The organism is Geodermatophilaceae bacterium NBWT11, assembly GCA_014218215.1.
Taxonomy (GTDB): Bacteria; Actinomycetota; Actinomycetes; order Mycobacteriales; family Geodermatophilaceae; genus Klenkia.
In genome coordinates, this window is the sequence record CP043652.1 from 4,300,232 (window position 1) to 4,414,492 (window position 114,261).

At 74.0% G+C, this 114,261-nt stretch carries 110 protein-coding genes, 1 tRNA gene and 6 pseudogenes (2 of these 117 only partly in view); 48 read left to right on the top strand and 69 right to left on the bottom strand.

Annotated elements, in window-relative coordinates:
• From F1C76_20840 to gcvP, 7 genes are all read left to right on the top strand, one after another.
• Positions 1–30, top strand: the end of a protein-coding gene (locus F1C76_20840; protein QNG38662.1) for a DUF881 domain-containing protein. It extends 756 nt beyond the left edge of the window; 30 of the gene's 786 nt are visible here — the last part of the coding sequence; its start codon lies beyond the left edge, outside the window; it ends in the stop codon at positions 28–30.
• A gap of 72 nt (positions 31–102) precedes the next feature.
• Positions 103–507 (top strand): glycine cleavage system protein GcvH, encoded by a 405-nt coding sequence (gene gcvH, locus F1C76_20845; GenBank protein QNG38663.1) that lies wholly within the window; start codon positions 103–105, stop codon positions 505–507.
• 164 nt (positions 508–671) lie between these two features.
• Positions 672–1,190, top strand: coding sequence for an FHA domain-containing protein (locus tag F1C76_20850; protein ID QNG38664.1), 519 nt, complete (start codon positions 672–674; stop codon positions 1,188–1,190).
• Positions 1,191–1,249: 59 nt separating this feature from the next.
• On the top strand, positions 1,250–1,981 hold the full coding sequence (locus tag F1C76_20855; GenBank protein QNG39441.1) for a MerR family transcriptional regulator: 732 nt from the start codon (positions 1,250–1,252) through the stop codon (positions 1,979–1,981).
• Positions 1,982–2,056: 75 nt separating this feature from the next.
• Positions 2,057–2,545: a bifunctional nuclease family protein gene (locus F1C76_20860; protein QNG38665.1), complete on the top strand. Its 489-nt coding sequence runs from the start codon at positions 2,057–2,059 to the stop codon at positions 2,543–2,545.
• 216 nt (positions 2,546–2,761) lie between these two features.
• The gene (locus tag F1C76_20865; GenBank protein ID QNG38666.1) at positions 2,762–3,331 is read left to right on the top strand and encodes a MerR family transcriptional regulator; all 570 of its coding nucleotides are present in this window, start codon (positions 2,762–2,764) and stop codon (positions 3,329–3,331) included.
• A gap of 56 nt (positions 3,332–3,387) precedes the next feature.
• Complete coding sequence (gcvP, locus tag F1C76_20870; protein ID QNG39442.1) at positions 3,388–6,363, top strand: aminomethyl-transferring glycine dehydrogenase; 2,976 nt, start codon at positions 3,388–3,390, stop codon at positions 6,361–6,363.
• Between the two features lie 58 nt (positions 6,364–6,421).
• Here the strand turns inward: gcvP and F1C76_20875 are convergent, their stop codons facing one another.
• The 3 genes and pseudogenes from F1C76_20875 to F1C76_20885 form a co-directional block, all read right to left on the bottom strand.
• Positions 6,422–7,864 (bottom strand): M24 family metallopeptidase, encoded by a 1,443-nt coding sequence (locus tag F1C76_20875; GenBank protein QNG38667.1) that lies wholly within the window; start codon positions 7,862–7,864, stop codon positions 6,422–6,424.
• Between the two features lie 16 nt (positions 7,865–7,880).
• Positions 7,881–8,306 (bottom strand): VOC family protein, encoded by a 426-nt coding sequence (locus F1C76_20880; GenBank protein QNG39443.1) that lies wholly within the window; start codon positions 8,304–8,306, stop codon positions 7,881–7,883.
• Positions 8,307–8,312: 6 nt separating this feature from the next.
• Positions 8,313–8,807: pseudogene (locus F1C76_20885) on the bottom strand (tetratricopeptide repeat protein).
• A gap of 80 nt (positions 8,808–8,887) precedes the next feature.
• On the opposite strand from F1C76_20885, the gene F1C76_20890 reads away from it, so the two are divergent.
• Positions 8,888–9,313: a VOC family protein gene (locus F1C76_20890; GenBank protein ID QNG38668.1), complete on the top strand. Its 426-nt coding sequence runs from the start codon at positions 8,888–8,890 to the stop codon at positions 9,311–9,313.
• A gap of 9 nt (positions 9,314–9,322) precedes the next feature.
• On the opposite strand, the gene F1C76_20895 is transcribed toward F1C76_20890, so the two are convergent.
• Complete coding sequence (locus F1C76_20895; protein ID QNG38669.1) at positions 9,323–10,285, bottom strand: type I pantothenate kinase; 963 nt, start codon at positions 10,283–10,285, stop codon at positions 9,323–9,325.
• Positions 10,286–10,376: 91 nt separating this feature from the next.
• Here F1C76_20895 and F1C76_20900 point away from each other — a divergent pair, with 91 nt between their 5' ends.
• Positions 10,377–11,204 carry a GNAT family N-acetyltransferase gene (locus F1C76_20900; protein QNG38670.1) on the top strand — a complete coding sequence of 276 codons (828 nt, stop codon included), beginning with the start codon at positions 10,377–10,379 and terminating at the stop codon, positions 11,202–11,204.
• Between the two features lies 1 nt (position 11,205).
• Here the strand turns inward: F1C76_20900 and F1C76_20905 are convergent, their stop codons facing one another.
• Together F1C76_20905 and F1C76_20910 are read right to left on the bottom strand one after the other, a co-directional pair.
• The gene (locus tag F1C76_20905; GenBank protein ID QNG38671.1) at positions 11,206–12,021 is read right to left on the bottom strand and encodes a serine hydrolase; all 816 of its coding nucleotides are present in this window, start codon (positions 12,019–12,021) and stop codon (positions 11,206–11,208) included.
• Between the two features lie 134 nt (positions 12,022–12,155).
• Positions 12,156–12,689, bottom strand: coding sequence for a YbhB/YbcL family Raf kinase inhibitor-like protein (locus F1C76_20910; GenBank protein ID QNG38672.1), 534 nt, complete (start codon positions 12,687–12,689; stop codon positions 12,156–12,158).
• A gap of 139 nt (positions 12,690–12,828) precedes the next feature.
• On the opposite strand from F1C76_20910, the gene F1C76_20915 reads away from it, so the two are divergent.
• Both F1C76_20915 and F1C76_20920 read left to right on the top strand, forming a co-directional pair.
• The gene (locus F1C76_20915) at positions 12,829–13,560 is read left to right on the top strand and encodes a beta-phosphoglucomutase family hydrolase (GenBank protein QNG38673.1); all 732 of its coding nucleotides are present in this window, start codon (positions 12,829–12,831) and stop codon (positions 13,558–13,560) included.
• The gene (locus F1C76_20920; protein QNG38674.1) at positions 13,557–15,926 is read left to right on the top strand and encodes a glycoside hydrolase family 65 protein; all 2,370 of its coding nucleotides are present in this window, start codon (positions 13,557–13,559) and stop codon (positions 15,924–15,926) included. Before F1C76_20915 ends, F1C76_20920 begins: the two co-directional genes overlap by 4 nt.
• Here F1C76_20920 and F1C76_20925 read toward each other — a convergent pair.
• Positions 15,919–16,614, bottom strand: coding sequence for a M50 family metallopeptidase (locus tag F1C76_20925; protein QNG38675.1), 696 nt, complete (start codon positions 16,612–16,614; stop codon positions 15,919–15,921). The genes F1C76_20920 and F1C76_20925 overlap by 8 nt on opposite strands.
• Before the next feature lie 77 nt (positions 16,615–16,691).
• Here F1C76_20925 and F1C76_20930 point away from each other — a divergent pair, with 77 nt between their 5' ends.
• Genes F1C76_20930 through F1C76_20945 form a run of 4 tightly spaced genes read left to right on the top strand, consistent with a single transcriptional unit; the run spans position 16,692 to position 19,142 of the window.
• Positions 16,692–17,294 carry an antibiotic biosynthesis monooxygenase gene (locus F1C76_20930; GenBank protein ID QNG38676.1) on the top strand — a complete coding sequence of 201 codons (603 nt, stop codon included), beginning with the start codon at positions 16,692–16,694 and terminating at the stop codon, positions 17,292–17,294.
• A 29-nt stretch (positions 17,295–17,323) separates the two neighbouring features.
• Entirely contained in the window at positions 17,324–17,689 is a 366-nt protein-coding gene (locus F1C76_20935) for a Rieske (2Fe-2S) protein (protein ID QNG38677.1), read from the top strand.
• A 32-nt stretch (positions 17,690–17,721) separates the two neighbouring features.
• Positions 17,722–18,462 carry a hemolysin III gene (locus F1C76_20940; GenBank protein ID QNG38678.1) on the top strand — a complete coding sequence of 247 codons (741 nt, stop codon included), beginning with the start codon at positions 17,722–17,724 and terminating at the stop codon, positions 18,460–18,462.
• Positions 18,459–19,142 (top strand): 1-acyl-sn-glycerol-3-phosphate acyltransferase, encoded by a 684-nt coding sequence (locus tag F1C76_20945; GenBank protein QNG38679.1) that lies wholly within the window; start codon positions 18,459–18,461, stop codon positions 19,140–19,142. The genes F1C76_20940 and F1C76_20945 overlap by 4 nt, the downstream gene beginning before the upstream one ends.
• A 6-nt stretch (positions 19,143–19,148) precedes the next feature.
• On the opposite strand, the gene F1C76_20950 is transcribed toward F1C76_20945, so the two are convergent.
• Entirely contained in the window at positions 19,149–19,490 is a 342-nt protein-coding gene (locus F1C76_20950) for a hypothetical protein (GenBank protein QNG38680.1), read from the bottom strand.
• A gap of 120 nt (positions 19,491–19,610) precedes the next feature.
• Between F1C76_20950 and F1C76_20955 the strand changes: the two genes are divergently transcribed.
• From F1C76_20955 to F1C76_20975, 5 genes are all read left to right on the top strand, one after another.
• A complete protein-coding gene (locus F1C76_20955) occupies positions 19,611–20,159 on the top strand; it encodes an isochorismatase family protein (protein ID QNG38681.1) in 549 nt (182 codons plus the stop codon).
• Positions 19,955–20,680 carry a GNAT family N-acetyltransferase gene (locus F1C76_20960; protein QNG38682.1) on the top strand — a complete coding sequence of 242 codons (726 nt, stop codon included), beginning with the start codon at positions 19,955–19,957 and terminating at the stop codon, positions 20,678–20,680. The genes F1C76_20955 and F1C76_20960 overlap by 205 nt, the downstream gene beginning before the upstream one ends.
• Positions 20,681–20,684: 4 nt before the next feature.
• Positions 20,685–21,146, top strand: a complete 462-nt coding sequence (locus tag F1C76_20965; protein ID QNG38683.1) for a tRNA (cytidine(34)-2'-O)-methyltransferase — start codon at positions 20,685–20,687, stop codon at positions 21,144–21,146.
• Between the two features lie 43 nt (positions 21,147–21,189).
• Entirely contained in the window at positions 21,190–22,158 is a 969-nt protein-coding gene (gene dapA, locus F1C76_20970; GenBank protein ID QNG38684.1) for a 4-hydroxy-tetrahydrodipicolinate synthase, read from the top strand.
• Positions 22,159–22,575: 417 nt separating this feature from the next.
• The gene (locus F1C76_20975; protein ID QNG38685.1) at positions 22,576–22,818 is read left to right on the top strand and encodes a hypothetical protein; all 243 of its coding nucleotides are present in this window, start codon (positions 22,576–22,578) and stop codon (positions 22,816–22,818) included.
• Positions 22,819–22,894: 76 nt separating this feature from the next.
• Here F1C76_20975 and F1C76_20980 read toward each other — a convergent pair whose 3' ends face one another.
• Positions 22,895–23,203, bottom strand: a complete 309-nt coding sequence (locus F1C76_20980) for a hypothetical protein (GenBank protein QNG39444.1) — start codon at positions 23,201–23,203, stop codon at positions 22,895–22,897.
• 237 nt (positions 23,204–23,440) lie between these two features.
• Between F1C76_20980 and F1C76_20985 the strand changes: the two genes are divergently transcribed.
• The 5 genes from F1C76_20985 (at position 23,441) to F1C76_21005 (ending at position 27,761) form a co-directional block, all read left to right on the top strand.
• Positions 23,441–24,217, top strand: a complete 777-nt coding sequence (locus tag F1C76_20985) for a glycerophosphodiester phosphodiesterase (GenBank protein QNG38686.1) — start codon at positions 23,441–23,443, stop codon at positions 24,215–24,217.
• On the top strand, positions 24,214–25,173 hold the full coding sequence (locus F1C76_20990) for a 1-acyl-sn-glycerol-3-phosphate acyltransferase (GenBank protein ID QNG38687.1): 960 nt from the start codon (positions 24,214–24,216) through the stop codon (positions 25,171–25,173). The genes F1C76_20985 and F1C76_20990 overlap by 4 nt, the downstream gene beginning before the upstream one ends.
• Positions 25,170–26,516, top strand: coding sequence for an MFS transporter (locus tag F1C76_20995; GenBank protein ID QNG38688.1), 1,347 nt, complete (start codon positions 25,170–25,172; stop codon positions 26,514–26,516). Before F1C76_20990 ends, F1C76_20995 begins: the two co-directional genes overlap by 4 nt.
• The gene (locus tag F1C76_21000) at positions 26,513–27,259 is read left to right on the top strand and encodes a thymidine kinase (GenBank protein ID QNG38689.1); all 747 of its coding nucleotides are present in this window, start codon (positions 26,513–26,515) and stop codon (positions 27,257–27,259) included. The genes F1C76_20995 and F1C76_21000 overlap by 4 nt, the downstream gene beginning before the upstream one ends.
• 157 nt (positions 27,260–27,416) lie before the next feature.
• Complete coding sequence (locus tag F1C76_21005; protein ID QNG38690.1) at positions 27,417–27,761, top strand: RNA polymerase-binding protein RbpA; 345 nt, start codon at positions 27,417–27,419, stop codon at positions 27,759–27,761.
• A gap of 56 nt (positions 27,762–27,817) precedes the next feature.
• On the opposite strand, the gene F1C76_21010 is transcribed toward F1C76_21005, so the two are convergent.
• The 8 genes from F1C76_21010 to F1C76_21045 all read right to left on the bottom strand — a co-directional run bounded on the left by F1C76_21010 (position 27,818) and on the right by F1C76_21045 (position 36,291).
• Positions 27,818–28,306: an FxsA family protein gene (locus F1C76_21010; protein QNG38691.1), complete on the bottom strand. Its 489-nt coding sequence runs from the start codon at positions 28,304–28,306 to the stop codon at positions 27,818–27,820.
• Positions 28,307–28,335: 29 nt separating this feature from the next.
• Positions 28,336–29,121: a polyprenol monophosphomannose synthase gene (locus F1C76_21015; GenBank protein QNG38692.1), complete on the bottom strand. Its 786-nt coding sequence runs from the start codon at positions 29,119–29,121 to the stop codon at positions 28,336–28,338.
• The gene (lnt, locus tag F1C76_21020; protein ID QNG38693.1) at positions 29,118–30,836 is read right to left on the bottom strand and encodes an apolipoprotein N-acyltransferase; all 1,719 of its coding nucleotides are present in this window, start codon (positions 30,834–30,836) and stop codon (positions 29,118–29,120) included. Before lnt ends, F1C76_21015 begins: the two co-directional genes overlap by 4 nt.
• A gap of 251 nt (positions 30,837–31,087) precedes the next feature.
• Entirely contained in the window at positions 31,088–31,480 is a 393-nt protein-coding gene (locus F1C76_21025) for an acyl-CoA hydrolase (GenBank protein QNG38694.1), read from the bottom strand.
• A complete protein-coding gene (locus tag F1C76_21030) occupies positions 31,477–32,172 on the bottom strand; it encodes a lysine 2,3-aminomutase (GenBank protein ID QNG39445.1) in 696 nt (231 codons plus the stop codon). Before F1C76_21030 ends, F1C76_21025 begins: the two co-directional genes overlap by 4 nt.
• Positions 32,173–32,213: 41 nt before the next feature.
• A complete protein-coding gene (locus F1C76_21035) occupies positions 32,214–33,785 on the bottom strand; it encodes a lysine 2,3-aminomutase (protein ID QNG38695.1) in 1,572 nt (523 codons plus the stop codon).
• Complete coding sequence (locus tag F1C76_21040; protein ID QNG38696.1) at positions 33,782–35,296, bottom strand: amidohydrolase family protein; 1,515 nt, start codon at positions 35,294–35,296, stop codon at positions 33,782–33,784. The genes F1C76_21035 and F1C76_21040 overlap by 4 nt, the downstream gene beginning before the upstream one ends.
• A complete protein-coding gene (locus F1C76_21045) occupies positions 35,296–36,291 on the bottom strand; it encodes an L-erythro-3,5-diaminohexanoate dehydrogenase (GenBank protein ID QNG39446.1) in 996 nt (331 codons plus the stop codon). The genes F1C76_21040 and F1C76_21045 overlap by 1 nt, the downstream gene beginning before the upstream one ends.
• A gap of 154 nt (positions 36,292–36,445) precedes the next feature.
• Between F1C76_21045 and F1C76_21050 the strand changes: the two genes are divergently transcribed.
• Positions 36,446–37,852 carry a lysine 2,3-aminomutase gene (locus F1C76_21050; protein ID QNG38697.1) on the top strand — a complete coding sequence of 469 codons (1,407 nt, stop codon included), beginning with the start codon at positions 36,446–36,448 and terminating at the stop codon, positions 37,850–37,852.
• 120 nt (positions 37,853–37,972) lie between these two features.
• On the top strand, positions 37,973–38,485 hold the full coding sequence (locus tag F1C76_21055; GenBank protein QNG38698.1) for a GNAT family N-acetyltransferase: 513 nt from the start codon (positions 37,973–37,975) through the stop codon (positions 38,483–38,485).
• On the opposite strand, the gene F1C76_21060 is transcribed toward F1C76_21055, so the two are convergent.
• The 4 genes from F1C76_21060 to F1C76_21075 all read right to left on the bottom strand — a co-directional run bounded on the left by F1C76_21060 (position 38,472) and on the right by F1C76_21075 (position 42,369).
• Positions 38,472–39,320 carry a 1-acyl-sn-glycerol-3-phosphate acyltransferase gene (locus F1C76_21060; GenBank protein ID QNG38699.1) on the bottom strand — a complete coding sequence of 283 codons (849 nt, stop codon included), beginning with the start codon at positions 39,318–39,320 and terminating at the stop codon, positions 38,472–38,474. The two genes, F1C76_21055 and F1C76_21060, sit on opposite strands and share 14 nt — an antisense overlap.
• A 62-nt stretch (positions 39,321–39,382) precedes the next feature.
• The gene (locus F1C76_21065) at positions 39,383–41,500 is read right to left on the bottom strand and encodes a radical SAM protein (GenBank protein QNG38700.1); all 2,118 of its coding nucleotides are present in this window, start codon (positions 41,498–41,500) and stop codon (positions 39,383–39,385) included.
• Positions 41,501–41,563: 63 nt separating this feature from the next.
• The gene (locus F1C76_21070) at positions 41,564–41,860 is read right to left on the bottom strand and encodes a hypothetical protein (protein QNG38701.1); all 297 of its coding nucleotides are present in this window, start codon (positions 41,858–41,860) and stop codon (positions 41,564–41,566) included.
• A gap of 44 nt (positions 41,861–41,904) precedes the next feature.
• Entirely contained in the window at positions 41,905–42,369 is a 465-nt protein-coding gene (locus F1C76_21075; GenBank protein QNG38702.1) for an Lrp/AsnC family transcriptional regulator, read from the bottom strand.
• 75 nt (positions 42,370–42,444) lie between these two features.
• On the opposite strand from F1C76_21075, the gene F1C76_21080 reads away from it, so the two are divergent.
• On the top strand, positions 42,445–43,362 hold the full coding sequence (locus F1C76_21080; protein QNG39447.1) for a flap endonuclease: 918 nt from the start codon (positions 42,445–42,447) through the stop codon (positions 43,360–43,362).
• A 33-nt stretch (positions 43,363–43,395) separates the two neighbouring features.
• Here the strand turns inward: F1C76_21080 and F1C76_21085 are convergent, their stop codons facing one another.
• The 8 genes from F1C76_21085 to F1C76_21120 all read right to left on the bottom strand — a co-directional run bounded on the left by F1C76_21085 (position 43,396) and on the right by F1C76_21120 (position 52,104).
• On the bottom strand, positions 43,396–44,622 hold the full coding sequence (locus F1C76_21085) for a DUF4333 domain-containing protein (GenBank protein QNG38703.1): 1,227 nt from the start codon (positions 44,620–44,622) through the stop codon (positions 43,396–43,398).
• Between the two features lie 130 nt (positions 44,623–44,752).
• Entirely contained in the window at positions 44,753–47,596 is a 2,844-nt protein-coding gene (locus F1C76_21090; GenBank protein ID QNG38704.1) for a DEAD/DEAH box helicase, read from the bottom strand.
• Between the two features lie 40 nt (positions 47,597–47,636).
• Positions 47,637–48,548 (bottom strand): sphingosine kinase, encoded by a 912-nt coding sequence (locus F1C76_21095; GenBank protein ID QNG38705.1) that lies wholly within the window; start codon positions 48,546–48,548, stop codon positions 47,637–47,639.
• 10 nt (positions 48,549–48,558) lie between these two features.
• Positions 48,559–49,395 carry a twin-arginine translocase subunit TatC gene (gene tatC / locus F1C76_21100; GenBank protein QNG39448.1) on the bottom strand — a complete coding sequence of 279 codons (837 nt, stop codon included), beginning with the start codon at positions 49,393–49,395 and terminating at the stop codon, positions 48,559–48,561.
• A gap of 91 nt (positions 49,396–49,486) precedes the next feature.
• On the bottom strand, positions 49,487–49,816 hold the full coding sequence (gene tatA, locus F1C76_21105) for a Sec-independent protein translocase subunit TatA (GenBank protein ID QNG38706.1): 330 nt from the start codon (positions 49,814–49,816) through the stop codon (positions 49,487–49,489).
• A 102-nt stretch (positions 49,817–49,918) separates the two neighbouring features.
• On the bottom strand, positions 49,919–50,143 hold the full coding sequence (locus F1C76_21110; protein QNG39449.1) for a hypothetical protein: 225 nt from the start codon (positions 50,141–50,143) through the stop codon (positions 49,919–49,921).
• 12 nt (positions 50,144–50,155) lie between these two features.
• The gene (locus F1C76_21115; protein ID QNG39450.1) at positions 50,156–51,106 is read right to left on the bottom strand and encodes a WYL domain-containing protein; all 951 of its coding nucleotides are present in this window, start codon (positions 51,104–51,106) and stop codon (positions 50,156–50,158) included.
• 20 nt (positions 51,107–51,126) lie between these two features.
• Positions 51,127–52,104 carry a WYL domain-containing protein gene (locus tag F1C76_21120; protein ID QNG38707.1) on the bottom strand — a complete coding sequence of 326 codons (978 nt, stop codon included), beginning with the start codon at positions 52,102–52,104 and terminating at the stop codon, positions 51,127–51,129.
• A 66-nt stretch (positions 52,105–52,170) separates the two neighbouring features.
• On the opposite strand from F1C76_21120, the gene F1C76_21125 reads away from it, so the two are divergent.
• The gene (locus F1C76_21125; GenBank protein QNG39451.1) at positions 52,171–53,241 is read left to right on the top strand and encodes a DUF3866 family protein; all 1,071 of its coding nucleotides are present in this window, start codon (positions 52,171–52,173) and stop codon (positions 53,239–53,241) included.
• A complete protein-coding gene (locus F1C76_21130) occupies positions 53,241–54,119 on the top strand; it encodes an aminoglycoside phosphotransferase family protein (protein QNG38708.1) in 879 nt (292 codons plus the stop codon). The genes F1C76_21125 and F1C76_21130 overlap by 1 nt, the downstream gene beginning before the upstream one ends.
• Before the next feature lie 9 nt (positions 54,120–54,128).
• On the opposite strand, the gene pafA is transcribed toward F1C76_21130, so the two are convergent.
• The 9 genes and pseudogenes from pafA to F1C76_21175 form a co-directional block, all read right to left on the bottom strand.
• Positions 54,129–55,487 carry a Pup--protein ligase gene (gene pafA, locus F1C76_21135; GenBank protein ID QNG38709.1) on the bottom strand — a complete coding sequence of 453 codons (1,359 nt, stop codon included), beginning with the start codon at positions 55,485–55,487 and terminating at the stop codon, positions 54,129–54,131.
• A gap of 50 nt (positions 55,488–55,537) precedes the next feature.
• Entirely contained in the window at positions 55,538–56,410 is an 873-nt protein-coding gene (gene prcA / locus F1C76_21140; GenBank protein QNG38710.1) for a proteasome subunit alpha, read from the bottom strand.
• A gap of 3 nt (positions 56,411–56,413) precedes the next feature.
• Positions 56,414–57,262, bottom strand: coding sequence for a proteasome subunit beta (gene prcB / locus F1C76_21145; protein ID QNG38711.1), 849 nt, complete (start codon positions 57,260–57,262; stop codon positions 56,414–56,416).
• Positions 57,259–57,639, bottom strand: coding sequence for a hypothetical protein (locus tag F1C76_21150; protein ID QNG39452.1), 381 nt, complete (start codon positions 57,637–57,639; stop codon positions 57,259–57,261). Before F1C76_21150 ends, prcB begins: the two co-directional genes overlap by 4 nt.
• Positions 57,640–57,995: 356 nt before the next feature.
• Complete coding sequence (locus F1C76_21155) at positions 57,996–58,205, bottom strand: ubiquitin-like protein Pup (GenBank protein QNG38712.1); 210 nt, start codon at positions 58,203–58,205, stop codon at positions 57,996–57,998.
• Between the two features lie 97 nt (positions 58,206–58,302).
• Positions 58,303–59,808, bottom strand: a complete 1,506-nt coding sequence (locus tag F1C76_21160; protein ID QNG38713.1) for a proteasome accessory factor PafA2 — start codon at positions 59,806–59,808, stop codon at positions 58,303–58,305.
• A gap of 44 nt (positions 59,809–59,852) precedes the next feature.
• On the bottom strand, positions 59,853–60,719 hold the full coding sequence (locus F1C76_21165; GenBank protein QNG38714.1) for a hypothetical protein: 867 nt from the start codon (positions 60,717–60,719) through the stop codon (positions 59,853–59,855).
• A gap of 55 nt (positions 60,720–60,774) precedes the next feature.
• Positions 60,775–62,557: pseudogene (arc, locus tag F1C76_21170) on the bottom strand (proteasome ATPase).
• A gap of 144 nt (positions 62,558–62,701) precedes the next feature.
• Positions 62,702–63,589, bottom strand: a complete 888-nt coding sequence (locus F1C76_21175; protein QNG39453.1) for a tRNA (adenine-N1)-methyltransferase — start codon at positions 63,587–63,589, stop codon at positions 62,702–62,704.
• 177 nt (positions 63,590–63,766) lie between these two features.
• Between F1C76_21175 and F1C76_21180 the strand changes: the two genes are divergently transcribed.
• Complete coding sequence (locus F1C76_21180; protein ID QNG38715.1) at positions 63,767–64,657, top strand: RecB family exonuclease; 891 nt, start codon at positions 63,767–63,769, stop codon at positions 64,655–64,657.
• Between the two features lie 6 nt (positions 64,658–64,663).
• Here F1C76_21180 and F1C76_21185 read toward each other — a convergent pair whose 3' ends face one another.
• Entirely contained in the window at positions 64,664–65,326 is a 663-nt protein-coding gene (locus F1C76_21185) for an HAD family phosphatase (GenBank protein QNG39454.1), read from the bottom strand.
• Positions 65,327–65,352: 26 nt separating this feature from the next.
• Positions 65,353–69,162 (bottom strand): methionine synthase, encoded by a 3,810-nt coding sequence (gene metH / locus F1C76_21190; protein QNG38716.1) that lies wholly within the window; start codon positions 69,160–69,162, stop codon positions 65,353–65,355.
• Positions 69,163–69,357: 195 nt separating this feature from the next.
• On the opposite strand from metH, the pseudogene F1C76_21195 reads away from it, so the two are divergent.
• Positions 69,358–70,225, top strand: a pseudogene (locus tag F1C76_21195) (PAC2 family protein).
• 6 nt (positions 70,226–70,231) lie between these two features.
• On the opposite strand, the gene F1C76_21200 reads toward F1C76_21195, so the two are convergent.
• From F1C76_21200 to F1C76_21225, 6 genes and pseudogenes are all read right to left on the bottom strand, one after another.
• Positions 70,232–71,257 carry an HD domain-containing protein gene (locus F1C76_21200; protein QNG38717.1) on the bottom strand — a complete coding sequence of 342 codons (1,026 nt, stop codon included), beginning with the start codon at positions 71,255–71,257 and terminating at the stop codon, positions 70,232–70,234.
• 7 nt (positions 71,258–71,264) lie between these two features.
• A pseudogene (locus F1C76_21205) lies at positions 71,265–72,513 on the bottom strand (cysteine--1-D-myo-inosityl 2-amino-2-deoxy-alpha-D-glucopyranoside ligase).
• Positions 72,514–72,557: 44 nt separating this feature from the next.
• Positions 72,558–73,409, bottom strand: coding sequence for an SCO1664 family protein (locus tag F1C76_21210; GenBank protein ID QNG39455.1), 852 nt, complete (start codon positions 73,407–73,409; stop codon positions 72,558–72,560).
• A gap of 38 nt (positions 73,410–73,447) precedes the next feature.
• Positions 73,448–74,000, bottom strand: a pseudogene (locus tag F1C76_21215) (DUF3090 family protein).
• Between the two features lie 24 nt (positions 74,001–74,024).
• Positions 74,025–74,726 carry an MSMEG_4193 family putative phosphomutase gene (locus F1C76_21220; GenBank protein ID QNG38718.1) on the bottom strand — a complete coding sequence of 234 codons (702 nt, stop codon included), beginning with the start codon at positions 74,724–74,726 and terminating at the stop codon, positions 74,025–74,027.
• A 19-nt stretch (positions 74,727–74,745) separates the two neighbouring features.
• Positions 74,746–75,561: an undecaprenyl-diphosphate phosphatase gene (locus F1C76_21225; protein ID QNG38719.1), complete on the bottom strand. Its 816-nt coding sequence runs from the start codon at positions 75,559–75,561 to the stop codon at positions 74,746–74,748.
• 161 nt (positions 75,562–75,722) lie between these two features.
• On the opposite strand from F1C76_21225, the gene F1C76_21230 reads away from it, so the two are divergent.
• The 3 genes from F1C76_21230 to F1C76_21240 are packed head-to-tail and all read left to right on the top strand — an operon-like array spanning position 75,723 to position 80,261.
• Positions 75,723–76,700: an aldo/keto reductase gene (locus F1C76_21230; GenBank protein ID QNG38720.1), complete on the top strand. Its 978-nt coding sequence runs from the start codon at positions 75,723–75,725 to the stop codon at positions 76,698–76,700.
• Complete coding sequence (locus tag F1C76_21235; protein QNG38721.1) at positions 76,697–78,652, top strand: AAA family ATPase; 1,956 nt, start codon at positions 76,697–76,699, stop codon at positions 78,650–78,652. The genes F1C76_21230 and F1C76_21235 overlap by 4 nt, the downstream gene beginning before the upstream one ends.
• Positions 78,653–78,683: 31 nt before the next feature.
• Positions 78,684–80,261 carry an ABC-F family ATP-binding cassette domain-containing protein gene (locus F1C76_21240; GenBank protein QNG38722.1) on the top strand — a complete coding sequence of 526 codons (1,578 nt, stop codon included), beginning with the start codon at positions 78,684–78,686 and terminating at the stop codon, positions 80,259–80,261.
• Here F1C76_21240 and F1C76_21245 read toward each other — a convergent pair.
• On the bottom strand, positions 80,251–81,024 hold the full coding sequence (locus tag F1C76_21245; GenBank protein QNG38723.1) for a DUF2470 domain-containing protein: 774 nt from the start codon (positions 81,022–81,024) through the stop codon (positions 80,251–80,253). The two genes, F1C76_21240 and F1C76_21245, sit on opposite strands and share 11 nt — an antisense overlap.
• 53 nt (positions 81,025–81,077) lie before the next feature.
• Here F1C76_21245 and rpsD point away from each other — a divergent pair, with 53 nt between their 5' ends.
• From rpsD to F1C76_21265, 4 genes are all read left to right on the top strand, one after another.
• Positions 81,078–81,692: a 30S ribosomal protein S4 gene (gene rpsD, locus F1C76_21250; GenBank protein ID QNG38724.1), complete on the top strand. Its 615-nt coding sequence runs from the start codon at positions 81,078–81,080 to the stop codon at positions 81,690–81,692.
• A 115-nt stretch (positions 81,693–81,807) separates the two neighbouring features.
• Positions 81,808–82,923, top strand: coding sequence for a glycosyltransferase family 1 protein (locus tag F1C76_21255; protein ID QNG38725.1), 1,116 nt, complete (start codon positions 81,808–81,810; stop codon positions 82,921–82,923).
• Positions 82,924–82,960: 37 nt separating this feature from the next.
• A complete protein-coding gene (locus F1C76_21260; GenBank protein ID QNG38726.1) occupies positions 82,961–83,953 on the top strand; it encodes a YncE family protein in 993 nt (330 codons plus the stop codon).
• A gap of 49 nt (positions 83,954–84,002) precedes the next feature.
• Positions 84,003–84,206, top strand: a complete 204-nt coding sequence (locus F1C76_21265) for a hypothetical protein (GenBank protein ID QNG38727.1) — start codon at positions 84,003–84,005, stop codon at positions 84,204–84,206.
• A gap of 58 nt (positions 84,207–84,264) precedes the next feature.
• Here the strand turns inward: F1C76_21265 and F1C76_21270 are convergent, their stop codons facing one another.
• Together F1C76_21270 and F1C76_21275 are read right to left on the bottom strand one after the other, a co-directional pair.
• Entirely contained in the window at positions 84,265–85,218 is a 954-nt protein-coding gene (locus F1C76_21270; GenBank protein QNG38728.1) for an NADPH:quinone oxidoreductase family protein, read from the bottom strand.
• 46 nt (positions 85,219–85,264) lie between these two features.
• The gene (locus F1C76_21275; protein QNG38729.1) at positions 85,265–86,074 is read right to left on the bottom strand and encodes an SDR family oxidoreductase; all 810 of its coding nucleotides are present in this window, start codon (positions 86,072–86,074) and stop codon (positions 85,265–85,267) included.
• Between the two features lie 137 nt (positions 86,075–86,211).
• Here F1C76_21275 and F1C76_21280 point away from each other — a divergent pair, with 137 nt between their 5' ends.
• A complete protein-coding gene (locus F1C76_21280; protein ID QNG38730.1) occupies positions 86,212–88,134 on the top strand; it encodes a diguanylate cyclase in 1,923 nt (640 codons plus the stop codon).
• Here the strand turns inward: F1C76_21280 and F1C76_21285 are convergent.
• Positions 88,110–88,484 carry a hypothetical protein gene (locus F1C76_21285; protein QNG38731.1) on the bottom strand — a complete coding sequence of 125 codons (375 nt, stop codon included), beginning with the start codon at positions 88,482–88,484 and terminating at the stop codon, positions 88,110–88,112. The genes F1C76_21280 and F1C76_21285 overlap by 25 nt on opposite strands.
• A gap of 1 nt (position 88,485) precedes the next feature.
• A complete protein-coding gene (locus F1C76_21290) occupies positions 88,486–89,814 on the bottom strand; it encodes a M20/M25/M40 family metallo-hydrolase (protein QNG38732.1) in 1,329 nt (442 codons plus the stop codon).
• A gap of 243 nt (positions 89,815–90,057) precedes the next feature.
• Here F1C76_21290 and F1C76_21295 point away from each other — a divergent pair.
• Positions 90,058–90,145: transfer RNA gene (locus F1C76_21295), tRNA-Leu, on the top strand.
• Positions 90,146–90,237: 92 nt separating this feature from the next.
• On the opposite strand, the gene F1C76_21300 is transcribed toward F1C76_21295, so the two are convergent.
• A complete protein-coding gene (locus F1C76_21300; GenBank protein ID QNG38733.1) occupies positions 90,238–91,503 on the bottom strand; it encodes a site-specific integrase in 1,266 nt (421 codons plus the stop codon).
• A gap of 261 nt (positions 91,504–91,764) precedes the next feature.
• Here F1C76_21300 and F1C76_21305 point away from each other — a divergent pair, with 261 nt between their 5' ends.
• Together F1C76_21305 and F1C76_21310 are read left to right on the top strand one after the other, a co-directional pair.
• Complete coding sequence (locus F1C76_21305; GenBank protein ID QNG38734.1) at positions 91,765–91,992, top strand: helix-turn-helix domain-containing protein; 228 nt, start codon at positions 91,765–91,767, stop codon at positions 91,990–91,992.
• A 140-nt stretch (positions 91,993–92,132) separates the two neighbouring features.
• Positions 92,133–92,276: pseudogene (locus F1C76_21310) on the top strand (response regulator transcription factor).
• Positions 92,277–92,557: 281 nt separating this feature from the next.
• On the opposite strand, the gene F1C76_21315 reads toward F1C76_21310, so the two are convergent.
• Positions 92,558–92,980 (bottom strand): 3-aminobutyryl-CoA ammonia lyase, encoded by a 423-nt coding sequence (locus F1C76_21315; GenBank protein QNG38735.1) that lies wholly within the window; start codon positions 92,978–92,980, stop codon positions 92,558–92,560.
• Entirely contained in the window at positions 92,977–95,103 is a 2,127-nt protein-coding gene (locus tag F1C76_21320; GenBank protein ID QNG38736.1) for an acetate--CoA ligase family protein, read from the bottom strand. Before F1C76_21320 ends, F1C76_21315 begins: the two co-directional genes overlap by 4 nt.
• Positions 95,104–95,146: 43 nt before the next feature.
• Between F1C76_21320 and F1C76_21325 the strand changes: the two genes are divergently transcribed.
• Both F1C76_21325 and F1C76_21330 read left to right on the top strand, forming a co-directional pair.
• On the top strand, positions 95,147–96,136 hold the full coding sequence (locus F1C76_21325; GenBank protein QNG38737.1) for an acryloyl-CoA reductase: 990 nt from the start codon (positions 95,147–95,149) through the stop codon (positions 96,134–96,136).
• The gene (locus F1C76_21330) at positions 96,133–96,495 is read left to right on the top strand and encodes a cupin domain-containing protein (GenBank protein QNG38738.1); all 363 of its coding nucleotides are present in this window, start codon (positions 96,133–96,135) and stop codon (positions 96,493–96,495) included. Before F1C76_21325 ends, F1C76_21330 begins: the two co-directional genes overlap by 4 nt.
• 10 nt (positions 96,496–96,505) lie before the next feature.
• Here F1C76_21330 and F1C76_21335 read toward each other — a convergent pair whose 3' ends face one another.
• Complete coding sequence (locus tag F1C76_21335) at positions 96,506–97,141, bottom strand: helix-turn-helix transcriptional regulator (GenBank protein QNG39456.1); 636 nt, start codon at positions 97,139–97,141, stop codon at positions 96,506–96,508.
• A gap of 248 nt (positions 97,142–97,389) precedes the next feature.
• Here F1C76_21335 and F1C76_21340 point away from each other — a divergent pair, with 248 nt between their 5' ends.
• A complete protein-coding gene (locus tag F1C76_21340) occupies positions 97,390–99,027 on the top strand; it encodes a PucR family transcriptional regulator (protein ID QNG39457.1) in 1,638 nt (545 codons plus the stop codon).
• Here the strand turns inward: F1C76_21340 and F1C76_21345 are convergent.
• Genes F1C76_21345 through F1C76_21380 form a run of 8 tightly spaced genes read right to left on the bottom strand, consistent with a single transcriptional unit; the run spans position 98,940 to position 107,788 of the window.
• On the bottom strand, positions 98,940–99,404 hold the full coding sequence (locus F1C76_21345) for a DUF3237 family protein (GenBank protein ID QNG38739.1): 465 nt from the start codon (positions 99,402–99,404) through the stop codon (positions 98,940–98,942). The two genes, F1C76_21340 and F1C76_21345, sit on opposite strands and share 88 nt — an antisense overlap.
• 23 nt (positions 99,405–99,427) lie before the next feature.
• A complete protein-coding gene (locus tag F1C76_21350; protein QNG38740.1) occupies positions 99,428–101,035 on the bottom strand; it encodes a CocE/NonD family hydrolase in 1,608 nt (535 codons plus the stop codon).
• 20 nt (positions 101,036–101,055) lie between these two features.
• Positions 101,056–102,405 (bottom strand): FAD-dependent oxidoreductase, encoded by a 1,350-nt coding sequence (locus tag F1C76_21355; GenBank protein ID QNG39458.1) that lies wholly within the window; start codon positions 102,403–102,405, stop codon positions 101,056–101,058.
• A gap of 19 nt (positions 102,406–102,424) precedes the next feature.
• On the bottom strand, positions 102,425–103,249 hold the full coding sequence (locus tag F1C76_21360) for an ABC transporter ATP-binding protein (protein ID QNG38741.1): 825 nt from the start codon (positions 103,247–103,249) through the stop codon (positions 102,425–102,427).
• Entirely contained in the window at positions 103,249–104,232 is a 984-nt protein-coding gene (locus F1C76_21365; GenBank protein ID QNG38742.1) for an ABC transporter ATP-binding protein, read from the bottom strand. The genes F1C76_21360 and F1C76_21365 overlap by 1 nt, the downstream gene beginning before the upstream one ends.
• Positions 104,229–105,098, bottom strand: coding sequence for an ABC transporter permease (locus tag F1C76_21370; protein QNG38743.1), 870 nt, complete (start codon positions 105,096–105,098; stop codon positions 104,229–104,231). Before F1C76_21370 ends, F1C76_21365 begins: the two co-directional genes overlap by 4 nt.
• Entirely contained in the window at positions 105,095–106,051 is a 957-nt protein-coding gene (locus F1C76_21375; protein QNG38744.1) for an ABC transporter permease, read from the bottom strand. Before F1C76_21375 ends, F1C76_21370 begins: the two co-directional genes overlap by 4 nt.
• A gap of 33 nt (positions 106,052–106,084) precedes the next feature.
• On the bottom strand, positions 106,085–107,788 hold the full coding sequence (locus F1C76_21380; GenBank protein ID QNG38745.1) for an ABC transporter substrate-binding protein: 1,704 nt from the start codon (positions 107,786–107,788) through the stop codon (positions 106,085–106,087).
• A 143-nt stretch (positions 107,789–107,931) separates the two neighbouring features.
• Between F1C76_21380 and F1C76_21385 the strand changes: the two genes are divergently transcribed.
• Both F1C76_21385 and F1C76_21390 read left to right on the top strand, forming a co-directional pair.
• Positions 107,932–109,371: an amidase gene (locus F1C76_21385; GenBank protein QNG38746.1), complete on the top strand. Its 1,440-nt coding sequence runs from the start codon at positions 107,932–107,934 to the stop codon at positions 109,369–109,371.
• A 229-nt stretch (positions 109,372–109,600) separates the two neighbouring features.
• A complete protein-coding gene (locus F1C76_21390) occupies positions 109,601–109,846 on the top strand; it encodes a hypothetical protein (protein ID QNG38747.1) in 246 nt (81 codons plus the stop codon).
• On the opposite strand, the gene F1C76_21395 is transcribed toward F1C76_21390, so the two are convergent.
• From F1C76_21395 to F1C76_21420, 6 genes are all read right to left on the bottom strand, one after another.
• Positions 109,837–110,301, bottom strand: coding sequence for a VanZ family protein (locus F1C76_21395; GenBank protein ID QNG38748.1), 465 nt, complete (start codon positions 110,299–110,301; stop codon positions 109,837–109,839). The genes F1C76_21390 and F1C76_21395 overlap by 10 nt on opposite strands.
• A 187-nt stretch (positions 110,302–110,488) precedes the next feature.
• Positions 110,489–111,220, bottom strand: a complete 732-nt coding sequence (locus F1C76_21400; protein QNG39459.1) for an FAD:protein FMN transferase — start codon at positions 111,218–111,220, stop codon at positions 110,489–110,491.
• A gap of 44 nt (positions 111,221–111,264) precedes the next feature.
• The gene (locus F1C76_21405; protein ID QNG38749.1) at positions 111,265–111,783 is read right to left on the bottom strand and encodes an FMN-binding protein; all 519 of its coding nucleotides are present in this window, start codon (positions 111,781–111,783) and stop codon (positions 111,265–111,267) included.
• 4 nt (positions 111,784–111,787) lie between these two features.
• The gene (locus F1C76_21410) at positions 111,788–113,380 is read right to left on the bottom strand and encodes an oxidoreductase (protein ID QNG38750.1); all 1,593 of its coding nucleotides are present in this window, start codon (positions 113,378–113,380) and stop codon (positions 111,788–111,790) included.
• Positions 113,280–113,771 (bottom strand): hypothetical protein, encoded by a 492-nt coding sequence (locus F1C76_21415; protein ID QNG38751.1) that lies wholly within the window; start codon positions 113,769–113,771, stop codon positions 113,280–113,282. The genes F1C76_21410 and F1C76_21415 overlap by 101 nt, the downstream gene beginning before the upstream one ends.
• A 183-nt stretch (positions 113,772–113,954) precedes the next feature.
• Positions 113,955–114,261: the end of a response regulator transcription factor gene (locus F1C76_21420; GenBank protein QNG38752.1), read on the bottom strand. Its footprint extends 383 nt past the window's final position; only the last 307 of its 690 coding nucleotides appear in the window; its start codon lies beyond the right edge, outside the window; it ends in the stop codon at positions 113,955–113,957.

Sequence of the window (114,261 nt, forward strand, 5' to 3'; positions counted from 1 at the left end):
CAGTACGCCGAGCCCGACGACGGCGGCTGACCGCAGGACCCCAGCAGGACCAGCACCACCCCCGTGCCCGCCGCGAGACCCCGAGATGATGGAGTTGCCGCCATGGCCACGCCCGACGACCGCCGATACACCGACCAGCACGAGTGGGCCCAGGTCCAGGGCACGGCCGGCGCCGCCACCGTCGTCCGCATCGGCATCACCGACCACGCCCAGGACGCCCTCGGGGACATCGTCTTCGTGCAGCTGCCCGACGTGGGGGAGGCCGTGACCGTCGGCAACCCCATCGGCGAGGTCGAGTCCACCAAGAGCGTCTCCGACGTCTACGCGCCGCTGGCAGGCACCGTGAGCGCCCGCAACGACGCGCTGGCCGACACCCCCGAGACGGTCAACTCCGACCCGTACGGCGAGGGCTGGCTGATCGAGATCGAGGTCACCGGCGACGACGGCGACCCCACTGAGGCGCTGCTGGACGCCGTCGCTTACCAGGCACTCGTCGAACAGGGTTGACGGCCCCGTCGCAGCACCTGCGGGAGCTGCGATCACTATGCTCGCCACGCCGGACCCGGACCCCCGGGCGAGGCCCGCGACGGGCCACCCGGCCCGTCGTCCGTCGGCCGGTCGCGGACTGCAACGTCCGCGGCGGTGCCGCCTGCTCACCGGAGGAGACACCCGTGCACTGCACTCGCTGTGGACACCAGAACCCCGAGGGCAGTCGCTTCTGTGCGCAGTGCGGCTCCGCCCTCTCCCCGGAGCGCGTCGGCGAGTCGACCAGCGTGATCCCCAAGATCGGCAGCGAGGACTCCGGCGAGGTGCCCGAGGTCGTCGAGTCCCCGGCCGACGCCCACGCCGGCGCGGTGGAGTCCCTCCCCGCGGGCTCCGCGCTCCTGGTCGTCAAGCGCGGCCCGAACGCCGGCAGCCGGTTCCTCCTCGACCAGGAGGTCACCACCGCCGGTCGGCACCCCGACAGCGACATCTTCCTCGACGACGTGACGGTGAGCCGTCGGCACGTGGAGTTCCACCGCGAGGGCGGCGGCTTCACGGTGCACGACGTCGGCAGCCTGAACGGCACCTACGTCAACCGCGAGCCGGTCGACGTCGCCTCCCTGGCCGGCGGCGACGAGGTGCAGATCGGCAAGTTCCGACTGGTCTACCTGACCGGGCCGCGCACCGGCGAGCCCGCCTCGTCGTGACCGCGGCGCCCCGGCCCGACCAGGGGGCGCCCGGGTCCGGTGCCGACACCCAGCCGCGGCTGACCATCGGCGAGGTCCTGGCGACCCTGCGTGGGGAGTTCCCCGACGTGACGATCTCCAAGATCCGCTACCTCGAGGCCGAGGACCTGGTCCACCCGCAGCGCACGCCGTCCGGCTATCGGAAGTTCTCCTCCGCCGACGTCGCCCGGTTGCGCTACGTGCTGGCCTCCCAGCGGGACCACTACCTCCCGCTGCGGGTCATCAAGGACCAGCTCGACGCCCTCGACCGCGGCGAGCCCCCGGTCGACGGCACCACCCGGGTCACCGGCCGGCCACCGGTGCCCGAGGCCGGACCCGGGCCGACCGAGGTCGACGAGCCCGAGCCGGCCGTGGACGACGTGGTCGGCAGCGAGCCGCTGGAGGCCGAGGCCTTCGGTGCCGCCGCCGGCCTCACGCCCGACCAGCTGGCCGACTGCGTGCAGTACGGCCTGCTGACCCCCGGGGCCGACGGCCGGCACCCGGTCGCCGACCTGCCGGTCGCCCGGGCCGCCGGTGGGCTGGCCCGGCACGGCATCGAGGCCCGGCACCTGCGGGTGTACCGGTCCGCCGCCGAGCGCGAGGCCGTGCTGCTGGAGCAGGTCGTGGCACCGGTGCTGCGCGGACGCACCGGCGAGGCGCGCACCGCCGCCGCCGACACCCTGCGCGAGCTGGCCGCCCTGTCGGCCCAGCTGCACACGGCGCTGCTGGACACCCGGCTGCGCGAGGTGCTCGGGCCCGACCTCGGCGACTGAGCCCGGGCGTACCGTCAGCAGCCGAGCCCGACGGATCTCCGACCGGGAGCCGACCACCACCGCGGAGGGAACACCGTGCAGGAACTGCGAGTCGTCGGCGTCCGGGTCGAACTGCCCGGCAACCAGCCCATCCTCCTGCTGAAGGAGACCCAGGGGGAGCGGTACCTCCCCATCTGGATCGGTGCGGTCGAGGCCGCGGCCATCGCCTTCGAGCAGCAGGGCGTCCGGCCGGCCCGGCCGATGACCCACGACCTGCTCCGCGAGGTGGTCACCGCCCTGGGCGCCAGCCTGGAGGCCGTGCACATCACCGAGATGCGGGACGGGATCTACATCGCCGAGCTGGTGTTCGGGGACGAGCGCACCGTGAGCGCCCGCCCGTCGGACGCCGTCGCCCTCGCGGTCCGCACCGGTGCCCCGATCTACGGCGCCGAGCAGCTGCTCGACGAGGTGGGCATCGAGATCCCGGACGAGCAGGAGGACGAGGTCGAGAAGTTCCGCGAGTTCCTCGACCAGATCAGCCCCGAGGACTTCGAGGCCGGCTCGGGATCGGGCCCCACGTCCTGACTGCGGGTGGTCGGACGACCACCCGGTGCCGCCTCAGGTCACGGTCAGGTCACCCTCTCGGGTGAGCTGGTCGACACGCCGTCGCCCTCGGTTGACCGCCCCCCGGGGCGGGCCTAGGTTCAGCGAACGACCCCGGTGTGACTCACACGGATGTGACTCACGGGCAGCACGGCGACCGACCCGCCTCCGGGTCGGCGCGACGAGGAGGACGCTGACGTGAGCGATCAGAGCAGCGGCGCACAGGGCCAGCTGTTCACCGACGCAGCAGTCGGCGCCCCCTCCTACGACGAGGCCGACAGCGAAGCCTTCGGGTACCGCGGTCCCACGGCGTGTGCCGCCGCTGGGATCACCTATCGGCAGTTGGACTACTGGGCGAGAACAGGTCTGCTGGCTCCGTCGGTGCGCACCGCCACCGGGTCGGGCACCCAGCGCCTCTACAGCTTCCGCGACATCCTCGTGCTCAAGGTCGTCAAGCGTCTGCTGGACACCGGGGTCTCGCTGCAGAACATCCGCAAGGCCGTCGACCACCTGCGCACCCGCGGGGTCAAGGACCTGGCCAACATCACGCTGCTCTCCGATGGTGCGACCGTCTACGAGTGCACCTCCGCCGAGGAGGTCGTGGACCTGCTCGCCGGTGGCCAGGGCGTCTTCGGGATCGCCGTCTCCGGCGCGCTGCGGGAGCTCTCCGGTGAGCTCGCCGAGCTGCCCGCCGAGCGCCTGGACGGCGGGATCACCGACGCCGACGACGAGCTCTCCGCCCGTCGCCGACGCCGCGCGACAGCCTGAGCTGAACCGCGCGCGCTGGTAGCGTGCGAGCAGTGGCTGACCGTGCACAGAACGCCCTGGTTCCCCTGACCGGCTCGCTCCCCACGCTGGCCGACCTGCAGCCGCGGGGGGCGTTCGCCGCCCGGCACATCGGTCCCCGCCCGGCCGACACGCAGGCCATGCTGGCCGCCGTCGGACACGACTCGCTGGCCGCCCTCGTCGACGCCTGCGTGCCCGAGGTCGTCCGCGACCGGGCCGCGCTGGACCTGCCGGAGGCCCTCGGTGAGGCCGAGGTGCTGGCTGCGCTGCGCGAGCGGGCCGCCGAGAACGAGGTCTTCACCTCGATGATCGGCCTGGGCTACTCCGGCACGTCCACCCCGTCGGTCATCCAGCGCACCATCCTGGAGAACCCGGCCTGGTACACCGCGTACACGCCCTACCAGCCCGAGATCAGCCAGGGCCGGCTCGAGGCGCTGATCAACTTCCAGACGACGGTGGCCGACCTGACGGGGTTGCCCGTCGCCGGGGCCTCGATGCTCGATGAGGCCACCGCCGCCGCCGAGGCGATGACCCTGGTCCGCCGGGCCGGCCGCGCCAAGCCCGACGCCGTCTTCGTCGTCGACGCCGACACGCTGCCGCAGACCCTCGCGGTGCTGCAGACCCGGGCCGAGCCGCTGGGCATCGCACTGCACGTCGCCGACCTGACCGAGGGCTGGCCGACCGACCTGCCCGAGGCCGGCGCGTTCGGCGTGCTGATTGCCTACCCGGGCGCCTCCGGCGCGCTGCGCGACCACCGGGCCCTGGCCACCGCCGCGCACGAGGCGGGGGCGGCCGTCGTCGTCGCAGCCGACCTGCTGGCCCTCACCCTGGTCGAGGCACCGGGGGAGTGGGGCGCCGACGTCGCCTGCGGCACCACCCAGCGCTTCGGCGTCCCGATGGCCTACGGCGGCCCGCACGCTGGCTACCTCTCGGTCCGCGAGGGCCTGGCCCGTCAGCTGCCCGGCCGTCTGGTCGGGGTGTCGGTCGACGCCGACGGCGACGTCGCCTACCGGCTGGCCCTGCAGACCCGCGAGCAGCACATCCGCCGGGAGAAGGCCACCAGCAACATCTGCACCGCCCAGGTCCTGCTCGCCGTCATCGCCGGGGCGTACGCGGTCTACCACGGTCCCGACGGGCTGGCCGCGATCGCGGCGCGCACGCACCGGTCGGCGACCACGCTGGCCGGCTGGCTGCGCACCGGCGGGGTCGACGTCGTCCACGAGCACTTCTTCGACACCGTGCTGGCCTCGGTGCCCGGCCGGGCGTCCGACGTCGTGGCCGCGGCCGCCCAGCGTCGGGTCAACCTGCGCCGGGTGGACGCCGACACCGTGGCCGTGGCCTGCGACGAGACCACCTCGGTGGACACCCTGCGCCTGGTCGCCGAGGCCTTCGGCGTCGAGGCCGGGTCGTTGGACGACGCCACCGACGCGCTGCCGGGGACCATCCGGCGGGAGAGCGCCTACCTCACCCACCCGGTGTTCCACACCCACCGCAGCGAGACCGCGATGCTGCGCTACCTGCGCTCGCTCAGCGACAAGGACCTCGCGCTGGACCGCACGATGATCCCGTTGGGCTCCTGCACGATGAAGCTCAACGCCGCCACCGAGATGGCCGCGATCACCTGGCCCGAGTTCGCCGGGCTGCACCCGTTCGCGCCGGTCGAGCAGGCCCGTGGGTACGCCCGGATGATCGAGGAGCTGTGCACCGGGCTGGCCGAGATCACCGGCTACGCCGCGGTGAGCGTGCAGCCCAACGCCGGCTCGCAGGGCGAGTTCGCCGGTCTGCTGGCCATCCGCGGCTACCACCAGTCCCGGGGGGACGACCAGCGCGACGTCTGCCTGATCCCGTCGTCCGCACACGGCACGAACGCGGCGTCGGCGGTCATGGCCGGCATGCGCGTCGTCGTGGTGGCCTGCGACGACCAGGGCAACGTCGACGTCGAGGACCTGCGCGCCAAGGTCGAGCAGCACGCCGACCGGCTGGCTGCGCTGATGATCACCTACCCGTCCACGCACGGGGTGTTCGAGACCGCGGTCGGCGACATCTGCGCCGCCGTGCACGACGCCGGTGGTCAGGTCTACGTCGACGGCGCGAACCTCAACGCGCTGGTCGGGCTGGCCCGCCCGGGCCGGTTCGGTGCCGACGTGAGCCACCTCAACCTGCACAAGACGTTCTGCATCCCGCACGGCGGCGGTGGCCCCGGCGTGGGCCCGATCGGCGTCGGTGCGCACCTGGTGCCGTTCCTGCCCGGCCACCCGCTGGTCGAGACCGGCGGCACCGGGCCGGCGGTCTCCGGGGCGCCCTTCGGGTCGGCCGGCATCCTGCCGATCTCCTGGGCCTACCTGCGGCTGATGGGTCCCGACGGGCTCACCCGGGCCACCGAGCACGCGATCCTCGCCGCCAACTACGTGGCCGCCCGACTGCGCGAGCACTTCCCGGTGCTCTACACCGGCGCCGACGGCCTGGTCGCCCACGAGTGCATCCTCGACATCCGGCCGATCACCAGGGCCACCGGCGTCACCAACGACGACATCGCCAAGCGGCTCGTCGACTACGGGTTCCACGCCCCGACCATGAGCTTCCCGGTCAACGGCACGCTGATGGTCGAGCCGACCGAGAGCGAGGACAAGGGCGAGCTGGACCGCTTCGTCGACGCCATGGTCGCCATCCGGGGCGAGATCGCGAAGGTGGAGTCCGGTGAGTTCGACGCCACCGACAACCCGCTGCGCAACGCCCCGCACACCCTGGCGATGCTGGCTCGCGACTGGGACAAGCCCTACTCGCGGGAGACCGCGGTCTACCCGGTGCCCGGTCTCGTCGGCCGGTCCTACCTGTCTCCCGTGCGCCGGATCGACGGTGCCTACGGCGACCGCAACCTGGTCTGCTCCTGCCCGTCCCCGGAGGCCTTCGAGGACGTCGAGCCCCGTGCCGTGCCGCAGGCCGACGCCGACCCCGAGGGCGTCGGCGAGACCGAGACCTCCGGGGTCGACCGGCCGGTGGCAGCGCAGGCCTGAGCCGCCGTCCGGTGGGGTGAGCCGCGGTCCACCGCGGCTCACCCCACCGCAGCGCGGCTCAACCCTGGGCGGAGGCCATCCACGCGACCAGGTCGTCGCCGTCGGTGGGCAGCGCGTCGGACAGCACCCGGGCGGCGCCGTCGGTGACCACGACGTCATCCTCGATGCGGACGGCGAGCCCGCGCAGCTCGGCGGGCACGGTGCGGTCGTTGACCTGGAAGTACAGCCCCGGCTCGACGGTGAGGGCGTGCCCGGGCTGCAGCGTGGTGGCCAGGTACTCCGCCCCCTCGATCGCGGCGCAGTCGTGCACGTCGAGCCCGAGCAGGTGGCTGGTCGAGTGCAGGGTGTACCGCCGGTGGGCGCCGGCGCCGGGGCGGGTGAGGTCCTCGTGCAGGGCGTCGTCGGCCGACCAGTCGATCAGCCCCCAGCGGTGCAGGTGGTCGGCCAGCACCCACTGCGCGGCGCGGTGGGCGGCGAGGAAGGCGTTCCCGGCCCGCACCTCGCCGATCCCGGCCAGGTGCGCCTCCCGGACGGCGTCGTAGACCCGACGCTGCACGGGGGTCCAGGTGCCCGACACCGGCATGGTGCGGGTGACGTCGGCGGTGTACATCGACGTCGTCTCCACGCCCATGTCGGCCAGCAGCAGCTGTCCCGGGCGGATGTCGCCGTCGACCGGCGCCCAGTGCAGCGAGGTCCCGTTGGCCCCGGCCGCGACGATCGAGGAGTACCCGACGTCGTTGCCCTCCAGCCGGGCCCGGCGCCAGAAGGTGCCCTCGAGCCAGCGTTCGCCCCGGCGGCCGTCCCCGGCCAGCAGCGCGGGCAGCTCGGCGACGACGTCGGCGAACCCGCGGGCGGTGGCCGCGCAGGCCTCGGCGAGCCGGTCGACCTCCCAGTCGTCCTTGACCGCACGCAGCCGGTCCAGCGCCCGGACCAGCTCGGTGGACGCGGCCCCGGGGCGCAGCGCGTCGACGTCGGCGTCCACGCCGGCCAGCAGGTGCACGTCGCCGGCGGCAGCCAGCGCCGAGGCCAGCTCGGTGCGCGGCCGCACGGCCACCTCCAGGCGCTGTGCGGTCGCCCCGGCCGACGCGATGCCCCCCACCCAGACAGCACCCTCACGGCGGTCGGTGAAGTAGGTCAGCGTGCCCGGGCCGGCCGAGGGCAGCAGGAAGACGGTGGCCTCGCCGGCGGGGGAGAGCACCAGCACCGCGCCCTCGGCCTGGTCGCCGGTCAGCCAGGTGTAGGCGCTGGCGGCCCGGAACGGGTAGACGGTGTCGTTGGCGCGCACCGGTGCCGTGCCGGCCGGGACGACGACGGTGCGACCGGGCAGCGCCCGCAGCAGGGCGGCCCGGTGCGCCGCGGCGGCCTCGGCGGCACCGTCGACCGCGGGGTGCCCGGTGACCGGCTCGGGGTCCCAGCCCTCGGTCAGCGTCGTCTGGACCCACGGGCCGAAGGGCTGGTCGTGCGGGGCTCGGCGGGTGGCGGCGTCGGCGGGCTCGGTCATGCCCCCAGTCTGCCCGTCAGCCCCCGGGCGCCACGAACACGCAGAAGGGGTGACCGGCGGGGTCGGCGTACACGAACAGCGGTTCCTCGGGGTCGTCGCTGCGGTCCGCCCGCAGCACCGCGCCCAGCTCCAGGGCACGCCGGTCGACGGCCCGCAGGCCGTCGAGGTCCGGCACGGTGCAGTCCAGGTGCAGCTGCATCGGCACCTCGTCGTCCGGCCAGGTGCTGGGGGTGAGCACGGCGACCCGCTGGAAGGCGAGGTCGACTGCGCCCGCCGGGCCGCGCAGCACCAGCCAGTCGGGGTCCTCGTGGGCCACGGGCTCGTCGCCGGGGCGGTACTCGTAGCCGAGCAGCTGACGGTAGAACTCGGCCAACCCACGGACGTCGGTGCCGTCGAGGACGACCTGACGGACGGTGGGGCCGAGCGGCTCACGAAGGCGCAGCTGCGCGGCGTAGGCGCCGAGGGAGCGCTGGTAGCGGGGGAGGTGCGGGGCGAGGGCGCCGAGGGCGAGACCCAGGGCCTCGCGCTCCCGTCCGAGGTCGGCCAGGCAGAGCGCCAGGAACCCCCGGACGGCGTCGCTCAGCTCGTCGGCGGGCTCAGCGAGCTCGGCGGTGAGCAGCTCGACCCCCTCCGCGGCCCGACCGACGTTCCGCAGCGAGCTGGCCAGTTGCACCGACGACCGACGGCGCCGCAGGCCGGTCAGCCCCAGGGTCCGGGCCTCCTCGTACAGCTCGACCGCCCGGGCCGGGTGGCCGGTCGAGTCGTGGGCGCAGGCGAGCTCGAAGACCCCCGCACCGTCCCCGGTCGGGCACTGCCCGGCCAGCACGGTGACCCGGTCCAGGAACCCGGGCGCCTCGGGGTCGGCCCACTCCTGCGCCACCTGCTGGTCCCAGTCCACGCCCCGACCCTGCCGGACACCGGTCGACGGCGCCAAGGGGCACATGTCCAGGCCTCCGGCCTGCAGGGCACCCCGCAGGCCCGCGGCCGGTGGTGCCGGGTGCGGCGGCCTGGCAGGGTGCCGGCATGCGTCCCGTCGTCTCGCTGGTCACCCTGGGGGTGGGCGACCTGGCCCGCGCCCGTGCCTTCTACGCCGCACTGGGGTGGCGGGAGTCCAGCCAGTCCACCGACGACGTCGCGTTCCTCGCCGGCGCCGGCACGCACCTGGGGCTGTGGTCCCGGGCCTCGCTGGCCGAGGACTCCGAGGTGCACGAGGACGCCGGTGGGTGGGGCGGGGTCACGCTGGCACACAACGTCGAGACCCCGGCCCACGTGGACGTGGTCCTCGCCGAGGCCGAGGCAGCCGGCGGGACGGTGCTCCGGCGCGGTGCCGCCACGTTCTGGGGCGGGTACAACGGCGTCTTCGCCGACCCGGACGGACACCGCTGGGAGGTCGCGCACAACCCGGACTGGCCCCTGGACGACGAGGGCCGGGCCCAGCTGCCCGACTGAGCCCGGGGCTCAGAGCTTGCGCAGCAGGACCTTGCGCACCGAGTGGTCCTGGGCCTTCTGCAGCACCAACCGGGCCCGGGAACGCGTCGGGGCGATGTTGGTGCGCAGGTTGGGGCCGTTGGTGGCCGCCCAGATCCCGCGCGCGGTGGCGGTGGCCTCGGCATCGGTCAGGTCGGCGAAGCGGTGGAAGTAGGCGGCCTCGTCCTGGAACGCCGTCCGGCGCAGGGCCAGGAACCGCTCGACGTACCACTCCTCGATGTCGTGCTCGGCGGCGTCGACGTAGACGGAGAAGTCGAAGAAGTCCGACAGGAACACCTCCGGCACCCGGCCGTCGGTGCGGCTGCCGGCCTGCAGCACGTTGAGGCCCTCGACGACGAGCACGTCGGGGTGCTCCACGGTCTGCCGCTGGTCGCGCAGCACGTCGTAGGACTGGTGGGAGTAGAGCGGGGCGCTGACCTCGCCGCGGCCGCTCTTCACGTCGGCCAGGAAGCGGAGCAGACCCCGGCGGTCGTAGGTCTCCGGGAAGCCCTTGCGGCCCAGCTGCCCGCGGGACTCGAGCACCGCGTTGGGGTGCAGGAAGCCGTCGGTGGTCACCAGGTCGACCCGGGGGGTGTCCGGCTGGGCGGCGAGGAGGGCCTGCAGCAGCCGGGCCGTCGTGCTCTTGCCCACCGCGACGCTCCCGGCGACGGCGATCACGTAGGGCACCTTGGCCGTGCTGGCCCCGAGGAACTGCGACTGCGCGGTCCACAGCCGCCGGCTGGCCGCGACGTGGAGGGCCAGCAGGCGGGCCAGCGGCAGGTACACCGTGGCGACCTCGTCGAGGTCGATCCGGTCACCGAGGGTGGCCAGCTCGGCGACCTGCCCGGCGTCCAGGGGCAGCTCGGACCCGGCTGCCAGGGCCCGCCACGTCGCGCGGTCGTAGGCCGCGTAGGGCGAGGGATGGCTCCTGGCACCGACCGTCACGGCGCCCATGGTGCCGTCCGCCTCCCGGGTGCCCCCCGACCGGGTCGTCCAGGACGTCTCCTGGGACGTCGTGCCGGACGGGCGCGTCTAGGGTGCGGGGGTGCCCTCGCGCCCGGACCTGCTGGACCTCCTCGAGCGGTACTTCGCCCTCTCCCCGGTGCCCGACGGACCGGTCCTGGGCGTCGGCGCGCTCGACGTCCCGGTCGGGACCCCGGAGTGGCCGCACCCGGCCCGGCCCCGCCCCGGCGTCGGGCCGGTGCCCATCGACGACGTCCGGGCCGCCCTGGCCGCCCAGGTCGAGGCCGGGCTTCCCGAGGCCGTCGAGTGGTTCGCCGAGCGCAACCCCGGCCTGTCCCAGGCGGCCCGGTCGGCCGGGCTGCACGTCGACGAGCTGCCCCTGCTGCTGGCCGCCGACCCGCTGGAGGTGCTGCTGCCCCCGGGGGTGCGGTTCTTCCTCGTCGGCGCCGAGGACCCCCAGCTGGCCACCTACCAGCGGTTGGCCCAGCTCGCCTTCACCGTCCCGGCCGGCTCCGTGGCCGGTGAGGCGACGGCCACCCCCACCGGGACGGCGCCCGACCGGATGGTCGACCCGCCCCAGCCCACCGACGTGCTCCGTGAGCGCATCGCCGCCGGACGCACCGTGCTGATGATCGCGGTGGAGGACGGCGAGACCGTCGCCGTCGGCTCGCACCAGCCGGTCGACGTCGAGGGGACCGAGGTCAGCGAGATCGTCGGGGTGGCCACCCTGCCGCGCTTCCGCGGCCGGGGGATGGGTGCCGGCCTGGCCTCGGCGTTGGTGGAGCACGCCCGGGAGACCGCGGCGCAGGTGTTCCTGTCCGCCGGGGACCACGACGTCGCCCGCGTCTACGAGCGCGTCGGCTTCGCCCGGATCGGCACGACGTTCGTCGCCGAGCCGGCCGGCGACTGACTCAGCCGCGCAGCGCCGCGGCGGCCGCGTCGACGGCGGCCCGGCCGACGTCCCACCCGGCGCCGGTGGGCGTCCGGCTGAGCAGCACGACGACCTCGCCGTCGACGACCCCGACGGAGTGCAGGTCACGAGCGCCGTCCACGCAGCACATCCAGCCCTGCTTGGCGGCGATGGCGCCGGGCGCACCCGGGGCCATCAACCCGAAGGACTGGTCGAACCCGTCGGCACCGGCCGGGGTGGCCAGGGCCAGCCAGAAGCGCATCGTGGTCGCGTCGGCCGGGTCGGCGGTCACCGACAGCGCGGACAGGAAGCGGGCCACGTCGGCGGCGGTCGTGACGGTCTCGCCCCACTGGCCGGGGTCGGCCGGACCGGCGGTGCCGGTGAGCCCGTAGCGGGTCGCGACGTCGGTGACCATCTGGGTGCCGCCCCAGCGGTCCCAGGCGGTGCTCATCGCCGGGTCGTCGGAGGTGACGAGCATCGACATGAGGAGCTGACGGTCGGCCGTGGTGAGCGTCAGCGCACCCGTGCGCGCCCGGTGCAGGACGTCCTCGACGACGAAGAGCTTGGACAGCGACGCGGTGTAGAACGGCTCGTCGGCAAGGGCGTTCGCGACCGGGGAGGACGTCCGGTCGGCCAGAGCCACCGCACCGTCCGCGGTCTGGAGCGGGGCGACGACGACGGCGAGGGCCCCGCTGGTGCCGGACGCGGCGACGCTGGCGGCGAAGGCCGCGTCGGCCGCGGACACCGCGGTGCTCGTCGCGACGCCGACGCGGGCCTGGGCCGGTGCGGCGAACGCGACGCTGAGCGACAGGGCCACGACAGCGAGCGAGGACGCGCCCCATCGCTGGGAACGCGTCCTCGGTCGTCGTGTCATGAACGCTCAACTACCCGCAGGAAGCGGCATTCACACAGGTCCATCAGGTGTCCGGCACGTCACGGCCGGGTGTCGGGTCAGCCGACCTCGTAGGTCGGCACCAGCACGGCACGGGCCAGGGTGTGGCTGAACAGGTTGAAGCCCAGGAACGCCGGGGTGGCCTCGGCCGGGACGCCGAGGTCGTCGGTGTCCAGGGCGTGCACGACGACGTAGTAGCGGTGCGGGCCGTGTCCGGCCGGGGGAGCGGCACCCACGAAGCCCGCGAAGCCCGCGTCGTTCTTCAGCTGCACCGCACCCCCGGGCAGACCGCCGTCGGCGGCGCCGCTGTCCAGGCTGGTGACCGAGGCCGGGATGCCGGCGACGGCCCAGTGCCAGAAGCCGCTGCCGGTGGGGGCGTCGGGGTCGTAGACGGTGACGGCGAAGCCCTTGGTCTCCTCGGGGAACTCCGACCAGGACAGCTGGGGCGAGCGGTCCTCGCCGTCCAGGCCCATCTTGCCGCTGACCAGCTCGCGGCCGACCGGCGTCCCGTCACTGAGGTCGGTGCTCGTGACGGCGAACTCGGGGACCTGGGGGAGGAAGTCGTAGGGGTTCGGCGGGGTGGGGCGGGCCATGAACTGCTCCTCGGTCGGGCGGATCGGTCGTGCCCAACCTAGGAGCCCTGCGACCGGGACGCAGATCGGAGCCGACCCGCCGGGGTGACCTGCGACTCTCCGGCGGGTCGGGGGGTCCCCGGACCCGTACCGTCGGCGCGTGCTCGGACTCCCTGACTCCATCCGCGCCTGCCTGTTCGACCTGGACGGAGTGCTGACGCGGACCGCGACGGTGCACCAGGCGGCCTGGAAGCGCACCTTCGACGAGTTCCTGCGCGCCCGGGACCCGCAGGCCCGTGAGTTCAGCGCCGAGGACTACAACCGCTTCGTCGACGGCAAGCCCCGCGCGGACGGCGTCCGCGACTTCCTCGCCTCCCGCGAGATCGACCTGCCCGAGGGCTCCGCCGACGACGGGCCGGACGCCCAGACGGTGCAGGGTGTGGCCACCCGGAAGAACGACCTGGTGCAGACCGAGCTCGACGAGCACGGGGTCGAGGTCTACGACGGTTCGATCCGCTACCTGCACGCCGTCCGCGAGGCCGGCCTGGCCGTCGCCGTCGTCACCGCCTCGGCGAACGGGGAGAAGGTGATCGCCGCTGCCGGCTTCGCCGACCTGGTCGACGCCCGCATCGACGGCGTCGTCACAGCCCGGGAGGGTTACCGCGGCAAGCCCGCACCCGACACCTTCCTGGCCGGGGCGCGTGCGCTGGGGGTGGAGCCCTCGGCCGCGGTGGTGTTCGAGGACGCCCAGTCCGGGGTGGCCGCCGGCCGTGCCGGGGAGTTCGGCTACGTGGTCGGCGTGGACCGGGTCGGGCAGGCCGACGCCCTGCGCGAGCACGGTGCCGACGTCGTCGTGCAGGACCTCGACGAGCTGCTGGAGGACCCGAAGTGACCGAGGGGCGCGCGCACTTCCCGATCGAGCCCTGGTCGCTCACCGAGGTCGGCATCGACCACGACAGCCTGGCGGTCAACGAGTCGGTGTTCGCGCTGGCCAACGGGCACATCGGCATGCGCGGCACGCTGGAGGAGGGGGAGCCCGGCGTCGTCCCCGGCACCTACCTCAACGGCTTCTTCGAGGAGCGGCCGCTGCCCTACGCCGAGGCCGGCTACGGCTTCCCCGAGGAGGGCCAGACCGTCGTCAACGTGACCGACGGCAAGCTCATCCGGCTGCTGGTGGGGGACTCCCCGCTGGACCTGGACTACGGCGAGATCGTCAAGCACACCCGCACGCTCGACCTGCGGGCCGGGGTCCTGAAGCGGTGCACCGAGTGGCGCTCGCCGAACGGCCGGACCGTCGAGGTGAGCAGCACCCGGCTGGTGTCGCTGACCCGCCGGGCGATCGCCGCGATCGAGTACGAGGTCCGGTGCACCGACGACGGGGGCGACCTGTACGTCGCCATCCAGTCCGACCTCCTGGCCAACGAGGTGGTGGAGAACTCCGGGTCCGACGACCCGCGGGCCGCCGCCGCCCTGCGCAGGCCGCTGCAGTCCGAGCAGCACGTGGGCCGCGGCCGGCACGCCGTGCTCGTGCACCAGACGAAGACCAGCAGGCTGCGGATGGCCGCGGGCATGGACCACGAGGTGCAGACCCCCGACAGCGCCAGCGAGGACCTCGAGGTCTCCGCCGACCTCGCCCGGTACACCCTGGCCGCCCGGCTGCCGGCCGGGTCGCGGCTGCGGATGGTCAAGTACCTGGCCTACGGCTGGTCGTCCCGCCGGTCCTCGGCCGCCGTCCGCGACCAGGTGGAGGGCGCGCTCAGCATCGCCAAGCTCGCCGGGTGGGACCGCCTGGTGAGCGAGCAGCGCGAGCTGCTGGACCAGCACTGGGCCCAGGCCGACGTCGTCATCGAGGGCGACGACGAGCTGCAGCAGGCCGTGCGCGTCGGCATGTTCCACGTCCTGCAGGCCGGGCTGCGCGCCGAACGCCAGCCCATCCCGGCCAAGGGCCTCACCGGGCCCGGCTACGACGGGCACACGTTCTGGGACACCGAGACCTACGTCCTCCCGGTGCTCACCTACACCGCCCCCGAGGCCGTCCGGGACGCGTTGATCTGGCGCTGGTCGACCCTGGACCTGGCCCGCGCCCGCGCGGCCGAGCTCGGCCACGAGGGGGCCGCCTTCCCGTGGCGGACCATCCGCGGTGAGGAGACCAGCGGCTACTGGCCCGCCGGCACCGCGGCCTTCCACGTCAACGCCGACATCGCCGACGCCGTCGCCCGCTACCAGGCGGCCACCCGGGACGAGGTGTTCGAGGCCCAGTACGGCGTCGAGCTGCTGGTCGAGACGGCCCGGCTGTGGGCCTCGCTGGGCCACTTCGACGACGGGCGGGGCTTCCGGATCGACGGGGTCACCGGGCCCGACGAGTACACCGCCGTGGTCGACAACAACGTCTACACCAACCTCATGGCCCAGCGGAACCTGCGCGAGGCCGCCGCCGCGGTCGGCCGCCACCCCGACGTCGGCGGCCGGCTGCGGGTCACCGACGAGGAGCTGGACCTGTGGTCGCGGGCCGCCGAGGCCATGCGCATCCCGTTCGACACCGAGCTCGGCGTGCACATGACCAGCGAGGGGTTCACCCGTCACCAGGAGTGGGACTTCGAGGGCACCGACCCCCAGAAGTACCCGCTCCTGCTGCACTTCCCCTACTTCGAGATCTACCGCAAGCAGGTCGTGAAGCAGGCCGACCTCGTCATGGCCCTGCACCTGCGCGGGGACCACTTCACCCACGAGGAGAAGGTGGCCGACTTCGCCTACTACGAGGCCCGCACCGTGCGGGACTCCTCGCTGTCGGCGGCCCAGCAGGCGGTGGTGGCCGCCGAGTGCGGGCACCTGGAGCTGGCCCACGACTACTGGGGCGAGGCCGCGCTGACCGACCTGCAGAACCTGCACGGCAACTCCGGGCACGGCCTGCACATCGCCTCGCTCGCCGGCGGCTGGACCGTCGCCGTCGCCGGGTTCGGCGGCATGCGCGACCACGACGGGAAGCTGACCTTCGCTCCCCGGCTGCCCCCGCGGCTGACCGGCCTGGCGTTCCGCATGGTGTTCCAGGGCCGCTGCCTGCGGGTGCGGGTCACCCAGCAGGACGTGACCTACCGCCTACTGGACGGCGAGGACCTGGAGATCGGCCACCACGGCGAGGTCGTCACCGTCGGCAGCGAGGACCTGGTGCTCCCGGTCCCGCCGGCGCCCCCGGTCGAGCCGGTCCGCCAGCCGGCGCACTGCGCCCCCCGCCGCCGGGGGCGCCCGGCGACTAGGTGAGCAGCCAGCGGGAGCCCAGGGCCAGCGCGCCCAGGTCGACGACCAGGAACGCGCCCACCCAGACCAGCCCGGGCACCCGGGTGAGCCGGGCCAGCTGGTCGGCGTCGCTGTCCGGGGTCGGACGGCGACGCCGCTTGGCCTGCAGCTCCCACACCGTGCGCGGTGCGGCCAGCAACAGGAACCAGACGACGACGTGGGCGAACGCCGACTGCCAGGTCACCGGCAGCCACCAGGTGGCGGCGAAGACCAGCGCGCCGGTGACCAGGACCGACCACAGGCCGTAGAGGTTGCGGATCTGCAGCAGCAGCAGGGCCAGCAGGACCAGCAGCAGCCAGAGCGCGCCGATGGCGTGCCCGGCCCCGAGCAGGGCGGCCGCCCCGAGCCCCAGCAGACCTGCTCCGACGTAGCCGGCGAAGGCGGTCACCACCATCCCGGGCCCGGTGGGCCGACCGGCCGACACGGTCACCCCGGAGGTGTCCGAGTGCAGCCGGATCCCGGCCAGCCGACGTCCGGTGAGCAGGGCCGCGACGCCGTGCGCGCCCTCGTGGGCGATCGTCACCGCGTTGCGGCTGAGCCGCCACAGGTCCCGCTGCAGCACCAGCGCCAGGGCGAGGAGGGCGGCTGCGGCCAGCACCCAGCCCGGCAGCGGGGGAGAGGTGGCACTGACCCGGGCCCAGAACTCGCTCATCACGGTCCAGCCGACCACACCGGGCTGTGTGCGCGACGTGACACGCACAGGACACGAGCGGCGAGGACCCTGGGGGCGTGAGCTCCAGCCCCGTCGAGACCCTCCCGGTGACCGTCTCGTTCACCCGCCGCGCCGACCCCGCGCACGCGACCGAGATGACCGCGTGGATCCGGTCGGGCCTGACCATGGCCGAGTCCTTCCCCGGGTTCCTCGGCGGCGGGTGGGTGCGCCCGCGGCACGGCTCGGACGAGTGGCACATGCTCTGCCGCTTCGACTCCCCGGCCACCCTGGCGGCCTGGGACGACAGCACCGAACGCGCCTGGTGGCTGGGGTCGGCCCAGGGGCTGGCGCAGACCACCCGGACCGAGAAGCGCACCGGCATCGAGGGCTGGTTCGACCCGCCGGCGTCCACCGAGGCGGTCGACGTCCCCGGACCGGCGGTGGCCGCGCCCCCGCCACGGTGGAAGCAGGCCACCACCATCTGGCTGGTCTTCTTCCCGCTCAACCTGCTGGCCACGGTCACCCTGGGCGCGCTGCTGGCCGACGTGTTCGTCGTCGTCCGGGTGGCGCTGGTGACGTTGACCCTCACCCCGCTGATGACCTACCTGCTCCTGCCGTGGATCACCCGCCGCCTGGAGTGGTGGCTGCAGGGCCGACACTGGCGCGACCGGCGCGGCTGAACCTGGGGGCTGCCCGGGTAGGCCCCGGCATGGCCACCACCGAGAACGCCCGCGTCCCCGCCTCCACCGTGCCGCCCGGCGCCGTCGCCCGCGCCGGTGACTCCGCCGTCGGCAACGCCGACGGTGAGCTGTTCGCCGTCTCCCGCCGCTGCCGGCACCAGCTCGCCGACCTGTCCCGCGGCAGCGTGGACGCCGCCGGGTGCCTGGTCTGCCCGTGGCACGGCGCCCGCTACGACGTCACCGACGGGACGATGGTCTCCGGCCCCCGTGGCTTCTTCGGCTACCACGGCCCGGTGCCCGGCTACAGCGGCCTCATCCGGTTGGTCGGGCGGGTCCTGCCGCTGAAGGTCCGCCGCGCGGTCCGTCGCGGGGACGACGTCGTCGTCGAGGACTGACCCCGGCCCACGGAGCCGGGCGGTCAGGCAGGATGGGCCCGCCGCTCGAACAGTCGGGTGGCCCCGAGGAGGCCTGCGTGACCGCCCCGCCGATCGACCCGTCTCCCGTCCTGCTCTACGACGCCCAGCGGGACAGCCACCACGCCCGCCCCCGGTGGCGCGGTTCGCTGCACGCGGTGTGGTGCGTGCTGTCCCTGGCCGCCGGGATCCCACTGGTGATCGCGGCCGAGGACGGCGCCGAGACCCTGGGCGTGGCCGTCTACGTCGCTGCGCTCGTCGGCCTCTTCGGCACCAGCGCGGCCTACCACCGGGGCACCTGGACGCCCACGGCCCGGCGGGTGATGCAGCGCCTGGACCAGACGATGATCACCGTCCTGGTCGCCGGGACGGCCACGCCGATCGCGCTGCTGGCCGTGCGCGGGACCGCCGGCACCCTGCTGCTGGGGCTGATCTGGACCTGCGCCCTGAGCGCCATCGTGCTGCACCTGTTCTTCCTGCAGGTGCCCGAGCTGCTCATGGGCGGGGTGTTCGTCGGGCTGGGCCTGGTCTCCGCGCTCGGCCTGCCCGCGCTGTGGGACACCGCCGGGCACGCCGCCGGCTGGTTGGTGCTCGGCGGGGGAGCGCTGTACATCGCCGGTGCCGTGGGCTTCCACCTGCGCCGACCCGACCCGCGGCCGCTGGTGTTCGGCTACCACGAGGTCTTCCACGTCTGGGTGTGCGTCGCGGCCTCCTGCCACTTCGCCGCCATCGCGCTGCTGGTGGCCGCCCGATGAGGCTGCCGTGGGCGTACCGGACCGTGATGACCGCGGGCACCCCGGCCGTGCGCTGGTGGGGGCGGCTGCGGGTCGAGGGCCTGGAGCACGTGCCCGCGCAGGGCCCGGTCGTGCTGATGGCCAACCACGACAGCGCCTGGGACCCGGTGGTCGTCGGCATCGCCGCGGCCGGCCGGCGTCAGGTGCGTGCGCTGGCCAAGGACACGTTGTGGAAGAACAAGGCCGTGGCCTGGGTGCTCGACCACATGGGCCAGATCCCGGTCAGCCGGGGCCGCGGCGACGCAGCGGCGCTGGCCACCGCGGTGGGCGTGCTGGAGGGCGGGGGCTGCATCGGCGTCTTCCCCGAGGGCACCGTCTCCCGCGGCCGCACGATGAAGGTGTTCAGCGGCGCCGGCCGGCTCGCCCAGGCGGTGCCCGGGACGCCCGTGGTGGGGGTGCGGATCCTTGGCTCCACCGACGTCGTCCGGTTCCCGAAGCGGCCACGGATCAGCGTGACGTTCTTCCCACCGGTGCAGCCGGAGCCGGGGGAGTCCGCCCTGGGGCTCACCCGGCGGGTCGTGGCCGAGGTCCGCTCCACGGCCCCGCCGCAGCTCCCCGGTCGGGCCAAGGCGCAGGCGAAGTTCCGGCAGCTGGTCGCCGAGCACGACGCGAAGCGGGCGGCGGACCCGAAGGCGGGCTGAGGCGGCTCAGAGCATGCTGAGCCCCGGCACCGCGAGGACGACCACGGCGGGCAGCACCAGCGCGAGCAGCACCACCGGCCAGTGGCCGGGGCGCCCGCGGCGGAGCAGCGAGTGCACGGTCCCCGCGGTGCCGAGCAGGCCCAGCGCGACCGCGTCGGCCACCCAGGTGCGGACGGCGGCGTCGGTCACCCGTGCGCTGCCCTCGACCACCAGGAACACCCCCAGCCAGTTGACCAGCATCGCGGCCAGCACCACCGTCACGGCCGAGGCCAGCAGCGCCTGGACGAGCCGGTCGGCGGTGCCGGGCCAGGGGGAGCGGGTGGCGGCGGGCAGCGGTGTCGTGGTCACGGGTCCACCCTGGTGGGGAGAGCCTCGTCGACCCACCGGGTGACTACTCAGCCCCGGGACTGTCGGTGGCCCGGCCTACGGTGACCCCCGACACAGCCACCGCCCCCTGAGGAGCCCACCGTGACCACGCTGACCGACCGACCGAACACCGCCCTGCTGGTGATCGACGTGCAGAACGGCGTCGTCACCGGCGCCCACGACCGGGACGCCGTCGTCGGCGCCATCGCGGGGCTGGTGGACGCCGCCCGCGCCGCGGCGGTGCCGGTGGTGTGGGTGCAGCACGCCGACGAGGGCATGACGCAGGGGAGTGACGCCTGGCAGGTCGTCCCGGAGCTGCAGCCCGCCGACGCCGAGCCGCGGGTGCTCAAGCGCTTCGGCGACTCCTTCGAGGCCACCGACCTGGAGGACGTGCTGGCCGGGGCGCAGGTCGGCCGGCTGGTGGTCACCGGGGCGCAGACCGACGCGTGCATCCGCTCGACGATCCACGGCGCCTTCACCCGGGGCTACGACGTGACGCTGGTGGGCGACGGGCACACCACCGAGGACCTCACCGCCCACGGCGCTCCCGCTCCGGGGGACGTCATCGCGCACACCAACCTCTACTGGGGCTTCCAGTCGGCGCCCGGGCGGACGGCGTCCGTGGTGCCGGCGGTGGAGGTGGCCTTCTGACGGTGCACGTCCGACCGCGAGCGGGAGCGGACCTCCCCGGGCTGCTGGCGATCCTGCAGCGCAGTCACGAGCTGCACGCCTACCCGGTTCGGGCGTCGGTGGTGCGGGCGGACTGGCTGGCCCTGCCGACCGAGCTGATGGGCGCCGTCGCCGAGCACGCGGGACGGGTGGTCGGGCACGTGGCCCTGCACCCGGCGGACGGCCCGGGGCACGACGCGGGGGAGCAGCTGGCGGCGCAGCGGTGGGCGGCGGCCACCGGCGTGCCCGTGTCGCAGCTCGCGGTGGTGTCCCGGCTGGTGACCGAGGGCTCGGTACGCGGCGCCGGGTCGGCCCTGCTGGCCCACGCGGTGCGGGTGGCCGGGAGTCTGGGCCGCGTCCCGGTGCTGCTGGTCGAGCCGGAGGCCGACGCCCGCGGCTTCTACCGGCGGCGCGGGTGGCGCGAGATCGGCACCGCCCGGCAGCGGTGGGGCGAGCACACCGTCGACGCGGTGCTGATGGTGGTGGGGGAGCAGGCAGACTGACCGGGTGTTCCGCATCGCCTTCCACGAGCCGCGGATCCCGCCCAACACCGGCAACGCCATCCGGCTCGTCGCCGCCACCGGCGCGCAGCTGCACCTGATCGGTCCGCTGGGGTTCGACCTCTCCGACGCCAAGCTGCGCCGGGCCGGCCTGGACTACCACGACCTGGCCTCGGTGACGGTGCACGAGGGGCTGCCGGACTTCCTCGACGCGGTGCCCGGAGCGCGGGTGTTCGCCTTCACCGCCGCCGCCACGACCCGGCACACCGACATCGCCTACGTGCCCGGCGACGTGCTCCTGTTCGGCCCCGAACCCACCGGGCTGGACCCCGACGTCCTCGCGCACCCGCGGGTGACCGACCTCGTCCGGCTGCCGATGCTGGCCGGTCGACGCTCGCTGAACCTGTCCAACGCCGCGGCCATCGCCGCCTACGAGGCCTGGCGGCAGCACGACTTCGCCGGCTCCTGAGGCCGGGGGCAGCGCCCCGGACGGGCGTCACTAGATTGCCCGCGTGGAGTCCGCCCCCCGCTTCGGCCGCCTGCTGACCGCGATCGCCACGGCCTTCGACGCCGACGGTGCGGTCGACCTCGACGCCACGGCCCGCATCGCGCGACACGTCGTGGACACCGGCAGCGACGGGGTCGTGGTCTCCGGCACCACCGGGGAGGCGCCGACCACCCTGGTCCCCGAGGACGGCGCGATCCTCGCCGCCGTCCGCGAGGCGGTGGGGGACCGGGCGACGGTGGTCGCCGGGGTGGGCACGAACAGCACGGCGCACTCCGTGGAGATCGCCGAGCAGGCCGCCCGGGTCGGGGCCGACGGTCTGCTGGTCGTCACGCCGTACTACAACAAGCCCAGCCAGCGGGGGGTCCTCGAGCACGTGCGCACCGTCGCCGCGGTCAGCGACCTCCCGGTGATGCTGTACGACGTCCCCGGTCGCACCGGGGCGTCCATCGCGCTGGACACCTACGCCGCGGCCCGGGAGATCGAGAACGTGGTGGCCGTCAAGGACGCCACCGGGGCACCCGCCCACGCGGCCCGGCTGGTCGACCTGGGGTACGAGGTCTGGTGCGGCGACGACAGCCTGACCCTGGGGTACCTGGCCTACGGGGCGGTCGGCCTGGTCAGCGTCGTCGCCCACGCGGCCGGTCGCGAGCTGCGGGAGATGATCGAGGCGTTCCTGGCCGGGGACCACGGGCGCGCCCTGGCCCTGCACACCCGGCTGCTCCCGGCCTTCGACGCCGTCATGGGGGTGCCGAACTACGGGGCGACCACGGCAAAGGCGGCACTGCAGCTGCTCGGGGTGCTCGAGGACCGGCGCGTGCGGTTGCCGCTGGTCGAGCTGGACGACGACGAGGTCGCGGCCCTGCGGGCCGGGTTGCAGACCGCCGGGCTGCTGAGCGGTCCGCGCCCGTCGGACGGCCCGAACGAGCTGGACCCGTGGTGGGGCACCTACCGGGGACTCGCCGCCGACCAGTGACCCCGCACGGGGTCCGGGTCGCCGCCTGCCGGTACCACCACGGCAGCTGACCGCAGGGAGGGGCCCGATAGGTGCAGGTTGACATAATGTCGATTATCGGCGCGAAGGGACGGCCTGCAGACAGGGGTCCCAGCGGCGTCCTGCAGTCCGCCAGAGTGCAGGTGTCGTCGTTGCGGACGGCGCGTCGTCGCGTGTCGACGACCGCAACTGCGCAACGGAGCCCCCAGCCTGGATGTCCGGTGCCCGCTGCGGCGCCCTCGGGGCCGCCTCCGCCCGGTCTCGTGGGCCACGGTCGCCGGCCGTCGGACTCCCCTCCACCCACCGCCACCTGTCGTATTGCGTCAGGGTGACGTAAGCACCGGTGTCGGGTCGGGTGTCGGCGAGCCGGTCGGCTGCGCGGTCGCATAAGGTCCGCACATGCAGATCCGCCGTCCCGTCGTCTCCGTCCTCGCCGCACTGGCCCTCCTCGGCGCCGGCGGTGCACTGACCGGGTGCAGCGACACCGACGGTCTGGGTCAGCGCACCGGCACGCCGAAGGACGACACGAACAACACCTCGGGCAACGACCCGTCCAGCGTCGAGCAGGGCAGCGTCTACAACCACGGCAACGAGATCCCGGGCACCGGGGCCGAGAACGCCGAGGGTGGCGGCGTCGGCTGACCCGGCCGCACAGACCCGAACAGCGCCCGTTCCGTCACACTGACGGAACGGGCGCTGTCGTGTGTCCAGGGCGGGTTCAGCCGGCGTTGCGGCCGGAGAGCCAGAGCTTGTCCAGCCGACCGGTGGAGCGGACCAGCTCGGCGAGTGCCTTCTCCAGGTCGGCCTTCGTCGGCTTCTCCCCCATGAGCGTCTGCACGTCCTCCAGGGCGCAGCGCAGCTGGAACAGCCGGTCCTGCAGCCCGTCGAGCTCCGAGCGGGTCACCAGGACGACGTCCGGGCTCAACCCCGCCTTGGCCGTCGCCGAGCGCTGCTCGTAGGCGCGCTGGCGGCAGGCCTGGCCGCAGTACAACCGCGGCCGTCCCACGGACTCCTGGGCGGGCAGCACGCTGCGGCACCAGCCACACCGTCGTTCCTCCGCCGTCGTCGACCGACGTCGCGGACGACGGGTCGTGCCCGCGCCCACCGGGTCGGTGCCGGGGATCGTCACGGCCACGCCCTCGGGCGCCGCCACCTGCTCTGCCACCACGCCGCGAACCGTAGACCGGCAGGTGGCACCGCCCCACAGGACACGCCCAGGCACCCCCGCTCAGCGCGCCCCGGACACCCGCCCTAGCGTGTTCGCGTGCCCGGCTCGCGCTTCCCCTTCCTCGACAGCGAGACCCCGCTGGCCATGGCGCACCGCGGTGGCGCCATCGAGCACGTCGAGAACACGTTGCCGGCCTTCGAGGCGTGCGTCGCGCTGGGCTACCGCTACCTGGAGACCGACGTGCGGGTCACCGCCGACGGCGTCCTGGTCGCCTTCCACGACCCGACCCTGGACCGGGTGACCGACCAGACCGGCCGGGTCGACGCCCGGCCCTGGCGGGAGGTGCGGACGGCGCTGATCGGTGGCCGCGAGCCCGTCGTCGCGCTGGAGGACCTGCTGACCGCCTGGCCCGACGTCCGGTTCAACCTCGACGTCAAGGCCGCCGGGGTGCTCGCGCCCCTGGCGAAGCTGGTGCGGCGCACCGGCACGCTGCACCGCATCTGCCTGGCCTCCTTCTCCGACGCCCGGATCGCGGCCGCCCGGCGGCTGCTGGGTCCGGAGCTGTGCACGTCGCTGGGGCCCAAGGGCGTGGCGGCCCTGCGGCTGTCGTCGTACTCCCCGCGCGCCGCCGGGCTGGTGCGCATCCAGGCCGGTTGCGCCCAGGTGCCGCTGCACCTCGGCGGGCGGCCGCTGGTCGACGAGCGCTTCATCGCCGCAGCCCACGAACGGAGCCTGCAGGTGCACGTGTGGACCGTCGACGACGCCCAGGAGGCGGACCGGATGCTCGACATGGGGGTGGACGGCGTGATGACCGACCGCCCGGCGATGCTGCGCGAGGTCCTCGACGCCCGCGGCCAGTGGACCGGCCGGTGAGCCGCCCGTCGTGGAAGCAGCGGCTGCTCGCCTGGGAGCCCCGCTGGCCCGCGGTGCCGGCGGACCTGGCCGACCAGGTGGGTGAGGACGACCCCGCCTGGTTCGCCCGGGAGCTCGCGGTGGCCGCCACCCCGCCCTGGTGGTTCTGGCGGTTCCTGCTGCACACGGTGTCCCCCGCCGTGCCGCTGTTCGGCCGGTTGCAGATCACCGGGTCGGTGTCCCGGGAGCTGCTGGACGGCCCGCTGATCCTGGCCGCCAACCACATCGGGGACTACGACAGCTTCGTGATGGGCGCCAGCCTGCACTCGCTGGGCATCACCCCCCGGTTCATGGCGGCCAAGGGCATCATCACCGCTCCCCTGGTGGGCCCGGTGCTGGAGCGCTCCGGGGGCATCCGGGTCGATCGCGGCACCGACGTCGCCGCCCGGGCGCTGAAGGTGGTGGAGGAGGCGCTGGCCCGGGGTGGACACGTGGCCCTGTTCCCCGAGGGCCGGGTGGGGCTCACCCCCGACGGCTGGCCGGAGAAGGGCCGCACCGGGCTGGCCCGCCTCGCCCTGAGCACCCGGGTGCCGGTGCTCCCGATCAGCCAGTGGGGCGCGCACGAGGTGCTCGCCTACGGCAACGACCGGACCAAGCTGCGGACGGCGGCGTCCGCGCTGTGGCGTCAACCTGCACTGAAGGTCCACGTCGGCCCCCCGGTCCCCCTCGACGACCTCGAGCTCAGCAGGGTCGGGGACGCGAACAAGGCCCGTACCCGGATCAACGCCGCGATCACCCGTGGCCTGGCCCCGCTGCGGGCACACGAGCCGGCCGACCGGATCCTCTTCCACGACCCCACCCGTCCGGTCCGGGCCACCGCGGCGTTCCCGGGCGGGGTGGTCCCCGACGACGTCCCGGGCGCGTCGGAGCCCGCCGCTGGACCTGAGCGCTCGGCGGCTGACACCCTGCGCCGGTGACCGACTCCCGCACGGTGGACACCCCGGCCCCGGACGCCGAGCTGCGCCGCGAACGCTTCGGTTGGTACTCCTACGACTGGGCGATGTCGGTCTTCAACACCTCCGTCACCACCGTCTTCCTCGGCCCCTACCTGACCTCGGTGGCCGAGGACGCCGCCGGCCCCGACGGGCGGCTGGGGTTCCTCGGGCTGTCCATCCCCCCGGGCAGCTGGTTCTCCTACGTGCTGTCGTTCTCCGTCGTCCTGCAGGTGCTGGTGCTGCCGCTGACCGGGGCGGTGGCCGACCGGACCGGGAGGAAGCGCCAGCTGCTGGCCGGGTTCGCCGCCCTGGGTGCGGTGTCGACCACCGGGCTGTTCTTCGTCGCCGACGGCCGCTACCTGCTGGGCGCGCTGTTGTTCGTGGTGGCCAACGTCAGCTTCGGCGCGGCCACCGTCGTCTACTACTCCTGGCTGCCCGACCTGGCCGGACCCGACGAGCGCGACGCGGTGTCGAGCAGGGGGTGGGCGTTCGGCTACGTCGGGGGCGCGCTGCTGCTGGCCGTGCACCTGGGGCTCGTGCTGGGGGCGCCCTCGCTGGGGCTCACCACGGGCGAGGCCGTCCGGATCTGCCTGGCCAGCGCCGGGCTCTGGTGGGGCGCGTTCACGCTGTTCACCGTCTCTCGGCTGCGCGACCGCCCGGTGCCCGCCTCGCACCGGCGTCCCGGAGGCGGGTTCCGGCAGCTGGGCCGGACCATGAAGGAGATGCGGGCCTTCCCGCTCACGCTGTGGTTCCTGGGTGCCTACCTGCTGTTCAACGACGGGGTGCAGACCGTCATCTCGCTGTCGGCGACCTACGCCACCGAGGAGCTGGGCCTGGAGCAGTCGGTGCTCACCGGCGCGATCCTGATGGTCCAGGTGGTGGCCGTGGCCGGCGCCCTGGGCCTGGGGCGGGTGGCGGCCCGGTACGGGGCGAAGCGGACGGTGCTCGGGTGCCTGGTGGCCTGGACGGCGGTGCTGGTCGCCGCCTTCTACCTGCAGGAGGGCGCGGTCGCGCAGTTCTACGCCCTCGCGGCGGTCATCGGCCTGGTGCAGGGCGGCACCCAGGCGCTGTCCCGTTCGCTGTTCAGCCACCTGATCCCACCGGGCAAGGAGGCCGAGTACTACGGCTTCTACGAGATCAGCGACCGGGGCACCTCCTGGCTGGGCCCGCTGGCGTTCGGACTGACCTACCAGCTCACCGGCTCCTACCGGTACGCGATCATCAGCCTGGTGGTCTTCTTCGTCCTGGGCTTCCTCGCCCTCGCCCGGCTCCCGATGCGTCGCGCGGTGATCGCGGCCGGCAACACCCCGCCGGAGCGGCTGTGAACCCGCCGCTCCCGCCGTTCGTCGTCCCGGCGTCCGGTGACCGCCGGCGGCACGCCGCCCCGGCGCACCTGACGTTCTTCCACGGTCCGATGGACTGTGGGAAGTCCACCCTGGCGCTGCAGGTGGACCACAACCAGAGCCGGCAGGGCCGGCACGGTCTGCGGCTCACCCAGGGCGACCGGTCGGCCGCGCCCCGGATCAGCAGCCGGGTGGGGCTCAGCCGGGACGCCGTCGAGGTGGACGGCGACACCGACGTCCGGCTGCTGGTGCGCGACCGCTGGGCCGACGGGCACCGGGTGGACTACGTGATCGTCGACGAGGCCCAGTTCCTCACCGGCCCCCAGGTGGAGCAGCTGGCCGAGCTGGTCGACGAGTCGCACGTCGACGTCTACGCCTTCGGGCTGACGACCGACTTCCGGGCCGAGCTGTTCACCGGCACCCGCCGGCTGTTCGAGCTCGCCGACGACGTGCAGCGCATCCAGGTCGAGGTGCTGTGCTGGTGCGGGCTCCCCGGCCTGCTCAACGCCCGGGTCGTCGACGGCGCCATGGTGCGCGAGGGCGAGACGGTGGTCGTCGCCGACACCGTGGCCTCGGCCCCGCAGAAGGCCCCCGACGAGGTCCGCTACCAGGTGCTCTGCCGGCGACACCACGTCAACGGGCAGCTCGGCCCGACCCCCACCGGGCCGGGTCAGCTCACCCTGTCCGGGTCTCCCCTGGCCGACGGCGAGGTGTCCGTGCGATGATGGGCGACTGACGAGACGGAATCTCCGTCCGACTTCCGTCGTTGATCCCATCGGTCCCCCCGGGTGACACCTCCACGACTCCGTGCCGTGGACGCGTGCCCCGGCCCCGGTGGGCGACCGTGCACGGACCGACACGAGCAGGAGAGGACGGTGGACCATGGGTGAGCGATCCCTCCGCGGCAGCCGACTGGGCAGCGTCAGCTACGAGACCGAGCGCAACACGGCGCCGATCGAGCGGCAGTACGCCGAGTACCGGTGCACGCAGGGCCACGTGGTCACGGTGCCCTTCGCCGACGACGCAGAGCTCCCGGACACCTGGGAGTGCAAGTACGACGGTGCTTCGGCCAAGCTGGTCGGTGGCGCCGAGCCGGCCCCCAAGAAGGTCAAGCCCCCGCGCACGCACTGGGACATGCTCCTGGAGCGTCGCTCGGTCGACGACCTCGAGGAGGTCCTGGCCGAGCGCCTCGACGTGCTGAAGAGCCGGCGCACCAAGGTCAGCTGAGCACCGACACCGAACGGCCCCCCGGAGCACTGCTCCGGGGGGCCGTTCTGCGTCCGTCAGCGGGGGTCGTCGACCACGGTCCCCTCGATGACCGCCGGCCCCCGGGTGCTGGTCGTGCGAACGGTGGGGTCCACCTCGGCCGTCCGCTCGCTGCGCACGTGCACCGGCCCGCGGGCCCGGTCGGGCAGCCGACGCAGCACCAGCGAGGTGATCAGCGCCCGGGGCAGTCGCCGGGTGCCGGGCAGCAGGCACAGCAGCCCCAGCAGGTCACCGATGAAGCCGGGCAGGATCATGAACAGCCCGCCCGCGGCGATCAGCCCGGCGTCGCCCAGCACGGTGCCCGGGGCGCGGTGCTCCTGGGCCCGCAGCCGCAGCTCGGTGAGCGTCTTGGTGCCCTGCTTGGCCAGCAGCACCCAGCCCAGCACGCTGGTGGCGATGGTCGCCAGGACCGTCCAGCCCACGCCGATCCAGGCCGCCACGGCGATGAACACCAGCACCTCGGCCAGGGCACCCAGGCCCAGGATGGTGCGCAGTCGGCTCGACATCTTCTCCCTCTCTCCGGTCACCGGGGAGGTCAGCGACCTCCGGCGACCTGCGACCGTGCCGGCACGGGTCGGGGGACCCTGCCGGGCAGCCGGTCGGCCACCCGGTCGAGCAGACCCCACCAGGTCACCCGTGCCAGTGCCTCTCCAACGATCGAGGAGCTCATCTTGCTCCTGCCGGCGGCACGTTCGGTGAAGACGATCGGCACCTCGACCACCCGGGCCCCGCTGCGGACCGCCCGCCAGGCCCAGTCGACCTGGAAGCAGTAGCCCTGCGAGGCCACCTCGTCGAAGGGCAGCCGGTCCAACAGCTCGGCCCGGACCGCCCGGAAGCCCCCGGTGGCGTCGGTCAGCGGCAGCCGCAGGGCGCGCCGGGTGTAGACGTTGCCCACCCGGGAGATGGCCAGCCGGAACCACGGCCAGTCCTCCACGCGCCCCCCGGGGAGGTAGCGCGAACCCAGCACGAGGTCGGCGTCGGCGAGGGCGGTCAGCAGGTCGGGGAGCTGCTCGGGCGGGTGTGACCCGTCGGCGTCCATCTCCACGACGACCGGCCACCCGTGCTCGCGCGCCCAGGCGAAGCCGGCCACGTAGGCCGGGCCCAACCCGGCCTTCTCGGTGCGGTGCAGCACGTGCACCCGCTCGTCGGCGGCAGCCAGCGCGTCGGCGAGCGCGCCGGTGCCGTCGGGTGACCCGTCGTCGACGACCAGGGCGTGCGCGGCCGGGACGGCGGCGTGCAGCCGCGCCAGCACGGGCGCCAGGCTCTCGACCTCGTTGTAGGTGGGGACGACGACCAGGACGCCGTCTCGCGCGGGGCTCACGCCTGCGTTCGACGTGCGGCCCGGCGGCGGATGACCCCAGAGCCGGCCAGCACCAGGACCGAGCCGACCCCGAGGGCGGTGAGCACCCACTCCGGGCCGGCGTCCAGCCGCGAGGCCAGGGTCTGGCCGTCCCGCTGGGCGATGTCCTCGACGAAGACGTCGGGGGTGAACAGCTCCGAGCTGCGGACCAGGGTGCCGTCGGGGGCGATGACCGCGCTGATCCCGCTGGTGGAGGCCATCACCACCGAGCGGCCGGTCTCCACCGCGCGCAGCCGGCCCATCGCGAGCTGCTGGGGGCTCTCGTCGGAGAACCCGAAGGTCGCGTTGTTGGTCTGCACCACCAGCATCGTGGCGCCGCCGTCCACGACGTCGTGCACGAGGCCGTCGTAGGCGACCTCGAAGCAGATGACGTCCCCGACGGTGGAGCCGGCGATCTGCAGCGTGCCCACCTCGTCGCCGGCGGCGAAGTCGTTGCGCACCAGGTCGACCTGGGAGCTGAAGAAGCGGAAGAAGGACCGGTACGGGATGTACTCGGCGAAGGGCACCGGGTGCCGCTTGACGTAGGTCTGGCCCGGCCCGGTCTCGGGGTCCCAGACGATGGCGGTGTTGGAGATGAACTCCCCCGGCCCGCTGACCACCGCCCCGACCAGGATCGGGGCGTCGATCGCCCGGGCGGCCCGGTCGATCGCGGCCGCGGCGTCGGCGTTGAGGTAGGGGTCGATGTCGGAGCTGTTCTCCGGCCACACCACGAGGTCGGGCTGGTCCTGGTCGCCGGCAGCCACCGCGGCGGCGAGGTCCAGGGTCTGCTGCACGTGGTTGTCCAGGACCGCGCGGCGCTGGGCGTTGAAGTCCAGGCCGGCGCGGGGCACGTTGCCCTGCACCACGGCGACGGTCTGCGTCGGTCCGCCCTCAGTGAGCGAGGACCCGGCCAGCGGCAGCGACGAGAGCAGCCCGAGCGACGGCACGGCGATCGCGCCCACGACGGCGAGGACCGCGACCTTCCGCCCGCTCCCCCGCCGGCCGCGGCGCACCAGCGCGAGGACGGCGGCCGCCAGCAGCGTGCCGGTCAACGCCACCGCGAAGGACACCAGCGGCACCCCGCCCCAGGCGGCGAGCCCGGTGAACGGACCGTCGGCCTGGCTGAAGCCCAGGCGTCCCCAGGGGAAGCCACCGAAGGGCCAGCGGCCGCGGACGGCCTCCTGACCGACCCACAGCGCCGCGGCCCAGAACGGCCAGCCCCGCGCGCGTGAGGTGAGCGCCAGCGCCCCACCCAGGACCGCGACGTACAGGGACTCGGTGGTCGCCAGCGCCAGCCAGGGGAACGAGCCGACGTAGATGCCGGTCCAGGACAGCAGCGGGACGAAGAAGACCAGGCCGGTGACCAGGCCGAGCCACAGCCCGGTGCGCACCCGGACGCCCCGGACGGCCAGGGACAGCGCCATCGGGCCCAGGACGGCCAGCCCGGTCAGGTCCCAGCCCGGGAAGGCGAGGAACAGCGCGCCACCACCGAGGGTCGCCAGCAGGGTGCGGCCGAGCAGGCCGATCCCGCGACGGCTGGTCCGCTGCTCGTCCTCGGGCGGGCGTGCCGCCTGGACCGTGCCGGTCGCCACCACTCCGGCACCCGCCCCCGTTCGTGTCCACCCCGCCGCCGGCGGGGACGTGGACCACAGGCCGGTGGGCCGGGTCCGGGCCGCGGTTGCGGCCGGACCCAGCATCCCACCCGTCCGGCGGGGCGTCCGGCACCCGGTGGCGGCACCCCGCACCTTCGGGCCGCCGGGGCGGACGCCGGCTGCGTCCGTACCCGCCGTTGTCTGGTGGCGCGGGGTGCCGCCCGGGTGGTCCCGAGACGCCTCGGGGCCGTTCGTGCTGCGGGGTCAGACCCTAGGGAACGGAGCGGGCCCCGGACAGGCCATCGGTACAGCAGCGGCACGCCGTGACCGAACCGTTACATCGGCTGTACCGGAGGTCACGCACCGGTCGCGGGGACGACGAGGGCAGCGGTCGCCTCCACCACCCGCAGTGGCGGGTCCAGCACGGTGGCCGCCGACGCGCCGCGGGACGGGTCGGCCCGGGCCACCACGTCGGCCCAGCACCGCAGTTCGCGGCTGCGTCGGCCGACCCGGACGACCTCGCACGAGGCCTCCAGCACGTCCCCGGCCTGCACCGGGGCGAGGAAGCGGACCTCGGAGTAGCCGGCCAGCAGGCCCTCGTCGCCGTCCCCGACGATCGCTACCTCGGTGGCGACGTCGCCGAACAGGCCCAGCGTGTAGGCGCCGTCCACCAGCGAGCCGCCGTAGTGCGCGTGGGCGTACGGCACGTAGCGGCGGTGGGTGACGGTCAACCCGACGGTTGCACTCATGCTGCCTCTCCCGACGGGATCAGGGCGGAGACGAGGTAGGAGGCCACCTCGCCGGGGGTGGTGCCGCGGCCGAAGACCTTGTCCACGCCGAGCTCGCGGGCCATGGCCGGGTCGAAGCGCGGCCCGCCGACGACGAGCAGCGGCCGGTCCTCCCCCATCGCCTCGCGGAAGGCGCCGGCCAGCTCGCGGGTGTTGCGCAGGTGCGCGTCCTTCTGGGTCACGACCTGGCTGACCAGCACGGCGTCGGCGCGGGCGGCGCGGGCCTGGCCGACCAGCTCGGGCACGGTGACCTGGGCGCCGAGGTTGGCGACGTCCATCTCCCGGTAGTACTCCAGGCCCTTCTCCCCCGCGAAGCCCTTGAGGTTGAGGATCGCGTCGATGCCCACGGTGTGGGCGTCGGTGCCGATGCAGGCGCCCATGACCACGAGCTTGCGGTGCAGCCGGGTCTTGATCACCCCGTTGACCTCGCTGGGGCTGAGCAGCGGGTAGGCCCGCTCCTCGACCTCGACGGCGTCCAGGTCGACCAGGTGGGACACCGAGCCGTAGACGACGAAGAACGTGTAGCCGGTGCCGATGCCGTGGCTGTGCACCACCATCGCGGGGCTGATGCCCATCTTGGTGGCCAGCTGCAGCGCCGCGCCCTCGGCCCTGGGCCCCGGCGGCACCGGGAGGGTGAACGACGTCTGGATCATCCCGTCGCCGGTGGTGTCGCCGTAGGGCCGGACGATGCTGCTCACAGCGCTGCCTCCATGAGCTCGGTGGCGGGGTCGAGGTGGCCCGGCGCCTTCACGACCACGCCGTCCAGGCCCTTGCCGCGGTCGGCCGGACGCCTGGTGATGCCGAACGTGCCGGCCGCGATGGAGGGCAGCAGGCCGTCGGTGGTGATCCGCTCCAGCAGCTCGACGGCTTCGCCGAGGACGGTGTGCGCGCGGGTGTCGATGAACCCGCCCGGCGGCGGGGCGAAGTCCTCCCCCAGTCCCCCGGCGGCGTCCAGCACGTAGCGCACGTTGCGCAGGGCCAGGTCCCGGTCGGAGAGCCACGGGGTCACGACGGCCTCGGTCATCATCCCGACCAGCAGGATCGACTGGTCGGTGAGCATCCCGGCCAGGTTGAAGAACCCGTCGAGCAGGTAGCCGCCGAACACGTCCCCGGTCATGTGCTTGGTGGGCGGCATCCACTTGAGCGGGGCGTCGGGGAACAGCGAGCGGGCCAGCATCGCGTGCGCCAGCTCGAGCCGGAAGGACTCCGGCACCGTCGGGTTGATCTCGAAGGCGTGGCCCAGGCCCAGCTGCCAGTCCTCGAGGCCGGCCTCGCGGGCGAACCGCTCGTTGAGCAGCTGGCTGACCGTGACGGTGTGCGCCTCGTCGACGGCGTCGGCGGTGGTGAGGTAGTTGTCCTCGCCGGTGTTGATGATGATCCCGGCGCGGGCGTGCACCATCCGGCTGAACCGCTGGTCGACGAAGGTGCGGATCGGGTTGATGTCGCGGAAGAGGATCCCGTACATCGCGTCGTTCAACATCATGTCCAGCCGCTCGAGCCCGGCCAGAGCGGCGATCTCGGGCATGCAGAGCCCCGAGGCGTAGTTCGTGAGCCGGACGTAGCGGCCGAGCTCCGCGCTCACCTCGTCCAGGGCGGCCCGCATGAGCCGGAAGTTCTCCTGGGTGGCGTACGTGCCGGCGTACCCGGTGCGGGTGGCGCCCTCGGGCACGTAGTCCAGCAGCGACTGCCCGGTGGAGCGGATGACGGCGATGACGTCGGCCCCGGCGCGTGCGGCCGCCTGGGCCTGCGGGATGTCCTCGTAGATGTCGCCGGTGGCCACGATCAGGTAGATCCAGGGACGGCGGGGCGGGTCGCCGTGGGTGGCCACCAGCTCCTCCCGCCGGCGGCGGGCGTCGTCCACCCGGGAGAGACCGGCACCGACGGCGGCGAGCGCGGCCTCACGGGCCCGCTCCTCGTCCCCGCCGGTGGGCACCTCGAAGCGGGCGGTGCCCGCGCCGACCTGCTCGGCGACGTCCTGCACGGTCGCGGCCGCACCCGAGGCGATCGCGTGCCAGACCGGCAGCGCCACGCCGTGCTCCAGCCCCACCTGCTCGCGGACGACGTCCACCACCCGGTTCACCCAGGGGATCTCGCCCTCCCCGGTCACCGGATCGGTGCCCTCGAGGCCGGCCAGCCGCAGCACGGCGCGCTCGACGGAGACGGTGGTGTGCTTCCCGGCCAGGTCGATCACCGGTTGGGCGGCCTGCTCGGCCAGCTCGCGGGCCCGGGTGACCAGGCCCGGGTCCAGGGTCAGACGGGCGCTCACGGCTCTCCTCGGACGGCGTGGCCACCGACGAGCAGGCCACGGCAGGTGGGCCGGGCGCGCTCGGCGAGCACCCCGGACAGGGTCAGGTCGGTGGCCCACAGCGCCAGGTGCGCCGGAGCTCCGACGGCCAGGGGGCCGTCGCGGTGCTCGGCGCGGGCGGCGTGCCAGCCGCCGTGGGTCGCTGCGTCGTAGGCGTCGAAGGGGCGCAGTCCGGCGCCGGGGGTGCGGTGGTCGACGGCGGCGTGCACCCCGCCCCAGGGGTCCAGCGGGGTGACCGGGGCGTCGGAGCCCAGCGCGATCGCCACCCCGCCGTCGGACAGGTCGGCCAGCGGGTTGCAGGCCAGCGCCCGCTCCACGCCCAGGCGCTCGGCGTACATGCCGCCGTCCCCGCCCCAGGCGGCGTCGAAGGCCGGCTGGACGCTGGCGACCATCCCCCAGCGGCGCATCTCCTCGATGGCGTCGACCGACACCATCTCGACGTGCTCGAGCCGGTGCCGGCACGCCCGGACGGCGTCGCGGCCCAGCTGCTCCCCCACCGCGGCGACGGCGGCGAGCACCTGGTCGACCGCGGCGTCCCCGATGCAGTGGAACCCGGCCTGCACTCCGGCGGCGGTGCAGGCACGCACGTGCTCGACCAGCTGGGCGGTCTCGAAGCGCAGCACGCCCGAGGTGTCGGGCCGGTCGGTGTACGGGGTGGACAGCGCCGCGGTGTGCGAGCCGAACGCGCCGTCGCAGAACAGGTCGCCCCCGGCGCCGGCCAGGTCCAGCTCGCGGACGACGTCCAGCCCGCCGCGCTCGGACAGCTCCCCCCACCAGCCGAGCACCAGCGGGCCCGGGGCCCGGCGGGACAGCTGCAGCAGCCCGGCGAGGTCCTCGGCGCTGGACACCTCGGGGCCGGCCATCTCGTGCACGCAGCCGATGCCCAGGTCGGCGGCGAGGTCGAGGGTGGCGCGCTGGGCGGTGGTGCGTTGGCCCGGGTCCACGGCGCCGTAGGCGGCCTGCCGGGCGGCGTGGTGGGCGTCCAGGCGCAGCTGGCCGTCGGCGGAGTACCCGGGCAGCGCGGTGATGCCCGGGATCCGGTCGAGCAGCGCGGTGGACACGGTCGCGGAGTGCACGTCGACCCGGGCGAGGTAGGCCGGCCGGTCCCCCACCACGGCGTCCAGGTCGTGCCGGGTGAGTGCGCGGCCCTCGGGCCAGTCGTTCTCCTCCCAGCCGGTCCCCAGCACGATGCCGCTGCGGTGCCGGGCCACGTGCGCGGCGACCGCCGCCAGCGCCGACCGCAGGCTGTCCGCCCCGTGCAGGTCCAGCCCGGTCAGGGCCAGCCCGGTGGCGGTGGCGTGCACGTGGGCGTCGACGAACGCCGGGGTGAGCAGGGCGCCGCCGCCGTCCAGGGTCCGGTCCGCCGTCGGGGCGTCGGCGGACGGCCCGACCCAGGCGATCGCGCCGTCGACGACGTGCAGGGCCCGGCCGCGGGCGTCCCCGACGGTGACGTCGCCGATCAGGAGCGACATCAGTGGACGCGCGGGTCGATCAGGGCCCGCACGCCGGGGGTCCGGCGGTACAGGTCCAGGGCCAGGGCGGCGTGCCCCGGCGTGTAGCCGTTCCCGATCAGCATGGTCACGTCCGCTGCCATCCCCTCGGCGCCCAGGGCCGCCCCCGGGAAGGAGGTGGCCATGGAGAAGAAGACCACGGTGCCGCCGTCGGCCGTCGCGAGGACCGCGCCGTGTTCGGCCCCGGCCACGTCCACGCAGACCACGGTCACGTCGACCGGGTCGCCGACCGCCGCGGCGACGGCCAGCGGGTCGGTGGCGTCGGCGACGACGACCTCGTCGGCCAGCCCGGCCGCCCGCAGCGCGGTGGCCTCCTGCTCGGTGCGGACGACGCCGACCAGCCGGTGGGCGTGGGCGTCCCGGGCCGCGGCCAGCGACAGGCAGCCGGACTTCCCGGCGGCACCGATCACCGCGACCGACGACCCCCGCCGGACCACGCGCTCGGTGGCCGCCGGGGCCCCGCACACGTCGAGCACCGCCAGCGCCACGTTCTCCGGCAGGTCCTCGGGGAGCACGGCGGCGATGGACCGGGCGAAGAGCACCGCGGTGCCGGTGGTGGGCACCTGCTCGCCGAGCCCGTCCCAGCGCTCGAGGCCGTCGGTGATCCGCAGCGGGGTCAGCGTCAGCGACACCAGGGTGGCCACCCGGTCGCCGACGGCCAGGCCCAGCGGGGAGTCGTCGCCCACTTCGGCGACCCGACCGATGAGCATCCCGCCGGAGCCGGTGACGGGGTTCTGCATCTTGCCGCGCCGGCCCACGATCTCCAGCACGGCGGCCCGCACCGCGTCGCCGTCCCCTGCGTGGGCCTCGCCGAGCTGCCGGAAGGACGCCGCGTCGAGGTTGAGCCGCTCGACGTCGATGCGCACCTCGTCGCGGCCGGTCGGGGCATCGGGGTCCAGCCGGTGCGCGGCCTGGGGCAGCACGCCCACCGGCTCGAGCACCCGGTGCACGCCCAGTGCCCGCTCTGCCGCCGTCGTCACCTGGAACTCCTCGTCGTCACTGGTGCTGAACACGGAGAACCTATCGCGAAACTCACGTTTCACCGAACGATCTCCCGTAGGGTGTCGGAGTCGCCACCGGAAGTGCCGGTCGCACCCGCAGGAGGACGTCGTGCTGGAGCAGCCCTACGAGTACACCGCCCGGGAGCTCGTCGAGCCCGACTGGCGTCGGCTGCCCGGGTTCGCCGACGTGACGGCGGAGCAGTGGCGCAGCGCCCAGTGGCAGCGGGTCAACTGCGTGAAGAACCTGCGTCAGCTGCGCGGGGTCTACGGCGACCTGCTCGACGAGTCCTTCTTCGCCGACGTCGAGGCCGACCAGGCCGGCCGCGCCACGATGTCGCTGCTGCTGCCCCCGCAGATGCTCAACACCATGGTCCCGGCGGCGGTCCCGACCACCGCGGCGATGCTGGCCGACCCGGTGCGCCGCTACATGCTCCCGGTGGCGTCGGACCGGCTGCCCGGGGCCGCCGCCAGCCACCCCTACGCCGCCCGGGACTCCCTGCACGAGCACGAGATGTGGGCCGTCGAGGGCCTCACCCACCGCTACCCCACCAAGGTGCTCGCCGAGCTGCTCCCCACCTGCCCCCAGTACTGCGGGCACTGCACCCGGATGGACCTCGTCGGCAACTCCACCCCGGCGGTCACCAAGCTGAAGTTCGACCTCAAGCCGGTCGACCGGCAGGCCGAGATGCTGGCCTACCTGCGGGCCACCCCCGGCGTCCGGGACGTCGTGGTCTCCGGCGGTGACGTCGCCAACCTGCCGTTCAAGAACCTCGAGGCGTTCGTCTCCGGCCTGCTGGAGATCGACTCCGTCCGCGACATCCGGCTGGCCACCAAGGCGCTGATGGGGATGCCGCAGCACTGGCTGCAGGACGACGTCGTCGCCGGGATGACCCGGCTGGCGACGACGGCGCGGTCGCGCGGGGTGTCCCTCGCCGTCCACACGCACGTCAACGCCGCCCAGTCGGTCACCCCGCTGGTGGCCGAGGCCGCCCAGGCGATGCTGGCCGCCGGCGTGCGCGACGTGCGCAACCAGGGCGTCCTGTTGCACGGGGTCAACGACACCGCCGGCCAGCTGCTGGACCTGTGCTTCGCGCTGCTGGACGGTGCCGGTGTCACGCCCTACTACTTCTACATGTGCGACATGATCCCCTCGGCCGAGCACTGGCGGGTGCCGCTGTCGGTGGCGCAGACCCTGCAGCACGACCTGATGGGCTACCTGCCCGGCTTCGCCACCCCGCGGATCGTCTGCGACGTGCCCTACGTCGGAAAGCGCTGGGTGCACCAGGTCGCCGAGTACGACCGCGAGCGCGGGATCAGCTACTGGACCAAGAACTACCGCACCGGCATCGAGCGCACCGACGAGGCCGCGCTGGACCGCCGCTACACCTACTACGACCCGATCCCCTCGCTCCCGGCGTCCGGCCGGCAGTGGTGGGCCGACCGCGCCGTCGACCCGGTGGCCGCCGACGCCGCAGCGGTGGCCTCCCGCGAGGCCTCCCTGGCCCAGCTGTCCTGACCCCCCTCCCCTCTTTCCCCTCCCCCCTCCGGCCGGTGATCATGGGGTCGTTGCCAGGTGACACGCCGCCCGTCGGCGAGTCTCCGACATCCACCCCATGATCATCGGGAGGTGTGTGCCGTGGAGCTGGTGAGGACCGGGCGGCTCCTCGTGCGGGCGTGGACCTCGTCCGAGGACGACCTCGCGCGGCTCGCCGACCTGTACGGGCGCGCCGAGGTGACCCGGTGGTTGTCCGGGCCGCCGGCCGGTGGGGTGCAGGCGATGCTCGAGCGGTGGGCGGCGGTGCACGCGGCCGATCCACGGGCGGGGTGCTGGGCGGTGCAGCCGCTGGACGGCTCCCCGGTGGCCGGCACGGTGCTGCTCAAGCCGTTGCCGGCCGGGGACGGCGAGTTCGAGGTGGGCTGGCACTTCCACCCGGACAGCTGGGGTCGCGGGTACGCCACCGAGGCGGCCGCGGCCGTCGTCCCGCGCGCGTTCGAGGACGGGCTGCCCGAGGTGTTCGCCGTGGTGCGGCCGGGGAACGAGCCGTCGCTGGCGGTGTGCCGGCGGCTGGGGATGACCCCGCTGGGCCGGACGACGCGGTGGTACGGGGTGGAGTGCGAGGCGTTCCGGCTGGGGTCTAGCTCCTCCTGAACCGCTGGACCAGGGACCTGCGCGGAGCCTTGGTCGCAGTGCCGTTGACGTCGTGGACGTCCAGCTCGTGGGCCTCCTCCGGCGTCGGTGCGGTGCCGCCGAGGTGGGTGGGGAGCCACCAGCGGTCGGTGTCGTCGGCGGGGACGTCCGGGTAGCTGCGCTGGGCCTCGGCGAGCAGCTCCTCCATCGCGGCCTTGGTGCGGCGCAGCACGGCCTGGGTCCTCTCCCCCTCGGCCGGCACGATCGGCTCACCGAGCAGCACCGTCACCGGGATGCCCCGGCGGAAGACGGGCCGGCGGGCCTTGGTGGCGATCCGGTGTCCGCCCCAGACCGCGGCCGGGATGACGGGCACCCCGGCCTTCACGGCCATCCGGGCGGCTCCGGCCTTGAGCTCCTGGACGGTGAACGAGCTGGAGATGGTGGCCTCGGGGAAGACCCCGACCACCTTGCCTGCCTGCAACGCGCGCACCGCCACGTCGAAGGCGGCAGCGCCGGCGCGCCGGTCGACCGGGATGTGCTGCATGGCCCGCATGGACGGCCCGGAGACCCGGCTGTCGAACACCGAGGCCTTGGCCATGAACCGCACCAGCCGGCGCTGCGGCAGGGCGGCCAGGCCCAGGTAGGTGAAGTCGAAGTAGCTCACGTGGTTGCTGGCGATCACCGCCCCGCCGGTGGTGGGCAGGTTCTCCTGACCGCGGACGTCGAACCGGAAGCCGAAGACACGGAACACCACCAGGAAGGCGCGGACGACGATCCGGTAGGGCCTGTCCCGGGGGTCGGGCCGGTTGCCGAAGAGGTCGCGGCGGACGACGTCACGCCAGCTGGCCGTGTACATGCGCGGACCCTAACCGGGTCCGGGCCACCGGCCAGGACCGGCACGGGCCCGTTCCGGGCGGCTCAGCACAGCGACAGCTGCTCGGGCTCCTCCACCTCGACGACCGTCACCGGCCGGTCGGGCAGCGACCCGGCCGGGAAGCTGGCCGCGTCGTCCCCGGGCAGCCCCCCGACCCCGCGGGCCACTCCCCCGGTGTGGCTGTCCAGCCCGTGCGCGGCGAGCATCGGGGCGACCCGGGCCGAGAGCCACTGCCGGTAGTCCGCGGGCACGTAGGCGCCCCGCCCGTACAGCGCCCTGTACCGGCTGACCAGGCGAGGGTGCTCCCGGGACAGCCAGGTGGTGAACCACTCCCGCGCCCCGGGTCGCAGGTGCAGCGGCACCACCGTGATCCCGGTGGCACCGGCCTCGGCGACGGCCGCGATGGCCTTCTCCAGGTGGTCGCGCTGGTCGGTGAGCCCCGGCAGGACCGGGGCGAGGAACACCCCGCACGGCAGCCCGGCGTCCCGGATGCGGCGGACCAGCTCCAGGCGCGCCTTCGGGGTCGGCACACCGGGTTCCAGCGAGCGGTGCAGGTCGTCGTCCCAGATGGCCAGCGAGACGCCCATCCCGATCGGCACGTCCCTGCTGGCAGCGGCCAGCAGCGGCAGGTCGCGCTGGGCCAGCGTGCCCTTGGTGAGGATCGAGAACGGGGTGCCCGACCGCGCCAGGGCCTCGATCACCGGCGGCATCAGCCGGTAGCGGCCCTCGGCGCGCTGGTAGGGGTCGGTGTTGGTGCCCAGCGCCACGTGCTCGCGCTTCCAGGACGCCCGGCCCAGCTCGCGCCGCAGCACCTCGGCGATGTTGGTCTTGACCACGATCTCCTGGTCGAAGTCAGCCCCGGTGTCCAGCTCCAGCCACTCGTGGGTGCCGCGGGCGAAGCAGTTGTGGCTGACCACCCCGTTGGCGATGAAGTCGCCGGTACCGGTGGTGATGTCGTACATGGGCAGCTCGAGGCCCAGAGGCTCGACCGAGGCGACCCGGAGATCGGCATCGCTCTTGATGGCGATGCCGTCGACGGAGCACTTGCGGCGGGTGGCCGGGTCCACCAGGTGGATGAAGCGCATGTGCTCCCGCAGGCCGCCGCGCAGACGGACGTACCCCAACCCGTTGGCGCGCTCGCGGTCCTCCCGGACGACGTCGAAGCCGAAGGCGCGGAAGGCCTCCTCGGTGTGTCGCAGGATCTCCGGATCGCAGTTGGCGACCCGCAGCACGCCCGCACTCCGAGACCCCTCGGCGTCGAAGACCCCGGCGAGGAAGCCCCGGTGCCACTCCTCGCTCGGTGCGTCAGGCCAGGCCACCAGCTCGCCGATGCGGTCGTGGTCTGCTGTGCGCTGCGTCCGGATGGCGGTCATGGGCCGACGGACGTCGGTCCCTGCCGTGAACTGGAACCGGTCGGTCCGAACACCCTCCTCGGCCAACATCGCCTGCGCTCGGTCCAGCGCCTCGACGTCGGCCAAGGCCAGTCGAAAACGGTGGACGACTCGCGTCCTCCCTCCCGGGCCCGCGTACTCGTAGCGCCCTCGAGTCGCGTCGCCACGGATCATGCCGGCGAGGTAGCCCCGTCGGTGGTCGTCGCAGGACTTGGGTGTCTCGGCGGTCAGCCCGAACCCGAGGAGCGAGTCGTTCGGGGTGAGGTGCGGCCGCCGGTCAGCTCCGGACGTGGCGCCGGTGACGTGTTTCCAGCCACGGTTGGTGAGGAAGCGGTGGTCGCCGCTGGCCACGAGTTCGGTCCCGTCGTGCAGCCGCACCCGGTGCCCGGGCTTGCGCGTGCTCCAGTGCGCCAGCACCTCGGTGGTCACGTACCGGCGGTAGGACCCCACGACCTCGGTGCCGATGATCTGGTCGCCGACCCGCAGGTCGGCGATCCGTCTGGTCCGGCCGTCCGCCATCAGGATGGCCGTGTCCCCCGTTAGGCAGTACACGCACGCGTGGGAGCAGCCCCGGAACGTGTTGATCGTGTAGGCGAAGGGCATGGCCGAGCCCTTGGGCACGGCGTTCAGCGCGGACTTGGAGCGCACCTCGTGCAGGGTGAGGCCGGGGAACTCGGGCACCTGGAGGCTGCGCAGCAGGCCGGCCACGGTGGGCAGCCCGGGGAGCGTCTCGGGCTCCACGAGGTCGAGCCGTTGGGCGTCCCATCGCATGACCCCAGTCGAACACACGTTCGGGCCGATGTCGACGTGCCGGGCCGACCTGTGGACGAACGGTCAGGCCGGCGGTTCCCCGACGTCCAGCCTCGTGACGAGCCCGTCGACGACGGTCAGGGTGTGCTGCACCGTGGTGTCGGACAGCAGGTCGCCGTCGGCGTCGCGCACGACCTGGTGCACCGTCACCTCGACGAGGCCGCTGACCCGGCGCACCACCACGGGTGTCACCTGCAGCCGCACCACGCGAGCCTGGTCCCGCAGGTGCGCCTCGACGGCCCGCCGGCCCCGCAGCCGCCCGCCCGACCAGGGTTCGGGCCAGTCCACCCCCGCCCGCAGCCGCGCCGACAGCGCCGGCACGTCACCGGCGGACCAGTCGGCGTAGAAGGCCGGGACGTCGAGGATCAGAGCGGCGGCCGGTCCTCGTAGAAGGTGGTGAGCACGACCGTCGTCCGGGTGGTGACGTTCGCTGCGGACCGGATCTCGGCGAGCAGGCCCTCCAGGGCGTCCGGGGAGGCCACCCGCACCTTGAGCAGGTAGCTGTCCGGGCCGGCCACGGAGTGGCAGGCCTCGATGGCGCCCAGGTGGGCCAACCGGGCCGGGGCGTCGTCGGGCTGGGCCACGTCGATCGGGGTGATGGACACGAAGGCGACCAGCGGCAGTCCGACGGCCTTGGCGTCGACCTTGGCCGCGTAGCCGGTGATCAGCCCGCGCTGCTCGAGCCGGCGGACCCGCTGGTGCACCGCCGACACCGACAGCCCGACCTTCTCGGCCAGCTCGGTGTAGCTGGCCCGACCGTCCCGGGCCAGAGCAGCCAGCAGGGCCCGGTCCACGTCGGGCGCGGCGACCTTGGGGTCCAGGGCGGTCATCGGCAGAGACTAACCAGCACGTCGGACGGTTCCGCCGGTCGTTGTGAGGCCGTTACCGTCCCCGGCGTGACGACGATGCTGCTGGACGCCGCGAGCCTGTACTTCCGCGCCTTCTACGGCGTCCCGATGACCGTGGTGACCCCCGACGGCAGGCCGATCAACGCCGTCCGCGGCTTCCTGGACATGACCGCCCGGCTCGTCGTCGCCCACCGTCCCAGCCACCTGGTGGCCTGCTGGGACGACGACTGGCGCCCGGCCTTCCGCACCGACGCGGTGCCCTCCTACAAGGCCCACCGGCAGGCCGAGGAAGGGGCCGAGGAGGTGCCCGACGAGCTCGGCCCGCAGGTGCCGGTGCTCGTCGAGGTGCTCGCGGCCTGCGGCATCGCCCGGGTCGGGGCACCCGGCTACGAGGCCGACGACGTGATCGGCACGCTGGCCACCCGCGCCGACCGGGACGTCGACGTCGTCACCGGCGACCGGGACCTGTTCCAGCTGGTGGACGACGCCCGCGGGGTGCGGGTGCTCTACACCGCCCGGGGCGGGATCGGCGACCTCGACCTGGTCGACGAGGGTGCGGTGGCGGCCAAGTACGGCGTGCCCGGGAAGGCCTACGCCGACTTCGCCGTGCTGCGCGGCGACCCCAGCGACGGCCTGCCCGGCGTCAAGGGCGTCGGGGAGAAGACCGCGGCAGCACTGATCACCGCGTTCGGGGACCTGGCGGGCATCCGGGCTGCGGCGGCCAGGACCACCGTCCCGAAGGCGCCGCTGACCGCCTCGGTGCTCAAGAAGCTGCACGAGGCCTCGGCCTACCTCGACGTGGCGCCCGCCGTAGTGGAGGTGGTGAAGGACATCGACATGCCCGAGGTGGCCGGCGAGCTGCCCGGTCGGCCCGCCGACCCGGACGCGCTCACCGCCCTGGCCGAGCAGCACGGGCTGCAGACGTCGGTCCGTCGGCTGGGCGCTGCCCTGGAGTGGCCCGGTTTCACCTTCTGACGGCGGGCCCGAGGGCCCGCCGTCAGGGGTGTCTCAGCCCTCTTGCCAGGTGTAGGCGCCCTCGTCGGAGGTGATCTCGATGGAGATCGTGACGTCCTCGTCGTCGGCGGTGGTGCCGGTGCACTGGTAGGTCTCCCCCACCGACACGTCCATGTCGTCGGGGCAGGTGAGGTCGACGGCGACGCTCTCCCGCTCCTCGAACTGGGTGGCGACGTCGCGCTGGACGGCCTGCGGGTCCAGGCGCGTGCCGCCGAGCACGAGCGGCAGGATGATCGCCGCCGCGATGACCACCACGGCCAGCGCGATCAGCCCGACGATGAGACCGGTGTTGCGCTTCTTGGCCGGCGCACCCTGGTTGCCGCCCTGCCACGAGCCCTGCTGCCCGTACTGCTGACCGGGCCCGGACTGTCCGTACTGGTTGCTCTGCCCGTACGGGGCCTGCTGTCCGTACGGGCCCTGCTGGCCGTACTGCCCCTGCTGACCAGGCTGCCCGTACTGGCCCTGACCCGGCTGGCCCGGCTGGCCCGACGGACCGGCCTGGCCGTACTGACCACCCTGTCCGTACTGGCTCGACGTCCCGGCCTGGGGCTGGCCGTAGGACGGCTGCTGCCCGTACTGGCCCGACGGCTGCTCGTACGAGGGCTGCTGTCCGTACTGGCCCTGCCCCTGCTGGCCCTGCCCGTAGGACGGGTTCTGGCCGTACGGGCCGGACTGCTGCCCGTAGGACGGCGCACCGGACGCGCTCTGCCCGGGCGAGGACTGCCCCGACGGCGACTGCTGCCCGTACTGCCCGGGGGTCGAGCCGAACGGCGGAGGCTGCTGCGGGGAACCGGGCTGCTGGGAACTCGGCTGCTGACCCGCCGCGGACTGCCCGGACCAGCCGGCGGACCCGGCGGCCGAGGACCCCGTGCGCTCCGGTGCGTCCGAGCCCTGCCCGGACCAGCCGGAGGCCTGCTGGCCCCAGCTGGAGCCCCCGCCCGACGCGCCGGCGGAGGTGGACTGCTCCCAGCCGGCGGCCGGGGCGTCCTGGCCGGGCTGGCGCAGCGGGATCATCCGGGTCGAGCCGGGGCCCTCGGGGACGTCGTCCTGGGAGGGGTGGTGGGCCTGCGTGGCCTCGGGCTCTTGGGGTGCGGACGCCGGGGAGGAACCGGACGAGCCGGTCGACGACCCGGACCCGCCCGACCACCACGGCGTCTCACCGGTCTGCCCGGAGGCGCCGTCCCGGTCCTGCTCGTCGCCACCCTGCGGGGGGTTGGTCATCGTCGCTCCCTCGGTACACGTGGCACGGCGGTCTGCCGTGGCTCGGCCTCCTGGCCGGGCACGGCTCGGTCCACTGTCTACTACGCGGCGGGCCAGGGCACCGTGCGAACCGCCCGGTGGGGGCAGGCGGTCACCCGCTCACCGCCACGGCGACCACGCCCCGGCGGACCCGGCCGACGGCAGCCCGGGCGACCCCGGCCACCGGCTCCTCCGCGACCTTGGCCAGCTGGTCGAGCAGGTCGACGAGCTGCCGGGCCCAGCGGACGAAGTCCCCGCCGGACAGCTCGGTGCCGGCCTGTTCGGCACCGGACAGCACCCGGTCGAGGGGTTGCCCGTCGGCCCAGCGTTGGGCGGCCCAGACGAAGCCCAGGTCGAGGTCCCGGCTCGCCGGCACCCCGTGGTCGCTCTCCACGGCGCGGAGCTCCACGTGCACCCGTCGCATGGCGGCCACCGCCGTCGACACCGGGCCGGTCGGGATGGCCGGCTGGGCCGGGGACTCCCGGCGGGCCTCGAACACCAGCGTGGACACGCAGGCGGCCAGCTGGGCGGGGTCCAGGCCGCGGAAGGCACCGGCGCGCAGGCACTCGGCGGTGAGCAGGTCGGCCTCGGACCAGATCCGCGACAACCTGCGCCCGGCGTCGGTGACCACCGGGGCCTCGACCGCCGGGTGCTGGCCGGGGTCCTCGGCGTCCGCGGCGGACGGCGCGTCGGGCAGCAGGTAGCCCAGCTGTTCCAGGACGTCGCAGGTCCGGTCGAACTGCCGGGTCAGCGACCCGGTGCGCTCGGCCATCCGGGCCCGCAGCTCGGCGGCCTCCGCCACCGACCGCACCCACCGGTCGGCGCCGCGGACCCGCTCCTCCCGGTCGGGCAGGGCGTGCACCGGGTGCTGGCGCAGGGCGTGCCGGAGGTCGGTGAGCACCGGGTCCTCCGAGGCGGCCGAGCGCTTCCGGACCTTGCGGGCGCCCAGGTCGTTCTCCGTCCGGGTGTCGCGCAGGGTGGCCGCGAGCTCCTTGCGGGACCTCGGGCTGCGGTGGTTGAAGTCCTTGGGCACCCGCACCCGGGCCAGCGCCGCGACCGGGGTGGGGAAGTCGATCGGCCCGAGCCGACCGGCCCAGGTCTCCTCGGTGAGCACCAGCGGCCGGGGGTCGGCGAGCTCGGTGATGCCGGGGTCCAGCACCACCGCCAGCCCCTGCCGCCGTCCCGAGGGCACCCGGATCACGTCACCGGGGCGCAGTGCGAGCAGCGCCTCGGCGGCATCGCGCCACTTGCGGGCCTGGGAGTCCCGGGACAGCTCCTTCTCCCGGCTGGAGATCTCCGCACGCATCCGGGCGTAGCCCGCGACGTCGCCCCGGTCGGTGGAGACCTCGGCCTCCAGCCGGACGGCGTCCTCCTCGTGCCGGGCCGCCGAGCGGGCCAGCCCGACCACGGACCGGTCGGCCTGGAACTGCGCGAAGGAGGCCCCCAGCAGCTCCCGGGCGTGGTCCCGGCCGAACGAGCCGACCAGGTTGACCGCCATGTTGTAGCTGGGCCGGAAGGACGAGCGCAGGGGGTAGGTGCGGGTGCTGGCCAGCCCGGCGACGGTGGCCGGGTCGACCCCGGGGGCCCAGACCACGGCGGCGTGCCCCTCGACGTCGATGCCCCGCCGTCCGGCCCGCCCGGTGAGCTGGGTGTACTCCCCCGGCGTGACCTCCACGTGGGCCTCGCCGTTCCACTTGGTGAGCTTCTCCAGCACCACCGTGCGTGCGGGCATGTTGATGCCCAGCGCCAGGGTCTCGGTGGCGAAGACGGCCTTCACCAGGCCGCGGACGAAGCACTCCTCGACGGCCTCCTTGAACGCCGGCACCAGCCCGGCGTGGTGCGCGGCCAGCCCGGCCAGCAGGCCCTCCCGCCACTCCCAGAAGCCGAGCACGTGCAGGTCGGCCTCGGGCAGCGAGCCGGTGTGCCGGTCGACCACCTCGGAGACCGCGGCCCGCTCGGCCTCGTCGGTGAGCCGCAGCCCCGACCGCAGGCACTGCTCGACGGCGGCGTCGCAGCCCTTGCGGCTGAAGACGAAGGTGATCGCCGGGAGCAGCCCGGACGTGGCCAGCCGGGAGATCACCTCCGACCGGGACGGCGGGGTGTAGCGGGGCCGCTGGTCCCAGCCGTCCCGGCCCCGTCGTCCGCCGCCGTGCCAGGAGTCCAGCCGCCGCTCCTGCTCCTTCACGTAGCGGACCAGCTCGGGGTCGACGACGGCCGAGCCGCGCTGGCGGGCGGTCAGCTCGCGCACCGGGGACTCGGTGCCGGCGACGTGCGCGTCCGGGCGCAACGCGAACAGGTCGAACACCCGGCCGCCGACGAGCATGTGCTGCCACAACGGGATCGGCCGGACCTCGCTGACCACCACCCGGGTGTCGCCGCGGACGGTGACCAGCCAGTCGGCGAACTCCTCGGCGTTGCTGACCGTGGCCGACAGCGAGACGAGGGCGACGTCGTCGGGCAGGTGGATGATCACCTCCTCCCAGACCGCGCCGCGGAACCGGTCGGCGAGGTAGTGCACCTCGTCCATCACCACGTAGCCGAGCCCGTGGAGCGCCGGGGAGTCGGCGTAGAGCATGTTGCGGAGCACCTCGGTGGTCATGACCACGATCGGTGCGTCGCCGTTGACCGCGTTGTCTCCGGTGAGCAGCCCGACCTTCTCCGGGCCGTACCGGGCGACGAAGTCGGCGTACTTCTGGTTCGACAGCGCCTTGATCGGTGCGGTGTAGAAGGCCTTGCGGCCCTCGGCCAGCGCCTTGTGCACCGCGAACTCCCCGACCACGGTCTTGCCGGCACCGGTGGGGGCGCAGACCAGCACGCCCGAGCCCTCCTCCAGCGCGGCGCAGGCCTCCTCTTGGAACGGGTCCAGGGTGAAGCCGAGGTCGGTGGTGAAGTCCGACAGGAGCGGGTGCTTGCCTCGGCGCCGGGCCGCGGCGTACCGCTCGGCAGGACTCGACATGTCCTCCACCGTAAGCGCTGCGTACGACGGTCCGGCGGCCTCAGCGGCGGCCGGTGCCCACCACGACCAGGGCGCCGGGGACGACGACGGTGCGCGCCGGCAGCGGGCCCACCGGCTCCCCGTCGGCCCAGGCGGTGAGTCCCTCCCCCGTGGGTCCGGCCGGCTCGAGCACGACCTCGGCGGCCCGGTGGGTGCGGACGGCCGGGTGCGCCACGTGGCTGCCGTCGGCCAACCGGGGACGGGTGCGCACCAGGTCCCGCCTCGTCACCGGGCCGATGACGGTGACGTCGAGCAGGCCGTCCCTCGGGTCGGCGTCCGGGCACATGCGCAGGCCGCCGCCGTAGCAGGCGGTGTTGCCGACGGCGACCAGCGTGACCTCGAGCTCGTGAGCCACCCCGTCCAGGGTGAGCCGCACCGCGCGCGGGCGCAGCCGGGCGAGCTCGGCCACGATCGCCACGTCGTAGCGGCGGCGCCCCGTCGGCCAGGTGAGCCGGTCGGCCCGGTCGCTGACCAGGGAGTCGAAGCCGCAGCAGAGCACGGTGGCCCACCACCGGTCGCCGTCCGGCGTGCTCGTGCGGCCCAGGTCCACCCGGGCGGACCGCCCGGCCAGCAGGTCGGCGGCAGCCGCCCGGGCAGCTGCGACCGGGTCGGCCGGCACGCCGAGGGTCAGGGCCAGGTCGTCGCCGGTGCCGGCGGGCAGCACGGCGAGCGCGGTGCCGGTGCCGGCCAGGCCCTGGACGGCGGCGTGCACGGCGCCGTCCCCACCGAGGACGACGACCGCGGCCACCGAGCCGGCCACCGTGCGCACCGCCGAGGCGGCGGCCGCCCGGTCGGTGGCGGCGAGCTCGTGCACCTCGAGCCCGGCGGCGGTCAGCGTGGCCCGCACCGGCCCGTGGGCCGCGGTGGCGCGGCCCCTGCCGGCGGCGGCGTTGACCAGCAGGGCGACCCGCACGTCGGGCGGGTCAGCCCCGGGTGCCGGTGGGCTCGTCGAGCCGGGAGGGGGTGGCGTCCAACGGGGAGGCCTCGTCGTCGTCCAGGTCGTGGAAGCCGGCCAGGGCGTCGCGCTTGGCCCGCCGCTTGTCCACCACCCGGGCGATCTGGATGGCCACCTCGAACAGCACGCACATGGGCAGGGCCATGAGCAGCATGGTGAAGGGGTCCTGGGTGGGCGTGATGAACGCCGCGAACACGATGGTCAGGAAGTAGATCCAGCGGCGGGACTTGGCCAGCACCGCGTACGACAGCACCCCGATGAGGTTCAGCGCGACCGCGATGAGCGGCACCTCGAAGCTGACGCCGAAGGCGAGCAGCAGGGAGATCACGAAGCCGATGTAGTCCTGCGCGGTGAGCGCCACGACCACGCCGTCCCCGGCCAGGCCGAGCAGCAGGCGCAGACCGGCGGCGAGGGAGATGTAGGCCAGCACGGCGCCCAGGGCGAACAGCGCGCTGGCAGCGACGACGAAGCCCACGCCGTAGCGCTTCTCGTTGGACTTCAGACCCGGGGTGAGGAAGCCCCAGACCTGCCACAACCAGAAGGGCGCGGACAGCACGATCCCGGCGATGAAGCTGATCTTCAGCCGGATCAGCGCGCCGCCGAAGACGTCGGTGACGAGCAGGCCGCAGCCGCCCTCGGAGTCGGAGTAGCGCAGGTTCTCCGGGAGGTCGCAGTAGGGCGCCCGGATGAAGGTGCCCAGACCGTGCTCGTACCACCAGAACGAGATGGCGGTCGCGATCAGGATGAACAGCAGCGCGACCGCGATGCGGTTGCGCAGCTCCTTGAGGTGCGAGATCAGCGTCATCGTGCCGGCCTCGTCACGCGGCGGGCGACGACGGCGACCGAGCTTCGTCCGTCCCCCCTGGGTGGTGCTCACGCCCTGGTGCGGGGGTCGGTCAGCGGGTGCCGTCGACCGGGGTCGACGAGCCGGCCCGCGCGGCGTCGGCACGGGCCCGGGCCTCGGCGGCGCGCGCCTCGGCGGCGCGGGCCTCGGCCTCGACGTCGGAGGTCACGGGCGGGACGGGGGCGGGGTTCACGATCTCGCCGCGCACCGTGGTCGCCTCGTCCTTGGTGCGGACGTCGTCGTCCTTCATGCCCTTCATCTCGCCCTTGAAGATGCGCATCGAGCGCCCCAGGGAGCGCGAGGCGTCGGGCAGCTTCTTGTAGCCGAACAGCAGCAGGACGGCCAGGATGATCAGGGCGATCTCGAGCGGACCGAAGCTCATCGGGTCCTCCGTGTCGTCGGGGGGTGTGACGGCGACGATACGCGCCGTCGGTCGCCCGGAGTTCGGTGCGAGGTGACGTCCCGGACGGGTGCCACCCGGTGGTCAGCGGGCGTTCTCGCGCTCGTCCCGGTCCTGGCCGGCCCGTTCCCGGGCCTGCGCGGCCGCGGCGAGCGAGGCCTGGAGCCGGGCCGCGACGGGGGCGACGTCGCGCTCCAGCGCCGCCAGCTCCCGGGTCAGCCGGTTGCGGGCGCCCAGCAGGCCGTAGGCGAGCACGCCCAGGGCCAGGACGGCCAGGACGGCGACGACGACCCACACGATCAGCACCAGCACGGGACGACCCTAGCCGCCGGGGTGGTCGGCGTACCGCGCCAGCGCGGCGCGGGCGTCGGCGGCGATCTCGTCGGCGAGCTCCCGCGGTTCCTCGACCGTGGCCGCACCGCCCAGGGAGGCGACCAGCCGACGGGCCCAGGCCGGGTCGGCCGTCCGGACGCCGACGAGCAGCCCGCCGGGCGGGTCGTCGACCGCGACGACGTCCTCGACCGGGTAGTAGTCGGCGACCCAGCGGGCCGTGCGGGCCAGCCGGAGCCGGACCAGCGGCTGCTCCGGGTCGGCCTGGTAGAGCCCGTCGTCGAGGTCGCGCTCCTCGGCCTGCTCCGGGGGCAGCGAGGGCTCGGCGAGCACCGCGACGTCGTCCACCCGGTCCAGCCGGAACAGCCGGACGCCCTCGGCCCGGCGGCACCACGCCTCCAGGTACCAGTGGCCGTCGACCAGCAGCAGCCGCATCGGGTCCACGGTGCGCTCGGTGCGCTCGTCGCGGCTGGGCACGTAGTAGTGCAGGTGGACGGCGCGGTGCGACTGCAGGGCCTGCCGGACGACGGCCAGCACCTGCTCGCGGGCGTCGATGCTCACCGCCACCGACCCGGCCAGGTCGGCGGGCTCCCCCGCGGCGGCCGACACCTTGACCAGGGCGCGGCTGACCGCCTCGGTCTCGGCCAGGCCGGGCAGCTCGAGCAGGGTGCGCAGCGCCACGATCAGCGCGACCGCCTCGTCGGTGGCCAGCCGCAGCGGCCGGGCCAGCCCGGCGGTGTCGGTGACCCGCACCCGGTCGCCCTCGAAGGCCAGGTCGATGAGGTCGCCGGGCCCGTGCCCGGGCAGCCCGCAGACCCAGAGGAGCTCGAGGTCCTTGCGCAGCTGGACCTCGGTGACCGCGAAGTCCCGGGCGGCGGCGGCCAGGGTGACGCCACCGGGTCGGGCCTCCAGGTAGGGCACCAGGGCCAGCAGCCGGGTCATCCGGTCCGCGGTCGGGGCGCTCACGCCGCACCGCCCATCGCGGCCAGCCGGGTCAGCCGGTCGACCACCGCGGTGCGCAGCTCGGCCGGGGACGCGACCAGCACGTCCGGGCCGTGCGCGGCGATCTCGTCGGCCAGGGCCCACAGCTCCGTCGTCCGCAGCTCGAGGCGGTCGTCGCCGACGTCGTCGGGACCCAGGTCGGTGGCCCGGCGGCGCAGGCCGACGGCGGTGCCCGGGCGGGCGGTCAGCCGCACGACGTGCTCGGTGCGGCCCACCTGGCGGGCGACCACGGCGGCCAGGTCGAGGTCGGCGGGCGGGGTGAAGGCGTCCGGCGGTCCGCTGGCCCGGGGGTTGCCGGTCACCCGGGAGAGCCGGAACACCCGGGGTGCGGCGCGGTCGAGGTCGTGGCCGACCAGGTACCAGCGGCCGTGCCACGCGACGACGCCCCACGGCTGCACCCGGCGCTTGGCACCGGCGTCCTCGTCGGGGCGGGTGTAGGTGAAGGTGAGCACCCGGCGGTCGCGCGCGGCGGAGTAGCAGGCGTCGAACGAGGGCTCACCGGCGTCCAGCCGGGGCTGCAGGGGCAGCCCGCGGCCGGCGTCGACGTCCACCCCGGCAGCGCGCAGCTTGACCAGTGCCCCCTGGGCGGCGCCGCCGAGCTGGGCGGACTGCCACAGCCGCAGCGCCAGGCCCACGGCGGCGGCCTCCTCGCCGGTGAGGGTGATCTCGGGCAGCTCGTAGTCGGCCCGGGCGATCCGGTAGCCCTCGTCGACGTCGAAGGCGCTCGTGCGTCCGGTCTCCAGGGGCACCCCGAGCTCGCGCAGGTCGGCCTTGTCCCGCTCGAACATTCGCTTGAACGCCTCGTCGGCCCGTTCGGTGCCGTCGGCGGCCTCGTAGCCGGGCACGGTCGTACGGATCCGTTCGGCCGAGACGTACTGCCGGGTGCCCAGGAGCGCGAAGACCAGGTTCACCAGTCGTTCCGCTCGCTTCGCCGACACGACCCCCACGCTAGTGGTCTCCCCTAGCCTGGCCCGGTGGCCACCACCGACGCAGCAGGCTCCCGGATCCGCTGGCGGCGCGGGACGGTGACCGCCCTGGGCCGCACCTGGCGCGACTCCCTCGAGCTCGAGGTGACCGTCCCCGGGGACGGCGACCTGCGGGCCCTCGCGCACCCCTCCGTCGTGGGCACCCCCGAGGTGGGCGACGCGGTGCTGCTCAACACCACGGCCTGGGCCCAGCGGCTGGGCACCGGCGGGTACGCCCTCGTCGTCGCGTTCCCCGACCGGCTGCCGGCCGACCCCACCGGCCCCGGGCACCTGGTCAAGGCCCGGTACACCGGCCTGCAGGTCACCGTGCAGGGCGTGGACGAGCAGGAGACCCCGCACCACCGGGTCATCGCCGACGCCGAGGACGTGGGGGGCATGCCCGTCGTGGTGGCCGACCTGCACTCCGCCCTGCCCGCCGTCCTCGCCGGGGTGCACGCCACCGCCCCCGACCTGCGGGTGGCGTACGTGATGACCGACGGCGGCGCCCTCCCGGCCGCGTTCTCCCGCACCCTGGACGCGCTGTCCGACCGGTTGGCCGGTGTGGTCACCGTGGGCCAGGCGTTCGGCGGTGACCTCGAGGCGGTCACCGTGCACACCGGGCTGCTCGCCGCCCGGCACGTGCTGCACGCCGACGTCACGGTCGTCGCGCAGGGTCCGGGCAACCTGGGCACCGGCACCCCGTGGGGCTTCTCCGGGGTCGCGGCCGGCGAGGCCTGCAACGCCGTGCACGTGCTCGGCGGGCGGGCCGTCGGGGCGCTGCGGATCTCCGACGCCGACCCCCGGCCGCGGCACCGCGGCGTCTCCCACCACTCCCTGACCGCCTTCGGCCGGGTCGCCCTCGGTGGCGTCACCCTGGTCGCGCCCCGTGGGCTGTCCTCGGAGCTCGGCACCCAGGTCGGCGAGGACCTCGCCGGGCAGCCCGAGCGCAACCCGGTCGTCTGGGTCCCCACCGAGGGTCTGGACGACGCCCTGGCGGCCTCCCCGGTGCGGTTGTCCACGATGGGCCGCGGCCTCGACGCCGAACGTGCCTACTTCCTGGCGCAGGCCGCCGCCGGCCGGTACGCCGCCGATCTCGCCGGCCCGTCCTGATGGTCGGTGGCCTGCCGTCGGCCGCGCAGCTGGCCTGGGTGGTCGCGACCGCGGCACCGGGTGCCACCGTGGTGGACGTCGCCGGGCTGCGGGACCGCAGCTCCCCGTGGCGGGTGACGCTCTCGGAGGGCCCGGACCTGGTGCTGCGGGTCGGGGGCGACGTCGAGGTGATGCGGGCCGAGGTCGCCGGGCGGCGCGCTGCCGCCGAGGGGGGTCTGCCGGTGGCGACGCTGCTGGACACCGCCCTGGACCGGACGCCGGCGCTGCTGCTGAGCGTGGCGCTCCCCGGGTCGAGCTGGATCGCCGAGCAGCCCGACGCCGCCCACCTCGCGGCCCTGGGCGCGGCGGGGGCGCGGGTGTCCGCCGTCCCCGCGCCCGAGCGGCTGCCCACCGTGGACCGGCCGGTCAGCGGCGTGGACTTCGGCGCCCTGCACGCCGCCTTCCCGCGCCCCCTGCTGCTCGCCGGTGCCGACGCGGTGGAGCGGCTCGGTCCGCCCACCGGGCCGGTGGGCTTCGTGCATGGGGACCTGTGGCACGGCAACACGCTCTGGAGCGAGGACGGCGAGCTGACCGGGCTGCTGGACTGGGACTGTTCGGGTGTCGGGCCGGCCGGGCTCGACCTGGGCTCCCTGCGCCTGGACGCGGTCCTGTGCCACGGTCCGGACGCCGCGGACGCGGTCCTCGGCGGGTGGGAGGAGACCGCCGGCCGCGCGGCCACCGAGGTCGCGCGGTGGGACGTGGTGGCTGCGCTGGCCACCCCGCCCGGGATGGACTGGTTCGTCGGTGCGATCGCCGGTCAGGGCCGCCCGGACCTGGACGCCACGGTGCTCACCGACCGGCGGGACGCCTTCCTGGAGTCCGCGCTCGACCGGTTGTGACCGGGCCGCTCACATGCTGGCGATGAGCTTCTCCACCCGCTCGTCGACGGCCTTGAACGGGTCCTTGCACAGCACGGTGCGCTGCGCCTGGTCGTTGAGCTTGAGGTGCACCCAGTCGACGGTGAAGTCGCGTCGCTTCTCCTGGGCCTGCCGGATGAACTCCCCGCGCAGCTTCGCCCGGGTGGTCTGCGGCGGCACCGTCTTGGCCTCGAAGACCCGTGGGTCGTGGGTGACCCGGTCGACCATGCCGGCCCGCTCGAGCAGGTAGTAGAGGCCCCGGCCGCGACGGATGTCGTGGTAGGCCAGGTCGAGCTGGGCGATCCGCGGCGCCGAGAGCGACAGGTCGTGCTTGGCCTGGTACCGCTCGATGAGCCGCTTCTTGATCGCCCAGTCGACCTCGCGGTCGATGAGCGAGTGGTCACCGGTGTCCACGGCCTTGAGCGCCCGGCCCCAGAGCTCGAGCATCTGGCGGTGCACCGGGCCCAGGCCCTCGCGGTCCACGTACTCGGCGGCCCGGTCGTGGTACTCGGTCTGGATCTCCAGCGCCGACATCTCACGCCCGTTGGCCAGCCGGACGGTGCGCCGGCCGGTCAGGTCGTGGCTGATCTCCCGGATGGCCCGGATCGGGTTCTCCAGGGCCATGTCCCGGATCGGGACGCCGTCCTCGATCATCCGGAGCACCAGGTCGGTGATCGCGACCTTGAGCAGCGTCGTGGTCTCGCTCATGTTCGAGTCGCCGACGATGACGTGCAGCCGGCGGTAGCGCTCGGCGTCGGCGTGCGGCTCGTCGCGGGTGTTGATGATCGGCCGGGAGCGCGTGGTGGCGCTGGAGACGCCCTCCCAGATGTGCTCGGCGCGCTGGCTGACGCAGTAGACCGCCCCGCGGGGGGTCTGCAGCACCTTGCCGGCGCCGACCACGATCTGCCGGCTCACCAGGAACGGGATGAGCACGTCGGCCAGCCGGGAGAACTCACCCTGCCGGCCGACCAGGAAGTTCTCGTGGCAGCCGTAGCTGTTGCCGGCGGAGTCGGTGTTGTTCTTGAACAGGTAGATGTCGCCGGTGACGCCCTCGTCGGCCAGCCGCTGCTCGGCGTCGACGAGCAGGCCCTCGAGGATGCGCTCCCCCGCCTTGTCGTGGACGACGAGCTCGGTGAGGTCGTCGCACTCGGCGGTGGCGTACTCGGGGTGGCTGCCGACGTCGAGGTAGAGCCGGGAGCCGTTGCGCAGGAAGACGTTGGAGCTGCGCCCCCAGGACACCACCCGCCGGAACAGGTAGCGGGCGACCTCGTCGGGGGACAGCCGACGCTGGCCCTGGAAGGTGCACGTGACGCCGTACTCGGTCTCGATCCCGAAGATCCTGCGGTCCACGACGCGAGCCTAGGCCGGTGTACCGACGACGGGGCGGACCACGAGTCGCATCAGGCGGGACCGTCTGCCTGGGCGCCACCGGCGGTGTCCGGGGCGGCCGGGTCACCGAGCCCGGGCGGCGTGCCCGGGGCCGGCTGGCTCGCGGCGTGCTCGGTGGTGTCGGCTGCAGCCTCGGCGGGGCTCTCGCCGGTGACCGCGTCGTCGGCGGTCTGGTCGGCGGCCAGCAGCCCACGCAGCGCCGCGCCCGTGATGCGCCGGAACGACCGCTTCGGGCGGCGGCGGTCGAGCACGGCCACCTCGAGCTGCTCGGCGGGCAGCTGCTCGTGGCCCCCGCCGTTGGCCTGGGTGGAGGCGCTGACTGCGGAGAGGGCCTTCACGCCGGCTGCCAGGGCGTCGGCCAGGCCCATGCCGGCCCGGAAGGACTCGCGCAGGTGGCCGGTGACCACGTCGGCCTGCCCGCCCATGACCACGAAGTCGGGCTCGTCGAACACCGACCCGTCGAAGGTGAGCCGGTAGAGCTGGTCGGTATCGGGGGTCTGGCCGACGTCGGCGACGCAGAGCTCGACCTCGAAGGGCTTCATCTGCTCGGTGAAGATCGAGCCGAGGGTCTGGGCGTAGGCGTTGGCCACCACCCGGCCGGTGACGTCGCGCCGGTTGTAGGAGTAGCCGCGCACGTCGGCCAGCCGGACCCCGGCGACCCGCAGGCTCTCGAACTCGGAGTACCGGCCGACGGCGGCGAAGCCGATCCGGTCGTAGATCTCACCGATCTTGTGCAGCGTGGAGCTGGGGTTCTCGGCGATGAAGAGGATGCCGTCGGCGTAGGTGAGGACGGCGACGCTGCGGCCGCGGGAGATGCCCTTGCGGGCGTACTCCGAGCGGTCGCGCATGACCTGCTCGGCGGAGGCGTAGTACGGCATGGACACGGCTCAGACCTCCCGGCTCTCGGCGCCGGCGGACCGGTCGGCGGTGATCGCGGCGCTGATCGCGGCGACCTCGGCGTCAGGCAGCCGGACGGCGCCCTCCGCGTCGATCCGGTAGAGGATCGGGTAGAGCCGGCGCACCGCGTCGGGCCCGCCGGTGGCGGAGTCGTCGTCGGCGGCGTCGTAGAGCGCCTCGACCAGGGTGCGGGTGGCGGCGTCGGCGGACAGGCCCGGGCGCCAGGTCTTCTTCAGCGAGCCGCGGGCGAACAGCGAGCCGGAGCCGACGGAGGCGTAGCCGCGCTCCTCGTAGTTCCCGCCGGTGACGTCGTAGCTGAAGATGCGCCCGGGGCTGACGCCCTCGGCGGCGTCGAGGTCGTAACCGGCGAAGAGCGGGACGACGGCCAGGCCCTGCAGCGCGGCGCCGAGGTTGCCGCGGATCATCGCGGCCAGCCGATTCGCCTTGCCGTCGAGGGACATCGTCATCCCCTCGATCTTCTCGTAGTGCTCCAGCTCGACCTGGTACAGCCGGACCATCTCGATCGCGATGCCGGCGGCCCCGGCGATGCCGATGACCGACCAGGAGTCGGCGGCGTAGACCTTCTCGATGTCGCGGGAGGAGATCAGGTTGCCCATGGTGGCGCGGCGGTCACCGCCCATCAGCACCCCGCCGTCGAAGGTCGCGGCGACGATCGTGGTGCCGTGCGGCGCGAGGTCGCCCATGGGGACCGCCGGCACCGGCCGGCGGCCGGGCAGCAGCTCGGGGGCGGTGGAGCCGAGGAAGTCGGTGAAGGACGAGCCCACCCGGTCCAGGTAGGCGGGGGTGAACCCGCTCCGTCCGGTGCTCTGGTCGCTCACGCGTCCGCCTCTCCTGCCGTCCGACGACGGTCCGACTGCTCGCCCTGGTCGTGCCTGTCCGTGCTGCGCCGACTGGGGCGGGACCCCCGTCGCTCGCGTCTGTCCGACCCTAGTGCGGGTGTCGTCGTGCAGCCGGTCGGTGGGTCGACGGCTGCCGCGGGCTCCCCGCGGTGCCGCTCCACGTAGTCGGCGGCGAGCCGGAGCCTCACCGGGTCGTCGAGGAAGAGACCCAGGCCCATGTTGCAGCGCCCACAGAGCAGCGCCCTGATGCGTCCGGTGCTGTGGTCGTGGTCCAGGTGAGCGGCACCCAGGTCCCCACAGACCGCGCAGGCGTCGCCCTGTTGCGTGCGGAGCTCGGCAACCGTCGCGCGGCTGATGCCGTACTTCTGCCGGAAGTAGGCCTCCTTGCTCGTCTCTCGCTGGCACGGTCGGCACTAGGACCCGAACCCTGATGCCGTGCGCGCGTTGACGTTGAACTCCTCGACCGGGACGGCGTGCCGACACGTGGGACACCACCGATGGCCCTCAGGGACCCAGGAGGTGTCTCTCACCTCTCGACCTCGGGCTGCCCTGCTGTCCCGGTACCACCTGCGGTTGCGTCGACGGTTGCACGCGAGGCAGTAGAAGGACAAACCGTCGGGTCGCGCCTTGTTGCTCCCGAACGCCGACGCCGGCAGGTCCTCCGAGCAGGCGGGGCACGTCTTGAAGTCCATCACTCAACGTAACGGAGCGGTCACTCCCCGCCCTTCTGTACGTACGACTTCACGAACTCTTCCGCGTTCTGCTCGAGCACCCCGTCGATCTCGTCGAGGATGGAGTCCACGTCCTCGGTGACCTTCTCGTGTCGCTCGGCCACGTCGGTCTCGACCGCGGCCTCGACCTCCTCGGTCTCCTCACGCGACCGCGTCGCCTTCTGCTGCCCGCCGGTGTCCCTGGTGGCCATGGGGCCCTCCCCGATCTCCAGTGCTGTGCGGCACCGGTGTGGTGCCTGCCCGCAAGCTACCCGCGGGGAGTGACAGTCCGGTGGCAGCTGTGGGGACTCAGCCGCCGGTGAGGGTGTCGACCAGCTCCTGGGCGCTGCCCACCGAGTCGAAGAGGGCACCCACGTGCTCGCGGGTGCCGCGCAGCGGCTCCATGGTGGGCACCCGCACGAGGTTCTCCCGGCCCAGGTCGAAGACCACCGAGTCCCACGACGCGGCGGCCACCTGGGCGGGGTAGCGCCGCAGGCACTCCCCGCGGAAGAACGCCCGGGTGTCCGCGGGCGGGGTGCCCATGGCCGCGGTCACCTCGTCCTCGGTGACCAGCGTCTGCATCGACCCGCGGGCCACCAGGCGCTGGTACAGGCCCTTGTCGGGGCGGATGTCGGAGTACTGCAGGTCGACCAGGGCCAGCCGGGCGTCGCCCCAGGAGAGCCCGTCGCGCTTGCGGTAGCCCTCGAGCAGCCGCAGCTTGGCCGGCCAGTCCAACCGGTCGGCGCACCGCATGGGGTCGATCGCGAGGTCCTCGAGCACCTCGGCCCACCTGGCCAGCACGTCGTGGGTCTGCGGGTCGTCGTCCCCGGTCGCGGCGACGTGCGCGCGGGCCATGGCCAGGTACTCCTGCTGGACCTCCAGCGCGGTGAGCCGTCGGCCGTCGCGCAGCTGGACCCGGTGGGTCAGCGTCGGGTCGTGGCTGACCGCCTGCAGCTCCTCGACCGACTCCTCGATGGTGAGGTCCTGGGTGAGCGTGCGGGCCTCGATCATGGCCAGCACCAACGACGTCGTCCCGACCTTGAGGTAGGTGGACAGCTCGGCGAGGTTGGCGTCGCCGATGATCACGTGCAGCCGGCGGTGCTCCTCGGGGTTGGCGTGCGGCTCGTCCCGGGTGTTGATGATCGGGCGCTTCAGCGTCGTCTCCAGGCCCACCTCGACCTCGAAGAAGTCCGCCCGCTGGGAGAGCTGGAAGCCCTGGGTGCGGCCCTCGACGCCGATCCCGACCCGGCCGGCGCCCGCGAAGACCTGCCGGGTGACGAAGAACGGGATCAGCCCGCGGACGATGTCCAGGAACGGCGTCCGGCGGTCCATCAGGTAGTTCTCGTGCGCCCCGTAGGACTGGCCCTTGCCGTCGGTGTTGTTCTTGTACAGCTGGATGGGCGTGCTGCCGGGCACCCGGGCGGCCCGGATCGAGGCCTCGACCATCACCCGCTCCCCCGCCTTGTCCCACAGCACGACGTCGCGCGGGCTGGTGACCTCGGGCGTGGAGTACTCGGGGTGGGCGTGGTCGACGTAGAGCCGGGCGCCGTTGGTGAGCACGACGTTGGCCATGCCCGGGTCCTCGTCGGGGTCGGCGTGGTCCAGGGCCCGTGCGGGTGCCCGGTCGAAGCCGCGGGCGTCACGCAGCGGGGACTCCTCCTCGAAGTCCCAGCGCGGACGACGGCGCGAGGGCGCCTCGGCCGGGGCCCAGGCGTTCACGACCTGGCTGGACAGGGTGGTCGGGTTCGCCCCGGGCTGCCCCGGGATCGAGATGCCGTACTCCAGTTCGGTCCCCATGACCCGCCGCACGCTCATGCCGGTCACAGTAGGCGGGTGACGCCGACCCTCCGGGGCCTGCGTCAGGGCAGCAGGCTGCCCGTGGTCTCGCTCCCGTCGGCCGGCACGAGGATGCACTCGGCGTAGGGGTAGCCCTCCCATCCCTCCTGGTCGTCGGTGGTGATGTCGACCAGCACGCCCGCGGGCACCGGGCCGCCGAGGTACTGCACCGCGCTGGACTGGCAGGACTGGGCGTACACCGCCCGGGCGGCCTGGTCGGTCGGGTACGGGGACCCCTCGGCGACGTCGGCGGTGCCTCCGCTGGGCTCGGCGAAGTGCGGCTCGGTGCAGGGCACCGTCTCCTGGCTGACGACATCGCCGGACAGGCAGTACAGGTAGGCGTCCCGGTCCGGGCCGGCCAACGCACCGGCCATCCGGCCCGGGGCCACCTCCGGGGAGGAGTAGCCGTAGTAGACGTCGCAGGCCACCCACCGGGCCCCGGCCGCCCACTGCTCCTGGGTGGGCAGCACCTGGGCGTAGGAGGCGTACAGCTGGTAGAGGCTCTCGTCACCCAGGTACTCCTGGGGGGTGTCGTACCTGCAGACGTCGTCGTAGGCGGCACCCAGGTAGTCGTCGTCCAGGTCGTCCACCGTCGGGTACGCGGCGTCCAGCGGCAGCCCGGTGTCGACCACGACCGCCGTCTCGGACGTGTGGTCCTCGTCGCAGTCGACGACCGCCGGCGGCTCGAGCGGCAGGTAGGCGACCTCGAGGTCGTGGCAGGTGCCGATGGCCGGGGCCTCGAACAACGGGTCGTCACCGGGGGTCACCACCGCCGCCGCACCGGGGCTCGCCGTCCCCTCGACGGTGCTGGTGCAGCCCGCCAGCACCAGCACCAGACCGGCCAGCAGGGTCCCCGTCCTGAGTCGCGTCACCGGCCCATCGTGGCCCATGCACGCCCGAGCCCCCGGCACCACACGGTGACGGGGGCCCGGACGAGCGGTGCTGCTACAGGTACTGCCCGGTGTTCGTCGCGGTGTCGATGGCCCGGCCGCTCTCGTTGCCCTTGCCGCTGATCAGCGTGCGGATGTAGACGATCCGCTCGCCCTTCTTGCCCGAGATCCGCGCCCAGTCGTCGGGGTTGGTCGTGTTCGGGAGGTCCTCGTTCTCCTTGAACTCGTCGACGCAGGCCGCCATCAGGTGCCCGACCCGCAGCCCGTGCACGCCGGTCTCCAGGTGGTCCTTGATGGCCATCTTCTTGGCCCGGTCGACGATGTTCTGCAGCATCGCCCCGGAGTTGAAGTCCTTGAAGTACAGGACCTCCTTGTCCCCGTTGGCGTACGTCACCTCGAGGAAGCGGTTCTCCTCGGTCTCGGTGTACATCCGCTCGACGGTGGCCTGGATCATCCCGTCGATGGTCGCCTCGCGGCTGCCCCCGTGCTCGGCCAGGTCACCGGCGTGGATCGGCAGCGTGGTGGTCAGGTACTTGCCGAAGATGTCGCGGGCGGCCTCGGCGTCGGGACGCTCGATCTTGATCTTCACGTCGAGCCGGCCGGGCCGCAGGATGGCCGGGTCGATCATGTCCTCGCGGTTGGAGGCGCCGATGACGATGACGTTCTCCAGGCCCTCGACGCCGTCGATCTCGCTGAGCAGCTGCGGGACGATCGTGGACTCGACGTCGGAGCTCACGCCGGTGCCACGGGTGCGGAAGATGGAGTCCATCTCGTCGAAGAAGACGATGACCGGGGCGCCCTCGCTGGCCTTCTCCCGGGCCCGCTGGAAGACCAGCCGGATGTGCCGCTCGGTCTCCCCGACGTACTTGTTCAGCAGCTCGGGGCCCTTGATGTTGAGGAAGTAGGACCGCGCGCGGGTGGCCTCCTCGGCCCCGTGTGCGACGGCGATCTGCTTGGCAAGGGAGTTGGCGACCGCCTTGGCGATCAGCGTCTTCCCGCACCCGGGGGGCCCGTACAGCAGGATCCCCTTGGGCGGGCGCAGCTCGTAGGTCTTGAACAGGTCCTTGTGCAGGAACGGCATCTCCACGGCGTCCCGGATCTGCTCGATCTGCCGGGACAGGCCGCCGATGTCGCCGTAGTCGATGTCGGGGACCTCCTCGAGGATGAGCTCCTCGACCTCGCTCTTCGGGATCCGCTCGTAGACGAAGCCCGACCGGGACTCCATCAGCAGCGAGTCACCGCTGCGCAGCTTCTGCCCGGTCAGGGAGTCGGCGAGCTGGACCACCCGCTCCTCGTCGGTGTTCCCGACGACCAGCGCGCGGCGGGGCTGGCCCTCGATCGGCTCGAGCAGCTCCTTGAGCGTCACGACGTCCCCGGAGCGTTCGAAGCCCCGGGCCTCGACGACGTTCATCGCCTCGTTGAGCATCAGCTCCTGGCCGTACTGCAGGCCCTCGGTGTCGACCGCCGGGGGACACCGAGACGCGCAGCTTGCGACCACCGGTGAACACGTCGACGCTGCCGTCCTCGAAGCGGCCGAGGAACACCCCGTACCCCGACGGGGGCTGCCCGAGGCGGTCGATCTCCTCCTTGAGCTGCACCAGCTGGTCGCGGGCACCCCGGAGGGTCTCGGCCAGCTTGTCGTTGCGCTCGGAGAGGAAGGCCGTGCGGCCCTCCGCCTCGGCCAGCCGCTCCTCGAGCACGCGCTGCTGGCGCGGGCTCTCGGACACCTTGCGGCGGAGCAGGCCGATCTCCTCCTCGAGGTAGGAGATCTGGGCGACCAGGGAGGCGGCGTCACGTTCACGCCGCGCTCGGAACTCGTCAGGGCCGAGAGAGCCCATCACGCACCTCCACAGACATCAGGGGGAGCCGGAGCAGCCACTGTATCCACGGCGTACGACAGTCCGCCGCGCTCCGCGGCTCCCGTCCGTGACGTCTGGACGACGCCGGGCCCCACTGGCCCCAGCGGGTCCCGGGGGCCCGTCTCAGATGCGGCGGGCCTTGCGTGCCCGCATCGGGGCGACCGCACCCTCGGCCAGCCTGCGGGTGGTGACCAGGAACGCCGTGTGGGCCACCATCCGGTGCTCGGGGCGGACGGCGAGCCCCACGGCGTGCCACGGGCGCAGCAGCGTCTCCCAGGCGTTCGGCTCGGTCCAGGAGCCCTGCGCGCGCAGCGCCTCGACGTAGGTGGACAGCTGGGTCACGGTGGCCACGTAGCCGACGAGGACGCCTCCCGGCCGCAGCGCCGCGGCGACCGTGGGCAGCACGGCCCAGGGCTCGAGCATGTCCAGCACCACCCGGTCGACGGTCTCCTCCGCCGGGTGCTGGTCCAGGTCCCCCAGCCGCAGCGACCAGTTCTCCGGCACCTCGCCCAGGAAGGCCTCCACGTTGCCGCGGGCCACGTCGGCGAAGTCCTCCCGGCGCTCGTAGCTGGTCAGCGTGCCGGTGGTGCCGACGGCTCGCAGCAGCGAGCAGGACAGGGCCCCGGAGCCGGCGCCGGCCTCGAGCACCTTCATGCCGGGGCCGATGTCGCCGAACCCGACGATCTGGGCGGCGTCCTTGGGGTAGATGACCTGCGCGCCCCGGGGCATCGACAAGACGAAGTCCGCCAGCAGCGGGCGGAAGGCCAGGTAGCCGGTGTTGGCCGTGGAGTGGACGACGCAGCCCTCGGGCGAGCCGATGAGGTCGTCGTGCTCGATCGCGCCGCGGTGGGTGTGGAACTGCTTGCCCGGCACGAGGACGACGGTGTGCATCCTGCCCTTGGGGTCGGTCAGCTGCACCCGGTCGCCCTCCACGAAGGCCCCCTCGACGGGCTCCCGGGGCTCCGCGGGCACCACGGGCACCACGGGCTCAGCGGCGGTGTCCCCGTCCAGCTCGGGCTCGGGCTCACCGGCGGGGACGTCGGCCGGGGTCGGGTCCTCGGGGACGTCGGGGGTGGCGGCATCGGGCTCGGGGCTCACGGGGGCGTCCTGCTGGGGTTCCACGGGCGCCGAGCCTACGGAGCGGCGCGGGTGCGCGGTTCTGTCACACCCCCCGCCTACGGTCGGGTCATGACGACGACGGAGCCGGCGGTGCCGCTCGACCCGGGTCCCTCGGCCCCCCGGCGGCCCTCGCTGTCGCCGTCCCGGGCTGCGGACTTCAAGAAGTGCCCGCTGCTCTACCGGTTTCGCACCATCGACCGGTTGCCGGAGAAGAAGTCCCGGGCCGCCGTGCGCGGCACGCTGGTGCACACCGTGCTGGAGAAGCTGTACGACCTGCCGGCCACCGAGCGCACCGTCGCCGCGGCGCAGGAGCTGATCGACCCCGCCTGGGCCGAGCTCAGCCAGGAGCCCGGCGTCGCCGAGCTGTTCGCCGAGGCGGCCGACACCGCCGACCTCGAGGCGTGGCTGGCCTCAGCCGGCACGCTCGTCGAGACCTACTTCCGGCTGGAGGACCCCACCCGGCTGCAGCCCGCCGCCCGGGAGGAGCTGGTGGAGGTCACGCTGCCCGACGGACTGCTGCTGCGCGGGTTCGTCGACCGCCTCGACGTCGCCCGCAACGGCGCGCTGCGGGTGGTCGACTACAAGACCGGGGCGGTGCCCCGGGAGGCCTTCGAGTCCACCGCGCTGTTCCAGATGAAGTTCTACGCACTGGTGCTGTGGCGCACCCGCGGGGTCGTCGCCGCCCAGCTCAAGCTGATCTACCTCAAGGACGGCTCGGTCCTCACGTACGCCCCCGACGAGGCCGAGCTGCTCCGCTTCGAGCGGACCCTGCAGGCGATCTGGGCGGCCATCGCGACGGCGGTGCAGACCGGGGACTTCCGGCCGAACAAGAACCGGCTCTGCGGGTGGTGCGACCACCAGGAGTTCTGTCCGTCCTTCGGGGGCACCCCGCCCCCGTTCCCCGCCGAGGCCGCGGCCGCGGCGGGGTGGCGGACGACGCTGCCCGTCCTCGTCGGCTGACGGGGCTCAGCGGGCGACGGGCTCCCGGGCGCCCAGAAGGTCCTGCAGGTCGGCCACGCCCAGGCCGGCGAGGGTCGGGCGGACCGTGAGACCCGGCAGCACGGGCAGGTCCTGCAGCGCGGGCACGCCGAGCACGGCGCACCCCGCTGCGAGACCGGCGGTGACCCCGGCGAGGGAGTCCTCGACCACGACGCACCTGGTCGGGTCCACGTCGAGCGCGGCTGCGGCCTGCAGGTAGGGCGCCGGGTCGGGCTTGACCGCCGGGACCTCGTCGCCGAACACCTCGACGGCGAACGGCGCGGTGCCCAGGTCCGCGGCGAGGTGGCGCACCACGATGCTGGCCAGCGGCCGGTGCGTCGTGGTCACCAGGGCGGTCGGCACGCCGCCGGCCAGTGCCGCGGCCAGCAGGTCGCGGGCCCCGGGCCGCCAGCTGACGCCCGCGGTCAGCATCTCCACGACCCGCCCCTGCAACCACCGGTCATCGCCCTCGGCGTCCTGGGTCGCCGGGTCGAGGCCGAGGTCGGCGTAGAGCAGCTGCAGCGAGACCGGCACGGAGACCCCGGTCATCGCCGGCCGCACCTCCGCCGACAGCCGACCGCCCAGCCGCACCGCGAGCTCCTCGAGCCCGACGTCCCAGTAGTGCTCGGTCTCCACCAACGTGCCGTCCATGTCGAACAGCACCGCAGCGAGGTCCCTCACTCGTCCTCCGTCCGGTAGCCCAGGTTCGGGGACAGCCACTTCTCGGCCTCGGCGACGGTCCAGCCCTTGCGCTCGGCGTAGTCGGTGACCTGGTCGCGGGCGACGCGGCCCAGCACGAAGTACTGCGACTGCGGGTGGGAGAAGTAGAGCCCGCTCACCGCGGCCCCGGGCCACATGGCCATCGACTCGGTCAGCTCGATCCCGGTGGCCGCCTCGGCGTCCAGCAGGTCCCAGATCGCGAGCTTCTCGGTGTGCTCGGGGCAGGCCGGGTAGCCCGGGGCAGGGCGGATGCCGACGTACTTCTCGGCCAGCAGCGCGTCGGGGTCCAGCCGTTCGTCGGCGGAGTAGCCCCAGAACTCGGTTCGCACCCGCTCGTGCAGCCGTTCGGCGAAGGCCTCGGCCAGCCGGTCGGCCAGCGACTCCAGCAGGATCGCCGAGTAGTCGTCGAGGTCGGCCTTGAACTCGGCGACCTTCGCCGCCGAGCCCAGTCCGGCGGTGACGGCGAAGGCCCCGACGTGGTCGTGCAGCCCGCTGGACACCGGGGCGACGAAGTCGGCCAGGGACTTGCGGGCCGAGCCGTCGCGGCCCTCGGTCTGCTGGCGCAGGTGGTGCAGCGTCGTCCGGACCCGGGTGCGGGCCTCGTCGGCGTAGACGGTGAGGTCCTCCGTGCCGTCGACCCGGGCGGCCGGGAAGAGCCCGAACACCCCGGCTGCGCGGAGCCACTTCTCCTCGATCAGCCGGTCGAGCATGACCTGCGCGTCGTCGTAGAGCCGGCGCGCGGCCTCCCCGGTGGAGGGGTTGTTGAGGATGTCGGGGAACCGGCCGCGCATCTCCCACGCGTTGAAGAACGGCTGCCAGTCGATGTAGCGGCGCAGCTCCTCCAGCGGGTAGTCGGTGAACGTGCGGACGAACTGGGTGGCGTGCCCGCCCGGGTGGTCGCACACCGGGCCGCTGCACACGTCCCGGGCCTGCTGCAGGAGCATCCGCGGCCGCGGCGGCTGGTAGTCCGTCCAGTCGATCTCCGGGGCCCGCTCGCGGGCAGCGGCCAGCGGCAGCAGCGAGCGGGTGTCCTCCCGGGCGGCGTGCCGCTCGCGGAGGGCGTCGTAATCGGCGTCGGTGGCCGCCAGCAGACCGGGCCGCTGCTCGTCGGACAGCAGCGCGGCCACCACCGGCACCGACCGCGATGCGTCCTTCACCCAGATGACCGGGCCGTGGTACTTCTGGTCGACCTTCACCGCGGTGTGTGCCCGCGAGGTGGTCGCGCCGCCGATCATCAGCGGGATGTCCAGGCCCTGCCGCTCCATCTCGGCGGCGAAGTCCACCATCTGGTCCAGCGACGGGGTGATCAGCCCGGACAGCCCGATCACGTCGGCGCCGTGCTCCTTGGCGGCGTCCAGGATCTTCTGCGCCGGGACCATCACGCCCAGGTCGATGACCTCGTAGTTGTTGCACTGCAGGACGACGCCGACGATGTTCTTGCCGATGTCGTGCACGTCGCCCTTGACGGTGGCCATGACCACCCGGCCGTTGCTGCGCTCGGCGTCGCCGGGCTGCTTCTCGGCCTCGATGTGCGGGATGAGGTGGGCGACGGCCTTCTTCATCACCCGGGCGCTCTTCACCACCTGCGGCAGGAACATCTTGCCGGCGCCGAACAGGTCGCCGACGACGTTCATGCCGTCCATCAGCGGGCCCTCGATGACCTCGATCGGCCGGCCGCCGCGGGCGGAGATCTCCAGCCGCAGCTCCTCGGTGTCGCTCTCGGCGAACTCGTCGATGCCCTTGACCAGGGCGTGGGTGATCCGCTCCCCCACCGGCAGCGAGCGCCACTCCTCGGTGGCGACCTCCTTGACGGTCCCGTCGCCGGCGAAGTCCGCGGCGATCTCGAGCAGCCGTTCGGTGGAGTCCGGGCGCCGGTTGAGGACGACGTCCTCGATCCGCTCGCGGAGCAGCTCGGGCACCTCGTCGTAGACCTCCAGCGCCCCGGCGTTGACGATGCCCATCGTCATGCCGGCCCGGATGGCGTGGAACAGGAACACGGCGTGGATGGCCTCGCGCACCGGGTTGTTGCCGCGGAAGCTGAAGGAGACGTTGGAGACACCGCCCGAGACGTGCGCCCCGGGCAGGTTCTCGCTGATCCACCGGGTGGCCTCGATGAAGTCCACGCCGTAGTTCGCGTGCTCCTCGATGCCGGTGGCGACGGCGAAGACGTTCGGGTCGAAGATGACGTCCTCGGGCGGGAAGCCCACGCCGTCCACGAGCAGGTCGTAGGCCCGGCGGCAGATCTGCTTGCGCCGCTCGAGGGTGTCGGCCTGGCCGTCCTCGTCGAAGGCCATGACGACGACGGCGGCCCCGTGCTTGCGGCACAGCCGGGCCTCGCGGAGGAACTTCTCCTCGCCCTCCTTGAGGGAGATCGAGTTGACGATCGCCTTGCCCTGCACGCACTTGAGGCCGGCCTCGATGACCTCCCACTTGGAGGAGTCGACCATCATCGGCACCCGGCTGATGTCGGGCTCGGAGGCGATGAGCTTGACGAAGCGGTCCATCGCGGCGACGCCGTCGATCATCCCCTCGTCCATGTTCACGTCGATGACCTGCGCGCCGGCCTCGACCTGCTGGCGGGCCACGGCGAGGGCCGCGGGGTAGTCCCCGGCCTTGATCAGGTTACGGAAGCGGGCCGAGCCGGTGATGTTGGTCCGCTCGCCGACGTTGACGAACAGCGACTCCTCGGTGACGGTCAACGGCTCCAGGCCGCTGAGCCGCAGGGCCGGGGAGACCTCGGCCGGGGTCCGGGGTGCGCGACCCGCCACCACGCCGGCGATCGCGCCGATGTGGGCGGGGGTGGTGCCGCAGCAGCCGCCGACCAGGTTCACGAAGCCGGCGCCGGCGAACTCCTCGAGCACCGCGGCGGTCTCGGACGGGGACTCGTCGTACTCCCCGAACGCGTTGGGCAGCCCGGCGTTGGGGTAGCAGGAGACGAACGTGTCGGCGATCCGGGACAGCTCGGCGATGTAAGGCCGCATCTCGGCGGCGCCCAGCGCGCAGTTGAGCCCCACCAGCAGCGGCTTGACGTGCCGGATCGAGTGCCAGAACGCCTCGGTGACCTGCCCGGACAGCGTGCGGCCCGAGGCGTCGGTGATGGTGCCGGAGATCATCACCGGCCAGCGGCGGCCGCGCTCCTCGAACAGCGTCTCGACGGCGAAGATCGCCGCCTTCGCGTTCAGCGTGTCGAAGACCGTCTCGACCAGCAGCACGTCGGAGCCGCCGTCGACGAGGCCGTTGGCCTGTTCCAGGTAGGCCTCGACCAGCTCGTCGAAGGTGACGTTGCGGGCGCCGGGGTCGTTGACGTCGGGGCTGATGGACGCCGTCCGGCTGGTCGGACCGATCGCGCCGACCACGAAGCGCGGCTTGTCCGGGGTGGAAGCGGCGTCCGCGGCCTCCCGGGCCAGCGAGGCGCTGGCCACGTTCAGCTCGTAGGCCAGCTCGCTCATGCCGTAGTCCGACAGCGAGATCGAGGTGGCGTTGAAGGTGTTGGTCTCGAGCAGGTCGGCACCCGCGGCGAGGTACTCCTCGTGGATGCCGCGGATGACGTCGGGCGCGGTGATCGACAGCAGGTCGTTATTGCCCTGCACGTCGGAGGGCCAGTCGGCGAAGCGCTCGCCGCGGTAGCCGGCCTCGTCGGGCCGGTCGCGCTGGATCGCGGTGCCCATGGCGCCGTCCAGCACGAGGATCCGCTGCTGCAGGAGCGCGGTCAGCTCGGCGGTGGCGTCCGGACGGAGGTGCGCGCTGGGCGCGGTGGTGTCGGGCACGGGGGTCCTCGGAGGTCGGTGCAGCAGGTGTGTCGTACCGGGACCGGGGGGTCCGGGCACGACGTCCGGCGGGCTCGCCTTCGCCCCGGCGTCCACGCACGGGGAACCCCATGTTCCCACTCCCGTCCAGCACCCCGGTCCAGACGTGCCGGGAGCGACCCGGTCCCGCGCCCCGGGCGACGTAGGCTCGGAGGGGTGATCGACCCGACGTCCACCGCCGATGCCCTGCCCCAGCTCACCGACCCCGTCGTCGTCGTGGCCTTCGAGGGCTGGAACGACGCGGGGACGCCGCGACCGGCGCGCTGGAGCACCTGGAGCTCATCTGGGACGCCGAACCGCTGGCCGCGCTGGACCCCGAGGACTACTACGACTTCCAGGTCAACCGGCCCACCGTGTCCCTCGTCGACGGCGTCAGCCGCCGGATGGAGTGGCCCACCACCCGCATCTCGGTGGCCAAGCGACCGGCCGGCAGCGAGCGGGACGTGGTCCTGGTGCGCGGCATCGAGCCCAACATGCGCTGGCGGAGCTTCTGCGCCGAGCTGATCGAGATCCTCGTCGAGCTCGACGCCTCGACCGTGGTCTCCCTGGGCGCGCTGCTGGCCGACACCCCGCACACCCGTCCCACCCCGGTCACCGGCTCGGCCTACGACACCGAGTCCGCGCAGACCTGGGGCCTGGAGACCTCCCGCTACGAGGGGCCCACGGGCATCCTCGGGGTCTTCCAGGACGCCTGCGTACAGGCCGGGCTGCCCGCGGTGAGCTTCTGGGCCGCCGTCCCGCACTACGTCTCCCAGCCGCCGTCCCCCGGGCGACGATGGCGCTGCTGCAGCGGGTCGAGGAGGTCCTGGAGGTCACCGTGCCGATGGGCGCCCTGCCCCAGCAGGCTGAGGACTGGGTCAAGACCGTCGACGAGATGGCCCAGGAGGACGAGGAGGTCGTCGAGTACGTCCGCACCCTGGAGGAGCGGGCCACCGAGAGCGACCTGTCCGAGGCCAACGGCGACCAGATCGCCCGCGAGTTCGAGCGCTACCTCAAGCGCCGCGGCACCGCCGGCGGGAGCTGACGAGCCTCAGGGCAGGAGCGGGGTCATCAGGGACGTCGCGTTGCTGTCGAAGAGACGGTCGTGCATGGCGAGGGCGTAGCGGTCGGTCATGCCCGAGACGTGGTCGACGACCTGGGTGACCAGGTCGGCCTCGGTGTCCCGGTACGTGGCCGGGATGAGCTCGGGGTGGGCCAGGTGGTGGTCGACCAGCCGGCGGATGACGTCGATGGCCACGTGCTTCTGCCCGGCCGCGACGGGTGACTCGTAGACCCGCTCGAACATGAACGTGCGCAGCTCGTGCATGGCCTCGAGCGCGTCGGGCTCCATGACGACAGCCGAGCCACCGGCCAGACTGCCGGCGACCACGGCGTCGATCATCGCGCCGACCATCTCGCTGCCGGGCTCCCCGAACACCGCGCGGGCGCGGGCGGGCAGGTCGGCCGGGCGCAGCACCCCGGCGCGGACGGCGTCCAGCGCGTCGTGGGACAGGTAGCCGATCCGGTCGGCGTAGCGCACGCACTCGCCCTCGCGGGTGGTCGGCGGCGGGCTGATCTTCCAGCTGTGCGCCCGGACGCCGTCCCGGACCTCCCAGGTGAGGTTGAGGTCCTCGAGCACCTCGACGATGCGCACGCCCTGGGCGGCGTGGTGCCAGCCGCCGGGCACGTAGGGCTCCAGCGCGTCCTCACCGATGTGCCCGAACGGGGAGTGCCCCACGTCGTGGCCCAGCGCGATCGCCTCGGCGAGGGTCTCGTTGAGGCCCAGCGCGGCTGCGAGGGAGCGGGCCACCTGGGTGACCTGCAGCGTGTGGGTGAGCCGGGTGACGAAGTGGTCGCCGTCGGGGTGCAGGAAGACCTGGGTCTTGTGCTTGAGCCGGCGGAAGGCCTTGGCGTGCAGGATCCGGTCCCGGTCGCGCTCGTACGCCGTCCGCAGCGGGTCCTCGGACTCCGGACGGGCCCGCCCGCGGGTGGCCGTCGACCGGGCCGCCGCCGGCGCGAGCAGCTGCTCGGCCTGCTCGCGGGTGGCCCGGTCGGCCAACCGGAAGGGCGCGGTCACGCGGGGCTCAGAGGGCCACGCCGAGCAGCGCGTCGACGGCGTCGCGGACGACGTCGGTCGCGTGCTGGTCCAGCTCCTCGGGCTCGCCCCCGGCCAGCGTCGCCGCGGCCCAGGCGTCGACGGCGGCGATGGCACCGGGTGAGTCCAGGTCGTCGGCCAGCCGCTCGCGCAGGGCGGTCAGGGTCGGGGCGGCGGGGGCGCCGGACTCCCGGTCGACCGCGCGCCGCCAGGTGGCCAACCGCTCCTCGGCGTCGGTCAGCAGGTCGGCCGTCCACGCCCGGTCGGTGCGGTAGTGCCCGGAGAGCAGAGCGAGCCGGATCGCCATCGGGTCGACGCCGTCGCCGCGCAGCCGGGAGACGAACACCAGGTTGCCCCGGCTCTTGCTCATCTTCTCCCCGTCCAGGCCGATCATCGCCGCGTGCACGTAGGCCTGGGCGAAGGGCTTGGTGCCGGTGAGGGCCTCGGCGTGCACGGCGGAGAACTCGTGGTGCGGGAAGACCAGGTCGCTGCCGCCGGCCTGGACGTCGAAGCCCATGCCGATGGTGCCCAGCGCGATCGAGGCGCACTCGACGTGCCAGCCGGGCCGCCCGGCCACGCCCTGGGGGCCGGCCCATGAGGGCTCGCCCTCGCGGGCCCCGCGCCAGAGCAAGCGGGTCGAGCCGGTTGCGCTTGCCCGGGCGGTCGGGGTCTCCCCCGCGCTCGGCGGACAGCCGCAGCATGGTGGCCTCGTCGTAGCCGCTCTCGGTGCCGAAGCCCGGGGCCTGGGAGACGTCGTGGTAGACGTCGCCGGTGCCGTCCTCGAGGGTGTAGGCCAGACCGGCGGCCTGCAGCTCCTCGACGTGGGCGACGATCTGCGGGATGGCCTCGACGGCGCCGACGTAGTCCTCGGGCGGCAGCACCCGCAGCGCGGTCATGTCCTCGCGGAACAGCGCGGTCTCCCGCATGCCCAGGACGATCCAGTCCTCGCCGTCCCGGTCCGCGCGCTCGAACAGCGGGTCGTCGACGTCGGTGACGTTCTGCACGTAGTGCACGGCGTGCCCCAGGTCGCGCCACTGCCGGTTCACCAGGTCGAAGGCCAGGTAGGTCGCGGCGTGGCCGAGGTGGGTGGCGTCGTAGGGCGTGATGCCGCAGACGTACATCCGGGCGGTCTGCCCCGGGGTGGTCTGCACGACCTCGCCACGGGCGGTGTCGTGCAACCGCAGGGCGGGGCCGCGACCGGGCAGGGAGGGCAGGAGGGGGGCGGGCCAGCTGAGCACGCACCGAGCCTAGAGCCGACCCCCGACAGCGTCCGCGGGACGGGTCAGAAGGGCGGCCAGGGCAGCGCCGGCCAGTCCCCGCTGGGCTCGGGGTGGGTGCCCGAACGGAGCAGGTCGGCCACCCGCTGCTGGGTGCGGCGCACCTCCCGGCGGGTCAGGTGCTCGTGCAGCTGCTCGCCCAGGTCGCCCATGAGCTGGTGCCGCAGCTTCTCCAGCACCTCGACCGCCTCGTCGGTGAGCGGCTTGCCGGCCCAGCGCCACAGCAGGGTGCGCAGCTTGGGGTCGGGTGAGAAGCAGATGCCGTGGTCCACGCCGTACACGTGGCCGTCGGCCATCGGGATGATGTGCCCGCCCTTGCGGTCGGCGTTGTTGACCACCGCGTCGAAGACCGCCATCCGGCGGAGCTCGGGCACGTCCCGGCGGACGAACGTGGTCATCTCCACCGACGGGTCGGCGTTCTGCCACAGCTGGACCATGCCGCGGCCGAAGGGGCCCTCGCGCAGCACCGTGGGGGGCACCACGCGCCAGCCGGTGGCCTCGGAGACCAGGTAGGTGGCGATCTCCCGGCCGGCCAGCGTGCCGTCGGGGAAGTCCCACAGCGGGCGCTCGCCGGCGACCGGCTTGTAGACGCACTCCCCCGCCAGGGTGTCGGTGCGGATCGCCCCGATCAGGGTGACGTTGCTGGCGTCCAGCAGCCGGCCCTCGAGGTCGAGCTCACCGTCCAGCAGCAGGGTGCGGGCCTCGGCGTCGTCGGCGACCCGGCGGCGGTCCCCGTGGTCGAAGCCCAGGGTGTCCAGCTCGCGGGTGCCGTCGTCGACCTCGGGCTCGTCGTCGTCCTCGGGTTCGTCGTCCTCGACCAGGTCGTCGAGCTCCCCGTCGAGGAACGCGTCGACCAGCTCGTCGCCGGTCCGGTCGGGACCGGGCTCGGCCGTGCTCAGCGCCGGTACCCGTTCTGCCGCGGGCAGACGTGCCCGGCGGGGTCCAGCGGCATCGAGCACAGCGGGCAGGCCGGCCGCCCGGCCGAGACCACCCTGCGGGCGCGGGCTACGAAGGAGCGGGCCGCGGCCGGGGTGATGGTCACCCGGAGCGCGTCGGGGCCCTCGTCGGCGTCGGAGAGGATGGCGTCCTCGTCGATCGGCTCCTCACCGGCGGCCACGGCCTCGACCACGACGGCCTCGGCGTCGCCGTCCCAGGCCAGGCCCATGGCGGCGACCCGGAAACTCCTCGTCCACCGGGGCGGTGAGCGGGTCGAGGTCGTCGACGTCGGCGTCCGGCGGGACGACGGTGGTGGCCCGGGTGGCGATCTCGTCCAGCAGCTCGCTCATCCGCTCGGCGAGCACCTGCACCTGGGACTTCTCCAGGGCGACGCTCACCACCCGGCCGGCCTCGTCGGCGGCCTGCAGGTAGAAGGTCCGGTCACCCGGCTGACCCACCGTCCCCGCGACGAATCGGGAGGGACGGTCGAAGTGGAAGACCTGGCGTGGCACGTGGACGAGGTTACGCGCGCAGCGTCAGACCGTCGTCCCAGCGCCGCCGCCGACGACGGCGTCCGAGGAGGCCTTGCGACGTCGGCCCGGCTTCTTCTTCGGCGGGATCAGCGCGCTGACGTCGCCGCCGGTGTCGTTGACCCGCACCACGAACGGACGGGTCTCGGTGTAGTTCACGACCGAGATCGAGGCGGGGTCGGCCACGATGCGCTGGAACTGGTCCAGGTGCATGCCGTAGGCGTCGGCCAGGATCGCCTTGATCACGTCGCCGTGGCTGCAGGCCAGCCAGACGGCGTCCGGACCCAGCCGGGCGTTCCACTCCCGGACGGCGGCGACGGCGCGGGCCTGGGTCTGGGCGAGCCCCTCCCCCTCCGGGCCGGGGAACACCGCGGCCGAGGGGTGCTGCTGGACGACCTTCCACAGCGGTTCCTTGAGCAGGTCCTTGATCGGCTTGCCGGTCCAGTCGCCGTAGCGGCACTCACCGAGCCGGTCGTCGGTCTGCAGCTCCAGCTCGCGCCCGGCCAGCACCGCGCCCGCGGTCTGCTGGCAGCGCTCCAGCGGGCTGGCCACGACCGCGGCCAGCGGCACCGGGGCCAGCCGGGCCCCGACCGCGGCCACCTGCGCCTCACCGGTCTCGTCCAACCGCACCCCGGGGGTCCAGCCGGCCAGCACCCCGGAGGCGTTCGCCGTCGTCCGACCGTGCCTCAGGAGGATCAGCGTCGTCACGGCCGTGAGCCTAGGCGCGCTACGGCGACAGCACCCCGGCACCGACCAGGGCGAGGAGCACCAGGCCCAGCACGATCCGGTAGACGACGAACGGGGTGAAGGTGCCACGCTCCAGGTAGCGCAGCAGCCAGGCGATGACGGCCAGGCCGACGCCGAAGGCGATCACGGTGGCCAGCAGCGTCGGGCCCCAGTCGATGCCGCTGTCCAGGGACTCGTAGGCCTGGAAGAACCCCGAGCCGAGGACGGCGGGGATGGCCAGCAGGAACGAGTAGCGCGCCGCGGCCGCCCGGGAGTAGCCCAGGAAGAGGCCCATGGTGATGGTGCCGCCGGACCGGGAGACACCGGGGATCAGCGCCGCGGCCTGGGCCAGCCCGTAGAGGATCCCGTGCTTGACGGTGAGCTCGCTGACCTGGCGCTGCTTGCTGCCCACCCGGTCGGCCCAGAACAGGACCAGCGAGAACACGACGAGGGCGATCGCGACGATCCGCAGGTCGCGCAGGGTGGTCTCGATCTGGTCCTGGAAGAGCAGCCCGAGGACGACGATCGGGATCGACCCGATGATGATCAGCCAGCCCATCCGGGCGTCGGGCTCCGAGCGCAGCGACCGGTTGCCCAGCGAACGCACCCAGGTCGAGACGATCCGGATGATGTCGTGCCGGAAGTACAGCAGGACGGCGATCTCGGTGCCGATCTGGGTGATCGCGGTGAACGCGGCACCGGGGTCCTCCCAGCCGAAGGCCTCCCCCACCACGCGCAGGTGCGCACTGGAGGAGATCGGCAGGAACTCGGTGAGGCCCTGCACCAGGCCCAGGACGACGGCTTCGAACCAGCCCACGCCGCTCAGCCCCGACCGGTCGGGGCGGCGGCGGAACGGGTCACACGGGGAGCGGGCACGGCAGGCACCCTAGGGCGCGGGCCTGTGCCGGGCCGGGGTCGACACGGGTGTCGCCGGTCGCTGACGAGCGCCCGCAGCACACGCCGGTAGGTTGACCCGTCGTGGAACAGCGGGCGTTGGGGCGCAGCGGCCTGGTGGTCTCCCGGCTGGCGCTGGGCACGATGACCTGGGGCCGGGACACCGACGAGGACGAGGCTGCGATGCAGCTCACGGCCTTCGTCGACGCGGGCGGGACGCTGGTGGACACCGCCGACGTCTACGTCGACGGCGAGTCCGAGCGGACCCTGGGTCGGCTGTTGTCCGACGTCGTCCCCCGGGAGGACGTGCTGGTCGCGACCAAGGCCGTCGGCCGCACCCGGCCCGGCTCGATGGGCCGGGGCAGCTCCCGCGGGCACCTGCTGGCCGCCCTGGACGCCTCCCTCGAGCGGCTCGGCCTGGACCACGTCGACCTGTGGCAGCTGCACTCCTGGGACGACGCCACCCCGCTGGAGGAGACCCTCGCCGCGGTCGACACCGCGGTGTCCTCCGGGCGCACCCGGTACGTCGGGGTGAGCAACTTCACCGGCTGGCAGACCGCGCAGGCCGCCACCTGGCAGCGCGCGTGGCCCGGCCGCACCCCGCTGGTCAGCACGCAGGTGGAGTACTCGCTGCTGCAGCGCGGCGTGGAGCGCGAGGTCGTGCCGGCCGCCGAGGCGCTCGGCCTGGGCCTGCTCCCCTGGTCCCCGCTGGGCCGTGGGCTGCTCACCGGCAAGTACCGGCACGCGACCCCGAGCGACTCCCGGGGCGCCTCGCCGCAGTGGTCGGGCTTCATCGACGGGCTGCGCTCCAAGAACGCCGAGCGCGTGGTGGAGGCGGTGATCACCGCCGCGCAGGGCCTGAACACGGTGCCGCTGGCCGTGGCGCTGGCCTGGCTGCGCGACCGTCCCGGCGTCGTGGCCCCCGTCGTCGGCGCCCGCACCGCTGCCCAGCTGCAGGTCAGCCTGGACGCCGAGGACGTCACCCTGCCCGCAGCGATCCGCCGGGCGCTGGACGACGTCTCGGCCCCGCACACCTCCTACCCCGACCGCCGGCCCGGATGACCTCGTCCACGGCCGGCCCGGCCCCCGACGTCGTCTTCGCCGCCTTCACCACCGCGGGGCTCTGGCCCGGGCTGGGCAAGCGGGCGGCCGCCGAGCTCCCCGAGGCCGGCATCCGGACGCCGGACGACGTCACCGCCGACAAGCTGGTCGGACTGCCCCGGGTCGGCCGGCAGCGCGCCGAGCGGCTGTTCTCCTCCTTCCTGGCCGCAGCCCCCACCTACGACGTCGTCGAGCTGCTGGTCACCGCCGGGGTCTCGGCCCGGCTGGCCGCCAACGCCGCCGAGGCCCTGGGCCCCGACGCCGCCCGCCGGCTGCGGGACGACCCGTGGATGCTGCTGTCGCTGTCCCAGGTGACCCTCGCGGACGCCGACCGGCTGGCCGTGGCGGTGCTGCCCGGGGTGGACAAGCAGGACGCCCGGCGCGGCCGCGCGCTGGTCTCGCTGACCCTGCGCACGGCCACCCGGGACGGGCACACCGTGCTGCCGGTCGACCTGGTCGTCGCCGCGCTGCGCGCCGAGGGCGTCGAGGACCCGGCCGCTGCGGTGCTGGCCGCGGTCGACGGCGGCGAGGTGCTCGACCACGAGCCCCCGGAACCCGAGTTCGACCCGGAGTCCGACGAGGAACCGGCCGAGCCGGACCCGGCGCTGCGGATGCTGTCGCTGTCCCGGTACGGGATGGCCGAGGAGGCAGTGGCGGAGAACGTCGTCCGGCTGGCCGCCACGGCCGAGCGGATCGCCGACCCGGCGTCGGTGCGGTCGGTGGCCAAGGGGCTGGACCCCGCGCAGCTCGAGGCCGTGGCGCAGGTGCTGGGCGCCGGCGTCAGCCTGCTCACCGGCGGGCCGGGCACCGGCAAGAGCCGCACCGTAGCCTCGGTGGTGAAGCTGCTGGAGTCCAAGGGCACCGAGGTCGCGCTGGCCGCCCCCACCGGGCGGGCGGCCAAGCGGCTGGAGGAGCTCACCGACCACCCGGCGGTCACCGTGCACCGGCTGCTGGGCGCGCAGGGCACCACCGGCGGGTTCGCCCGCAACGAGGAGTGGCCGCTGGACGCCGACGTGGTCGTCGTCGACGAGGCCTCGATGCTCGACGTCGAGCTCACCGCGGCGCTGCTGGAGGCCTGCGCCGACGGCACCCACCTGCTGCTGGTCGGCGACCCCGCTCAGCTGCCCTCGATCGGCCCCGGCCACGTGCTCGGCGACATGATCGACTCCGGTGCGGTGCCGGTCACCGAGCTCACCACGCTGCACCGGCAGGCCGCCGGTGGCGCCATCGCGCGGCTCGCCACCGGCGTGCGCGGCGGGGAGCTCGTGCAGGTGGAGTCCCCCGACCGCGAGGTCGTCATCGTGCCGGCCACCGGCAGTGCCGAGGCAGCCCGCCGGGTGGTCCAGCTGGTCACCGACTCGATCCCCCGCGCGCTGTCGCTGGACCCGGCGACCGTGCAGGTGGTCACCCCGGTGCACCGCGGCCCGGCCGGCACCATCGAGCTGAACAAGGCGCTGAAGGCCCAGCTCAACCCCGGCGACGGCACCGTCTACGGCTTCGACGTCGGCGACCGGGTGGTGGCCACCGCCAACCACCTCGACCTCGAACCCGTCGGGTTCGCCAACGGCGAGGTCGGCGTGGTCACCGGTGCCCGCGACGGGTCGTTGTCCATCGACTTCAGCTCTGGGCCCTGCAACGTCACCGGGACGGCGCTCAGCGACCTCAAGCACGGCTGGGCGATCACCGTGCACCGCGCCCAGGGCTCGGAGTGGCCCGGGGTCGTCGTCGTCCTGCCACCCGAGGCCGGCGGCATGCTGTCCCGGCCGCTGGTCTACACCGCGCTGACCCGTGCGCAGAAGCACCTGTCGATCGTGCACGCCTCGGGTGCCGCGCTGGCCCGGGCGGTGCGGGAGGTCGACGTCCGGCCCCGCCGCACCCGGCTCGCCCAGCTGCTGCGGGATCAAACCGACTGACAGACCCGCGGGCGTCGGGCAGGGTCGGGGCGTGGTGATCGAGCTCCGGGACGTCTCCTACGCGTGGCCGGACGGCACGCCGGTGCTCGACGGGCTCACCGCCTCGATCGGCCCGGGCCGGACCGGGCTGGTGGCGCCCAACGGCGCCGGCAAGACCACCCTGCTGCGGCTGCTCACCGGTGAGCTGACGCCGACCCGCGGCTCGGTGGTCGTCGACGGCGTGCTCGGGCACCTGCCGCAGGACCTCACCGCCGACGCCGCCCGCACCGTCGCCGACGTCCTCGGGGTCGCCCCGGTGCTCGCTGCGATCGCCGCCGTCGAGGGCGGGGACACCGACCCCGCGCACCTGGACACCATCGGCACCGACTGGGACGTCGAGGAACGGGCGCGCGCCCAGCTCGACCGGCTCGGGCTCGGTGACGTCGCCCTGGACCGCAGGCTGGACACCCTCAGCGGCGGTCAGGTCGTGACCATCGGGCTGGCCGGCCAGCTGCTCCGCCGCCCCGACGTGCTGCTGCTCGACGAACCCACGAACAACCTGGACGGCGACGCCCGCGCGCGGCTGTACGCGGTGGTGGAGGGCTGGTCGGGCACCCTGCTGGTGGTCAGCCACGACCGGGAGCTGCTGGAGCGGGTCGACCGCATCGCCGAGCTGGACCACGGTGCGCTGAGGGTGCTCACCGGCCCGTTCTCTGCGTACGAGGCGGTCGTCGCGGCCGAGCAAGAGGCCGCCGAACGCGACGTCCGCGGCGCCGAGCAGGCGCTGAAGCGGGAGAAGCGGGACCGGCAGGAGGCCCGCGAGCGCGCCGAACGGCGGGCCGGGAGCGCGGCCCGCAAGGCCCCCGACGCCGGCATCCCGAAGATCCTGGCCGGCGCACGCCAGCGCCGGGCGCAGGAGTCCGCCGGGCGCGCCGACGGGACGCACGCCGGCCGGGTGGACGACGCCCGGGCCCGCCTGGACCGGGCCGAGGCCGGGCTGCGCGAGGACCAGGTGGTCACCGTCGACCTGCCCGAGACCCGGGTGCCGGCCGGGCGCACCGTCGTCGCGGCGGTGGGCGTGCGGGTGCGGGACCTCTTCGGCGCCGGGCTGGACCTCGAGCTGCGCGGCCCCGAGCGACTGGCGCTCACCGGCCCGAACGGCAGCGGCAAGACCACCCTGCTGCGGGTGCTCGCCGGGCTCCAGCAACCCGACGCCGGCACCGTGCGGCGGGCCGAGGGCGGGGTGGCCCACCTGTCGCAGCGGCTGGACACCCTGGACCCGGCCCGGTCGGTGGCCGACTGCCTCGCCGACGCCGCGCCCGACCGCCCCGAGGCCGAGCGGCGCACGGTGCTGGCCAGGTTCCTGTTCCGGGGCGAGCGGGCCGACCTGCCGGTGGGCGCTCTCTCCGGCGGCGAGCGGCTGCGGGCCACCCTCGCCGTCGTCCTCGCCGCGCGGCCGGCCCCGCAGCTGCTGCTCCTGGACGAGCCGACGAACAACCTGGACCTGGGCAGCGTGGCCCAGCTGGAGTCGGCGCTGGCCGGCTACCAGGGGGCGCTCGTGGTGGTCAGCCACGACCCCCGGTTCCTCGCCGCCCTCGCGCCGGACCGGTGGCTCGAGCTCAGTCGGTAGCGCGGCAGCAGCGCCGGGCGGCGCACATCATCCGGTGCACGGCCGGGCCGAGCTGGTCCTCGCTGTCGACGGGGACGTCGAAGGGCACCCGCACGTCGCGGTGCCCCCGGCCGGACTCGATCCGCAGCCGGAAGCCGGCCCGGTCCAGGCCCAGCGGCCGGACGACGTCGCCGTCCGCGACCCACGCGGCCGGGATGCGCGAGCGCAGCAGGGCGAGCTCCTCGGGGTGGTCGGCGTCCAGGTGCTGCAGGGCCGAGCTCTCCACGGCCACCAGCGGGTCGGGGTCGGCTGCGGTGTAGTCCTCGGGCTCGATCTCGGTGGTGCCGCCGTTCTCCCCGAGCACCACCTCGGCCAGGTCCAGCCGCAGCAGCGTCGCGCTGACCCCCACGTCGAGCAGGGCGCCGGCGGGGAGCACCTCGGCGAACTCCAGGGCGGCCTCCCGGGACTCGTCGTCCGGCACCGGGGCGAGCCAGCCCGAGAGCCAGAGCTGGGCCCGGACCGGGTCACGCAGGCTGACCGGGGCGTGGTCGGTGACCATGACCAGGGCGGCCAGGTCGCCGTCCTCGGCGGTGCGGACGGCGACGGCCAGCTCCCCCGCGGCCGGCACGACCAGCAGCACGGACCCCGCCTTCGTGGTGGCGTGGGCGAGCACCCGGGAGCCGGAGACGCCGGCCGCGCAGACGGCAGCGGACGGGCGACAGGCCACGGTGCGGGCGCGCTCGGCGGCGGTGGGCCGGACGACGGGCGGGGTGGTCGAGGTCATCGGTGGTCCTTCGCTCGGGATGTAAGGTGAGCCTAACCGAACAAGGAGGCCTCGTGAACACCCCTCGACCGAAGGTGCGCCTGTCCCGCGCCCTGGGCATGCCGCTCACCCCCAAGTGCGTGAAGTACTTCGAGCGGCGGCCCTACCCGCCCGGCGAGCACGGCCGCAAGCGCAAGAACACCAGCGACTACAAGACGCGGTTGATGGAGAAGCAGCGGCTGCGTGCCCAGTACGACGTCAGCGAGACCCAGCTGCGTCTGGCCTTCGACCGGGCCAAGAAGACCAGTCGCAACACCGGCGCCAAGACCGGTGAGGCGCTGCTGCTCGACCTCGAGGCCCGTCTGGACGCCACCGTGCTGCGCGCCGGCTTCGCCCGGACGATCTACCAGGCCCGGCAGACCGTGACCCACCACCACGTGACGGTCAACGGCAGGCGCGTCGACCGGCCCAGCTACCGGGTCGAGCCCGGCGACGTGGTCGCGATCGCCGAGCGCAGCAAGCCCAAGCAGCCCTTCCAGGTCGCAGCCTCCGGTGCCCACGCCGAGGCCCCGAAGTACCTGGACGTCCGGCTGACCGAGCTCACCTGCTTCGTCGTCCGCCGACCCCAGCGCACCGAGATCCCGGTGCAGTGCGAGGAGCAGCTGGTCGTGGAGCACTACTCCCGCTGAACGTGGCGTGATCTGAACGCATTCGCGCCCAGGAATGCGAACAGGTCACGCCCAGATGCTCGGGCGTTCACGTCCCGACCCCCCAGACGACGCTCCGACCGGTCACCGTGGGCGGATGCGCATCGTGCTGGTCGCAAACCTGCACCACCCCACGTCCGGCGGGCTGCGGACGGCGGTCGACCGGCTGGCGGCGGGCTACGCGGCCCGGGGGCACGCGGTGGCCGTCGTCGTCCCAGGCCCGCGGACGGCCGGTGACCCCGCCGAGGTGCGACCCGGTGGGGTCAGCGTGCTGACACTGGCCGCACCGCGGGTGCCCGGCGCCGGCGGCTACCGCCTGATGGACCCCTGGCGGGTGCGCCGCCTGCTGGACCAGCTCGACCCCGACCGGCTCGAGGTGTCCGACCGGACGACGCTGCGCGGGCTGGGCCGGTGGGCCGCCGCCCGGGGCGTGCCCACGCTGGTGGTCGCGCACGAACGGCTGGACCGCGTGCTGACCCAGTTCCTGCTGCCCGCCGGGGCGGCCCGCTGGGTCGCCGACGCAGCGAACCGGCGCACCGCCGCCGGGCACGACCTGGTGGTCTGCAGCACCGAGTTCGCCGCCGAGGAGTTCACCCGGCTGGGGACGACGGTGGCCCGGGTGCCCCTGGGGGTCGACCTGCGCACCTTCGCCCCCGACCGCTGGGACTCCCGGCTGCGCGCCGAGCTGCTGGACCGCTCCGACGTGCTGCTGGTGCACGCCGGGCGGTTGTCGGCCGAGAAGCACCCCGACCGGTCCGTGGAGACCCTGGCCGAGCTCCGCCGCCGCGGGGTGCGGGCGACGCTCGTCGTCGCGGGGGACGGGCCGTTGCGCGGCAGGCTGGAGCGGCAGGCACGCGGCCTGCCGGTCCGCTTCCTCGGCCACGTCACCGACCGGGACGCCGTCGCCACCCTGCTGGCCAGCGCCGACGTCGCGCTGGCCCCGGGCCCGCACGAGACCTTCGGACTGGCCGCGCTGGAGGCGCTCGCGTCGGGCACCCCGGTGGTCGGCTCGGCCGGGTCGGCGCTGCGCGAGCTGCTCGGGGACGGCCCGCACGGCGTCGCGGTCGCCGACGGACCGGACGCGTTCGCCGACGGCGTCGCCCGGTTGCTGGCCGTGGACCCCGCCACCCGCCGAGCCGCCGCCCGGGCCCGGGCCGCGGACTTCCCGTGGTCGACCTCGGTGGACCAGATGCTCGGACTGCTCGCGGCCTGAGCTGCGTCGACCTCCGGGAACCCGCAGGGTGGAGGCCATGCGTCGCGCCGCCCTGCTCCTGCCCCTGGCCCTCGTCCTCACCGCCTGCTCCGGCAGCGACGGCGGTGGCGAGCCCACCGAGAGCGCCCGCGCCGCCGAACCGGCTGACTCCCCCGAGCTGACGACCGACCCCGAGGGCACCGTCGTCGACCTGGACCCCGATGCCGAGGGCATGGTCTTCGACCCGGTGACCGGGCTGCTGGCCGTCGCCGTCCGCGACCCCAACCGGCTCGTCCTCACCGACGCCGACGGCGTCACCCAGGCCGAGATCGAGCTGCCCGGGCACGCCCGGCACCTGCAGCTCGCCGCCCCCGGCGGACCGGTGCTGGTGCCCGCCGAGGACTCGAACACCCTCGTCCAGGTCGCGCTGCCCGGCGGCGAGGTCACCGAGACGATGGTCGGGGACAACCCGCACGACGCCGCCCAGGTCGCCAGCGGCCAGATCCTGGTCGGCGACGAGATGGGCGGCACCCTCTCGGTCGTCACCGACGGCGAGGTCACCCAGACCTTCGACAGCCAGACCCAGCCCGGCGGGGTGGCCACGGTCGGTGACGTCGCCGGCGTGGTCGACGTGGGCGCCTTCAGCATCACCACCTACGACGTCGCGGCCGGTGAGCTGCAGACCGTGCTGGACGCCGGCGACGGCCCGACCCACCTGGTCGCCGACTCCCAGGGCCGGTTCCTGGTCGCCGACACCCGCGGCGACGCGATGCTGGTCTACGGCTCCGACCCGCTGGAGCTGGAGTCCACCTACGAGCTGTTCGGCAACCCCTACGGACTGGCCTACGACAGCACCGACCAGGTCGTGTGGGTGACCCTGACCGCGACCAACGAGGTCGTCGGGCTGTCCACCGCCGGTGACGAGCTCACCGAGGTGGCCCGGTTCCCGACCGTCCGCCAGCCCAACACCGTCGCCGTCGACCCCACCACCGGGCGGGTGTTCGTGGGCAGCCGGGAGACCGGGCAGCTGCAGCTGATCGACCCGCGCTGAGGATGTCCCGCAGGTGACCGGCCGGCCGACGGCTGGCACCATCGGGCGGGTGTCGATCCACGGAGACTGGGAGTACGCCCCGCTGCGCATCCCCAACGGCACGTCCCGCTCGGCGGCCGCGCAGATGATGAGCCTGCAGTCCGACGTCGGCGGCTGGGAGCTGGCCCGCCTCGAGCTGTACGCCGACGGCACGCGCCGCGTCGTCATGCGCCGCCGCGCCCGCCTGAGCTACCTGCCCCTCCCCGCCGTCTGAGGCCCCCTCCCGAGGCTCGTCCCGAGCGTGCGAGGGATGAGGAGGAGGGGGTCCTTCGTCAGGGGACGAGGACGACCTTGCCGACGGTGCCGCGGTCGCCGAGGGCGGCCAGGGCGGTCTGGGCCTGCTCCAGCGGCAGGGTCTGGCCGACCAGCGGGTCGATCAGGCCGTCGGCGAAGAGCCGGGTGAGGTCCTCGTGCACCATCCCGATCCGGCCCGGGTCCTTGCTCCGGTACAGCCCCCAGTGCAGGCCGAGCACCGAGTAGTTCTTCACCAGCAGGTGGTTGGCCCGGGCCGCGGGGATCCGCCCGGAGGTGAAGCCGACGACGACGATGCGGCCCTCGAAGGCGATGCACTTGGTCGAACCGTCGAACACGTCACCACCGACCGGGTCGTAGACCACGTCCGCGCCGTGTCCACCGGTGATCTCCTTGACCCGGGCCACGAAGTCCTCGGCCGCGTAGTCGATGACGTGGTCGGCGCCCATGTCGGTGCACACCTGCGTCTTGCGCGGGCCACCCGCGGTCGCGATGACCTTCGCACCGGCGGCCTTGCCGAGCTGGATCGCTGCCGTCCCGACGCCCCCGGCGCCGGCGTGCACCAGCAGCCACTCCCCCGCCTGCAGGCCGGCACGACGGTGCAGCCCGACGTGGCCGGTCTGGTAGGTGATGTAGAGCGCGGCGGCCTGCTCGTCGGTCATGCCCTCGGGCACCGGCCAGGTCGCGTCGGCGTCCATCAGGGCGTACTCGGCGAACGCGCCGGGCCCACCGGACGGCGAACCGAGCACCCGCTGCCCGTTCTCCAGCTGCCCGCACAGCTCCAGGCCCGGTGTGAACGGCAGCGGCGGCTTCTCCTGGTAGGTGCCCTGCGCCATGAGGATGTCGGGGAAGTTCAGCGCCGCCGCGAGCACTCTGACCTTCACCTGACCGTCCCCGGGCACGGGCTCCGGGACGTCGTCCAGGGTCATCACGTCAGCCGGGTCTCCGAGCGAGTGGACTCGCCATGCGCGCATGGCCGCGACAGTGCCAGACCGCCCGGTGACCGGCGTCACGAGGGTGTCAGAGCGGCCCGAGCAGCTGACCGGGGATGCGGGCGGACTCCCCCGCGGCGTTCTTGGCCGCCGGCACGCCCTTGAACCGGTACGGCAGCGCACCGACGCCGGGCTGGACGACGTAGGCCGCACCGGGCTCGGCCGAGGTCCACGCGGCGGCCATCGCGGCGGCCACCTCGTCGGCGCTGAGCACCGGGAAGTCGGCGGACTCGAAGTGCTCGCGCCACGGGTCGATGATCGCGGTGTCGGCGAACCCGGGGCAGATGGCCGAGATGGTGATGCCCTCGCGGTGCAACGCGGTGGCGATCGAGCGGACGAACGCCACCGCACCGCCCTTGGCGATCGAGTAGGCCTGGTCGGTGGGCATCGGGGAGAGCCCGGCCAGGGACGCGGTGACGACGACGGAGCCCCCACCTGCGCGCCGCAGCGCCGGCCGCGCGGCGTCGGTGCCGTAGACGACACCGTGCAGGTCGACCGCGATCACCCGCAGGTACTCCTCGACGTCGAGGGCGTCGGTGTCCCCCGAGCCCGCGATGCCGGCGTTGAGGAACGCGGCGTCCAGCCGGCCGTGCTCGGCCTCGACGTCGGCCACCACCTGCTGGTTGGCGGCGTGGTCGGTGACGTCCAGGACGGCGAATCCCACGCCCAGGTCGGCGGCCACCGAGCGGTTGCGGTCGCTGTCCAGGTCGGCGAGGACCACCCGCACGTCGGCGTCCCGCAGGCGGGTGGCCAGGGCGCGGCCGAAACCGCCGGTGCCCCCGGTGATCAGCGCGACGGAACCGGCGGGCGGGGTGGGCGACGGGGTGGGCGAGGTCATGCGGGGCATCGAAACACGTCGGTGACCCGCGCCACCCGGAGGGGTGATCGGTGGACACCCGGCTCCAGTCCCACCCCCGGGGGCCCGATGCACCCGGAGTAGACGTGTCGTGCACGACCGAACGGAGACCCCACCTCATGCGGCCAGGTCCGCTGCGCAGCCTGACGTTCGCCGTCCTCACCGCCCTGGCGGCACTCGTGGGCCGGCTGACCGTCGTCGAGAGCACCCCGGTCGCCCTGGTCTGGCCGGCTGCTGGGCTGGCGGCGCTGTGGATGCTGCTCCTGCACGGCCGCACCGGGGTGCGGTGGGACGCGCTGCTGCTGGGCGTCGTGCTCGCCGCTGTCGACCTGGCCACCGGGAGCAGCCCCGCCGTGGCGGTGGCGCTGGCCGCGGTGGACGTCGGGCAGGCACTGCTGGTGGCGCGGCTCTACCGGCGGTGGAGTCCGACGCCGTCGGGTCCGCTCCTGCTGCACATGCGCGACCTGACCGCCCTGCTGGTCGCCACCGGGGTGGCCACCACCGCCGGCGCGCTGGCCGGCGGCGCCGTGCTCTTCCTGGGGACCGGGACCGGGTCGGTGCTGGCCACCGTGGTCGGGCAGGCCCGCAGCGGGGCCGCCGTCCTCGTCGTCGTCGCCCTGGGCCTCCGTGTGCGCCAGCTCCTGCTGGTCCGCCGGGACGCCGAGCAGGAGACGGCGGTGCTGCCGTTCCAGCGGCCCACCGGCCGACGGGCCGCCGAACTGGCGCTGGCCGTCGTCGCGTCGGTGCTCGGCAACGTGGCGGTCTTCGTGTGGCTGCCGGCCTACCCGGTGGCCTTCCCGCTCTTCGCGCTCACCGCCTGGGTGGCACTCCGCTTCGACACCGGCCTCACGGCGCTGCGGACCGCCGCGGTGTCCCTGGTCGCCGTCGTGTTCACCCTCCAGGGCGACGGCCCGTTCGCCGCCGTGGACGACGTCCTGGTCCGCGCCGTCATCGTGCAGGCCTACATCGCGCTCGGTGCTGCCCTCGGGCTGGCGCTGGCGCTGAACCGGGACGAGCGGCTGGTCCTGGAGACCCGGCTGCGCAGCGCCGCCGACCACGCGGAGGAACGGCACCGCCAGGTCCAGGTGCTGGCCACCGCCACCCGCGCCGTGCTCACCGCCGACGACCCCCGGACGGCGGTGTGCGACGCGGTCCGGGAGGTCACCGGAGCCGACGGCGTCTACCTCATCGAGCCCGACGGCGCCGGCCACCTGGTGTCCACCGCCGTCGTGGGGCTGGACCTGCCTCCGCTGGCCTTCAGCACCGACCCGACCACCTCCATGACGTCGCGGTTGTTCAGCGCGGGCGCGGGCGCCTTCGTCCCGGACGCCCGAGCGGAGCCCGGGGTCAGCGCCGGCCTGGTCGAGCACCTCGGGATCGCGTCGGCGGCGTGGCAGCCGGCCGTCCTGGCCGACGACCGGGTCGTGGCGCTGATCGGCGTCATGTGGCGGACCCCGGTCCCCGAGCTGTGCGCCACCACGCTCGGCGTGCTGTCGGTGCTGGGTGGAGAGGCAGCCCGCGCCATCGAGCGCGGCGACCTGCTGGAGCAGCTGGCCCGCGCCGCGGACCGGGACCAGCTGACCGGGTTGGCCAACCGTCGCCGCTGGGACGAGCTCTCCGGCGTGGAGGTCTCCCGTGCCCGGCGCAGCGGCCTGCCGCTCACCCTCCTGCTCCTGGACCTCGACCACTTCAAGGTCTTCAACGACACGTACGGGCACGGCACCGGGGACGCGCTGTTGCGGGACTTCGGGTCGGCAGCGTCGGAGTGCCTGCGGGACGGCGACCTGATCGCCCGCTGGGGTGGCGAGGAGTTCGCCGTCGCGCTGCCCGCGTGCACCGCCGAGGGCGCCCGGCCGGTCGCCGAGCGCATCCTGGCCGCAGTCCCGCACGGGCAGACCGCCACGGTCGGGATCGCGCAGTGGGTGCCCGGGGAGTCCGTCGGGGACACCCTGGCCCGCGCCGACGCCGCGCTGTACTGCGGCAAGCGTGCCGGCCGCGACCGCGCCGTCCTGGCCGGTCAGCCGGCGCTCGTGCCGGCCTGACCGGCCCGGACGGCGCGTAGGAACCGCTCGACGGCGGTGTCGTCGTCGACCACCGTGAAGCGCAGTGTCGCGTCCCCGGTCCACACCGAGAGCTCCCGGCGGGTGCCGGTGAGCCGCTTGGCCACCCGGACGTCGACCCCGGTCACCGTGTCCAGGGGGATGTCGGCCAGCGTCGGCTGACCGAACAACCCGGCGTGGGCCAGGTACAACCGCCCGCCGGCGACCCCGAGGGCCTGGGCGCTGCCGGGCACCGGCAACCGACCCTGGGTCACCCGCAGGACGGTCACGACGTCGTGACCGTCCTGGGTGAGCTGGCCGATGAGGAAGGCGGCCAGCGGGTCGGTGGGCACGTCAGCTCGCCCGCAGGAACCTGTCCAGCACCCGGATGCCGAACTGCAGGCTCTCCACCGGCACGCGCTCGTCGATGCCGTGGAAGAGGCTGGCGAAGTCCAGGTCGGCGGGCAGCCGGAGCGGGGAGAAGCCGAAGCAGCGCATGCCCAGGGTCTCGAAGCTCTTGGCGTCGGTGCCGCCGCTCATGGTGAACGGCACCGGCCGGGCGCCGTCGTCCTCGGCCTTGAGCGCGGCGACCATCTGCTCGACCAGCGGTCCGTCGAACGTCGTCTCGACGGCCTGGTCGTGGTGGATGTAGTCGCGGGTGACGCCCTCGCCGAGCAGGGCGTCGATCTGGGCCTCGAACGCCTCCTCCTGGCCGTAGAGGAAGCGGCCGTCGATGGTGGCGCTGGCGGTGCCGGGGATGACGTTGGCCTTGTAGCCGGCGTCGACCATCGTGGGGTTGACCGTGTTGCGCAGCGCCGCGCCGATCATCCGGCTGATCGAACCGAGCCGGCTCAGGGCCTCCTCGGGCTCGTCGGGGTCGATCTCGATGCCGTAGGCGTCGCTGACCTCCTCGATGAACTGCTTCATCGGCGGGGTGAGCACGGTGGGCAGCCGGGTGGAGCCGATCCGGGCCACGGCGGCCGAGAGCCGGGTGACGGCGTTGTCGTCGTGCACGAACGAGCCGTGCCCGGGGCGGCCGGCGGCGGTGAGCCGCATCCAGGCCAGCCCCTTCTCGGCGGTCTGGATCAGGTAGAGCCGGAGGTCGTCGCGCACGGTGAGGCTGAACCCGCCGACCTCGCTGATCGCCTCGGAGACGTTCTCGAACAGGTCGGCGTGGTGGTCGACCATGTAGTGGGCGCCGTACTTCCCGCCGGCCTCCTCGTCGGCGACGAAGGCCAGCACGATGTCCCGCGGGGGCTTCACCCCGGTGCGGGCCCAGTCGCGCACGAGCGCGAGGGTCATCGCGTCCATGTCCTTCATGTCGACCGCGCCGCGGCCCCAGACGTAGCCGTCCCGCTGCTCACCGGAGAACGGGTCGACGCTCCACTCGCGCTTGTCGGCGGGGACGACGTCGAGGTGCCCGTGGACCAGCAGCCCGGGGCGGTCGCGGTCCTCGCCGGGGATGCGGGCCACCAGCGAGGCGCGGCCGGGCTCGGACTCGTGGATCACCGAGTCGATCCCCACCTCGTCGAGCTTCCCGGCGACCCACTCCGCGGCCTTCCGCTCCCCCACGCTGGTGGAGAGGTCGCCGGTGTTGGTGGTGTCGATCCGGATCAGGTCGCTCAGCAGGTCGGCGACCTCGGCCTGGGCGCGCTCCAACGGTGCAGGTGTCGTCTCGGCCATGCGCCCGATCGTGCCACCGCGGCCCGCTTGCCCGCTCACTGCCGCCGTCCAGGCCTGCTCACGCCCTGCAGCGCAACAGCAGGCCGGCTGCGCGACAGCCGGTCACCCGGCAGGGACCCGGTCACGGCGTGCGGTGACCGGATCCCTGCACGGTGACCGGACACGGCGCAGGGGCGGTGCGGACGACGCCGCGGCCTCCCGTATGCTTCTCCACGGCCCGCGCCGCAGTGCGCAGGTCCACCTGTCCGGGTGGCGGAATGGCAGACGCGCTAGCTTGAGGTGCTAGTGCCCTTTATCGGGCGTGGGGGTTCAAGTCCCCCCTCGGACACCAGTTGACCCCGGTCTTCCTGCAGGTCAGGCGACCGGGGCTCTTGTGTGGACGCCCAATTCATGGCCCGTGATACTCCGGTGATACTTCGGACCTCACTCGGGTTCATCGAGCAGCGCCGCGAACCGATCCGCGGCCTGCCGGCCCATGCCTGGATGCACGTGCTGATAGACGCCGAGGGTGATCGTGGCGTTGGCGTGCCCGAGCCGCTCGGACACGACCTTGACGGGTTCACCGTCGGCCAGCAGGAGAGTCGCATGGGTGTGCCGGAGGTCGTGAAGACGGATCCTGGGGAGCTTGTCCTCGCCGAAGGCGCGGCGGGCGCGGGTGACATGACTGTTGAACCGCCGCGAGAAGCGCTCGGGGTGTCGGTGGTCGCCGTCGAGACCACCCAGCACCAGGGCGCTATCCCGCACGAGCTGCGGTGAGACGTTCGAGCGCCGAGCTTTGTACACGCGCAGCTTCTGGACCGTCCCAGCGTCCAGGTCGACGACTCGCGACTGGCCGGTCTTGGTGGGCCCTTCTACGAGCTCCTCTCCCCTTTCCTTCGTCCTGACCAACCCCACGCTGCGACGGACCGCCACGCGCATGGCATCGAGGTCGACGTCCCTCCACCGGAGTGCGAGTGCTTCACCGTGGCGCATCCCGGTGAAACCGAGCACCCGCCATGCCATCGCCGCCTCGGAGTCGAACGACTCGCTCCACGTCAGGAACCGCGACAGCTCGACGGCGGTCCACGCGAGCATTTCTGGTGGCCGGGCCTGCGAAGGTGTTGGCGGGCTGCAACGGTCCGTCGGGTTGACGGCGAGGTGCCCGTGCTTGACGGCGTCGCCGAGGGCGGAACGGAGGATGGTGAACACGTACCGGACCGTCCGCGCGGACAGGCCGCCCTTGTTGTCCGCCCGGCCGGATGACTCGAGCTTCCGCATCCAGGTGTCGTTCGCCAACGCGGTCAACCGGTCTAGCGGGGTGCGGCCGATGTGCCGGTCGATGTGCAGTCGGATGTTCTTCTGGTAGCTCGAGTTCGTGGAGGGCGCCAGCCGTTGAGCGCCGATCCACTCGGCCAGGTAAGCGGTCAACGTCTCCTTCGACAGGTCGACCCACTGACCGGTCTCGACCTTCCGTACCTCGGTCCGAAGGGCGTTGGCAGCCTCGCGGCGAGTGGTGAAGCCTCGCTTCAGGACGACCTTCGTCGAGCCGTCCGGCCGGATGGCGTTGTACTTGATCAGGAACTTGGGGCCAGTCGACGTCTGGTACTCACTGATTCCACCTTCACCGGCCTGCCGCCGTTTCGTCCTCGCCACCGGTCTCCGTCCTCCACCTCTCGTCGCCTCACGGACCGCTGTCCGCGACAAGCCCATGCAAGGCCTGCGAGCTCTGCAGCAGGCCTGTCGACCAGAGGCTGTGGACAGCGGGGACCTCCCACAGGGAGAGGTAGCGGTTTCAGCGGGCAAGTGACATGGGTCAGCGCGTCACCTAGCCGGAGCGGCCGAGGGAGTGAGGCAGACGTCTGTCATGGGCGCGTCGCCGGTGGCACCTTCGGGAGTTGTGCGTTCGGCGGCCTCGACGCTCACGGACTGAGGGGCCAGCGCTGGACAAGATCCGTGGAGGAGGCGACTTGGATGGACCTGGATGACCTGGTGAAGAGCAAGGCCGCAGTCGTGACCGTCGCTGAGGTTGCCGAACTCCTCGGCGTAGACGTTCGAACGGTCACGCGGGCGATGAACAACGGTGACCTGCCCGCCCTCCGCGTCGGGCGACGCCTTCTGGTTCCCAGGTTGCCACTGCTGGCTCACCTCGGTGTGCCGGATACCGGGCCGGCGGCCGCAGCCGGCGCTCTCGCCTGCTGATTCCCCTCAAAGCGTGGGTAAGGCGGTCCGGTAGCCCCTTGACCCCCGGCCAGCAGGGAGTCCGTGGCGGTCCGCGCACGTCCTGTGTGCGCAGGTCAGTCGAGTTCAGCGCCCGGGAACGTCGAGATCGCCGCCCGGCTGTTCTGGCTCTGTTGACCGTCAAGACGCACCTGGACAGGGCGATGAGCAAGCTCGACGTCCGCGACCGGGCCCAGCTGGTGGTGCCCGCCTACCAGTCCGGCCTGGTCCGGGCCGAGGACGGCGGGCGCCCGCGGCCCGCTTGAGCACACCGGGCCCACGAGTCGACCCTCAACGCCCGGTCGACCGCCACTCCGCACCAAGCCTGAGCCGAACCAGGGCCCTTCTCTGGCCGATGGGTGGGTTCTGCGCGCGTAGCGGGGGTCTCACCAGCGACCCAGGGCGTCCCCCTGAGGCAGATCCGTCGATCCGGGTCTGGGCGGAGAGTCGCCCCGTCCGGCACAGCAGAGACACGGCGGCGGCAGGCCGAGGTCCGCCCTCCTCGTCGAGCGCAGACGACCTCGGGGCTCCGGGGCGCCGGCGGTGCTCACGTCACGGACCAGCTGCCACCAGGTCCCCGACGGTGTCCCACCGGTACGACCGTCGTCCCGACCGCGCGGACGACGACCACCGGCTCGGCCAGCACGTCGGCGCCACTGGGGGTGGCGTCGTACCGGGAGGCGATCACCTTGCGGGCCTCCAGCCGCACGGTGCGACTGGTGTTCCCGATCCGGGTCACGGTGCCGGTGACCTCAAGGAAGTCCCCGGCGTACACCGGGGCCAGGAACTCGACCGAGTCGTAGCCGACGAACAGGCCCTCGTCCCCATCGGTCACGATCGCGATCTCGGTGACGACGTCGCCGAAGAGCTTGAGGACGCGGGCGCCCTCGACCAGGTTCCCGCCGTAGTGGGCCTCCTCCTGGCCGATCCGCAGGCGCAGGGTGCTGACGATAGGGTCGGACTGGGTCACGGTTGTGCCTCCAGGGCATCGAGGGTGAGGACGGCGTCGACGGCGACCGCTCGGGAGCGGCAGACGAGGACGGGGTTGACGTCGATCGCGGTGATCGACGGAGAGCGGGCGGCCAGCCGGCTGACCGCGCACAGGGCGGCCACGACACCCGCGCTGTGCAGGGGGCCGCCCCGGGCCCCGGCGAGCATCCGGCCGACCCGGCTGCCGGCGAGGAAGTGCCCGGCCGCGGCGTCGTCGAGGTGCCCGACGTGCACGTCGACGACGTCCAGTGCCTCGGCCCAGACCCCGCCCAGCCCGACCAGGTGGACCGGCCCGAAGACCGGGTCCCGGGTGAAGCCGACCAGCACCTCGAGGTCGCCGCGCACGAGCTCGGCGACCAGCAGCTCTAACGGGCGTCCCTCGGCGGTCGCCCAGCCGAGCATCCGGTCGGCCTCGACGGCGACCTCGTCCGGCGTCAGGCCGACCCGGACCAGGCCGGCCTCGGTCTTGTGCACCAGCCCGGGGACAACGCCCTTCAGCACCACCGGCCCGCCCAGCGACAGTGCCGCCGCCACGGCCTCCGCGGACGTACGCACCCGCTGGCTGTGCGCGACCTCGAGTCCGAGTCCAGCGAGTGCGGCCAGCACCTCGTCCTCCGCGCGCGGCACGTCACCGCTCGCACCCGGCGTCGTTGGCGGTGCCGGGGAGACCGACCGGGCGGCCAGCGCGGCCAGTGCCGCCAGCGCAGGACGGGCACCGCGCACCAGCGGGACGTCGGCCGCGACGCAGGCCCCGACCAGGGCGTCCGGAGGGTCCTGGGCGGCCGGGCTCAGCAGCACCGGGACGACGGTCGTGCCGGCGACGGCGTCACGCAGCGCGCCGGCCAGGAACAGGCCCAGCTCCTGCTCGTGGGAGCCGGCCGTCCGCTGCTGGTCGATCCCCACCACCAGCACGTCGGCGCCCTCCCCGGCGGCGACCGCCAGTGCGGGCGGGTAGACGACGGTGTGGTCGTCGACCCCCCAGGGGTCCAGCGGGTTCCGGGCGTCGAAGAGCGGCCACCGGTCGGTGAGGGTCCGGCGTCCGTCGGCACTGAGCGGCGGGACGTCGAGACCCACGTCGGCGGCGAGGTCGGCGAGCAGGTTGCCCTCCCCGCCGGAGTTGGTGACCACGGCCAGTCGACGGCCCCGCACCCGGTGCCGGGTGCCCAGGAGCTCGCCGGCCGCGAGTAGCTCGTCGAGGTCGCCGACGACCGCGGCGCCGGCCGACCGCAGCGCGGCAGCCGTCGTCCGGGCGCTGCCGGCCAGCCGCCCCGAGTGCGCCACCACCCCTGCCCGGGCCACCGCCGACCGGCCGACGACGACGGCGACGAGGGGCTTGTCGGCCTCGGCGAGCGCGCGGGCCGCGGCCAGCACCGCCGTGGCGTCGTCCACCGCCTCCACGAAGGTGAGCACGGCGGTCGTGTGCGGATCGGTGGCGAAGAACCCCAGGTGGTCGGCCAGTCCGAGCACCGCCTCGCTGCCCGAGGAGATCGCGGTGGACAGCGGCACCCGGGATCCGGCGTTGATGAACGCCTCCACCACCGCACCGCTCTGCGCGACCAGTCCGACCCCGCCGCGGCGCAGCCGCTCCCCGACGGTGCCGATGTAGGGCGCGGCCCCGGTGACCAGGTCGACCACGCCCATGCAGTTGGGCCCGACGACGGTCACGCCGGTGGTGTCGGCCAGGTCGCGCAGCTCCCGGACCAGCTCCCGGGCTACGTCGCCCGAGTCGGTCGTCCCGGCTCCCGGGACGACGAACGTGCCCACCCCGGCCCTGACCCCCTCTCGGACGACACCGAGCACCCGATCGGCCCGCACCTGCACCAGCGCGGTGTCCACCGGTTCGTCCAGGTCCAGCAGCGAGGGCACGGCCGGGACGCCGGCGACCTCCCGGTGCGCGGGGGTGACGGCGACCAGGCGGCCGCCGTACCCCCGTGCCAGGCAGTTCTGCAGGGCGATCCGGCCCACGAAGCTCGAGGGTGACGCACCGACGACGGCCAGGGACCGGGGGCGGTAGCGCACGTCTGTGGACACGGCTCCAGCCTCGCTGCGCGGTGTCCACCCGGGCCCGGACGTTGTGTCGGGTCCCGCGCGCACGACCGACACAACGCCAGCCCGGTCCGTCGCCTCCCGCGCCGAGCATCAGCGCATGCCCCAGCTCCCCGCCCACACGCCCGCCCTGGTCACCGGTCCCGACGGGCTGCAGCTGCGCGACCTGCCCACCGCCGACCTCGGGGACGGGGACGTCGTGGTCGAGGTGCACTGGTCCGGGGTGAACTTCAAGGACGCCCTGGCCGCCTCCCCCACCGGCCGGGTCGCCCGGATCGACCCCCTCGTGCCCGGCATCGACCTGGCCGGCACCGTCCTGGACACCGGCCGCAGCGAGCTGCGCGTCGGGCAGTCGGTCCTGGTGCACGGCTACGACCTGGGCGTGGCCCACCACGGCGGGTACGCCGGACTGGCCCGGGTGCCGGCCGGGTGGGTGGTCCCGCTGCCCGAGGGACTGGACGAGCGGCAGGCGATGGCGCTGGGCACGGCCGGGTTCACCGCCGCGCTGAGCGTGCTGGCCCTGGAGCAGCACGGTCTGACCACCGGCTCCGGCCCGGTGCTGGTCACCGGGGCGACCGGTGGCGTCGGCAGCGTCGCCGTCGCCCTGCTCGCCGGCCGCGGGCACCAGGTCACCGCCGTGACGGGGAAGCCCGGCGCAGCCGACTGGCTGCGGTCGCTGGGTGCGCACGAGGTCGTCGGGCGGGAGGTGGTGACCGGCTCGGGCACGCCGCTGCGGCCCGAGACGTGGGCCGGCGCCGTGGACCCGGTGGGTGGCGAGACCCTGGCCGGCGTGCTCGCCTCGCTGCGGTACGGGGCCGCCGTCGCGGCCTCCGGCAACACCGGTGGCGTCGCGCTGGCCACCACGGTGTTCCCGTTCATCCTGCGCGGTGTCGCCCTGCTGGGCGTCGACTCGGTGCAGGTGACCCGGGAGCGGCGGGCCGCCGTCTGGGAGCGGTTGGCCACCGACCTGTCGACCCCGGCAATGCACCTGGTGGCCACCGGGGAAGTCGACCTGGCCGGCGTGCCGGCGGCGCTGCAGCGGATCAGCGACGGCGGGGCACGCGGCCGCACCGTCGTCCGCGTCGCGTGACCGACACTGCTCCGGTGACGACCGCCCGTGACCGGCTGCTCTCCGACGACGTCGGCACCCACCCGTTGGCCGACCTGCCGCTGGACCCGACCTCGATCGTGGCCGGGCGACCCCGGGCGGGTCTGGTCGAACTGGGCACCGTCGGCGGGGCCACCGTCGGGGTCTGGGAGCTCGGCGAGGGGACCGTCACCGACACCGAGACCGACGAGGTGTTCGTCGTCGTGGCCGGGCGGGGCTCGGTGGCCTTCGCCGACGGCTCGACCCTGGACCTCTCCCCCGGCGTCGTGGTTCGGCTGCACGCCGGGGACACCACCACCTGGGTGGTGACCGAGGCGTTGCGGAAGGTCTGGCTGGCCTGAGCAGTGGGCCTCAGTCCGCGCGGGGGCCGGCCGCGCGCGCGATGCCGTCGATCACCGCGCCGACGGCGAAGTCGAACACGTCCCGACCGGTCGCCGCGGCCAGCTCGGCGGCGTGCTCGCGGGCCGTCGGGAAGTCCTCCCCCGGCAGCGTCGCGTGGATCCGGGACCAGGCCTCGGCGTCCTTGGCCGCCACCTCCGGGCCCAGCCGGGCGATGGTCGCGTTTGCCCCGCTGAGGCTGAGCAGGACCTCGACGAACGCCCGGTAGGACAGCACGGTGGTCGCCCGGTCCAACCCGGCGGAGCTCAGCGTGCGCAGCAGGAGCTCGACCATCCGGCGCTCGCCCGGGCCGCCCGTCGTCCGGGCGAAGGTTGCTGCGTAGACGGCGGGGTAGGTGGCCGCCATGGTCCAGGTGACGTCGGCGACGGCGCGCAGCGTCTGCTGCCAGGTGGCCCCGGGCGGCACCTCACGGACGGCCTCCCAGGCGAGCATCTCGGCGCGGTCCATGCAGGCCAGCAGCAGGTCGTCCTTGTCCCGGAAGTGCCGGTAGAACGCGGTCGCGTCGACGCCCAGCTCAGCGCCGAGCTTGCGCAGCGTCAGGGCCGGCGCCCCGTCGCGCTCGATGATCTGCAGGGCCTGCCCGACGATCGCCTCGGGGGTCAGGGCCCGGTCCCCCGTGGCCCTGCTCCTGGCTGCTGCTGGCACCTGAACTGCTCCTCACGACGCGGTGTGTTGCCGGCAGATTACTCGGTCAACAGCGTTGACAACAAGGTTGCGGAACGGTGGACTGCCCGTGACCACACCGTGAGGAGAACCACGTGACCGCAGTCCTGCCCACCGCGCCTCCGCACGTCGCACCGGCCGGTCCGGGGCTCACCGTGGCCGCTGCGCTGACCATGTCCCTGCTCCGGGCCGGCGACCCGCACGTGCTCGCCGGCCGCGCCGGACTGGGCCGCCTCGTCCACTGGGTGCACACCACCGAGCTCGCCGACATCGGCCCGCTGCTGCGCGGCGGCGACCTCGTGCTCAGCACCGGCATCGCCCTGCCCGAGTCCTGCTCCGACCTCGAGCTCTTCGCCCGCGGTCTGCACGCCAGCGACGCCGCCGGCCTGGTCATCGAGCTGGGACGGCGCTGGAACAGCGTGCCGACGGCGCTGGTCGCGGTGTGCGACGAGGTCGGGCTGCCGCTGGTCGCGCTGCACCGGGAGGTCCGGTTCGCCGCCGTCGCGCAGGCCGTGGGCGAGCGACTGGTGCACGAGCAGCTGACCGAGCTGCGTGCCGTCCAGCGGGTGCACGACGCGTTCACCGAGCTGAGCCTCGCCGAGGCCGGCCCCGACGAGGTGCTCGACGCCGTCCTCAGGCTGGCCGGGCGGACCGTGGTGCTGGAGGACGCCCACCACCGCCTGGTCGACTACCGGCTGGGCCCCGGCGACACCGACGCCCACCTCGCCGACTGGCACGCCCGCTCCCGCGCCTGCCCGCTGGAGACCCGCACCGCCTGGGACGCCGCCGCCGGCTGGTTGCTCACCCGGGTGGGCCGCACCGACCGCGCCTGGGGCCGGCTCGTGCTGCACAGCCCCGAGCAGCCGGCACCCTGCGCGGTCGCGGCCCTGGAGCGGGCAGCCGCGGCGCTGGCGGTGCACAGCCTGCACGACCGGCGGCGGGACAGCCTGGTCCGCAAGACCCACACCGAGCTGCTGGCCGGGCTGTCGGTCGACGCGACGTCGCTGGACCTGGTCCGGCGGTGCGAGCTGATCGGGGTGCCGCTCACCCGCCGCACCCTGGTCGGCCTGACCGCGCGTCCGGTGGCCCGGCCCGGAGCGGAGCCGCTGCGGACCGACGACGTCGCGGCGGTGCTCGCGGCGCTGGTGCACGCCGCAGCCGAGGAGCGGGTCCCGGCGCTGGTCGCCGTCCTCGACGGGCAGGTCCGGGCCCTGGTGTCGCTGGACCCGGCCGTGGGCGCCGACCCGGTGGTGGACGCGCTGGTCGCCCGGGTGCTGCGCCGGCACGACGTCGTGGTGGGCGCCGGGCACGCCACCGGTTCGGTCGGTGGCGTGGCCCGGACGCTCGGGGAGTCCCAGCACGTCGTGGACTCGGTGGGGTCGGTGCCGGCCGGCACCAGGGTGCACCGGCTGCAGGACGCCCACCTGCGCGGGCTGCTGTCGATGCTCGCCGAGGACGACCGGTTGGTGCACTTCGTGGCCCGGGAGCTCGACCCGCTGCGCGAGCACGACGCCCGGTGGGGCACCTGCCTGCTGGACGCCGTCCGGGCGCTGGTGCGGCACCCGGGCAGCAAGTCCGAGGCCGCGGCCAGCCTGCACGTGTCCCGGCCGGCGTTCTACGACCGGCTGGCGAAGGTGGAGCGGGTGCTGGGCGTGCACCTCGACGACCCCGACATCCGGGTGTCGCTGCACACCGCGGTCGTGGCCGCCGAGGTGCTGGACCGTCAGGCCAGCTCGAAGAACCGGATGCAGACGGTGCCCTCCTCGCCCCGGGCCATGCCCACGAACACCGAGCGGGTCAGCCAGGCGTGAGCTGCGGCGTCGGTCTGGAACCGCGGCGAGGTGCGGTAGTAGTACTCGGACTCGTCGACGTCCTCACCGGCCTCGACCCGGGCGTCGACGGCGGGGTCCGCCCGCCAGAACCCCACGTTGAGGATGTCGATCACCGCGCCGTCCTCGGCCTCGAGCAGGTAGCGGGCGTCCAGCGAGGTCTCCCCCGCGCGGGTCGTCGACCAGTCACCGCCGTAGGGCAGCACCCGGCCGGAGAGCCGGGGTCCCTCGACGGTCCCCCCGGTGATCGGGGTGAACCAGACCTCCTCGTGCTCCCCCCGGCCGATCCTGAGCGAGGGGGCGACCTCCACCCTCGCCTCGAAGGCGAAGGTCAGCTGGGGTTCGGGACGTACGGTCACGGGGTCCTCCTGGGTCGGGCCGGTCATCGGGCGGGGCGCACCGTGAGGTGCAGGACGCTGCCACCGGGCTCGCCCAGCAGCACCGTCTGTGTCGAGGGCAGCGACGTGGTCGCCTCCCACGGGTCGGAGTCGTCGCCGGGATCCGGGACGTAGTCGGGGACGTCGCTGCTCATCAGCTGGACCGCGAGCCGGTGGCCCGCGCGCAGCCGGTGGGACAGCGAGAGCAGGTCCAGCTGCACCGGACCCGGCCGGCGGTCACCGGCCAGGTGCACCTGGGTCTTCGCGACCAGCGCGTGGGTGCCGTCCGGTGCGACGTCGAGCAGCCGGGTGAACAGGTCGGTGCTGACCGCCGTCGTCGCCAGGGCCACGTCCAGCCGGGCCGGACCCAGCAGGTCCAGCGGCTCGTGGACCGGCTCACCGGGCAGGTGCAGCACGTCGGGCCGGACGGCGACCGCGGCCAGGTCGGGGTACGGGACGAGGCGGGCGAAGGGGTCCGGGGCCGCCGAGGGCACCAGCTGCTCCGGGTCGTGCCGCCAGGACAGCTCGGCGCGTGGCCCCGGGGCGTCCCGCAGAGCGGGCCCGCCGTCGTCCCGGGCCAGCCACAGCTGCCGTGGGCCGGTGTCCTCCGGTGGCCAGCTGGTCGAGGTCAGCGTCGGCCCGTGCACGACCTCGTAGGAGACCCGCGGGGTGGCGGCCGGGCCGCCACCGAGCACGTCGTCGAAGAAGTCCAACGCCGGGTCCAGGACCCGGGCGGCGTCGAACGGCACCCCGGCCGGGCCGTCGTCCACGTGGTTGTTCTCGTGGTCCAGCGCGTCCAGTCGCAGCCACACCGACCCGGCCCAGGCGGGGTCCGCCTGCAGGCGGCGGAGGTCGTGCCAGGAGTAGTGCGCGCAGTTGTCGAACAACCCGACGGTGAACAGCACGGGTACCGGCGGAGCCGCGAGCAGCCGCTCGATCGAGGGCCCGGCGAACACGACGCCGGTGCCGGCCCGTTCGGTGTCGTAGCCGGTCGACCGTCGTCCGACCTGGTCGAAGAAGGCGTCGAAGGGCGCCCGCAGCGGCCGGGCGGTCCAGTCCACCGACCACTCGTAGGCGTCCCGGTCCAGGTACCAGGAGGAGTGGTAGAGGGTCCGCGCGGTGGCCTCGACGTCCGGGAACCCGCCGGGGTGCACGACCTCGCGGGACAGCAGCGTGCCGGTCAGCCGGGGGGCGACAGCACGCAACGCCGGGTGGCCGGACGCGGCTGCGGCCAGCGTGGTCAGGCCGAAGTAGGAGTCCCCCCAGGCGACCACCCGGCCGTCGCACCAGGGCTGGTCGACGACCCAGGCCACGGTGTCGTGGCCGTCGTCGAGCTCGTGCACGCCGAACTCGGTGGCCCCGCCGGAGCGGAACTTCCCGCGGACGTCCTGGACGAACACCGAGTAGCCGCGGCCGGTCGCGTGCCGGGCCACCTCGGCCATGTGGCAGTACTCGCCGTCCTTGTCGTAGGGCAGCCGGACGACGACGACGGGATGCGCCCCGGGCCCGGCGAGGTACAGGTCGGCAGCGAGCTCGACGCGGTCCCGCATCGGGACGGCGACCTGGCGGGCGTCGGCCGGGACGGGGCCGGGTGTCAGGACGTCGATCTGCACGGGGCTCCTCGGGTGGGTGGTCAACTGTCGAAGCCCAGGCCGAGCCGGTCCAGCAGCCGCAGCCACGGGTGTCGGCGGCCGGTCCGGTCCTCCCGGGCCAGCGCCCAGCGGGTGAGCTGGATGCCGATCCAGGCCACCGGCTCGGGCGGGAAGGGCACCGGGCGACGGCGCACCATGCCCAGCCCGGTGCGCTCGGTGGGGCGTCCGGCGAGCAGGTCCAGCACCACGTCCGCGGCGAACCGGGACGCCCCGACCCCCAGGCCGGTGAAGCCCAGCGCGTACCCGACCCGGCCGCGGCGGGCGGTGCCGAACAGCGCGGTGAACCGGGTGGAGGTGTCGATGACCCCGCCCCAGCGGTGCGTGATCCCGATGCCGCGCAACTGCGGGAAGGTGTCGTGGACGTGCTCGACCAGCACCCGGTGGGTCGCCCGCCGGTCCTCCAGCGCCGGGTCGATGCGGCGTCCGAAGTGGTAGACGGCGTCGTACCCGCCGAACAGCAGCCGGTCGTCGGGGGTCAGCCGGTAGTAGTGGAACTGGTTCCCGGCATCGGCGATGCCCTGCCGGTCCGCCCAGCCGATCGCGCCCAGCTGGGCCGCGGTCAGCGGCTCGGTCGCCAGCACGTAGTCGTAGACCGGGACGGTGTGCAGCCGCAGCCGGCGCAGCAGCGGACGGAAGGCGTTGGTGGCCAGCACCAGCTGTCGGGCCCGCACCCCGGCCCCCGGGGTCGTGACCCGGACGCCGGTGCCGCGGGTGTCGATCCGCTGCGCCGGGGTGTGCTCGGCGATGCGGACCCCGAGGGACTCCGCCGCGGCGGCCAGGCCCCAGGCCAGCCGGGCCGGGTCGACCAGCACCGAGCCCTCCCGGTCCCAGCGGCCGGCCAGGTAGGTCGGGGAGTCCACCAGGGCGCGGACCGCTGTGGCGTCGAGGAAGCCCTCGGTGTCCGGGTCGAACCCGGCGACCTCGTGTTGCCGGGTGGCCACGGCCAGCGTGCCGGTGGCCGCCCAGCCGCAGTCGATGCCGTAGCGGGCCACCGTCTCGGCCATGGCGGCCAGGTTCTCCCGTCCCAGCCGATCGAGCTGGTCGTACTCGGCCGGCCACCGGGTCCGCCCGTTGGCCTCGCCGTGGGTCAGGCTCGCCTCGCAGAAGCCGCCGTTGCGCCCGGTCGCCTGTTCGGCGAGCCGGTCGGCCTCCAGCACCAGGACCGAGCGCCCGGGGTCCCTCTCGACGGCCCGCAGCGCCGTCCAGAGCCCGACGAAGCCACCTCCAACGACCACCAGGTCGACCTCGGTGTCCGCGGTCAGCGCCGGACGCGGGGCGGGGCGCTCCGGGACGTCCAGCCACACCGACTGCAGTGCCGCGCCGTCCAGCAGCTCGTCCGTGGACGCGGGGTCAGGCACGGTCGGTCACCTCCTCGTGAGCCGGCGACCTGTTCGCCGCGGCGACCGCGGCCGGGTCCCAGCCCGGTGTCGGCACCGAGGCCAGCAGGAGCCGGGTGTACGGGTGCGCCGGGGAGCCCAGCACCTGCTCGGTGTCGCCCTGCTCGACGACCCTGCCGTGCCGCATGACCAGCACGGTCTCGGTGGCGTACCGGACGACGGCCAGGTCGTGGCTGACGAAGACGTAGGAGACCCCGGTGTCCCGGCGGATCTCCTCCAGCAGGGTCAGCACCTGCGCCTGGATGGAGACGTCCAGCGCGGCGACCGCCTCGTCCAGGACCAGCACGCGGGGCTCGATGCCCAGGGCGCGGGCGATCGCGGCCCGCTGCCGCTGCCCACCGGACAGGTCCCGGGGCAGCGCGGCGGCGTTGCGGGTGCTCAGCCCGACCTGGTCGCAGAGCCGGGCGACCATGTCCCCGACCCGCACCCGGTCGCCGTCCCCGTGCAGCCGGAGCGGCTCGGCGATCGACTCCGCGACGGTCAGCCGCGGGTCGAACGACAGGTACGGGTCCTGGAAGATCATCTGGATGCTGCGGGCCCGACGGCGGCGATCCCGCCGGGTGGGCACGGTGACGTCCTCGCCGTCCAGCAGCACCTGCCCGGCGGTCGCCCGCTCCAGGCCGACCAGGATCCGCGCGGTCGTCGTCTTGCCCGAGCCGGACTCCCCCACGATCCCCAGGGACCCACCGCGCTCGAGCACGAAGTCCACGTCGTCGACGGCGACCGCCGCGCCGTAGCTCTTGCGCAGCCCCGTCACCTGCAGCACCGGTCCGCTCATCACCAGGCCTCCCGTCCCGGCCGCAGGCAGGCCACGTCGGACCCGCCGTGTCGACGCACCGCAGGCACCGCGTCCGCGCAGGCGTCCACGGCCGCGGCACAGCGGTCCCGGAACGAGCACCCCGACGGGGTCTCGGCCAGCGCCAACGGCCGCCCGGGGACTGCTCGTAGGGCCGTCCGGGGACCGTGCAGCCCGGGGTGTGCGTCCAGCAGTGCCGCCGTGTACGGGTGCGCCGGGGACCGGAAGAGGTCCTCGCCGGCGGCGACCTCCACCACGCGACCGGCGTACATCACCACCACCCGGTCGCACACCGCGGCGGCCAGGGTCAGGTCGTGGGTCACGAAGACCATGCCCATGCCCGCCTCCGCCTGCATCGAGGTGAGCAGGGAGACCACCTCCGCCTGCGTCGTCACGTCCAGCGCCGTCGTCGGCTCGTCGGCCAGCAGCAACCGGGGGTTCGTCGACAGCGCCCCGGCGATCACCACCCGCTGCAGCATCCCGCCGGAGAACTCCCCGGGGTGCCGACGCATGGCCCGGGCCGGCTCCCGGATCCCCACCCGTTCCAGCAGCTCGACCGCCCGGGCCGCCGCCTGACGACGGTCCACCCCACCGGCGCGCAGACCCTCGACCAGGTGCGCGCCGATGGTGCGCGAGCCGTTGACCGAGGCCCGAGGGTCCTGGAAGACCATCGCCGCGGTGTGCCGGCGCAGCTCCCGGAGCTGCCCCCGACCGGCGCCCAGGACGTCGAGCCCGTCGACGGTGACCCGCCCACCGGTCTGCGCCCGGCGCGGGGTGAGGCCCAGCGCCGTCCGGATGGTGAGCGACTTGCCCGACCCGGACTCCCCCACCAGGCCGACGGTCTCCCCGGGCCGGACCACCAGGCCGACGTCGGCCAGCAGCGGCACCGGACCGTCGGGACCGGGGACGGACAGGGACAGACCCTCGATCTCCAGCACCGGGTCGGCGGTCCCGGCCGGGCTCATGCCCGGCCCCGGTCGGTACGCCCGACGGAGCTGCCGAGGTGCTCACCGAGCAGGTTGACCGCGATCACCGTCAGCAGGACGGTGATGCCCGGGACGATCGCGCTGGCCGGCAGGCCCTGCAGGATCGCCGGTTGGGCCTGGGCGATCATCGAGCCCCAGTCCGACTGCGGCGGCCGGACGCCCAGCCCCAGGAACGACAGCGTGGCCAGGTCGATCAGCGCGTACCCGAAGGCCAGCGCGGCCTGCGCGGTCAGCGCCGGGGCGAGGTTGGGCAGCAGGTGCCGCAGGGTGACCCAGGTGGTGCTGAAGCCCATGACGGCGTAGCTCTCCACGTAGGCCCGCGAACCCTCCTGGACGGCGAGGCTGCGGACCACCCGACCGACGAAGGGCGTGTAGGCGATCGACAGCGCGATCATCGGAGCCACCAGGCCGGGCCCGAACACCGCGACGGCGAGCATCGCCAGGAGCAGGCTGGGGAAGGCGAAGGCGATGTCCATCCCGCGGGACAGCAGCAGGTCCGCCCACCGCGGGCCCCGGGCCGCGGTCAGACCCACGGCGACCCCCAGCACGGTGGACGTCAGCACCACCCCGAGCGGGGCCAGCAGCGAGAGCCGGGCGCCGAACAACAGCCGGGACAGCACGTCCCGGCCGGTGGAGTCGGTGCCGAGCAGGTGCCCCGCCGTGCCGGGCGGCAGCAGCGAGTCGACCAGGCTGGTGGCGTCCGGGCGGTAGGGGGCCAGCAGGGGTGCTGCGGCGGCCGCCACCACCACGACGGCGAGGAGCACCGAGGCGAGCACGACGGTGAGCGGCCGGTGCCGGTTCCACCGCACCCGCCGGGCCCGCAGTGCGGGGACGGTCAGGGTCACCGGGACACCGCCCGGCGCAGCTGTGGGTCCAGCACGGGCAGCAGCAGGTCGACGGCCGTGCTGATCACGACGAAGACGACCACGGCGATCAGCGACACGGCCTGCACGACCGGGAAGTCCTGCCGGGACACCGAGCTCACCAGGAAGGCCCCGATCCCGTTGATGCCAAACGCGGTCTCCACGACCGCTGTCCCGACGAACAGGCTGGCCAGCAGCAGGCCGACGACGGTGAGCACGGGTCCCAGGGAGTTGCGGACGACGTGCCGGCGGAGCACGGCCCCCTCCCCCACCCCGCGGCTGCGGGCCACCTCGACGTGCTCCCGGCGGAGCTGGTCGGCGAACGCGGCCTGACCGACCCGGGCCAGCACCCCGAACGCCGCGACCGCCATGGCCACCGCAGGCAGCGTCAGGTGCCAGAGCCGGTCGAGGAACCCGCTGCCCGCGCCGGTCACCGGGAACCAACCGAGACCGACCGAGAAGACCGCCAGCAGCACGATCACCGCCACGAACGGCGGGGTGGCCGCGGCGCCGCTGGTGAGCACCGTGGCCAGGGTCGCCGTCCGCCGGCCGGCCACCGCGGAGACCAACGCGACGCCCAGTCCCAGGACGACGGTGACCACCGCGGCGTACCCGATCAGCGCCAGGGAGACCGGGAGCCGGCTGGCCAGCAGGGTGTTGACGCTGTCCTGGTAGACCGAGGACGTGCCCAGGTCGAACCGGACGACGTGCCCGACCCACTCCAGGTAGCCGGGCACGAACCCGCGGTCCAGGCCATAGGTCTCGCGCAGCACGTCCAGCTGGCTCTCGGTGAGCCGCTTACCCCCGGTGAGGGTGGCCAGCGGGTCCCCCGGGACCAGCTGCAGCGCTCCGTAGACCACCACCGAGGCCACGACCACCGTCACCGCGGCCCCGGCCAACCGGCCCAGCACCCATCTCGTCGTCCCAGCACGCATCGTCGTCACCCCCCTCGCGGTCGGGCGCCGGACTCAGACGCCGCCGAGCTGGGTGAGCCAGGGCGTGTAGAAGTAGCTCTGCCGCGGGACCAGCCCCGTCAGGTCGCTGCCGTGGTAGACCGAGGTGTCGGGCTGCACGACCGGCATGACCACCCCGGCGTCCATGATGATCGCCTGCGCCTGGGTGACCAGGTCGGCGCGGGCGTCGTCGTCCGTGGTGGTCTGCGCCTGGGCGATCAGCGCGTCGTAGTCGGCGTTGCTCCAGCCACCGAAGTTGTAGAAGGAGCCGGTGGCGAAGAACTGGTAGTAGGTGAGCGGTTCCGGGGTGTCCAGGTACCCGGTGCTCAGCAGGGCGTCGACGTCCTGCCGGGACTCCGGCGACGTGAAGAAGGCCCCGAACTCCGGCGCCGACAACGGCTGGAGCTGCACGTCCATGCCCGCCTGGTTGGCGGCGTCGGCGATGGCCGTGGCCGACCGGGTGTCCTCGTCGGAGGCCGACAGGTAGGCCAGGGTGATCGGCTGGGTGGCCGCGTCGTCCTCGCCGGTGATCTCGGCGACCCGGTCGAGGTCCTGCGCGGGCTCCGGGAGGGCGTCGTAGGCGTCCTGGAACGTGTCGGTCGCGTAGCCGTAGGCCGACGGCGGCACCAGCGCGCGCAGCGGTTCGGCCGTGCCGCGGTAGACCGACTCGCCGATCCCCTGGTAGTCGACGGCGTCGCGCAGCGCCTCCCTGGCCCCCGCGTCGCCCAGCGGCCCGGTGAGGTCGGTGACGCTGATGAACGAGGTCTGGAGGCTCTCCCCGAAGAGGAGGTTCCCGGACTCCGACAGCTGGTCGTAGGCGGAGGTGGGGATGATCCACTGGCCGTCGGTCTCGCCGCTGCGCAGCGAGGCGATCTGGGCCGAGGGGTCGGTGACGAAGGTGAAGGTCGCCTGCTCGACCAGCGGGGTGACGTCGGTGTTCCACCAGTCCGGGTTGCGGGTGAGCACGATGTCCTGCCCCTGGGTCCAGCTGCTCACCTCGTAGGGACCGCTGCACATCAGTCCCCCGGCCGCGGTGCCGAAGGCGGGTCCGGCCTGCTCGGCGAACGCCTGCTCGACGACCACGAAGGCCGGCAGCGCGAACACGCCCTCCACCAGCGGGTCGGGCTGGCGCAGCGTCAGCGTCACCGTCTCGGGCGAGGTCACCGCGACCGAGTCGAGGTTGACCGCCCAGGCCGCCCACGGGGATGCGTTGGCCGGGTCGAGCACCCGCTGGATGCTGTAGACGACGTCCTGCGCCGTGACCGGTGCACCGTCCCAGAAGGTCACGCCCTGACGCAGGTTGAACACGTAGGTGAGGTCGTCGGGGTGGTCGACGGACTCTGCGAGCGCAGGCTGCAGGCCGTAGTCCGCGTCGTAGGTGAACAGGCCCTCGCAGGCGTTCCCGACGACGGTGCTGATGTTCTCCAGCGCGGACTGGGCCGGGTCCAGCGTCGGCGGCTCGCCGGTGGCCAGGTTCCAGGTCACCTCGGCGACGTCGGCGGTCGGAGCCGGGACGTCGGTGGTGATCTGCGCATCGAAGGCACTGCCACCCCCGCCCGAGGACGGCGAGGAGCACGCGGCGAGCGTCGCTATGGTCGCCACGGCGGCGACCGTCAGCCCCCGTCGTCGGGGCGCTGGTCGGGTGGTCGGGACGGTCGACTTCATCGGGTCTCCGCTCATCGGGAGGCGGACCACCGGCGGCCCACGTTCTGAGCTCATCCAAGGAGCGACCGGTCGGATCGCCCGGCTGCAGACCGTCGGAAGTGTCGTCGTCCCCGTGACAGATCGCCAGGGCCCCGCCGTGCCCGGCTCCCGTGGGATGGACCGGCCGGACCGCCGCCGTACGCCCGAGGAGACACCCCATGGACCAGCCCCGTCAGGAGACGCCCGGTGAGACCCCACTGTGGCAGTGGTCGGCCGCGGCCCTCGCCCGTGGCATCGCCGACCGCACCATCACCTCCCGGGCTGCGGTGACCAGCTGTCTCGAGCGGATCGACCAGGTGAACCCCACGCTCAACGCCCTCGTCGAGGTGTCGGGGGAGGAGGCTCTGCGGTCGGCGGACCTGGCCGACCAGATGGTCGAGCACGGCCGGTGGCTGGGGCCGCTGCACGGCGTGCCCGTGTCGATCAAGGACAACACCGACGAGGTCGGCCACCCCAACACCGGGGGCGTGGTCGCGCACGCCGGCCACGTGGCCACCAGCGACGCGGCCAGCACCGCAGCGCTCCGCCGGGCCGGCGCTGTGCTCGTCGGGCGCAGCAACGTCCCGGCGTTCTCCTTCCGCTGGGTCACCGACAACGAGCTGCACGGCCGGACCCTCAACCCGTGGGACGCCGGCCGGACACCGGGCGGTTCCAGCGGCGGCGCAGCGTCCGCCGTGGCCAGCGGGATGGTCCCGGTCGCGCACGGCAACGACATCGGTGGCTCGATCCGCTACCCGTCCTTCGCCTGCGGGCTGACCGGACTGCGGCCGACGACGGGACGGCTGGCGTCCTCGGGCGTCGAGGGCACCGACTTCCCGCTCTCGGCCACGCTCTTCTCCGTCGAGGGCCCTCTGGCCCGCTGCAACGAGGACCTGCGGCTGGCGTACGAGGCGCTGCTGGGTGCCGACGTACGGGACTCCTTCCAGGCTCCCGGTGCGACCCCGCCGCACTCCCGACGGCCACGGCGGGTCGGCCTGGTCCGCACCGTCGGGGTCAGCGACCCGACCCCGGCCGTCGACCAGGCCCTCGACGTCGCCGCCGACGCGCTCCGCGACTGCGGGTTCACCGTGGAGGACGTCGACGTCCCGCTGCTGGCCGAGGCCTACCGGCTCTGGTACCTGCTGGCCATCGAGGAGATCCGGCTGATCCGGCCGACGATGGACGCCCTCGGTGGGGCCGGCCTGCGGACGGCGATGGACGGCGTCTACGCCGTCGCCGCCGACTGGTGGGGAGCCGCCCCGTCCACCGAGGACTACGTGATGGGCTACGCCCGCCGTAGCTCGCTGATCGCCCGGCTGGCCGCGGTGATGGAGGACATGCCGTTCCTCGTCACGCCGGTGTCCACCGAGCAGGCCTTCCCCCAGGACGCCGACCTCACCGGCCACGACGAGTCCCGCCGGCAGGCGGCCGCACAGTGGTCGCAGATGGCCGTCCCGCTGCTCGGCTTCCCGGCGCTCGCGGTGCCCACGGGCACGGCCGACGGGCTGCCCGTGGGCGTGCAGGTGCTCGGCCGGCGCTTCGACGAGGCCGGGCTGCTCGACGTCGGTGCGGTCCTCGAGGCCCGGTTGGGGACGCTGACGCCGATCGACGCCCGCTGACGGGTCAGCCCCGGGTCACCCCGGGGCGGACCGCACGTCTCGGTCGTGTGCGGGGACGAACAGGACCAGCAGCGGGGCCCGGTGGTTCAGGCCGGTGTGCAGCCGGGTGCGGCCCGACTGGTGAGCCGCCCAGCTCCAGGTCTCCACGCCCTACCACTGGCCTGGGGTCGAACACGACTGCACGACCAGCCGCAGCGTCTCGCCCGAGCGGAACGTCGTCCCCGACGGCATGAGCGGGATCTGGACCTCGGTGACCTCGGCCACCGGCAGCGGCTGGTGGCCACCGCAAGCCTCCGCCGACGCGCAGAGCGGGATCCAGGCCCTGTCCAGCGCCCTCGGGGTGAGCACTGAGGACCTGATGGCCCGGTCGACCGACGGCACCGGGATCCAGGACCTCCTCGACAGCAACCCCGAGGTCGCCGCCCAGCTGTCCTCGAACCAGCAGGAGGGCGCCCTGGTCGTCGGCTACGCCTGACCGGAGAACCCCGCACCACCCCGGGGCCGTGCTCGCAGCAGCGCCGCTGCGACCAGCACGGGCAACGCGCCCAGGGTGTTGAGCCCGACGTCGACGAGCGAGACGACCCGGCCCAGGGGCAGCAGGTACTGCAGGGTCTCGATCCCGGCGGCCAGGACCAGGCACGCCGGCAGCAACGCGGCGGGGCGGCGCAGCACCGGCCACCGGGCGGCGGCCAGCGCAGCGGTCGGGACGAGCAGCACCAGGTTGCCCAGGAGTTGCAGGCGGGTCGTGGCGTCGTCCAGACCCGACAGGTACCAGGCAAGCTCGGTGGCCGGGTCCGCCCAGGTCCATCCCCAACCGGCGGGGACCAGCGTGATCAGGGCCACGGCCAGCAGGGTCGCCGCCACACCGCACGTCAGCGCGGTTCGTGGCCGCGCACGGCGGAGGAACGGCGCGATCTGGGTCGACGTCATGCCCGGGCCACCGTGGTGCCCACCTGGTGGAGCACCTGCCGGTCGGTCAGGCCGGACGTCCGGGCCAGTTCGGTGAGCAGCATGGTGCTCACGACGGCGGCCCGGCGGGTCTTTGTGGTCATCGGGTCCTCCGGGGTGGTCGTCGTTCCCCCGGCTCGTGCCGCGTGCCCGGCTCGGCGGGTCGGGTTCAGAGCGCCGGCCCGCCGTCCACGGTCGTGGTCGACCCGTCAGACCCGACGACCAGGGCGGATCGTCCCCGCCGGGTGGCCAGCCAGGAGGCTGCATCGGTGCCCAGGGCGTAGGCGGCGGTGGCGTCGATGTCCGCGGCGGTCAGCGAGTCGCCCCAGACGGTCACCTGGGCGGTACCGGTGGGCGCGCGCCCGGTGCGGGCGTCGACCAGGTGAGCGGCGCGGTGGGCGGTGCCGGAGGTGGCGACGGCGCCGGTGGCCACCGGCAGGACAGCCAGCACCCGTCCGGGGTCGGCCGGGTGCTCGATGCCGATCCGCCACGGCGGGCCGGCGGGGTCCAGGGTCCGGCAGGTCAGGTCGCCGCCGGCGGACAGGCAGAAGTCGGTCTCGGGCAGCTGGGCCAGCCAGGCCGCGGCGCGCTCGGTGGCCCAGCCCTTGACCACCCCGCTCGGGTCCAGCCGGCGCGTCCCGTCGGTACCGGGCAGCCAGGCGCTGAACGCCCCGTCGGAGTCGCGCTCGGCGGCCGCGGCCAGGGCGAGGACCTCGGCGACCTCGGGTGGGCAGTCCTCGACGGTGATCTCGCCGCGCCCGAGTCGGCTGACCGCGGAGTCGGCCCGGTAGGTGCTGAAGACCCGGTCGACGTCGCGCAGCTCGGTCATGACCTCGGCCCAGGCGTCCCGGGCGGCCCGATCGGTGGTGTGCCGGCCCCGCAGCGCCAGGCTGATCGGCATGCCCATGACGTGCTCGACGTACCGGACGGGCGCCACCACCGCGGTCACAGGCCGGCCTGGTCCAGTGCGCTCTGCAGGGACTCCAGGTAGCCGTCGCTGGTGTAGGTGGCGCCGCTGACCATGTCGATGTCGGCGCTCTGCGCGTCCAGGGTCTCCTGCACCAGCACCGGCAGGGCCCGGCCGTTGATCTGGCGGTCCTTGCCGTCGTTGCTGGGGTACTCGACGACGCTGACGTCGGTGATGGTGCCGCCGGAGACGGTCAGCTGGACCTGGACCGGGCCGTAGCGGGTGTCGGCGGCGGTTCCGGTCACGGTGGTCGTGGTGGCCGACGTCGTGTCCGGCGCGGGGGTCGGGGAGGCGGCCGAGGAGGGGGCGGCCGTCGAGGGCGCGGCCGGCGAGGCCGACGTGGAGGGGGTGGCGGCGAGCGAGCCGGTGACGGGGGTGACGGTGGAGGACTCCGCGGTCGCGGTCGCGGTCGCCTGGGAGGAGGTGGAGGTGTGGTACCCGAAGAGCAGCACCAGCACGGTCAGGGTGCTCATGCACCAGAGCACGATCTTCTTCACAGGGTCACCAACCGAAGCTCTCGACGTGGATGCGGTCGGCCGGGACGCCGGCCGCCGTGGCGGTGCGGACGACGTCATCGGCCCAGGGACCGGGACCGCAGACGTAGACGTCGCGGTCGGCGATGTCGGGCACCCACCAGGTCAGCGCGGTCACGTCGTCGGCATCGCCGACCCCGTGGCCGAGCCAGGACCCCTGGGCCCGGCGGTGGCCCGGCAGCCAGAACAGCTGCAGGCCGCGGTCGTCGACGAGCTGCTCGAACTCGCGCTGGAACAGCGGGCGGTCCCGGTAGCGCTGCAGGACGGCGACCTCCCCGGGGGCGTAGGACATCCCCTCGGCCAGGGCCCGCAGCGGGGTGATCCCCACCCCGGCCCCTATGAGGGCGACCCGGCGGCGGGTGCGGGCCCGCTCGGACAGCCGGCCGTAGGGGCCCTCGACCAGCACCCGGGTGCCCGGCCGCAGGTGGCGCAGGGCGGCGCTGCCGTCGCCGACCTCGGCGACCGTGATCCGCAGGGTGTGGCCATCGGGCGCGGCGGACAGCGAGTAGGGGTGCGCGCGGGTCCATCCCGCACCGGCCAGGAACCGGAAGGAGAAGAACTGGCCGGCCTCGGCGACCACCCTGCGTCCCCGGCGGGCGGCCATCGTCACCGACACCACGCCGTCGCCCTCGGCCACGACCGAGGTGACCCGCAGCGCCGAGCGGGTGCTGCGGACCAGCGGCACGGCCACCCGCCAGACGAGCACCGCCCCGGCCGCCGCGGCCCAGGACGTCCACCAGAAGACGGTGCGGGCCGGGGAGGCGAGGAAGTCCTGCCCGGTCCACAGCTGGTGCGGCAGGGCCAGCCCGACGCCCAGGTAGGCGTAGAGGTGCAGCAGGTGCCAGGACTCGTAGCGCAGGCGCCGCCGGGCCGCCCGCACGCTGGTCACCACCACCATGACGAGGCACAGAGTGCCTGCGGCCGCCAGCAGCATGCCCGGGTAGGTCACGGTGAGGTCCCACAGCTCACCCGGTGCTGCGCTGAGCTCACCGGCGGCGTACCCCCAGGTGATCAGCCCGATGTGGGCGACCATCAGGGTGAAGGAGCTGAACCCCACCAGCCGGTGCAGCGCAGCGAGCCGGTCCTGCCCGAACGCGCGCTCGAGCGCCGGTACCCGGGCCATCAGCAGCAGCTGCACGAGCAGCAGGTCCGAGGCCAGCAGACCGGTCAGCCGGCCGGTGGAGGTCAGTCCGGCGGCCCAGGAGCCCAGCGCCTGGAACCCGCCGCCGGTGGCCCACCAGTAGCTGACCAGCAGCAGACCGGACCACAGCACGGCCAGCGAGCTCAGGCGGATCGCGGCGTCGCGGCGGGCCCGGCGCCCCGGGTGGGTGTCCGGTGCGGTGGGGACCTCGAGCGGGCGGGCCGCAACGGCGGTCACCGGGCGCCCCCACCGGTGCGGGGACGAGCGCCTGACTGGTGCACTGGCTGCTCCTGCTGGTCCGTGGTGGGGGGTGAGTCGGTCAGGTCGTCGGGGACGCCGTGGCCGGCGCGCTGGTGGCGGGGGACGACGTGGTCGGGCTCGTGGTCGACGGGCTCGTCGTGGACGAGCTGGTGCTGCCATCCCCGTCCTGGTCCCCGTCCTGGTCGCGGTCACCGCGGACGCCGTGGTCTCCGTCGCCGGGACCACCGCGGTCTCCCCCGCGGTCGTCGACCTGGGCGGTGCCTCGCCCGTCGCCGCCGCCGGCCTCGTGACCCACGGCGAAGCCGGCGCCGCCCCCGACGAACAGCAGCGCGACCGCGGCCAGCGCGGCGAGCAGGCCGCGGCCGCGGCGGGTGGTGGGTCGCCGGGTCAACGCGCGGCGCAGGCGGTCACGGCGCCCGGCGGCGGGGCCGGGGGCGTCGGCCGGCGAGGCGGCCCACTGGCCCTCGCCAGCGGCAAGCTGGGCGTCGACGGGCACGGTGGCGCCGACGGGCGGCTGCTGGGCGGGGATGTCGTCGCGGTCGGTGGGCACGCAGGTCTCCTGGGATCCGGGGGGCGGGTACGGCTCAAGCCTGGCCGCCCGCCCGCCTCCCGGCATCGTCCCGGCGCAGGCTCCTCACCTGCTGCGGCTGCAGTAGCCGACGCCGCGCGCAGGCGGTGACTCCTGCGCCAGCAGGCCCCTCCCGCCGGCCTGGTCCGCTGCGGGAACCGGGCTCTACGGGGCGCCGGTGTCCCCGACGCGGACCAGGCCGCTCTGGTAGGCCAGCACGACCAGCTGGGCGCGGTCCCGGACGTCGAGCTTGCTCATCGCCCGGTTCAGGTGGGTCTTGACCGTGAGCGGGGACAGGAACTGCTGGGCGGCGATCTCGTCGTTGCTGAGGCCGAGCGCGGCCTGGGCGACCATCTCCCGCTCGCGGTCCGTCAGCGCCGCCAGCGACGCCGGCGCCGCACCGGGGCGGGGTGCGGCGGTGTCGGGGGCGGCGAGGAACCGGGCGATGAGGCTGCGGGTGGCCCGCGGGGAC

Coding starts and splice junctions, on each gene's coding strand:
- gcvH (QNG38663.1), top strand. CDS start 103: ATGGCCACGCCCGACGACCGCCGATACACCGACCAGCACGAGTGGGCC.
- F1C76_20875 (QNG38667.1), bottom strand. CDS start 7,864: ATGACCGAGCCCGCCGACGCCGCCACCCGCCGAGCCCCGCACGACCAG.
- F1C76_20890 (QNG38668.1), top strand. CDS start 8,888: ATGCGTCCCGTCGTCTCGCTGGTCACCCTGGGGGTGGGCGACCTGGCC.
- F1C76_20895 (QNG38669.1), bottom strand. CDS start 10,285: ATGGGCGCCGTGACGGTCGGTGCCAGGAGCCATCCCTCGCCCTACGCG.
- F1C76_20910 (QNG38672.1), bottom strand. CDS start 12,689: ATGGCCCGCCCCACCCCGCCGAACCCCTACGACTTCCTCCCCCAGGTC.
- F1C76_20925 (QNG38675.1), bottom strand. CDS start 16,614: ATGAGCGAGTTCTGGGCCCGGGTCAGTGCCACCTCTCCCCCGCTGCCG.
- F1C76_20935 (QNG38677.1), top strand. CDS start 17,324: ATGGCCACCACCGAGAACGCCCGCGTCCCCGCCTCCACCGTGCCGCCC.
- F1C76_20940 (QNG38678.1), top strand. CDS start 17,722: ATGGGCCCGCCGCTCGAACAGTCGGGTGGCCCCGAGGAGGCCTGCGTG.
- F1C76_20945 (QNG38679.1), top strand. CDS start 18,459: ATGAGGCTGCCGTGGGCGTACCGGACCGTGATGACCGCGGGCACCCCG.
- F1C76_20975 (QNG38685.1), top strand. CDS start 22,576: ATGCAGATCCGCCGTCCCGTCGTCTCCGTCCTCGCCGCACTGGCCCTC.
- F1C76_21005 (QNG38690.1), top strand. CDS start 27,417: ATGGGTGAGCGATCCCTCCGCGGCAGCCGACTGGGCAGCGTCAGCTAC.
- F1C76_21010 (QNG38691.1), bottom strand. CDS start 28,306: ATGTCGAGCCGACTGCGCACCATCCTGGGCCTGGGTGCCCTGGCCGAG.
- lnt (QNG38693.1), bottom strand. CDS start 30,836: ATGCTGGGTCCGGCCGCAACCGCGGCCCGGACCCGGCCCACCGGCCTG.
- F1C76_21025 (QNG38694.1), bottom strand. CDS start 31,480: ATGAGTGCAACCGTCGGGTTGACCGTCACCCACCGCCGCTACGTGCCG.
- F1C76_21030 (QNG39445.1), bottom strand. CDS start 32,172: ATGATCCAGACGTCGTTCACCCTCCCGGTGCCGCCGGGGCCCAGGGCC.
- F1C76_21040 (QNG38696.1), bottom strand. CDS start 35,296: ATGTCGCTCCTGATCGGCGACGTCACCGTCGGGGACGCCCGCGGCCGG.
- F1C76_21060 (QNG38699.1), bottom strand. CDS start 39,320: ATGTACACGGCCAGCTGGCGTGACGTCGTCCGCCGCGACCTCTTCGGC.
- F1C76_21065 (QNG38700.1), bottom strand. CDS start 41,500: ATGCGATGGGACGCCCAACGGCTCGACCTCGTGGAGCCCGAGACGCTC.
- F1C76_21075 (QNG38702.1), bottom strand. CDS start 42,369: ATGACCGCCCTGGACCCCAAGGTCGCCGCGCCCGACGTGGACCGGGCC.
- F1C76_21080 (QNG39447.1), top strand. CDS start 42,445: ATGCTGCTGGACGCCGCGAGCCTGTACTTCCGCGCCTTCTACGGCGTC.
- F1C76_21085 (QNG38703.1), bottom strand. CDS start 44,622: ATGACCAACCCCCCGCAGGGTGGCGACGAGCAGGACCGGGACGGCGCC.
- F1C76_21090 (QNG38704.1), bottom strand. CDS start 47,596: ATGTCGAGTCCTGCCGAGCGGTACGCCGCGGCCCGGCGCCGAGGCAAG.
- tatC (QNG39448.1), bottom strand. CDS start 49,395: ATGACGCTGATCTCGCACCTCAAGGAGCTGCGCAACCGCATCGCGGTC.
- tatA (QNG38706.1), bottom strand. CDS start 49,816: ATGAGCTTCGGTCCGCTCGAGATCGCCCTGATCATCCTGGCCGTCCTG.
- F1C76_21115 (QNG39450.1), bottom strand. CDS start 51,106: ATGACCCGGCTGCTGGCCCTGGTGCCCTACCTGGAGGCCCGACCCGGT.
- F1C76_21130 (QNG38708.1), top strand. CDS start 53,241: ATGGTCGGTGGCCTGCCGTCGGCCGCGCAGCTGGCCTGGGTGGTCGCG.
- F1C76_21155 (QNG38712.1), bottom strand. CDS start 58,205: ATGGCCACCAGGGACACCGGCGGGCAGCAGAAGGCGACGCGGTCGCGT.
- F1C76_21160 (QNG38713.1), bottom strand. CDS start 59,808: ATGAGCGTGCGGCGGGTCATGGGGACCGAACTGGAGTACGGCATCTCG.
- F1C76_21165 (QNG38714.1), bottom strand. CDS start 60,719: ATGGGCCACGATGGGCCGGTGACGCGACTCAGGACGGGGACCCTGCTG.
- F1C76_21180 (QNG38715.1), top strand. CDS start 63,767: ATGACGACGACGGAGCCGGCGGTGCCGCTCGACCCGGGTCCCTCGGCC.
- F1C76_21185 (QNG39454.1), bottom strand. CDS start 65,326: ATGGACGGCACGTTGGTGGAGACCGAGCACTACTGGGACGTCGGGCTC.
- F1C76_21235 (QNG38721.1), top strand. CDS start 76,697: ATGACCTCGTCCACGGCCGGCCCGGCCCCCGACGTCGTCTTCGCCGCC.
- F1C76_21245 (QNG38723.1), bottom strand. CDS start 81,024: ATGACCTCGACCACCCCGCCCGTCGTCCGGCCCACCGCCGCCGAGCGC.
- F1C76_21255 (QNG38725.1), top strand. CDS start 81,808: ATGCGCATCGTGCTGGTCGCAAACCTGCACCACCCCACGTCCGGCGGG.
- F1C76_21260 (QNG38726.1), top strand. CDS start 82,961: ATGCGTCGCGCCGCCCTGCTCCTGCCCCTGGCCCTCGTCCTCACCGCC.
- F1C76_21270 (QNG38728.1), bottom strand. CDS start 85,218: ATGCGCGCATGGCGAGTCCACTCGCTCGGAGACCCGGCTGACGTGATG.
- F1C76_21275 (QNG38729.1), bottom strand. CDS start 86,074: ATGACCTCGCCCACCCCGTCGCCCACCCCGCCCGCCGGTTCCGTCGCG.
- F1C76_21280 (QNG38730.1), top strand. CDS start 86,212: ATGCGGCCAGGTCCGCTGCGCAGCCTGACGTTCGCCGTCCTCACCGCC.
- F1C76_21290 (QNG38732.1), bottom strand. CDS start 89,814: ATGGCCGAGACGACACCTGCACCGTTGGAGCGCGCCCAGGCCGAGGTC.
- F1C76_21300 (QNG38733.1), bottom strand. CDS start 91,503: ATGGGCTTGTCGCGGACAGCGGTCCGTGAGGCGACGAGAGGTGGAGGA.
- F1C76_21305 (QNG38734.1), top strand. CDS start 91,765: ATGGACCTGGATGACCTGGTGAAGAGCAAGGCCGCAGTCGTGACCGTC.
- F1C76_21325 (QNG38737.1), top strand. CDS start 95,147: ATGCCCCAGCTCCCCGCCCACACGCCCGCCCTGGTCACCGGTCCCGAC.
- F1C76_21340 (QNG39457.1), top strand. CDS start 97,390: ATGTCCCTGCTCCGGGCCGGCGACCCGCACGTGCTCGCCGGCCGCGCC.
- F1C76_21360 (QNG38741.1), bottom strand. CDS start 103,249: ATGAGCGGACCGGTGCTGCAGGTGACGGGGCTGCGCAAGAGCTACGGC.
- F1C76_21365 (QNG38742.1), bottom strand. CDS start 104,232: ATGAGCCCGGCCGGGACCGCCGACCCGGTGCTGGAGATCGAGGGTCTG.
- F1C76_21375 (QNG38744.1), bottom strand. CDS start 106,051: ATGCGTGCTGGGACGACGAGATGGGTGCTGGGCCGGTTGGCCGGGGCC.
- F1C76_21380 (QNG38745.1), bottom strand. CDS start 107,788: ATGAGCTCAGAACGTGGGCCGCCGGTGGTCCGCCTCCCGATGAGCGGA.
- F1C76_21385 (QNG38746.1), top strand. CDS start 107,932: ATGGACCAGCCCCGTCAGGAGACGCCCGGTGAGACCCCACTGTGGCAG.
- F1C76_21390 (QNG38747.1), top strand. CDS start 109,601: ATGAGCGGGATCTGGACCTCGGTGACCTCGGCCACCGGCAGCGGCTGG.
- F1C76_21395 (QNG38748.1), bottom strand. CDS start 110,301: ATGACGTCGACCCAGATCGCGCCGTTCCTCCGCCGTGCGCGGCCACGA.
- F1C76_21400 (QNG39459.1), bottom strand. CDS start 111,220: ATGCCGATCAGCCTGGCGCTGCGGGGCCGGCACACCACCGATCGGGCC.
- F1C76_21410 (QNG38750.1), bottom strand. CDS start 113,380: ATGGCAGCACCAGCTCGTCCACGACGAGCCCGTCGACCACGAGCCCGA.